At 59.1% G+C, this 115,343-nt stretch carries 94 protein-coding genes, 3 tRNA genes and 3 pseudogenes (1 of these 100 running past the window's edge); 53 read left to right on the top strand and 47 right to left on the bottom strand.

All coding sequences use genetic code 11. The features are described 5' to 3' along the window. The 4 genes from BANAN_RS00500 to BANAN_RS00485 form a co-directional block, all read left to right on the top strand. On the top strand, positions 1–894 hold the 3' portion of the coding sequence (locus BANAN_RS00500; protein WP_014697034.1) for an FAD-dependent oxidoreductase. Its footprint begins 555 nt before the window's first position; 894 of the gene's 1,449 nt are visible here — the last part of the coding sequence; its start codon lies off the left edge, out of view; it ends in the stop codon at positions 892–894. 129 nt (positions 895–1,023) lie between these two features. After that, a tRNA-Leu gene (locus BANAN_RS00495) sits at positions 1,024–1,109 on the top strand. A 560-nt stretch (positions 1,110–1,669) separates the two neighbouring features. Next, positions 1,670–1,918, top strand: coding sequence for a GlsB/YeaQ/YmgE family stress response membrane protein (locus BANAN_RS00490; protein WP_014697033.1), 249 nt, complete (start codon positions 1,670–1,672; stop codon positions 1,916–1,918). Positions 1,919–2,189: 271 nt separating this feature from the next. Next, positions 2,190–2,444, top strand: coding sequence for a GlsB/YeaQ/YmgE family stress response membrane protein (locus BANAN_RS00485; protein ID WP_014697032.1), 255 nt, complete (start codon positions 2,190–2,192; stop codon positions 2,442–2,444). Between the two features lie 156 nt (positions 2,445–2,600). Here BANAN_RS00485 and BANAN_RS00480 read toward each other — a convergent pair whose 3' ends face one another. The 3 genes from BANAN_RS00480 to BANAN_RS00470 all read right to left on the bottom strand — a co-directional run bounded on the left by BANAN_RS00480 (position 2,601) and on the right by BANAN_RS00470 (position 5,451). Further along, positions 2,601–4,079 carry a hypothetical protein gene (locus BANAN_RS00480; protein ID WP_014697031.1) on the bottom strand — a complete coding sequence of 493 codons (1,479 nt, stop codon included), beginning with the start codon at positions 4,077–4,079 and terminating at the stop codon, positions 2,601–2,603. After that, complete coding sequence (locus BANAN_RS00475; RefSeq protein ID WP_014697030.1) at positions 4,080–5,033, bottom strand: putative RNA methyltransferase; 954 nt, start codon at positions 5,031–5,033, stop codon at positions 4,080–4,082. A 79-nt stretch (positions 5,034–5,112) separates the two neighbouring features. Further along, positions 5,113–5,451: a hypothetical protein gene (locus BANAN_RS00470; protein ID WP_004218382.1), complete on the bottom strand. Its 339-nt coding sequence runs from the start codon at positions 5,449–5,451 to the stop codon at positions 5,113–5,115. A 178-nt stretch (positions 5,452–5,629) separates the two neighbouring features. Here BANAN_RS00470 and BANAN_RS00465 point away from each other — a divergent pair, with 178 nt between their 5' ends. Both BANAN_RS00465 and BANAN_RS00460 read left to right on the top strand, forming a co-directional pair. Next, positions 5,630–6,715 carry an alpha/beta fold hydrolase gene (locus tag BANAN_RS00465; protein ID WP_014697029.1) on the top strand — a complete coding sequence of 362 codons (1,086 nt, stop codon included), beginning with the start codon at positions 5,630–5,632 and terminating at the stop codon, positions 6,713–6,715. Positions 6,716–6,799: 84 nt separating this feature from the next. Further along, complete coding sequence (locus BANAN_RS00460; protein ID WP_014697028.1) at positions 6,800–7,852, top strand: DMT family transporter; 1,053 nt, start codon at positions 6,800–6,802, stop codon at positions 7,850–7,852. A 274-nt stretch (positions 7,853–8,126) separates the two neighbouring features. Here the strand turns inward: BANAN_RS00460 and BANAN_RS00455 are convergent, their stop codons facing one another. Next, positions 8,127–10,541, bottom strand: a complete 2,415-nt coding sequence (locus BANAN_RS00455) for a prolyl oligopeptidase family serine peptidase (RefSeq protein ID WP_014697027.1) — start codon at positions 10,539–10,541, stop codon at positions 8,127–8,129. A 396-nt stretch (positions 10,542–10,937) separates the two neighbouring features. On the opposite strand from BANAN_RS00455, the gene BANAN_RS00450 reads away from it, so the two are divergent. Genes BANAN_RS00450 through pknB form a run of 7 tightly spaced genes read left to right on the top strand, consistent with a single transcriptional unit; the run spans position 10,938 to position 20,123 of the window. After that, positions 10,938–11,639 (top strand): FhaA domain-containing protein, encoded by a 702-nt coding sequence (locus BANAN_RS00450; protein ID WP_004218378.1) that lies wholly within the window; start codon positions 10,938–10,940, stop codon positions 11,637–11,639. 18 nt (positions 11,640–11,657) lie between these two features. Then, positions 11,658–12,203 carry an FHA domain-containing protein FhaB/FipA gene (locus BANAN_RS00445; RefSeq protein WP_014697026.1) on the top strand — a complete coding sequence of 182 codons (546 nt, stop codon included), beginning with the start codon at positions 11,658–11,660 and terminating at the stop codon, positions 12,201–12,203. A gap of 21 nt (positions 12,204–12,224) precedes the next feature. Next, complete coding sequence (locus tag BANAN_RS00440) at positions 12,225–13,781, top strand: PP2C family protein-serine/threonine phosphatase (protein ID WP_014697025.1); 1,557 nt, start codon at positions 12,225–12,227, stop codon at positions 13,779–13,781. 2 nt (positions 13,782–13,783) lie between these two features. Next, positions 13,784–15,526 carry an FtsW/RodA/SpoVE family cell cycle protein gene (locus tag BANAN_RS00435; protein ID WP_014697024.1) on the top strand — a complete coding sequence of 581 codons (1,743 nt, stop codon included), beginning with the start codon at positions 13,784–13,786 and terminating at the stop codon, positions 15,524–15,526. Beyond that, positions 15,519–16,985, top strand: a complete 1,467-nt coding sequence (locus tag BANAN_RS00430) for a peptidoglycan D,D-transpeptidase FtsI family protein (protein WP_014697023.1) — start codon at positions 15,519–15,521, stop codon at positions 16,983–16,985. The genes BANAN_RS00435 and BANAN_RS00430 overlap by 8 nt, the downstream gene beginning before the upstream one ends. After that, on the top strand, positions 16,982–18,007 hold the full coding sequence (locus BANAN_RS00425; protein ID WP_014697022.1) for a serine/threonine-protein kinase: 1,026 nt from the start codon (positions 16,982–16,984) through the stop codon (positions 18,005–18,007). The genes BANAN_RS00430 and BANAN_RS00425 overlap by 4 nt, the downstream gene beginning before the upstream one ends. Further along, complete coding sequence (gene pknB / locus BANAN_RS00420) at positions 18,000–20,123, top strand: Stk1 family PASTA domain-containing Ser/Thr kinase (protein WP_014697021.1); 2,124 nt, start codon at positions 18,000–18,002, stop codon at positions 20,121–20,123. Before BANAN_RS00425 ends, pknB begins: the two co-directional genes overlap by 8 nt. 404 nt (positions 20,124–20,527) lie before the next feature. Here the strand turns inward: pknB and BANAN_RS00415 are convergent, their stop codons facing one another. From BANAN_RS00415 to BANAN_RS00405, 3 genes are all read right to left on the bottom strand, one after another. Next, positions 20,528–21,175 carry an anthranilate synthase component II gene (locus tag BANAN_RS00415; protein ID WP_014697020.1) on the bottom strand — a complete coding sequence of 216 codons (648 nt, stop codon included), beginning with the start codon at positions 21,173–21,175 and terminating at the stop codon, positions 20,528–20,530. Between the two features lie 54 nt (positions 21,176–21,229). Continuing rightward, the gene (locus BANAN_RS00410) at positions 21,230–22,384 is read right to left on the bottom strand and encodes a class E sortase (protein ID WP_014697019.1); all 1,155 of its coding nucleotides are present in this window, start codon (positions 22,382–22,384) and stop codon (positions 21,230–21,232) included. A gap of 87 nt (positions 22,385–22,471) precedes the next feature. Next, positions 22,472–23,269 (bottom strand): DUF881 domain-containing protein, encoded by a 798-nt coding sequence (locus BANAN_RS00405; RefSeq protein WP_014697018.1) that lies wholly within the window; start codon positions 23,267–23,269, stop codon positions 22,472–22,474. Positions 23,270–23,375: 106 nt separating this feature from the next. Here BANAN_RS00405 and crgA point away from each other — a divergent pair, with 106 nt between their 5' ends. After that, positions 23,376–23,951: a cell division protein CrgA gene (gene crgA / locus BANAN_RS00400; RefSeq protein WP_014697017.1), complete on the top strand. Its 576-nt coding sequence runs from the start codon at positions 23,376–23,378 to the stop codon at positions 23,949–23,951. Positions 23,952–24,075: 124 nt separating this feature from the next. On the opposite strand, the gene BANAN_RS00395 is transcribed toward crgA, so the two are convergent. Next, positions 24,076–25,293 (bottom strand): class I SAM-dependent methyltransferase, encoded by a 1,218-nt coding sequence (locus BANAN_RS00395; RefSeq protein ID WP_406585166.1) that lies wholly within the window; start codon positions 25,291–25,293, stop codon positions 24,076–24,078. A 1,366-nt stretch (positions 25,294–26,659) separates the two neighbouring features. Further along, positions 26,660–27,460 carry a rhomboid family intramembrane serine protease gene (locus tag BANAN_RS00390; protein ID WP_041776924.1) on the bottom strand — a complete coding sequence of 267 codons (801 nt, stop codon included), beginning with the start codon at positions 27,458–27,460 and terminating at the stop codon, positions 26,660–26,662. 244 nt (positions 27,461–27,704) lie between these two features. On the opposite strand from BANAN_RS00390, the gene BANAN_RS00385 reads away from it, so the two are divergent. Then, positions 27,705–27,932 carry a hypothetical protein gene (locus BANAN_RS00385; protein ID WP_014697014.1) on the top strand — a complete coding sequence of 76 codons (228 nt, stop codon included), beginning with the start codon at positions 27,705–27,707 and terminating at the stop codon, positions 27,930–27,932. 236 nt (positions 27,933–28,168) lie between these two features. On the opposite strand, the gene BANAN_RS00380 is transcribed toward BANAN_RS00385, so the two are convergent. Continuing rightward, entirely contained in the window at positions 28,169–30,625 is a 2,457-nt protein-coding gene (locus tag BANAN_RS00380) for a glycogen/starch/alpha-glucan phosphorylase (protein ID WP_014697013.1), read from the bottom strand. A gap of 581 nt (positions 30,626–31,206) precedes the next feature. On the opposite strand from BANAN_RS00380, the gene BANAN_RS00370 reads away from it, so the two are divergent. Further along, positions 31,207–31,614: a sterol carrier family protein gene (locus tag BANAN_RS00370; protein WP_041776923.1), complete on the top strand. Its 408-nt coding sequence runs from the start codon at positions 31,207–31,209 to the stop codon at positions 31,612–31,614. A 197-nt stretch (positions 31,615–31,811) separates the two neighbouring features. Here BANAN_RS00370 and BANAN_RS00365 read toward each other — a convergent pair whose 3' ends face one another. Then, a complete protein-coding gene (locus tag BANAN_RS00365) occupies positions 31,812–32,159 on the bottom strand; it encodes a DUF3073 domain-containing protein (RefSeq protein WP_004218356.1) in 348 nt (115 codons plus the stop codon). A gap of 160 nt (positions 32,160–32,319) precedes the next feature. Here BANAN_RS00365 and trpS point away from each other — a divergent pair, with 160 nt between their 5' ends. After that, positions 32,320–33,423: a tryptophan--tRNA ligase gene (gene trpS, locus BANAN_RS00360; protein ID WP_004218354.1), complete on the top strand. Its 1,104-nt coding sequence runs from the start codon at positions 32,320–32,322 to the stop codon at positions 33,421–33,423. 166 nt (positions 33,424–33,589) lie between these two features. Here the strand turns inward: trpS and BANAN_RS00355 are convergent, their stop codons facing one another. Further along, the gene (locus BANAN_RS00355; RefSeq protein WP_014697010.1) at positions 33,590–35,338 is read right to left on the bottom strand and encodes a threonine/serine exporter family protein; all 1,749 of its coding nucleotides are present in this window, start codon (positions 35,336–35,338) and stop codon (positions 33,590–33,592) included. Between the two features lie 238 nt (positions 35,339–35,576). Here BANAN_RS00355 and BANAN_RS00350 point away from each other — a divergent pair, with 238 nt between their 5' ends. After that, positions 35,577–38,333 (top strand): phosphoenolpyruvate carboxylase, encoded by a 2,757-nt coding sequence (locus tag BANAN_RS00350; RefSeq protein WP_014697009.1) that lies wholly within the window; start codon positions 35,577–35,579, stop codon positions 38,331–38,333. A gap of 464 nt (positions 38,334–38,797) precedes the next feature. Here the strand turns inward: BANAN_RS00350 and BANAN_RS00345 are convergent, their stop codons facing one another. From BANAN_RS00345 to BANAN_RS00330, 4 genes are all read right to left on the bottom strand, one after another. Then, positions 38,798–39,661: an aldo/keto reductase gene (locus BANAN_RS00345; protein WP_014697008.1), complete on the bottom strand. Its 864-nt coding sequence runs from the start codon at positions 39,659–39,661 to the stop codon at positions 38,798–38,800. Positions 39,662–39,798: 137 nt separating this feature from the next. Continuing rightward, positions 39,799–41,316 (bottom strand): L-arabinose isomerase, encoded by a 1,518-nt coding sequence (gene araA, locus BANAN_RS00340; protein ID WP_014697007.1) that lies wholly within the window; start codon positions 41,314–41,316, stop codon positions 39,799–39,801. 255 nt (positions 41,317–41,571) lie between these two features. After that, entirely contained in the window at positions 41,572–42,264 is a 693-nt protein-coding gene (locus BANAN_RS00335; protein ID WP_004219338.1) for an L-ribulose-5-phosphate 4-epimerase, read from the bottom strand. A 55-nt stretch (positions 42,265–42,319) separates the two neighbouring features. Then, on the bottom strand, positions 42,320–43,933 hold the full coding sequence (locus tag BANAN_RS00330; RefSeq protein WP_004219337.1) for a xylulokinase: 1,614 nt from the start codon (positions 43,931–43,933) through the stop codon (positions 42,320–42,322). Between the two features lie 336 nt (positions 43,934–44,269). On the opposite strand from BANAN_RS00330, the gene arfA reads away from it, so the two are divergent. After that, entirely contained in the window at positions 44,270–45,811 is a 1,542-nt protein-coding gene (arfA, locus tag BANAN_RS00325; protein WP_014697006.1) for an arabinosylfuranosidase ArfA, read from the top strand. Between the two features lie 117 nt (positions 45,812–45,928). Beyond that, complete coding sequence (locus BANAN_RS00320) at positions 45,929–46,963, top strand: LacI family DNA-binding transcriptional regulator (RefSeq protein WP_004219334.1); 1,035 nt, start codon at positions 45,929–45,931, stop codon at positions 46,961–46,963. Here the strand turns inward: BANAN_RS00320 and BANAN_RS00315 are convergent. The 3 genes from BANAN_RS00315 to BANAN_RS00305 form a co-directional block, all read right to left on the bottom strand. Further along, complete coding sequence (locus BANAN_RS00315; protein WP_014697005.1) at positions 46,958–47,299, bottom strand: hypothetical protein; 342 nt, start codon at positions 47,297–47,299, stop codon at positions 46,958–46,960. The two genes, BANAN_RS00320 and BANAN_RS00315, sit on opposite strands and share 6 nt — an antisense overlap. A gap of 216 nt (positions 47,300–47,515) precedes the next feature. Then, a complete protein-coding gene (locus BANAN_RS00310) occupies positions 47,516–48,367 on the bottom strand; it encodes an ATP-binding cassette domain-containing protein (protein WP_014697004.1) in 852 nt (283 codons plus the stop codon). A gap of 39 nt (positions 48,368–48,406) precedes the next feature. After that, positions 48,407–49,606: an ROK family transcriptional regulator gene (locus BANAN_RS00305; RefSeq protein WP_014697003.1), complete on the bottom strand. Its 1,200-nt coding sequence runs from the start codon at positions 49,604–49,606 to the stop codon at positions 48,407–48,409. Positions 49,607–49,837: 231 nt separating this feature from the next. Here BANAN_RS00305 and BANAN_RS00300 point away from each other — a divergent pair, with 231 nt between their 5' ends. The 5 genes from BANAN_RS00300 to BANAN_RS00280 all read left to right on the top strand — a co-directional run bounded on the left by BANAN_RS00300 (position 49,838) and on the right by BANAN_RS00280 (position 54,750). Then, the gene (locus tag BANAN_RS00300) at positions 49,838–51,010 is read left to right on the top strand and encodes a substrate-binding domain-containing protein (protein ID WP_041777073.1); all 1,173 of its coding nucleotides are present in this window, start codon (positions 49,838–49,840) and stop codon (positions 51,008–51,010) included. 29 nt (positions 51,011–51,039) lie between these two features. Beyond that, the gene (locus tag BANAN_RS00295; RefSeq protein ID WP_014697001.1) at positions 51,040–52,596 is read left to right on the top strand and encodes a sugar ABC transporter ATP-binding protein; all 1,557 of its coding nucleotides are present in this window, start codon (positions 51,040–51,042) and stop codon (positions 52,594–52,596) included. Further along, on the top strand, positions 52,593–53,834 hold the full coding sequence (mmsB, locus tag BANAN_RS00290; RefSeq protein WP_014697000.1) for a multiple monosaccharide ABC transporter permease: 1,242 nt from the start codon (positions 52,593–52,595) through the stop codon (positions 53,832–53,834). The genes BANAN_RS00295 and mmsB overlap by 4 nt, the downstream gene beginning before the upstream one ends. A 179-nt stretch (positions 53,835–54,013) precedes the next feature. Then, complete coding sequence (locus BANAN_RS00285; RefSeq protein ID WP_014696999.1) at positions 54,014–54,244, top strand: hypothetical protein; 231 nt, start codon at positions 54,014–54,016, stop codon at positions 54,242–54,244. 158 nt (positions 54,245–54,402) lie between these two features. Further along, positions 54,403–54,750: a hypothetical protein gene (locus BANAN_RS00280; RefSeq protein ID WP_014696998.1), complete on the top strand. Its 348-nt coding sequence runs from the start codon at positions 54,403–54,405 to the stop codon at positions 54,748–54,750. A 73-nt stretch (positions 54,751–54,823) separates the two neighbouring features. Here BANAN_RS00280 and BANAN_RS00275 read toward each other — a convergent pair whose 3' ends face one another. Then, positions 54,824–55,936: a LacI family DNA-binding transcriptional regulator gene (locus BANAN_RS00275; protein ID WP_041777072.1), complete on the bottom strand. Its 1,113-nt coding sequence runs from the start codon at positions 55,934–55,936 to the stop codon at positions 54,824–54,826. A 142-nt stretch (positions 55,937–56,078) separates the two neighbouring features. On the opposite strand from BANAN_RS00275, the gene BANAN_RS00270 reads away from it, so the two are divergent. From BANAN_RS00270 to BANAN_RS00245, 6 genes and pseudogenes are all read left to right on the top strand, one after another. Then, positions 56,079–56,708 carry a carbonic anhydrase gene (locus BANAN_RS00270; RefSeq protein WP_014696996.1) on the top strand — a complete coding sequence of 210 codons (630 nt, stop codon included), beginning with the start codon at positions 56,079–56,081 and terminating at the stop codon, positions 56,706–56,708. Positions 56,709–56,999: 291 nt separating this feature from the next. After that, complete coding sequence (locus BANAN_RS00265) at positions 57,000–58,355, top strand: hemolysin family protein (RefSeq protein WP_014696995.1); 1,356 nt, start codon at positions 57,000–57,002, stop codon at positions 58,353–58,355. A 124-nt stretch (positions 58,356–58,479) separates the two neighbouring features. Continuing rightward, a complete protein-coding gene (locus tag BANAN_RS00260; RefSeq protein ID WP_014696994.1) occupies positions 58,480–58,962 on the top strand; it encodes a Dps family protein in 483 nt (160 codons plus the stop codon). Between the two features lie 129 nt (positions 58,963–59,091). Next, positions 59,092–59,904, top strand: a complete 813-nt coding sequence (locus tag BANAN_RS08020) for an aminoglycoside 3'-phosphotransferase (RefSeq protein ID WP_014696993.1) — start codon at positions 59,092–59,094, stop codon at positions 59,902–59,904. A gap of 213 nt (positions 59,905–60,117) precedes the next feature. Further along, positions 60,118–60,396 (top strand): annotated as a pseudogene (locus tag BANAN_RS08015) (beta-glucosidase); the annotation flags it as partial. 95 nt (positions 60,397–60,491) lie between these two features. Next, positions 60,492–60,725 (top strand): hypothetical protein, encoded by a 234-nt coding sequence (locus BANAN_RS00245; RefSeq protein ID WP_014696991.1) that lies wholly within the window; start codon positions 60,492–60,494, stop codon positions 60,723–60,725. Between the two features lie 516 nt (positions 60,726–61,241). Here the strand turns inward: BANAN_RS00245 and BANAN_RS08675 are convergent. Continuing rightward, positions 61,242–62,450, bottom strand: coding sequence for a Fic family protein (locus BANAN_RS08675; protein WP_121764940.1), 1,209 nt, complete (start codon positions 62,448–62,450; stop codon positions 61,242–61,244). A 464-nt stretch (positions 62,451–62,914) separates the two neighbouring features. Here BANAN_RS08675 and BANAN_RS00235 point away from each other — a divergent pair, with 464 nt between their 5' ends. Continuing rightward, a complete protein-coding gene (locus BANAN_RS00235) occupies positions 62,915–63,559 on the top strand; it encodes an HD domain-containing protein (RefSeq protein ID WP_014696989.1) in 645 nt (214 codons plus the stop codon). A 282-nt stretch (positions 63,560–63,841) separates the two neighbouring features. Here the strand turns inward: BANAN_RS00235 and BANAN_RS00230 are convergent, their stop codons facing one another. After that, entirely contained in the window at positions 63,842–64,045 is a 204-nt protein-coding gene (locus BANAN_RS00230; RefSeq protein WP_014696988.1) for a hypothetical protein, read from the bottom strand. Positions 64,046–64,224: 179 nt separating this feature from the next. Between BANAN_RS00230 and BANAN_RS00225 the strand changes: the two genes are divergently transcribed. Both BANAN_RS00225 and BANAN_RS00220 read left to right on the top strand, forming a co-directional pair. Further along, positions 64,225–64,947 carry a hypothetical protein gene (locus BANAN_RS00225; protein ID WP_014696987.1) on the top strand — a complete coding sequence of 241 codons (723 nt, stop codon included), beginning with the start codon at positions 64,225–64,227 and terminating at the stop codon, positions 64,945–64,947. After that, positions 64,940–65,143, top strand: coding sequence for a hypothetical protein (locus tag BANAN_RS00220; protein ID WP_014696986.1), 204 nt, complete (start codon positions 64,940–64,942; stop codon positions 65,141–65,143). Before BANAN_RS00225 ends, BANAN_RS00220 begins: the two co-directional genes overlap by 8 nt. A gap of 37 nt (positions 65,144–65,180) precedes the next feature. Here BANAN_RS00220 and BANAN_RS00215 read toward each other — a convergent pair whose 3' ends face one another. Beyond that, complete coding sequence (locus BANAN_RS00215) at positions 65,181–65,759, bottom strand: hypothetical protein (protein WP_148266771.1); 579 nt, start codon at positions 65,757–65,759, stop codon at positions 65,181–65,183. 492 nt (positions 65,760–66,251) lie between these two features. Here BANAN_RS00215 and BANAN_RS00210 point away from each other — a divergent pair, with 492 nt between their 5' ends. Continuing rightward, on the top strand, positions 66,252–66,689 hold the full coding sequence (locus BANAN_RS00210; protein ID WP_148266770.1) for a hypothetical protein: 438 nt from the start codon (positions 66,252–66,254) through the stop codon (positions 66,687–66,689). A 289-nt stretch (positions 66,690–66,978) separates the two neighbouring features. On the opposite strand, the gene BANAN_RS00205 is transcribed toward BANAN_RS00210, so the two are convergent. After that, positions 66,979–69,132, bottom strand: a complete 2,154-nt coding sequence (locus BANAN_RS00205) for a DUF2075 domain-containing protein (protein WP_041776919.1) — start codon at positions 69,130–69,132, stop codon at positions 66,979–66,981. A gap of 36 nt (positions 69,133–69,168) precedes the next feature. Here BANAN_RS00205 and BANAN_RS00200 point away from each other — a divergent pair, with 36 nt between their 5' ends. After that, positions 69,169–69,492 carry a nucleotide pyrophosphohydrolase gene (locus BANAN_RS00200; protein WP_014696982.1) on the top strand — a complete coding sequence of 108 codons (324 nt, stop codon included), beginning with the start codon at positions 69,169–69,171 and terminating at the stop codon, positions 69,490–69,492. Positions 69,493–70,088: 596 nt separating this feature from the next. Here the strand turns inward: BANAN_RS00200 and BANAN_RS00195 are convergent. Then, the gene (locus BANAN_RS00195; protein ID WP_041777069.1) at positions 70,089–70,364 is read right to left on the bottom strand and encodes a hypothetical protein; all 276 of its coding nucleotides are present in this window, start codon (positions 70,362–70,364) and stop codon (positions 70,089–70,091) included. 278 nt (positions 70,365–70,642) lie between these two features. Here BANAN_RS00195 and BANAN_RS07930 point away from each other — a divergent pair, with 278 nt between their 5' ends. The 5 genes and pseudogenes from BANAN_RS07930 to BANAN_RS00170 form a co-directional block, all read left to right on the top strand. Then, a complete protein-coding gene (locus BANAN_RS07930; RefSeq protein WP_014696980.1) occupies positions 70,643–72,403 on the top strand; it encodes an AAA family ATPase in 1,761 nt (586 codons plus the stop codon). Positions 72,404–72,449: 46 nt separating this feature from the next. After that, positions 72,450–74,069 carry an LlaJI family restriction endonuclease gene (locus tag BANAN_RS00185; protein ID WP_014696979.1) on the top strand — a complete coding sequence of 540 codons (1,620 nt, stop codon included), beginning with the start codon at positions 72,450–72,452 and terminating at the stop codon, positions 74,067–74,069. A gap of 563 nt (positions 74,070–74,632) precedes the next feature. Next, entirely contained in the window at positions 74,633–74,827 is a 195-nt protein-coding gene (locus tag BANAN_RS00180; RefSeq protein ID WP_014696978.1) for a helix-turn-helix domain-containing protein, read from the top strand. A 335-nt stretch (positions 74,828–75,162) separates the two neighbouring features. After that, positions 75,163–75,642 (top strand): hypothetical protein, encoded by a 480-nt coding sequence (locus BANAN_RS00175; RefSeq protein ID WP_014696977.1) that lies wholly within the window; start codon positions 75,163–75,165, stop codon positions 75,640–75,642. A gap of 333 nt (positions 75,643–75,975) precedes the next feature. Further along, positions 75,976–76,224 (top strand): annotated as a pseudogene (locus BANAN_RS00170) (GNAT family N-acetyltransferase); the annotation flags it as partial. Between the two features lie 235 nt (positions 76,225–76,459). Here the strand turns inward: BANAN_RS00170 and BANAN_RS00165 are convergent. After that, entirely contained in the window at positions 76,460–77,104 is a 645-nt protein-coding gene (locus tag BANAN_RS00165) for a GNAT family N-acetyltransferase (protein WP_014696975.1), read from the bottom strand. Between the two features lie 96 nt (positions 77,105–77,200). On the opposite strand from BANAN_RS00165, the gene BANAN_RS00160 reads away from it, so the two are divergent. Further along, positions 77,201–77,989, top strand: coding sequence for a MerR family transcriptional regulator (locus BANAN_RS00160; protein WP_041777066.1), 789 nt, complete (start codon positions 77,201–77,203; stop codon positions 77,987–77,989). A 1,414-nt stretch (positions 77,990–79,403) separates the two neighbouring features. On the opposite strand, the gene BANAN_RS00155 is transcribed toward BANAN_RS00160, so the two are convergent. After that, positions 79,404–81,848 (bottom strand): Spy0128 family protein, encoded by a 2,445-nt coding sequence (locus tag BANAN_RS00155; RefSeq protein WP_237705856.1) that lies wholly within the window; start codon positions 81,846–81,848, stop codon positions 79,404–79,406. 468 nt (positions 81,849–82,316) lie between these two features. Between BANAN_RS00155 and BANAN_RS08315 the strand changes: the two genes are divergently transcribed. Next, a complete protein-coding gene (locus BANAN_RS08315; RefSeq protein ID WP_121764939.1) occupies positions 82,317–83,006 on the top strand; it encodes an IS1/IS1595 family N-terminal zinc-binding domain-containing protein in 690 nt (229 codons plus the stop codon). Positions 83,007–83,509: 503 nt separating this feature from the next. Here the strand turns inward: BANAN_RS08315 and BANAN_RS08510 are convergent. After that, positions 83,510–83,701 (bottom strand): hypothetical protein, encoded by a 192-nt coding sequence (locus BANAN_RS08510; protein WP_237705813.1) that lies wholly within the window; start codon positions 83,699–83,701, stop codon positions 83,510–83,512. A gap of 1,113 nt (positions 83,702–84,814) precedes the next feature. On the opposite strand from BANAN_RS08510, the gene BANAN_RS00140 reads away from it, so the two are divergent. The 3 genes from BANAN_RS00140 (at position 84,815) to BANAN_RS00130 (ending at position 86,676) form a co-directional block, all read left to right on the top strand. Further along, positions 84,815–85,291: a DUF4234 domain-containing protein gene (locus BANAN_RS00140; protein WP_041776917.1), complete on the top strand. Its 477-nt coding sequence runs from the start codon at positions 84,815–84,817 to the stop codon at positions 85,289–85,291. Positions 85,292–85,671: 380 nt separating this feature from the next. Beyond that, positions 85,672–86,109 (top strand): helix-turn-helix domain-containing protein, encoded by a 438-nt coding sequence (locus BANAN_RS07920; protein WP_050857997.1) that lies wholly within the window; start codon positions 85,672–85,674, stop codon positions 86,107–86,109. A 12-nt stretch (positions 86,110–86,121) separates the two neighbouring features. Next, on the top strand, positions 86,122–86,676 hold the full coding sequence (locus BANAN_RS00130; protein WP_014696964.1) for a PIN domain-containing protein: 555 nt from the start codon (positions 86,122–86,124) through the stop codon (positions 86,674–86,676). 129 nt (positions 86,677–86,805) lie between these two features. Here the strand turns inward: BANAN_RS00130 and BANAN_RS00125 are convergent, their stop codons facing one another. The 5 genes from BANAN_RS00125 to BANAN_RS00105 all read right to left on the bottom strand — a co-directional run bounded on the left by BANAN_RS00125 (position 86,806) and on the right by BANAN_RS00105 (position 93,202). Then, entirely contained in the window at positions 86,806–87,249 is a 444-nt protein-coding gene (locus BANAN_RS00125) for a hypothetical protein (protein WP_232311509.1), read from the bottom strand. A gap of 476 nt (positions 87,250–87,725) precedes the next feature. After that, entirely contained in the window at positions 87,726–88,325 is a 600-nt protein-coding gene (locus BANAN_RS00120; RefSeq protein WP_004219052.1) for an NADPH-dependent FMN reductase, read from the bottom strand. A gap of 338 nt (positions 88,326–88,663) precedes the next feature. Next, entirely contained in the window at positions 88,664–89,419 is a 756-nt protein-coding gene (locus BANAN_RS00115) for a class I SAM-dependent methyltransferase (RefSeq protein WP_014696962.1), read from the bottom strand. Positions 89,420–89,828: 409 nt separating this feature from the next. Then, on the bottom strand, positions 89,829–92,330 hold the full coding sequence (locus tag BANAN_RS00110; RefSeq protein WP_014696961.1) for an excinuclease ABC subunit UvrA: 2,502 nt from the start codon (positions 92,328–92,330) through the stop codon (positions 89,829–89,831). 638 nt (positions 92,331–92,968) lie between these two features. Next, positions 92,969–93,202, bottom strand: coding sequence for a hypothetical protein (locus tag BANAN_RS00105; protein WP_237705812.1), 234 nt, complete (start codon positions 93,200–93,202; stop codon positions 92,969–92,971). Between the two features lie 2 nt (positions 93,203–93,204). Here BANAN_RS00105 and BANAN_RS00100 point away from each other — a divergent pair, with 2 nt between their 5' ends. After that, positions 93,205–93,681 (top strand): ATP-binding protein, encoded by a 477-nt coding sequence (locus BANAN_RS00100; RefSeq protein WP_237705811.1) that lies wholly within the window; start codon positions 93,205–93,207, stop codon positions 93,679–93,681. A 600-nt stretch (positions 93,682–94,281) separates the two neighbouring features. Continuing rightward, on the top strand, positions 94,282–94,707 hold the full coding sequence (locus BANAN_RS00095; RefSeq protein WP_014696958.1) for a hypothetical protein: 426 nt from the start codon (positions 94,282–94,284) through the stop codon (positions 94,705–94,707). Between the two features lie 24 nt (positions 94,708–94,731). Here BANAN_RS00095 and BANAN_RS00090 read toward each other — a convergent pair whose 3' ends face one another. Continuing rightward, on the bottom strand, positions 94,732–95,496 hold the full coding sequence (locus tag BANAN_RS00090) for a M48 family metallopeptidase (protein ID WP_014696957.1): 765 nt from the start codon (positions 95,494–95,496) through the stop codon (positions 94,732–94,734). Positions 95,497–95,637: 141 nt separating this feature from the next. Between BANAN_RS00090 and BANAN_RS00085 the strand changes: the two genes are divergently transcribed. Next, a tRNA-Ile gene (locus BANAN_RS00085) sits at positions 95,638–95,711 on the top strand. A gap of 31 nt (positions 95,712–95,742) precedes the next feature. Beyond that, positions 95,743–95,815: transfer RNA gene (locus BANAN_RS00080), tRNA-Ala, on the top strand. A gap of 199 nt (positions 95,816–96,014) precedes the next feature. Here the strand turns inward: BANAN_RS00080 and BANAN_RS00075 are convergent. The 5 genes and pseudogenes from BANAN_RS00075 to BANAN_RS00060 all read right to left on the bottom strand — a co-directional run. Continuing rightward, a pseudogene (locus tag BANAN_RS00075) lies at positions 96,015–96,242 on the bottom strand (hypothetical protein); the annotation flags it as partial. Positions 96,243–96,545: 303 nt separating this feature from the next. After that, the gene (mscL, locus tag BANAN_RS00070; RefSeq protein ID WP_014696955.1) at positions 96,546–97,046 is read right to left on the bottom strand and encodes a large conductance mechanosensitive channel protein MscL; all 501 of its coding nucleotides are present in this window, start codon (positions 97,044–97,046) and stop codon (positions 96,546–96,548) included. A 247-nt stretch (positions 97,047–97,293) separates the two neighbouring features. Further along, complete coding sequence (locus BANAN_RS08505) at positions 97,294–97,848, bottom strand: hypothetical protein (RefSeq protein ID WP_237705810.1); 555 nt, start codon at positions 97,846–97,848, stop codon at positions 97,294–97,296. Continuing rightward, complete coding sequence (locus BANAN_RS08500) at positions 97,835–98,476, bottom strand: carbohydrate binding domain-containing protein (RefSeq protein ID WP_237705809.1); 642 nt, start codon at positions 98,474–98,476, stop codon at positions 97,835–97,837. The genes BANAN_RS08505 and BANAN_RS08500 overlap by 14 nt, the downstream gene beginning before the upstream one ends. Continuing rightward, entirely contained in the window at positions 98,445–98,624 is a 180-nt protein-coding gene (locus tag BANAN_RS00060; protein WP_014696954.1) for a hypothetical protein, read from the bottom strand. Before BANAN_RS00060 ends, BANAN_RS08500 begins: the two co-directional genes overlap by 32 nt. A gap of 35 nt (positions 98,625–98,659) precedes the next feature. Here BANAN_RS00060 and BANAN_RS00055 point away from each other — a divergent pair, with 35 nt between their 5' ends. The 3 genes from BANAN_RS00055 to trhA all read left to right on the top strand — a co-directional run bounded on the left by BANAN_RS00055 (position 98,660) and on the right by trhA (position 102,590). After that, a complete protein-coding gene (locus BANAN_RS00055; RefSeq protein ID WP_014696953.1) occupies positions 98,660–99,982 on the top strand; it encodes an MFS transporter in 1,323 nt (440 codons plus the stop codon). Between the two features lie 112 nt (positions 99,983–100,094). After that, entirely contained in the window at positions 100,095–101,441 is a 1,347-nt protein-coding gene (gene gdhA, locus BANAN_RS00050) for an NADP-specific glutamate dehydrogenase (protein WP_014696952.1), read from the top strand. Positions 101,442–101,795: 354 nt separating this feature from the next. After that, on the top strand, positions 101,796–102,590 hold the full coding sequence (gene trhA, locus BANAN_RS00045; RefSeq protein WP_014696951.1) for a PAQR family membrane homeostasis protein TrhA: 795 nt from the start codon (positions 101,796–101,798) through the stop codon (positions 102,588–102,590). 80 nt (positions 102,591–102,670) lie between these two features. On the opposite strand, the gene BANAN_RS00040 is transcribed toward trhA, so the two are convergent. The 8 genes from BANAN_RS00040 to dnaA form a co-directional block, all read right to left on the bottom strand. After that, on the bottom strand, positions 102,671–103,744 hold the full coding sequence (locus BANAN_RS00040; RefSeq protein ID WP_014696950.1) for a VanZ family protein: 1,074 nt from the start codon (positions 103,742–103,744) through the stop codon (positions 102,671–102,673). Positions 103,745–103,954: 210 nt separating this feature from the next. Continuing rightward, the gene (locus BANAN_RS00035) at positions 103,955–104,491 is read right to left on the bottom strand and encodes a DUF3566 domain-containing protein (protein ID WP_014696949.1); all 537 of its coding nucleotides are present in this window, start codon (positions 104,489–104,491) and stop codon (positions 103,955–103,957) included. A 125-nt stretch (positions 104,492–104,616) separates the two neighbouring features. Continuing rightward, positions 104,617–107,379 (bottom strand): DNA gyrase subunit A, encoded by a 2,763-nt coding sequence (gene gyrA, locus BANAN_RS00030; protein ID WP_014696948.1) that lies wholly within the window; start codon positions 107,377–107,379, stop codon positions 104,617–104,619. Between the two features lie 68 nt (positions 107,380–107,447). Further along, on the bottom strand, positions 107,448–109,505 hold the full coding sequence (gyrB, locus tag BANAN_RS00025) for a DNA topoisomerase (ATP-hydrolyzing) subunit B (protein ID WP_371821023.1): 2,058 nt from the start codon (positions 109,503–109,505) through the stop codon (positions 107,448–107,450). A 250-nt stretch (positions 109,506–109,755) separates the two neighbouring features. Next, a complete protein-coding gene (locus BANAN_RS00020; protein WP_014696946.1) occupies positions 109,756–110,259 on the bottom strand; it encodes a DciA family protein in 504 nt (167 codons plus the stop codon). Continuing rightward, positions 110,256–111,683: a DNA replication/repair protein RecF gene (gene recF, locus BANAN_RS00015; RefSeq protein ID WP_014696945.1), complete on the bottom strand. Its 1,428-nt coding sequence runs from the start codon at positions 111,681–111,683 to the stop codon at positions 110,256–110,258. Before recF ends, BANAN_RS00020 begins: the two co-directional genes overlap by 4 nt. Before the next feature lie 50 nt (positions 111,684–111,733). Beyond that, positions 111,734–112,858 carry a DNA polymerase III subunit beta gene (gene dnaN, locus BANAN_RS00010; RefSeq protein ID WP_004219018.1) on the bottom strand — a complete coding sequence of 375 codons (1,125 nt, stop codon included), beginning with the start codon at positions 112,856–112,858 and terminating at the stop codon, positions 111,734–111,736. Between the two features lie 603 nt (positions 112,859–113,461). Further along, positions 113,462–115,210: a chromosomal replication initiator protein DnaA gene (dnaA, locus tag BANAN_RS00005; RefSeq protein ID WP_014696944.1), complete on the bottom strand. Its 1,749-nt coding sequence runs from the start codon at positions 115,208–115,210 to the stop codon at positions 113,462–113,464. Positions 115,211–115,343 lie beyond the last annotated feature (133 nt).

Here is a 115,343-nt window from a genome sequence, read left to right as displayed (position 1 = left end):
ATTCCCGACAACGTGTACGAGGGCATCAAGAACAACAAGGCGAAGGAACTCCACTTGTTCATTCGCCGCGGCGTCGCGCAGGCGAAGTTCTCGGTGCAGGAGCTGCGCGAAATGGAGAAGCTGCCCGGTGTGCAGCTCATCATTGACGAAGACGACTTCGAGCTCGACGACGACACGATCGAGGAGGCGGGCAAAGACAAGCTCACGCGCCAGATGGTGGAGGAGCTGTTCGTGATTCGCGACATGGCCGAAGACATGGAAGACGACGGCGACGTCGACTTCGAAGGCAACCCGGCCGACCGCAAGTACTACATCCACTTCAATTCCGCACCCACCGAGATTCTCGGCGAAGACGGCAAGGTGGTCGACATTCGCGTGGAGCGCACCGAGACCGGCGCGGACGGCAAGATGCATCGCACCGGCGAATTCACCGACTATCCGGTCGAGGCCGTGTACCATGCCATCGGCTACAAGCCGGAATCGGTGCCGGGCATCGCCTACGACGAGGGCGGCGCGCATTTGGCCAACGCGAACGGCGACGGCCGCATCACTGTGGATCATGAGAACGGCGAAGTGCGCGAACGCCTCTATGCTACCGGCTGGGCGAAGCGCGGGCCGGTGGGACTCATCGGTTCGACGAAGTCCGACGCGCTGATGATCGTGACTGCCATGCTCGAAGACCTCGCACAGAACAAGGAGAACGCACGTCTCGCGCCCGACCGCGACCCCGAGTCGATCGACCGTCTGCTTGCGGAGCGCGGCGTGCGGCCAATCGATTTCGCCGGCTGGAAGCGCGTGGACGCGTACGAGCGTGCCGAAGGAGCCAAGGAGGGCCGCGAGCACAAGAAAGTGATCGACCCCGACCAGTTCCGCGCACTCGCACACGACGAGTGAACGCCAGATGTTCAGCGGGCGGGTGCCGGGCGTTCGCGAGGTCGAGCATCCGGCACCCGTTTCCATGATCGTGTTGCAACACGCCGAATTGCACTATTGCGAGCATTGGTGTAATCTAATTCTTTGTCTGCGAGCGTGGCGGAATGGTAGACGCGCTGTCTTCAGGTGGCAGTGAGCTCATGCTCGTGCGGGTTCAAGTCCCGCCGCTCGCACCAACAAGAAACGGCTGATTTCCGACGAAATCAGCCGTTTTGCTTTGCCGCATATCAATAGAAGGCATCAAAAGGGCACCAAACTCGCGAAATACGCCGCCATTCGCCGACAACACGCCATTATCCGTTACGGGATATCATTATCTGTTACGGGATAATCGGCCATCGACAACATTGCGCGAAATTGTGCGAAAGTGACATCAGTAGGGCACTTCCAGCTTTTCATATGGTGCAAAAGGGTAGATTTCACCGCCGGCATCGGCGGCATTGCAAAAGTCCGGCTATCCCGTAAGGAATAACGCTATCCCGTAAGGAATAATGACATCCCGCAAACCACACGGCACGGACACGCGGGGCTTGCGCGTGTAGCACACCAGCAGGCATGCTTCCTGAACATCACCTGTGCACAGGGACAACGCCGGGCACCGCGCACCTACTGCGCGCTCAAAACGGCGGAATTCCAAACAAAACAGAATATCACCACAGCACAAAGCGATACGCGGCCGTCGCGCCTCCCGTAGAGTGAAGGTATTGGTTCATCAACAACTGAAAGGATGGACACCATGTTTTGGATTTGGACACTTATTGTAGGCGCAGTCATCGGAGCGATCGCAGGTGCGATCACCAACAACGGGCATTCGATGGGCTGGATCAGCAACATTCTGGCAGGCTTGGCCGGTTCGGCGCTCGGTCAGGGACTCTTCGGTTCCTGGGGGCCGTCGCTCGGGGGCATGGCGGTCGTACCGTCCATCCTCGGCGCGGTCATTGTGGTCGCCATCGTCAGCTTCATCGTCATGAAGGTTCGCGCATAGCAATCTGCCGAACTCAATAATCTGGATTCGCGGGACCCGGCTCAACCGGCGCCCCGTTTTTTCATGCCCAAGCTGACGCGCATTATGAATAAAGGCTGAATATTTACGCTCGTTTATGATATGCGAAGCGTATAGCACACTGCAAATTTTCATGCGGCTGTTTTATCTCAAAACTGCATAATTTCACCTCATAGCACAAATAAACACGACTTGCTGCCGTGCATTTTACAATCCCGTATATCCGAATATATAACCCAAAGGAGGAATAATTATGCATTGGTTATGGGTTCTTATTGTCGGAGCAATCATCGGTGCAATCGCCGGTGCCATCACCCATCGCAGCGGTGCAATGGGATGGATCAGCAACATCATCGCCGGCCTGGTGGGTTCTGCACTCGGTGAGGCGCTGTTGGGTCACTGGGGACCACAGCTCGCGGGCATGGCGATCATCCCGTCGCTGATCGGCGCGGTCGTTGTCGTCGCAGTGGTTTCCTTCTTCCTCATGAGGTCTTCAGCAAAGAACTGATTTCATCTGTAGCCATTATTGGGGCTGCGGTTCTGTGCGGAACCGCAGCCCCAATACTTTTCCCTTCTGCGTAAAAAGAGGCATCTGGGCGCACTGCCTGTCTCCTTTTACGCATACTCGCATGCTTGCTCGCATGTGCACGGCCCACCCATTCGCCTACGCATCGTGCAGCAGGGTCACATATCTGACATCGTCGCATATCAGCGCGAGATACAGGCACAGGGTCTCGTTGATCGTCTCATCCAGATGGACCGGGCAACGCACCAGCTCCCGGAATGCGCGGCGGTTCAGATCAGGAGTGGCCTTCCAGTCGCGCGACTTGCGTCTGGACCGGATCAGCGCTTTGAGCTCATCCGAGGAAAACGCGACCAGTGGAATGCCGTCTTTCCTGGCATCGGGGAAAAACAGCGAGGCGCACTCGGGCACGAGCTCCAGTTCCGTCACGCCGTCTGCAAGCGCCGTCTCCAGCTCCTTCCACGGAATGACCAATAGCCGCAGATCCATGCCATACTCGCTCACATCATGCCGGGGAAGCGCGTTGGATTCCACAAACTGCGCGAACAGCTCATAATGCTGCCATTGCATCGCCTTCTGCGTGAACCGCGCATCCTGGAGCAGTCCGCGAAACGGGTGGAGCACCCGCAAACCGAACACGGCCCGGCCAAACAGCAGATTCGCCAGGCACCATGCCCCCAGCACCGCCAGCACATACCGTCGTCCGTCGGCTCCCTGCGCCATCGCCGCCCACAGCACCGCCAGCACATACCACATGACGACGAGCGAGAAGAGACCGAGCGCGAAGGAGGCCATGAGGCTCCAGCCACGGTCCGGAATCGATTCGACGAACCGATTCCGCACATAGGCGTGCAACACGACGATTCCCGTGGAGAGCAGCGAGGACGCCAGCAGCAGCGCCATCCCCCGTCCGCTGCGCAGATGTGCGATCTGCCCGGTCGCCGACGAGAGCACCGACCAGAACGCCATATCGGCCACGCACACGGCGACCGCCCGCCACAGCAGCCGCCAATACCCCGGCCGCGTGTTCTCGAGTCTCGCATACTGGCGCAAATCGGCGTCACGCGCCTGCTCGTTGCGCCGCATGGATCGGTGGGTGATGTAGATCTGGCTGCCGTAGTTGAGAATCCACCCCATCAGCAGAGCGCCCGCCCCAGTGATGATGACGGTCTTGGCGATTCCGTTGGTGTGGTACATCTCCGGTATCCAGAACCCGGTGATGAACGAAGTGGCCAGCGCCGAGCAGATGAGCAGACTGCTGAAGCTGCCGATCGCGTCCCTGTCCGACACGAACCGCTCGCTCTGGAAGGCGACGCCAAGGCAGATCGTGACCACCACGCCCCACATGGCGGTGATGAAATCCACCGGGCTCGTCGTCTCGTCGCCAAGCTGGAAGGTCCTGTCGAAACGCTCGCGGAGCATGCTCACGATGTCGAGCGAGAACGGCTCCTGGTCGTTGAACACGATGCGCAACGCGAACGCCACGACGGTGACCACGGCGATCACGACCATCATCTTGAGCAGCCGGTATGCGGCGAAACTCTGCAATTCCACCGGCGACTTGTAGATCTGCTTGATTGGGATGCGCCGCATCCGCCGTTTCGCACCCAGTCTGCGCATCTATTCGCACACGCTTCCCACGAGGATCTCCGCCTCCACGGTGAGCTCATGAATCCGGGAGAGATCAAGCGAATCCACGTCCACGTTGAACAGCAACGGCGTCATGCGGGCGAAGGCGAGCACATCCTCGGCCGGCATCGGGAAGGTTTGGGAGACGAGCCGGCGCTCCAGCACATCGAAATGCTCGGCGAACTGCGTCACGACCTGCTCGTTCGAATAGTCGCCGTGCCGCAGTTGCCCGCGTGCGAGCTCGCGCAGCTGCCCGTCATGCCGCGCGCCGGGCACCACCTTGATTACCACGCCCGAGCCGCCGAGCACGCGCGTGAATTCCGCGTAGTTGACCGGCGAGAACACGTCGAGCACGCAGTCCACGGCACCGTCTCGCACCGGCAGTTCAGCCAGGTTCCCGACAAACCATTTCACCGCGCACGCCACATCCTCGCGCGCCGCCAGCTGCACGGAGTCTTTGGAGATGTCGAACGCGAGCACCGTGGCATCCGGATGCGCCGCCTGCACGGCGCGCGCGTAGAACCCCTCTCCGCAGCCGACGTCGAGTATCACCGGCGCGCGCATCTGAGGCCCGCTCCCCCGCAGATCCACACGCCCGCGTGCGCCGCGCAATTGCGCGCCGGAACGCGTGCGCAGACCCGCGAAATCGATGGGCGCGGCAATCTGCCCGCAATACCGCCTCACGGCACTGAGCACGGCGTCGACGATATGCGAGTAATAGCCGGCACCGAGAATCCTGCCGCGGTTCTCGAACGACTCCCGGCTGTAGTATTCCGACTGCCGCGCGCCGGGCGCCAGATTCACGTACCCCTGCCGCGCCACATCGTAGGTGTGACCGCGTTCGCAATGCAGACTCGTGCCCTCCAGCCGTAGCTCTTCACGGCACAGCGGGCACACGAAGTATTTCCAGGAATCCGCAAACCGCGCCAATTTCTCCGGACTCATCGCGACCTCCCGTCACACCGTGGAATCCCAGCACATCGTAACAAAAAAGCCTCCCGGGGGAGGCCTGTGGAACGGCTGATCAGTCGTGCGGGCGCGTGTTCAGCCTGCTGTAGTAGAACGACGCGAGCACGCAGAACACGAGCGTGGCGATGTTGAAGATGAGCTCGACCCACCACAGAATCTGGTTCCACGTGTTGCTCAGCGGCCCGAACAGGCCGGGCAGCGTGACGAGCCAGCTGATGATCACGCAAATAAATACCCAGATGCCGTATTTCTGCCCCATCTGCTGGTCATAGAGATGCGCCGGCGTGAGCTCGAAATTCGGCTTGTTGTTGTACACCGCATACACACCGAACACCAGCAGCGCGACCAGCACGATCACGTTGAGGACAGTCATGATGATGTTCTGCGCTACCATGACGCTTCCTTTCCTAAAATTCCTGTATTTCTTCCACAGATTCTAGGCTCGCCCTCCCCGCCCCCACCCTGATTACGCGCACCGCGCTACACGTTTTCGACTCTGGCAGCCGAATATTTCACGTGATATCACGCGCAGACTACGCTGGTCTTCAGTTTCACCCGACGAAAGGCAGCCCATGGAAATCGCGATGATCAACGAACACGAATTCCAGCAGGATCTCGAGGCCACCGCCCTGCCGGCCCTCGATTCGTGCATGCATGACGGCTACATGGACCCGGCCGTCTCGGATTGGCATGGGCACAGACTGCGCACGCTGCACACGGCGAACGGCACTCCGAACAAGCTGCATGTCGTACGCTACGACGTCGAGAAATTCCATGCCTTGCAGATTCCCGGCGCCTCCCGCCAAACCCATGGCACCGTGCTCATCTCGCACGGATTCACCGAGTTCGCGGCCAAATACAAGGAGATGGCATGGTACTTCCTGCTCGCCGGATTCTCCGTCTGCATTCTCGAACACCGCGGGCATGGCTATTCCGCGCGCGATGTGAGGAACGACCAGATTGTGTACATCGACACATGGCACCGCTACGTTGCCGATCTCGCGAAATGCGCGCGGACGATCGCGCGCCCGATGGCGGGCTCGAAGCCGCTCGTCCTGTTCGCGCATTCGATGGGCGGCGGCATCGCAGCGGCCATGCTCGAGCGCTACCCCAACATCGTTGACAAGGCGGTGCTCTCGTCGCCCATGATCGAAGCGAATCTGCATGTGCCGAATTGGCTGGCGGCGCTGGCCTGCGGCGCGGCCTGCGATCTGGGCCGCGGCAAGGCTATGGCACCGGGTCAGCACGCGTTCACGCCGCTCATCGATATCAAAGACAACCAGGGCGCATGCATGCAGCGTCTCGAATGGATGAAGAAGCTGCGCATCGCGAACACGCATTACCAGACCTCGGCCGCGGCGAACGAGTGGGTGAGACAGGCGATCCGCCTGTCCATCGCCGTGCAGGACCCGCATATGTGCGAGCGCATCGAGACGCCAATCCTGCTGTTCCAGGCGGCCAACGACCACTGGGTGCGCAACAAGGCGCAGAATCGCTTCGTCAAACGCGTGGGCAAGGACGGCGGCGACATCCGCATGATTCGCGTGCCCGGCTCCGTGCATGAGATCTTCACGATGCCGAACAGCGTGATGGCACCGTATCTGAAGGAGATCCTCACGTTCCTGCAAACGAGCGAGCCGGTCACCGTGCTCGTCTGAACTCGGGCGGGGCGCGCCGCCGGGGCCCGTATTTCACGACCTGCGCGATACTATGCGTGCGAGAGATGAGCGAGAGGAGCCCCGGTGTCTGAACACAGCGATCCACAGCACGGCCACGGCACATGCAACGTGAATTCGCCGGAGGAACTCCATGAGATGCTGGCGCGGTCGGCGGCCACCGAGCAGGCTGATGCGCGCGACGTGCTCATCGAGGAGACGGTGTCGGGAAAAGACGAGGAGGAGCCCTCCTTCGAGCAGACGCCGCGGAAAATGGCCATCGGCATTGCATGCGTGCTCATCGGCGGCACATGCTGGGGCGTCAATGGCGCGGTGTCGAAGATCCTCATGGAGGAATACCACGCGGCTCCGCTGTGGATCGCCTGCGTGCGCGAGATCATCGCGGGGATCATCTTCCTCGTGGCCGCCATGATCGGCACGCCGCACTCGCTCAGGTCGGCGGTGACCAGCTGGCGCGAATACCCGAAGTTCGTGGGCGCGGCGCTCACCTGCGTGACGCTCGTGCAGGTGGCCTACCTGTTCTCGATCCATTGGACGAACGCGGGCACCGCCACCGTGCTGCAGACGGTGAATCTGCTCATGGTGCTCATCTATGTGTGCGTGAGGGCGAAGCGCAGGCCGTCGAAACGCGAGGTGATCGGCGTCGTCCTGGCGTTCGTGGGCGTATGGCTGCTGGCCACCGGCGGCAAGCTGAGCACGCTGTCGATGCCGCTGCCCGGCCTGTTCTGGGGTCTCATGGACGCATTCTCCTGCGCCTGCCTCGCCATCATTCCGGTGGGGCTCATCGCCCGCTACGGCAATCTCACCTTCAACGGCCTCACTTTCCTCATTTCCGGACTCATATTGCTGCCATTCGTCAAACCGTGGGAGAACGCGCCGCATTTCGACGCGCGCGGCTGGTGGCTCATGGCCTTCACGGTGGTCGTGGGCACCGTGATCGCGTTCTGGCTGTTCATGGCGGGCGTCGTGCGCATCGGCTCAATGCGTGCGACGCTTCTGGCGACGATCGAGCCGGTGACCGCCACCATCTCGTCGGTGCTGTGGACCGGCTCGGTCTTCACCCCCGTCGACATCGTCGGCTTCGTGCTGATCCTCATCATGAGCTTCCTGGTTCAATAGACCGAAAACCCGGCCACTACGAATGTATTCATGTATTCATCTGTTACGGGCCAAGATCTCTGTTACGGGCTATCAAAACCGTTACGGGCTAGCCTTTTCTGCTACGGGCTAGGACTCACGAGATATTCCCGGCATAAGATTGTTGAAAAATGGCGGTTTCATAATTCCCGCATCCCGGAAATACAAGGTGCTGCCCTAGCCCGTAGCAGAAAAGGCTAGCCCGTAAGAGCTTGGATGGCCCGTAACAGTCTCGAATCAGGACGGCAGGCCGTGCCTACCTCGCGAGGGCATCGGCCAGGAAGTCGCGCTGCAGAATCAGCAGATTCCTCGCCACATCCGGATCGTTCGTCATATGCGTGATCCCGGTGAGCGGCAGGAAGGTGTGTGGGCGACCGGCCTCCATGAGCGCCTGACTCAGCCGCAGGCTATGCGCGATCGTCACGTTGTCGTCGGCGAAGCCGTGGATCAGCATGAGCGGCCGAACGAGCTTCGGCGCGTCCAGCACAATGCTGTTGTCGGCATACACCTGCGGGTCCAGGCCCAAGAAGCGCTCGGTGTAGCAGGTGTCGTACAGCGTCCAGTCAGTCGGGGGCGCGCCCGCGCAGGCTGCGGCGAACGTGTCCGGAGCGTCGAGCACCGCGAGCGCGGAGAGGAATCCGCCGTACGACCAGCCGATCATCGCCACGCGCTCGAGATCCGGCTTCGGCAACGGTCGCGCAGCATCGTCATGCTCGCTGAATTCGCAGCCCTCGGCCGAGTCACCCATCGTATTGAGCTCGTCGATCGCACCGACCAGCGCATGCACTGCGTCCACCTGATCGGCCAGGCTCACGCTTTTCATCTTCAAATACACCTCGCGGTCCCACACCGGTCCGCGACCGGTCGTGCCGCGGCCGTCCGCAATCACCACAAGGTAGCCCTGGTCGGCCCACCATTGCGCGTCCAAGTAGGCGGCCCGGCTCATGACCACCTCCTGGTGCCCCGGTCCGCCGTACGGATGCATGAGCACCGGCAGCTCGCTCGCATTCGCGAACCGGCTCGACGCACTCGGCGCCACGATCGCCGTAAACAGCTTCCGCTCGCCGAGTCGAACGAAGCGCACGTTCGGCACGAAGTCAGGTTCGGCGGCGACATTGCACACGTCGTGGCTCGTACGTGCGTCCGCAGTCCCGTATGACAGGCGCATCACCGCTTTCGCCGAATCCATGGTGCGCCCCCACACCACGAGTCCGTCTCCGCGGCGGGACGCACGCCACACGCCCGGTTCGTTACTCACCGCGCGCACCGAACCATCGGCGTACGATATGGTCACAATGTCGAAACTGCGCGCGTCATGGTAGCGCTCGGCAACGGAATCCGCCCACTGCTCCGGTACCTCGGCGGCACGTTCGGCCGTGCGCTGCACCACGCACAGCACATCGTCGGCGCCCGCATCGAGCACTTCGCGCACCTGCCACCCCGCCGGCGTGAACACACGTCCATCCACGCTCAACCGGTTCGTGTCGGCATCCATGTCGTTCACCGAACACACCACGGAACCGGACGGCGTCACGCACGGCGTTCCGCCCACCAGATCGATCCACTGGTCGTTGTGGTGTTCGGCGATCACCTCCACCGGCAGCAACGCCATCACATTGCCGTCGAGTGCGCGCAGATCGCCCCACTCGTTCTCCGCTGGCATGGCCACGCGCAGAATCTGCTCATGCTGCTGCAAGCGGTCGAGCACGCGCAGCACGGGTCGCTCGGCTTGCCAATCCACCACGGCCAGGTATTCGTAAGCCACATTGTCCCAGTCGATCATCGCCGTCTTCTGCACCGACGCGCCGTCGTCGCCCAGCCGCACGGCGAACAGATCGACCACGGCGTTCTCGGTGAGCGCGCGCGGGTAACGGTGTTGGATGCCGCGCGCCGCCGGATCCGCCGGATCACTGATCGTCCACACCGGCTCGGGCGACGAGTCGAAGCATTCCACCAGCAGTGTGCGCGAATCCGGCCCCCACCAGAACCCGTCGTAGCGGTCCATTTCCTCGCCCGCGGCGAATTCCGCGAGTCCCGCGCGCATCGTCTCGCGATCCTGTGGCGACACCGTGAACACCGCGTTCGCCACTGCAGTCTGCACGTCCACGACGACCACCGCGGAACCCGTCGCATATGCCACACGCTTACCGTCCGGGCTCATTCGCGGGTTCAGCACAGGGCCGGCGAACTCGTTCTGCGCGGAATCTGCGGACTGCGGCACGAGATGCTCGGTGCGCACGCCGGCACTCACCTGTGCGCGCACGCCGTCGTCGCCCACCGTGTACTCGAGCGTGTCCCATTCGATCGTCGTCACGAACAGCTCGCCGTTCACGGTGAAGGTGACATGATTGCCCAGACCGTCCACCGAGTACGCAACGATCCCGGTGGCACTCTCACGCGCACGTTCACGACGCGCACGCTCGGCAGCCGGCACATCGTCGCTGCCCAGTGTGTTCACGAGCTCACCCGCGTTCACGAGCTCCACTTCGGCATACGCGTCTTCCCCGCAGATTGCCAGCCACAGCGAATTCTCGGTGTCCTGCTCGCCCGCGGACCGCAGGAACAGCATGCGCGACCCGTCGCCGATGAGCTTGGGAGAGCGCGGCGCCCCGCATGTGAACCGCACCGTTTTTGCCTTGCGCACCGGGTATTCTTCGATTGCAGATTCCATCCCGCACCTCTCGTCTCATCGGCTCATCTATTCGTTCCCACTCTATCCTGCTTCACGGAACCTTCCGTAAAACAGCTCGCAGACTCCCCTTCCCGCGGCACCTTCCGCAAAACCGACCACTGGCGACTCTCCCGGCGGCACCGCTCACGGAAGCTCCCGTAAAACGGACCGCACATACCGCAAATACATCGGCCGAACGATTGCGGATTCCTGTGGCTCCGGCGCATAGTGGCAATGCGGAAACCGCGGGAACAAGGTGGGGCCGTATGCGTGCAGTGAAACGGCAAACCGTTGCAATCCATACGCTCCCAGAGGAAAACGCGGCGGACCGATGCGCCTGAAAATTCACACGGTTGATATATAAGCGTAGGATAGGTAAGGATAGAAAGGGTAACTATGAGCGTTCTTGATCGTTTTGAGAAAAGCGTGGAGGGTGCGGTCAACGGAGTGTTCGCGAAGTTCGGCTCCAAGGACCTGCAGCCCGTCGATCTCTCCAGCGCGCTTGAGCGCGAAATCGACGCCGAGGCCATGCCGGTCGGCCGAGACCGCACCGTGGCGCCGAACGAGTACCGTTTCAAACTGAGCACACCCGATTTCGACCGCATCGAAAGCTGGGGTTCCGAGGCCATGGCCAATGAGCTGGCCGACAACCTCACGCAGTACGCGAAGAGCCAACACTATGCATTTGTGGGCCCGGTCGTCGTGATTTTCGAAGAGGACCTGCAACTGACCAAGGGCAACTTCAAGCTCACGTCCGAATCCGTGCAGGGCAACGCCGTACCGGTCACCACTGACGAGCAGGCCGAGGACTGCCCGATGCTCGAAGTCAACAACAACCAATACCTGCTCACCAAAGACAAGACGATTCTGGGTCGCGGCTCGGGCTGCGACATTGTGATTGACGACCCCGGCATCTCCCGCAAACACCTGGAGATCGACATCACGGACAACGGTGTGATCGCCCGCGACTTGGGCTCCACGAACGGCACGTATGTGGAGGGCCATCAAGTTCCCGCTGCGACGCTGCTCGATGGCAACACGATCACGATCGGCCGCACCCGCATCCTGTACTGGGCCTCCTCACAAGACCAGAGGTGAGCGTAGCGGGATTTTTCCATGATTACCGAACTTACCTTTGCGGTACTGAAATACGCGTTCCTCATTCTGTTATGGCTGTTCGTGTGGTTCATCACGCGTTCGCTGTACCGGGACGTCGCCGCGTTCAGCCCACGCAAATCCCGCGCACGTAGGCGCAAGGAGCGCGAAGTGCGCAAATCGAACGACGCGTTGGCGGTGTCATCGCCGGCCCAGCCGTTGCCTGTCTCCACACCTACACCGTCGGCGGCCGCGCCTTCGGACACCGCACCCACGCCTACGCTGCTGGTGATCATCGACGGCCCGCTCGCCGGCACCTCGGTTCCGCTGAACTCCTCGGTGATCACGCTGGGCCGCGCCGCCTCGAACACGGTGGTGCTCGACGACGAGTTCGTCTCGAGCCACCATGCGCGCGTGTACCCCGATCCGAACACCGGAGTCTGGGTCATCGAAGACCTGCACAGCACGAACGGCACCGTGGTGAACCAGCAGCGCATCTCCGCACCCACCATTCTCGGCCCGCGCGTACCGGTGCGCATTGGCGCTACCACGTTCGAATTGAGGTGACCGCGAGTGGCAGACCTGTATATGTATTCCACCACGGTTTCCGACGTGGGCACCGTGCGCTCGAACAACCAAGATTCCTCGTTCGCCGGCGAGCATCTCGTGGCCGTCTGCGATGGCATGGGCGGCCATGCTGGCGGCGACACCGCCTCCACCATCGCAATCCGCTCGCTGGCGCATATTGAAACGGATTCCGCGGGCGGTGACGTGGCCAAGGCAGCGGCAATCATCGAGGCTTCCACACTCGCCGCGCACGATGCCATCGTGGGCAAGGCGAAGCGCGAACGCAAGCTCGCCGGCATGGGCACCACCGTCACCGCAATCACGCTCGTCTCCGATTACTGGGTGATCGCCCATATTGGAGATTCGCGCGCGTATTTGCTGCGCGACGGCAAACTCATGCGGCTGACCACCGATCACAGCTATGTGCAGCATCTGATCGATACGAAGCGCATCAATGAGGTGGAGGCGCGCAATCACCCGCAGCGCAATGTGGTCATGCGCGTGCTCGGCGATTTCGACATCGACGCCCACCCTGACATTTCGATTCGCCGCGCAGAGGCCGGGGACCGCCTGTTACTGTGTTCCGACGGCCTGTGCGGTGTGCTCGAGGATTCCACGATCGAGGAGACGCTCTCGCATTTCACCGATCCGGAGGAGTGCGCGCAGACCTTGGTTTCCATGGCGTTGAAGGCGGGGAGCACCGACAATGCGTCCGCCGTGATCGCGGATTCCACGATCGCCCTGGATGCCGACTCGTTCGATCTGCCGCATCAGACTCCGTTGATCGGCGGTGCCGCCAGCGCGACGCTCGAACCGATTGCAGACATCATTCATGAACCCGTCGCGTCCGCCCCCGCGCTGATCGCACGCTCTTCACCGGCGGAGCGTGCCGCCGCGCTGATTGCGAGCGACAGCAACAAGGCCGCGCAATCCGAGGAGCACGACGCCACCCAGCAGGTGGCGCAGCCGTCGACGGTGCGCGAGGAGAACGGCGAACTGCAGGATCCAGACACCGGCGAGATTCCGGTGATCCGCAAATCCGACGGCCGTTACAGCGCGGACCCGAACGACCCGGAGGTCGCCAGGGCCATTCACCACGAGCATCTGCAGGAGAAGAAGCAGGCCCGTTCGCGCAGGTTTCGCGGCAAGATCGTTGGCAGTGTAGTCGCCGTGGCCGTCGTGGCCGTGCTCGCGCTGGGCACGTGGGCCGCGTATGCGTGGAGCCAGACGCAGTATTACCTGGCCTCCGACAATGGTGTGGTCACCGTGTACCAAGGCGTGCCAACGAACATCTTCGGCTACGAGCTTTCGCATGCCATCGAGCACACCGACCTCAAGGTCGATGAGCTGCCCGAGCAGTGGCAGGACCGTCTGCAGCAGAGCATCAGCGTGGATGGCTACGACGAGGCGCTCAGCCATGTCGAGCTCATACGGACGCAGTTCAACGACCTGAAGAAGGAGCAGGAACAGAAAGCGAAGGAAGACGCCGACGCCAAGGCCAAGCAGCAGAAGCAAGTCAACGACAGCAAGTCCCCGACGAAGTCGCCGTCACCGTCGAAGTCGGCGCAAAGCAGGTGATCATGGCCGCTCGTGTTCGTTACCTTCTGCAGATCATCTTCGCACTGCTCATCTCCGCGCTCGGCTTCTTCCAGTTGTCCGAGCGCATGAACGGCAAGCCCACGTCCGGCAGCGTGGTCATGCAGATCGTCTGCGCGATCATGTTCCTGGTGGCCTGGGGCCTTATGAGCCGGTTCCAGAAGTTTGGCAACCAGTCGATCTTCGCATGCGTGCTCATGCTCACATCGATAGGCATTCTCATGATCTCGCGCATCGACGGCGAGATGGACACCGCCGTGGCCATCCGCCAGATGATGTGGCTGTGCCTGGCGCTCGTCTGCTGCTACGCCCTGTTCGCCTTCATGAAGGATTACCGCATTCTTCGCAGATTCTCGTATGTGAGCATGGTGATCGGCCTCGCGCTGTTGCTTTCGCCCATGATTCCCGGGCTTGGCCGTGAGATCGGCGGCGCGCGCATCTGGATTGGCGTCGGCTCCTACCAGCTGCAGCCGGGTGAGTTCGCGAAGCTGTTCCTCGCGTTCTTCTTCGCCTCGTATCTGTTCAACCACCGCGACCAGCTCGCCGTCGGCGGCAGGAAGGTGTTCGGCCTGCAATTGCCGCGCCTGCGCGATCTGGGGCCGATTGTGATCGTGTGGATCGCCTCGATGGGCGTGCTCATTCTGCAGCACGATCTGGGCACTTCGCTCATGTTCTTCGCGATGTTCGTCGCCATGCTCTACGTGGCCACCGGCCGCGCGAGCTGGCTCATCATTGGCTTCCTCGCCTTCGCCATAGGCTGTGTGGTGGCCGCGCACCTGTTCGCGCATGTGGGCTACCGCGTCGACGCCTGGTTGCACCCCTTCGACTCCGAAATCTACAACCGGTACCCCGGCGGCTCGAGCCAGATTGTGCAGGGCCTGTTCGGTCTCGCCGCCGGCGGCCTGTTCGGCACCGGCCTTGGTGAGGGGCATCCGGCCATCACGCCGCTGGCCAACTCCGATTTCATCTTCGCGTCGGCCGGTGAGGAGCTCGGTCTCGTCGGCGTGTTCGCGATTCTCATGCTGTACCTGCTCATCATCGCGGCCGGCATGATCACGGCGATGAAGATCAAAGACGGCTTCGGCAAGCTGCTCGCCTCGGGACTCGTGTTCACGATGGCATTCCAGGTGTTCACCGTGGTCGGCGGCATCACGCTCGTGATTCCGCTGACTGGTCTCACGATGCCGTACATGGCTGCCGGCGGCTCCTCGCTCATCGCCAACTACATTCTGGTAGCCCTGCTCATCATCATCTCGAACGCCGCGAACAAGCCGCAGAACGACCTGATGACCGACACGTTCCGCATGGAGGCCGTGCATGCGCTGAGCAGCCGCAAGCCGCGCCAGCGCAAGGCATCCGGCAATGCCACGCAGGTCACGAAACCGCGCGGCAACCGCGAGGAGGAGCCTCGCCCGCGTACGAGCCAGCTGCCGGTCACCTCGGTGGCCGTTCAGCAATCTGCAGCCGTCAGTGCGTCACCGGCACCAGACGATTCGGCAACGCAGGTGGTCTCACCGCAACCGATTGTCGCGCCGCAGCAGGCAAGCGAACCGGTGACCAACACGAGGAACATCCCGGTGACGCCGCAGCAGGCGACGCCAACAACGGGCGAGGAGACGGAGGCCATGGCACCGCTGAATCCGAGCATGCCGCCGCTGCCACAGCAGCCCCATACGCCGACGAACCATCACGCAACCACGGGCGAAGGAGGTGCCGAGCATGAATAAGACATTGCGCCAGCTGTTCACGGCGGTCATCGTGCTGTTCGTGATCCTCGGCATCGCCAGCTCGATCATCATGGTGAACCGCGCGAACCGGCTCTCCCATGATTCCAGGAACACGCGTGCGCTCTACCAGACGTACGGCGCCCCGCGAGGCTCCATTCTGGCGTCGGACGGCACGATCATTGCGAAATCCGACCCGGTGAACGATTCGTTCTCCTACCAGCGCTCCTACCCGCAGGAGGACATCTACGCGCCGATCACTGGGTATTTCTCGATCGCGCAGAACGCCGACCGCGGCATCGAAGCCTCCGAGAACGAGCTGCTCACCGGCGAGTCGAACGCATTGTTCTGGCAGCACATCAAGGCATTGTTCACCGGCAAGGAGAACAAAGGCGCCAGCATCGAGACGTCCATCGATCCCAAGCTGCAGTCCGCGGCTATGGAGGCGCTCAAGAACAACGACGGCGCCGCGGTGGCCATAGAGCCGAAGACCGGGCGCATTCTCGCGATGGCCAGCGCGCCGAGCTACGACCCGAACGAGCTGGCCTCGCACGACACCGGATCGGTGAGCAAGGCGTACACCGAACTCGTCACAAACCCGTCGAACCCGATGCTCAACCGTGCGATCAGCGAGCTGTACCCGCCGGGGTCCACGTTCAAGACGGTCGTGGCGGCAGCCGCGCTCGACAGTGGCAAATACCAGCTCGACACGCAGATTCCGGCCGGTGCCTCGTATACGCTGCCGGGCACGCAGACGCAGCTGACGAACGCCGAGGAGCCGGGCGACGGCACCGATGGCAAGATCTCGCTCAAAGACGCCATGGCATGGTCGTCGAACACGGCATTCGCGCAGCTCGGCGTGGCCCTTGGCGACGAGAGCGTGTCGAATATGGCGAAGAAGTTCGGTTTCGACAAACCGATCGTGATCGACGGCACCGATTCGAACGGGCTTCCCATGCAAGCCGTGGCCTCGCGATTCCCCACCAATGTGGGCGACGACAGGCTCGCGCTGGCTTCGATAGGCCAGGGAGACACGGTGGAGACGCCGTTGCAGAACGCGATAATCGCCGCTGCCATTGCGAACGACGGCAAGGTGATGAAACCGACGCTCGTGGACCGCGTGCGTTTCAGCGACCTCTCGGTGATGCCCGACACGAAACCGCAGGTGATGGACACCGCGTTCAGTGCGGACACAGCGAACAAGCTCACCGAGGCGATGGAGGCCGTGGTGACCGACGCGAACCCGAATCTCGAGATCCCCGGCGTGAAGGTGGCGGCGAAGACCGGCACCGCGCAGATCGGAGCGAACAACAGCTCGATAGACGGCTGGGTGATGGGCTTCGCGCCTGCGGACGACCCGAAGATAGCCGTCGCCGTGGTGGTGCACAATGTCGACCTCTACGGCTCGTTTGCAGCAGGACCGATTATGACCGCGATTATGAAGGAGGCGCTCCAACAATGAGATTGATTGAAGGACAACTCATCCATTGCCGGTACCGTCTCGACTCGCGTCTGGCCCAGGGTGGCATGGGCGAGGTGTGGAAGGGCTACGACATTCAGCTCGGTCGTCCCGTGGCCATCAAGGCGCTGCGCAAAGACACGACGAACCAGGAGTCCAAACTGCGTCGCCTGCGTGCGGAGGCCCGCAATTCCGCCAATCTGGCGCACCCGAACATCGCCGCGTTGTTCGAATACTACGAGCACGACGGCATCGGCTTCCTCATCATGGAATATGTGCCGAGCAAGTCGTTGGCAGACCTCTACCACGAACTCGACGGCCCGATGGACCCGATCCGCCTGCTGCCGATCCTCGTGCAGACCGCGCGCGGACTGTTCGTTGCCCACTCGCATGGTGTGATCCACCGCGATGTGAAGCCGGCGAACATCATGGTCTCCGACAACGGCGAGGTGAAGATCACCGACTTCGGCGTCTCCTACTCCACGAACCAAGAGCAGATCACGCAGGACGGCATGGTGGTGGGCACCGCGCAGTACATCTCGCCGGAGCAGGCGCAAGGCCAGCAGGCCACGCCGCAGTCCGACATCTATTCGCTCGGTGTCGTGGCCTACGAAGGCCTGTGCGGGCACCGTCCGTTCACCGGTGCCACGCCGGTCGACATCGCCGCCGCCCATGTGAACAATCCGGTGCCCCCATTGCCGAGCACCGTGGATTTCCAGCTTTCCCAATTCGTCATGTCGATGCTCGCGAAAGATCCCGCGGACCGCCCGCAGGACGCGCTGACCGTGGCCCGTGTGCTCTCCCGCATCGAACGCCGTCTGCTCGACCAGCAGACCGCGCTGAGCGACACCACCATGGTGAACATCAACGGACGAGTCCCTCGCCGGGTCACGAGTGCACCGCACCATGACCTGCAAACGTATCAATCCGCCTTCCCGTTCGCGCAGCAGACGCAGCGCGATGCCGGTACCGATTCCCCCGGCCATGCGATCGCCGGAGGCTTTGGAAGGAGCATCAATGAGTAGCATGCCTACTACGCTCGATAACGGCCGCTACCAGCTTGGCCAGCTCGTTGGCCGCGGTGGCATGGCCGAGGTGCACATCGCACTCGATACGCGCCTGGGTCGCACCGTTGCCGTCAAGATCATGCGCGCCGACCTCGCACATGACGAGATCTTCCTCACCCGCTTCCGCCGTGAGGCTCATTCCGTGGCCCAGATGAACAACCCGAACATCGTGAACATCTACGATTCGGGCGAAGAGGTGGTCACACTCGACAACGGGCAGACCGAACACCTGCCGTACCTGATCATGGAGTATGTGCAGGGGCAGACGCTGCGCGACATCATCAAGGCGAACGGCGCGCTGAGCGTCTCCGACACCGAGCACGTGATGATCGGCGTGCTCAACGCGCTCGAATATTCGCACCGCATGGGCATCATCCACCGCGATATCAAGCCCGGCAACATCATGATCTCCGAGCAGGGCATTGTGAAGGTCATGGACTTCGGCATCGCCCGCGCGCTCGATGATTCCGCCACCACAATGACCAAGTCGCAGGGTGTCGTGGGCACCGCGCAGTACCTGTCTCCCGAGCAAGCACGCGGCGAGAACGTCGACATGCGCTCCGACCTGTATTCGGCCGGCTGCGTGCTTTACGAGATGCTCACCGGCAGGCCGCCGTTCACTGGCGATTCTGCGGTGGCGATCGCCTACCAGCATGTTTCGGAAGTCGCGGCGAAACCGAGTTCCATTGTGCCCGGACTCAACCCCATGTGGGACCAGATCGTGGCGAAGGCAATGGCCAAGGATCGCCAGAACCGCTATGCCACGGCCACCGAGTTCAAGAACGACATTCTCACCTACATGAACGGCGGCCTGCCCTCGGCGGCCGCGTTCAACCCGCTGCAGGATCTCTCCACGATCAACGCGACCAAGACGCAGACGATGGCGGCGAACGACTACCCCGCCAACGAGGGGTCCACACGCGTGTACAACCCGGTGACGGGCCAGTTCCAAACGGTGCCGCAGGATCCGAATGCTGCGGCCGGCGACACCGACACGATGGTGAAGAGCCGGTCACAGAAGCGTCTTGAAGCGGCGCGTAAGAGGAAACGCAATACAATCATCACCGTGGTCGTGCTCGTGGTGCTCGCGCTGGCCGCAGCCGGTGGATGGTATGCGTGGGCGCACATGCAGCCGCCGAAGAAGGAGTACGTCACCGTGCCCACTTTCTCGGCCACAACCACTGAGGAACGCGCGAAGGCACAGCTCGCGGAGCTCGGACTTCAGGCATCGATCAAGCAGGACACCGATTCGCGCGAGCCAGCCGGCACCTTCACCAAGCAGGCACCGGCCGGTGGCCGCAGCGTGGAGAAGGGCAGCACCGTCACCGTGTGGTTCTCCGCTGGTCCGAAGAGCGTGCCGATCCCCGATGTCACCGGCAAATCCCAGGCCGATGCCCGAGCCGCCCTCGAAGCAGCCGGTTTCGAGGTGAATTCGAGTGTGCAGACCGAAGACAGCGCCACAATCGAACGCGACCACGTCACACGCACCGATCCCGCAGCCGGCACCTCCGCCGAGCAGGGATCCACGGTGAGTCTGTGGGTGTCGTCCGGCATGACGAAGGTGCCGAGCGGTCTCATCGGCAAGTCGAAGGACGAGGCCGTGGACGAGCTCCAGAAGAACGGTTTTGCCGTGGAGATCAACACCGAGAACTCGTCACAGCCCGAGAACACGGTGACGCGCATCGAGCCGAACGAGGGCACATCGGTGGAGCGGGGCGCCTCCGTGACAATCTGGGTGTCGAACGGCAAGATCACGATGCCCGAAATCGCGCTGAACCGTTCCCTCAAAGATGTCAAGGCCGATTTGAGTGCCCAAGGCTTCACCAACATCAAGGTGGACGGCGACAGTTCCGATGATGCGATCGTGACCTCGATGAGCCCTGCCGCCAATGAGACGGTGACGCCAAACCAGCAGGTGACGCTCACCACGAAGGCCAAGGAACCAAGCCCCAGCAGCTCCTCCTCAAGCAATAGCAACGGCAGCAGCGGGAGCAACGGCAACTCCGGCAATGGAGACAGCAACAGCGGCTCCCAGTCCTCGCAGAACCAGCAGAACAGCGACAACAAGCACTAGCGCCGAATCTTCCATCTGCGTAAATGGGGACAGTACCACCCTCGGTACTGTCCCCATTTACGTCACTTGCTCTCCGTCTCCCCTCCTCTCCTTTGCGTAAAAAGGGACAAAATCGCCTCCCATATGTCCCTTATTACGCACAGCAACTGCGTAAAAGGGACAGAAATCAGCTTCAATTTGTCTCCAATTACGCAAAAAGACGACGTAAAAGGGGACATGTGGAGGATGGTTTGTCCCTTTTACGTCGTTGTTTACGCTCCTACCCATTATCCGCCGCGCGTAGCGCTGGGGCTCTGCCGGGGCGGCAAGGGTGAGGAACATAAAGGGCGCGCAGCGATCCAGTGACGACCCTTGCCGCCCCGGCAGGGCCCCGAAAGCCGCGCACGGCCAGCCCAGTTAAGCCGCTACTCGGCCGCGAGCTTCGGCTGCAGGCCGAGGCTCTTCTCGACTGCAGACTCCTGACCGCACACGGCCAGCCAGTTCGCGAACAATCTGTAGCCATCCTGTGTGAGCACCGACTCGGGGTGGAACTGCACGGCGAACAACGGCAGTTCGCGATGGCGAATACCCTGCACAATGTGGTCGTCCACGGTCCATGCGGTCACCTGCAGCTCGTCGGGCACGGAATCCGGCTCCACGGCGAGCGAATGATAGCGCGTCGCAGTCATCGGGTTCGTGACGCCGGCGAAGATCTCATCATCCACATGCTCCACCAGACTGGTCTTGCCATGCATGATCGTCGGCGCGTGGCTCACGGTGCAGCCGTACACCTCGGCGAGCGCCTGCATGCCGAGGCAGACGCCGAACATGGGCGTGCCGGTCTGTGCACACAGGCGAATCACGTCCTCGCTTACACCTGACTCGCTCGGCGCCCCCGGTCCGGGTGAGATGAGCACGCCGTCGTAGTCGTCGAGCACACCATCTTCGTGCGGGTCGAGCGCGTCATTACGCACCACGGTCACGGTGGCGCCGAGCGTCTTCAAATATCCCACAATCGTGTACACGAAGGAATCGTAGTTGTCTATCACCAGAATGCGCGCGGAATCGGTCATCTCACTCCTCACTGTGTCTGCCCCGATTCTACCGGCAGGCACCCCGCATTCGCTCTACTGGGTGTCCACCGCCGTGTAGTTCGACATTTCGCGCAGTATCTCGAAATGGCTCGCCGCCCATGGGCACGCCCATTCGATGATCGCGAGCGACACGGCCACGAACAGCAGCAGCGCGAGCAGCCAGCGAATCGGCGCGGGCCCTGGCTGATGTCGCACGAGCACGCCGTAGATGTCCACGTCGGGGCGCAGGCGTCGCCCTTCGCGAATCGCACGCAGCAGCGGCCAGCGCCAGGCGATCGCCGCCGCGATGAAGATGATCACGTACGCGATGAGCGCCCCCCAGATCACCGGCTGCAGCGTCTTGAGTTTCGCGAAGAACGGCGTCTGCTCGTTGCTGATGAACTTCGTCGCGCCATCCGCGCCCTTTTTGGCGAGTTCTGCGGGCACGCCGTCGCTCACCTTCGCCCAGTACTTGAATTCGCCGAAGCTGATCCAGCGATGTGTCGGCGCCGTGTATTTCGGCTCGCAGGTGGTCATCGTGAGTAGGCGCTTGGTCGGCGGCGCGCTCGGGTCCTCCGGGTTCGCCGAGATCACCGACGTCTCGTCCGGCGTGACGATGGTGTAGTTCGTGTAGGTGTACACATACCAGTAGTCCTTCGTGCGCACCACGACGGCGTCGCCCGGCTGCAGCTTGTCCACGTCGCCGAGCGGTTGCCCATAACCGTTGCGGTGGCCTGCAATGGCGAAGTTGCCCACCTGCCCGGGCATCTGCGAGTCCACGTAATGCCCGAGTCCGTGCAGATTGAGTTCGGCCAGTTCGGTGCCCTGCACGAGATTGCGCTCCCACGCATTGCCGAAGCGCGGAATATACACGCGGCCGATGAGCTCGCCTATGCTCGCGTGTTCGGGTTGCAGCGGCGGGTCGCCCTGCTGTGGCTGCGCGATTTTCGCATTGGCGCCGTCACTGGCCGGCTGCGCCCACCCGACGCTCTGGCGTTCCTCGATCTGCCGGTTCTCGGACTGCACGCCCGTCCACCATTGCATCCACACCACGTACAGCGCGCAGACCACTCCCCCGGTGAGCAGAATCTCCGCAAGGATCATCACCACCGACCGCATGACGCTCCGTTTGCCCTCCGCTTCCGGAAGGCGGTCAATCCGTCCATCCTGCCGTGCGGATGCGTTGCCACGCCTGCCGCCGTGTTTCATGTGGCCTCCTCGGGGTCATGCATATCCGTATTCCGGAAGTCTGTGTGAAGTCTGTAGCTGTATGAAGTCTCTGTATTGTATCGGTTTTCAATTCGTGGCGGAAGTGGTCTGCCCGCCGTTCGCAGATTCGTTCGAGCCGCCCGACTCGATCGCCTTCGCATATCTGAGCGGATTCAGCATGAGCGGCGTGCGCTGGAATGTGAGCGAGCGGTTCACTTCCACGTCGTAGCCCAAGCCGAACGCATCCACGTACTGTTTGTAGATCTGGATCGCGCGCGAATCGTCGAGCGACTGCAGCATGCCATCCACTGGGCCGATCGCCGAGATCGTGAACGGCGGCGAGTATTTGCGGCCCTGCAACAGCAGCACGTTGCCCGAGCAGATCACCGCGGACGTCGGCAGCACGCGCTGGTTCATGATCTGCATGGATTCGGCGCCTCCCGCCCACAACGCGTCCACCACCGCCTCGACGTCCTGCTGATGCACCACATACTTGTCTATGTCGGCGGTGGAACCGGAACTGTCGACCGCGCTGCGCCACATCGACGAGTCGTTCAGCGTCACGGTGACGCCCGGGCCCGTTACCGCGGGCAGCATCGTGCTTTGGCCCGCCTCCTCGCTGTTGCCGCTTTGCATCTCGTTGTTGCGCAGCAGCGTGTTGTAGTCGTCAATCTGCGAGCCGAGCTTGTTCACTTCGCTTTGCAGTTCGTCCACGCGCTGCACGCGGTGTTCGATGAGTTCCGCGGCATCGCTCGACACGGTCGCGGATTTGTTCACGCGCAGATTCGTCACCACCAGGTACCCGACCAACGCGACCACCACAAGCACGGCCATGCTCCCCCCCACCGATGTCTTCTTGACATGCCTGGCACCGTGCTTTGCCATCGCCACCTCCAAATATGGTTGTTTTGCTGAGGTCGCGGACGCCCTGGGCCCGCTTTCCCACATACCCACTATGATAACTGGTAGCCGATTAAAGGAGACTACACAAATGGCTGAGGAAGAGCTGCACAAAACCGACGCGGATGTCTCGGCGAACGACGCTGCAGACAGCAACGCCACCGTCACCGACGACGTGGTGATCGACGCCGCCACCGATTCCGAAGGCGATGCCGTGGCCGTTGAATCCGAAACGGTGACCGAGGAGCCACAGACCGATTCCGAGAAGAAGGTGGAGCGCGAGGAAAAGCGCGCCGAAGACAACGAGAAGCGCGCCGAGGAGGCCGCAGTGGTCTCCGAGGAGGAGGCGAACGACCTGTCGCTCGACAAGATCCAGGCTGTGCTCAACTCCACGATCGACGAGAAGGACATGTCTCCGCAGATGCGCCGCATGGTCAAGCGCCAACAGGAGAACACGAAGCGCGTGGAGGAGTCGATCAAGGGCACGAAGGCCAATCCGAGCTGGTTCGTGCCGCTGTTCTGCGCGTTCATGATCGTGGGTCTCATCTGGGTGGTCGTATTCTACATGACCGCCAAATACCCGATTCCAGGCATCGGTAACTGGAATCTGGCCGTCGGCTTCGCGCTGATCATGATCGGCTTCCTCATGACGGTCGTCTGGCGCTAGACCTATCTCTTATCTCTGATTCTGCGTAAAAGGGGACAGATAGCAGCTCTATCTGTCCCCTTTTACGCAAAGATATTCACCCGACACAATGGCCGCCCGGCGCGACTCTGCGGCCGCCCCGTGCTCACGCCATTTTCCGCGTGCGCAGCAGCATATGCCTGCCCGCCACAGTGGTCGCGAACAGGTACACGTCTCCGCCGTCGCGCAGCTTGAGTTTGCGCCGCAACTGCTGCACAGTGAGCGGGAAGTTCCGCACGCTCACGTTCGCCGCGGAGATTCCGCCAAGCACCTGCCTGACGTCGCGCTTGTTCATCGTGCCGAGCGCCGTGATCTCGAACGCGCGCCCGGGAAAATCTGCCAGCGGGTGCCCACTCACGAACAGATGACTGTTCGCGCCAATCTGCCGCACATCATAGTTGCGTGTGATCTCGCCGAACGCGCCCGCCTTCATGATCGCCGCGTTCGGTTCGTACAGGTACCGCTGCGCGTCCAGCTCGCGCGCATCGAGCACATCCGCGCGCTGCCATGGCCCCGCGGAATCCGCCCCGACCTCGAATTCAAGCCGCTGCGCATCGTTCACACAGACGACCCGCACGCGCTCATGTTCACCGCGCGCTAGCACGACCACAATCTCCTTGCATTCGTTCCCCGTCGCGGTGATGTGCACCTGCGCAACCGAGCCGGCGAAATCCGCGATGGCCTTGCGCCAGTCGAGCATGGGCGAGAGCTTGATCATCACGAACGGCGCCTTGTCGAGCAGCTGTTCGCGCAGTGCGAGGGCGTTCGGCGTGCAGTCCTCGATCGCATAGGTGCGCGCGCCATGCTCATCACGGCGCGCCGGGTCAAGGTAGATCAACGTCGCCGGCGACATCTGCTCAAGGTGATCCACGCCGTCTCCGCACACCACGTCAGCACGACCGCCGAGCCCAAGTTCGCGCAGATTATGCCGCGCGACCTCGCACAGCCCCTCCTGCCGCTCCACATAGGTGCCCTGTGCGAATCCGCGCACCATGGCGCTGAAATCGACGCCGAATCCGCCGGTGAGATCGACCAGCGTGGGCTCGCTTTCCCCCGCCACCAGCTGTGCCGCCACCTGTGCCTTGTATTCCGCGGTGAACTGCGACGAACACTGTTCCATCGCCAGATGCGGCGGGTACACAATGCCCTCGCACGCGGCCCACTGCGGCAGTTTTGTGCGCGCGATCTCGTGGCCGGCAATCTGGTCGAGCGCGAACGGCAGATCAAGCCCGGGCACGTCGCGTTTCGCATGCAATGCCAGTTCGCGCACGTCTTCGCCGGCATGCGCGCGTATGAATTCGCGCGTTTCCTGTGACATCTGCAGATTCGCCATACCCACGAGACTACCCGTGCCACACCCGTTGGCCATCGCATGTGCCGCGGTCTTTTCCTCGATGTGCGAAATGTGCGCCAGCCACATGCCATTCCGCCTGCGTCGGAGTGAGCGGCACGGAATCAGCTGCGAGCCGACGTATGCGGGCACGGTGCGTAACCGCCGACATATATGCACATCGTTATCCACAATTGTGAGTAAAGTTCTCGTTTCTGACATAACATGCCGAAATTGCCGGATTTTGCCACTATATACGGGCACGCCGTGCAACTTGTTGCCTATTTCTAGATTGCCCACACTCCCCACTGCCCATTGTGGATAACGTTGTCCACAATATTCCACAGCAGAAACCATTGAAATTGCAACGATTGTGCATAACCATGTGGATAACTTGAGCACTTATCCATACGCTATACCCATGTTATCCACAACGTTTTCCACATTTGTGGAAAACTACATGCGTGTAACTCAAACACATGTTCGAATTCACGCCTCTCCACTCCGCAGATTGCGGCACCGCAATCGAACACCTGTTTGCTCGCCGTTGTCAGATCACGGCGCCGCGGTATCTGCTGAGATCCGCGCATGTGCAATGGCGCGTCGAGCACTGCGCAGTCTCACACACTTCCTCTAACATGACATATTTACGTCGATTGCCTAATAAAACGCCGCGTGGAGCAATGCTGCCTCCCGCCTCCTCACCAATACGAGATTGCCCGTGCAAATACGGCCCCGCAACCGAGCCGCTTCATTGTCATTACGGGACTCGCCCTGCAAAGGTCACGCGGTATTGCGCGTATGTTGTGTCAATCTGAGACCAGATTGACAAAGCCGACCAGTCGCACCGACACCCGCAAGCACCGAACGGCATATCACACGGAAGACTCCGTACAATATGCCACAGATTCGCCTCTGAATGGCTCAATCTGCGGAAGCATCCGAAAGATACGCCAAGCAGACACCCTAAAACGGACCGTTTTACGGAAGCATCCGCAAACCATGCCAGAACAGCACCTCCATGCGGTCCATCTCACGGAAACTTCCGAAAGACGTACCACAGCGGGATCCTACAATGGTCTGCCATACAGATGCTTCCGAAAGATAAGCCAGATTGGGGCCCTATAGCGGCACGTTTCACGGAAGTATCCGAACAATCTGCCGGAAAGATGCCCTGAAATGGTCTGCTTCGCGGAACCTTCCGAAAGTTCGACCGCTGAATCTACAGAAATGGCACGGCATACGGAAACATCCGCACACCGTGCCATCGCAGTGCCATGTAAACGCGGGTAGAGAAGCCCCGGAACGCGGGCGAGGAACGCCTCGCGTCCGGGACTAGGGAAGACCAAGAAACGAGGAACTAGTCGAGCAGTGGGATCCAGCTGCCGGTGCGCACCGGATTCGCGGTATTGCAGGCATAGCACACCATGAGCAGCAGCACCAGCAGCACCGCGCCATAGATCAGCGCGCGTTCGAGCACCGGGCGACGCCGCAATGCGCGCACGCCGTCGGTCATGAGAATCGTGAACAAACCGCCGATCACAAAGCCACCCACATGCGCCTGCCATGCGATGTTCGGCACAATGATCGGCATGAGGAAGTTGATGGCCATCCACACGATCATCGAGGTGAGATCTTGCCCAACCTTGCGATAGACCACCAGAATCGCAGCGAACAGGCCGAACAGCGCACCCGAGGCACCGTAGCTCGAGGTGAACCACGCGTCGCCGGAGCGGTTGAGCAGCGCCCAGATCATCATGCCCGCATCGCCGCCGATGCCCGAGACCATGTACATGATCAGGAACGCCCAATGCCCCATGAGCCGCTCGAGCACAGGCCCCACCGACCACAGCGTGAGCATGTTGAAGCCAATGTGCCACAGCGACGCCGGCTGGTGCAGGAACATGGCGGTGACGAGCGTCCATGGCTCGCGGGTCATCGATGCCGGCTGCATCATGCCGAAGCCCAGCATGCCGGCATACCCTGCGGGCCATACGAACCGGAACAGCGTCTCAAGCAGCCACACGGCCACGCATATGAGAATGATTGCGGAGGTCACCACCGGCTCACCGCTACGCCATCGTGCGCGCAACGACTCAGCGGAGAATATTCGGCGCACGGACGGCGAGTCCGGGAACAAACTAAATCCACGACGAGGCATGGCTCCCACTGTACTCGGCTGCGACGCCCGCTTATTCTCCTGCCGAATTCGCAAAGCCAGACACACTCCGTGGCACCGACTACCGAATCGCCATGGAACTGGAGTATCATTGGGGACTTAGGACATCACGCGTCATCCGCTTGCCATGAGCACAATATGCGTCATCTTGCGATGTGGGGCTTATGATGGAAGGCAGAGTCGACCGGGCCGAACCGGACGACCAGGAATACTGAAAGGAGCCGTCATGGAGAAGAAGTCTTCAAACGGTTGGAAGTTCTTTGCACTGCTGTTCGGTGGTCTGCTTGCGGCTGTGGTTGGTCTGTACATCTACAAGCAGCAGAACCCGGATTACGATCCGTGGGAGGAACCGTGGGAGAACAGCTCGTCCCCGGTTGATCTGACCCTGGCGCAGGACAAGACCGAAGACGATCTTGACCAGCCGGCTGCGGACGTCGCAAAGGACGCCGCCTGAGTTCACACATGTACGGCAGGGCGCCGGGTACCGTGTTCGAGTACCCGGCGCCTTTGCATATTCGCAGACCCGTCCATCTTGCGTAATTTCGGACACCCGCGAGCGCTCAACGTCTCTATTTACGCAAATACACAACAGATAGATACGCTCGCGCAATATGCTTGCGGCCTCCGCTTGCATATGCGAGCGGAGGCCGCAAGCATCCCATCAGGAATCTGCGAGCAGATTACCGTTCATCACTTATCGAGCGAGTGGGTGTGCCAGATGCGGTCGAGGTAGTCCTTGATCGAACGGTCGGAGCTGAAATAACCGGAGTTGGCGACATTGAGAATCGCCTTGCGGTTCCATTCGAGCTGGTCGGCATACAGTGCATCGATATCGGCCTGAATGTCATGGTAGGCGGAGAAGTCGGCCAGCGTCATGAACCAGTCCTTCGTCAGCCAGTCGGAGACCAGCGGGGCGTAGGTGTTCCTGTCGCCGTTCGAGAACGTGCCGTCGGCAACCATGTCGATCGCAGCCTTCAGACGCGGGTCGGCCTCATAGTACTTGCTCGGGTCGTAGCCCTGCTCGTACATCTTCTCCACCTCGTCAACGGTCATGCCGAAGAGGAAGAAGTTGTCGGCGCCCACGCGCTCGCGAATCTCCACGTTCGCGCCGTCGAGCGTGCCCACGGTGAGCGCGCCGTTGAGGGCGAACTTCATGTTCGAGGTGCCCGAGGCCTCCTTGCCGGCCTGCGAGATCTGCTCGTCGAGCTCGGTGGCCGGGATGAGCATCTGCGCGACCTCGATGTTGTAGTTCCACGGGAAGAAGATCTTGATCTTGCCGTTGACATCCGGATCGTTGTCGATCACCTTGGCCACGTTGTTGATGAGCTGGATCGTCATCTTGGCGAGGTAGTAACCCGGGGCGGCCTTTGCACCGAAGATGTAGGTGCGCGGCGTGATGTCCTGGGCGTTGACCTTGCCGCTCTTGATGTCGGAGTACGTGGCGATGATCTCGAGGATCTTCAGTGCCTGGCGCTTGTATTCGTGCAGACGCTTGATCATCGTGTCGAACATCGTGTTGGCATCGAGCTCGGCACCATAGCGCTGCTTGGAGAAGTCGGCGAATGCGACCTTGTTCTCGTGCTTCACGGCGGCGAACTTCTTCACGAACTCGTCGTCCTGGGCGAGCGGCGCGAGGCCTTCGAGCAGATCGAGGTCCTCAAGCCACTTGTCGGTGCCGAGACCCTCGGTGATGAGCTCGGAGAGGCGGGGATTGGCCAGCTTGATGAAGCGGCGTGGGGTCACGCCGTTGGTCACGTTCTTGAACTTCGCCGGGTAGACGTCGGAGAAGTCACGCAGCGTGACATCCTTGAGCAGCTGGGAGTGCAGCTCGGCAACGCCGTTCACGTTGGAGCCGGCGTAGGTGGCGAGGTAGGCCATGCGCACGACCGGGTGCTCATCGTCGGTGAGGATCAGCATGCGCTTGATCTGGTCTTCGCTGGCACCCTTGGCCTCGAGCTCGGAGACGAACTGCTTGTTGATGCGCTCGATGATCTCGAGGTGACGCGGCAGCAGCTTGCCGATGAGCGATGCCGGCCACACTTCCAGTGCTTCCGGAAGCAGCGTGTGGCAGGTGTAGTTGAAGGTCTTGTGGGTGACTTCCCAAGCGGTGTCCCAGTCGTAGCCGTATTCGTCGATCATGATGCGCATGAGTTCCGGAATACCGATCACCGGGTGGGTGTCGTTGAGCTGGAACGTGATCTTGTCGGCGAAGGTGGTCAGATCCGGCTTGTCGGTGTTCGGGTAGAACACGCGAATCGCATCGTGAATGGAAGCGCTGGCGAAGAAGTACTGCTGTTCGAGACGCAGCTCCTTGCCCACCTCGGTGGAGTCCTCCGGGTAGAGCACCTTGGAGATGTCCTCGGCCTTGACCTGCGGCTTCACCGCGTCGAGGTACTCGGACTTGTTGAACGTGAGCAGGTCGAACTCGTCGTAGGAGCGTGCTTGCCACAGGCGCAGCGTGTTCACGCGGCCCGAAGCGTAGCCGGGCACCATGTAGTCCACCGGGATGGCGCGCACTGCCCAATCCGGCTTCCACACGCGCTTGCCGTTCTCCTCGACGACCTTGCCGCCGAAGTTGACGCGCTGATCGCGTTCGTAGTCGATGTGCCCCCATGGGTCCTCATTGGCCAGCCAATAGTCCGGGCGTTCGATCTGACGACCCTCGTCGTCGAATTCCTGGCGGAAGATGCCGTACTTGTACTGGATGCCGTAGCCGAAGGCGGGAACGCCGAGCGAGGCGAGCGAATCGATGAAGCAGGCTGCGAGACGACCGAGACCGCCATTGCCCAGACCCGGTTCGTATTCCGCGTCGACCACTGCCTGCGGGTCGAAGCCGAGACCGCGCACGGCCTCTTCGAACTGCGGGGTGAGGCCCGCGTTGAGCAATGCGTTGCGCAGCTGCTTGCCCATCAGGAATTCCGCGGACAAGTAACCCACGGCCTTCGTATTGCCGTTGATCATGTCCTGCTGGGTCTTCATCCAGGAATCCATGAGATGGCGGCGGACCACGGTTGCAGCGGCAACATAGATATCGGCCGTCTTGGCCTGTTCCGGGGTGACCCCCTGTGTGTACTTGAGCGCCTGTCGAATTTCGTCAGCGAATTCGTTGGCGGTCAGCGGGGACTTAGGTGCCGTTAGTTCGGTCATACGTGACTCCCTCTATATGTTCCTCATCGAACGTGCGCGTCGGCGGGCATTGCTGCACCAGTTTTTGCATACGTTCTCATAAAATATACCACCGCTTGCTTCTTTCACGAAAAACACTCTGTTTTCCGCATTCGTTTCGCGCACTGTGTACTGCGGCGACCATTGCAAACGTTGGTATCCATATACCGCACACTACTCTTTTTCCACCCCCGCGAACGTCCTTGCATCTCATGGCTTATCTCTCCTCTCCTCCTTTTGGCGCAACAGCCCCTGATGCAAAACACCCTTTGACGCATGCCTCTTTGACGCCTCCCTTGGCGTAAAAAGAGACAAATACGACTCCCAAATGTCACTTTTTACGCAGAACAACAGACTACCCCACCTCATCTTTATGATCTCCATGATTCCCCTATGATCCCTATGATCCCTATGGGCGTAAAAAGAGACAAATACAGCCGCCAAGCGTCTCTTTTTACGCGGAGAAAACGAGTTTTTCGCAATCACCATAGTGCATCCATAAGGATTAATGCCCCATGGGTAAACAGCCCATTGTTATCGAGCGTTCGATGCAGAATCACAGTATGGCAGCAATTCGTAAGCAAGATATGATGCGTGGCATGCAGGCATACGACGATTGGTGCACGGCGGCGCGCGCAGCAGCCGAGACCACGCCGGCCCTCGACATCGCACCCCAGCTCGACCGCACCACCATGGCCATGGCCGTGCGCTACTCACTTCACCAGCTGGAAATCAAGGCACCCGGCCCGGGAGTGGAGGTACGCGTTGCGCCGTACGCGGTGGTCAAGATCCTGGAAGGCCCCGCCTCGGATCCGCATAATCTCACACCTCCCGACGTGATCGAACTCGATCCGCAGGTTTGGCTGCGCGTCGCCAGCGGCATCACCACATGGCACGAGGAGCAGAAGGCCGGGCGCATCAGCGCGGTCGGCGAGCGCGACGATCTCTCGCCGCTGCTGCCGCTCGGCTGACGCCGTACGGATGAGCGCATGGCATCTCTTTTTGCAATCGTTTGCATAGGACGCCTACCATCTCAATGCGGATCAATGCGGACGCGCACATGCCGAGCCCTATACTCACATCTACTCACATCCGCACCCGAACGCCGTGAGGGGCGCCGCTCATTGCGACGCCCCTCACGAATTCATATGTCACCGAACCGGCGGATCTACTCCTGCTGGTCTGTGTGTTTGAAGGTTTCCGGCACTGGCATCGGAATCGGCTTGTGCGGCTTTGGTTTGGGTTGCGCGTGAGTCTCCGGCATCTCTCCGGTTGTGGCCTTCGCCGCTGCTTCGGCGGCCCACTTCGCGTATTCGTCGAGGTCATCCACCGTCTCGTCGACGTCCTGTGCCTCGAATTCGTCGTTCTCGACATCGGCAAATGGATCGAATGAGCCGGTCCCCGGCTCGTGCGCGCCCAATTCCTTGGCAAGCTCGTCGTAATCCGTGTCAGTGGTCATATACTTGAGCTTCCTGGCGATCTTCTGCTGTTTGGCTTTCTGACGTCCGCGGCCCATGCGACCCCCTGATACTTATTTGTTTCGATTCATCACATATGAGAGTACCACCACTTCAGACACATTGTGTTGTCTTCTCGAATTTCTACGATGATTCTTTATTACATAGGCCATACAGCGCATGCAGACGCACGCATACAGACGAGAAGAGGCTACCGGCATGACCGACGACATGAACGCGCAACTCACCGCGGCGGGCAATGAAATGAGCGCGAGCTTCCTCGCGGCGAAGAAGCGTTCCGACGAAACGCTCGCCAAGCTCAAGGCGAACCCGGGCAAATTCACCATGCTCACCGGAGACCGTCCCACCGGCCGTCTGCATCTCGGCCACTTCTTCGGCTCCATCCGCGAGCGTGTCGCCATGCAGAACCTCGGCGTGAACACGAACATCATCATCGCCGACTATCAGGTGATCACCGACCGCGATACCACCGAGCACATCGACGACAACGTGCTCAATCTCGTGCTGGACTACATGGCCGCCGGCATCGACCCCGAGAAGACGATGATCTTCACGCATTCCGCCGTGCCAGCCGAGAATCAGCTCATGCTGCCGTTCCTCTCGCTGGTCACCGAAGCCGAGCTGCACCGCAACCCGACGGTGAAATCTGAGATGGAATCCTCCGGCCATGCGCTCACCGGACTGCTGCTCACCTACCCGGTTCACCAGGCGTGCGACATCCTGTTCTGCAAGGCGAACGTGGTGCCGATCGGCAAAGATAATCTGCCGCACGTCGAGATCACGCGCACGATCGCGCGCCGCTTCAACGAACGCTATGCAAAGAAGAATCCGGTGTTCCCCGAGCCGGCCGCGATTCTGTCGGAGGCGCCGGAGATCCCCGGACTCGACGGCCGCAAGATGAGCAAATCGTACGGCAATTCGATCATGCTGGGCGCGACCGCCGAGGAGACCGCCAAGCTGATCAAGAAGAGCCCCACCGATTCCGAGCGCACCATCACGTTCGACCCGGTCAATCGCCCGCAGGTCTCCGCGCTGCTCACCACCGCGGGTCTGGTCACCGGCCGCGACCCGAGTGAGATCGCCGCCGAGATCGGCAATGCCGGTGCTGGCGCGCTCAAGAAGTATGTGATCGACTCGGTGAACGAATTCCTCGCACCGCACCGTGAGCGTCGTGCCGAGCTCGCCAAGGACATGGATTCCGTGCGCGACATTCTGCATGACGGCAACGCCCGCGCGAACGCGATTGCGAACCAGACGCTCGACGAGGTGCGCGAGGCCATGGGCATGCGCTACGACCGCTGAGCCCAACGCCATGCCGAGGTAAGACCTCATTATAGATTGCCGGAAACGGCCGGCGGGTGTGGGGGAGGGCCCGGGAAAGATCGAGGAACGTAAAGGGCGCTTGCGATCCAGTGACGAGGTCTTTCCCGGCCCTCCCCACACCCGCCATACGGAGGGCAGACGAGAATCACACGTCGTAGCGCCAGGATTTGTCGGTGATCACGCGCGCCATCGCAAGGCCGATAGGCAGGCAGATGATCACCATGAACGCACGGAACGCCCAGTCCAGAGCGAGCAGTGTGTTGAACTGGCCGAGATAGAACATCGCGCGGTACATATACAAGCCGGGCACCATGATCACAATCGACGGCACCGTCAGGCAGATGCGCGGGTAACCCAGATGCGGTGCGAGCAGACCGTGCCGCACTGCGGAACGCCAAGCGGAGGCGATGAGACCGGCAAGCAGGGCGCCAATGAAGGCACCAGCTTCGGCGGGAACACCCCAATCCACGATCTCCAAGCGCAGGGTGTCGGTGATCATGCCGATCGTGGCGGCCACTAGGCACATGCGCTGCGGTGAATTGAACAGCACAGAGAAGCCCCACACGCCAACGAACGCGAACAGTGCGCGCAGGGCACCAGTGGCCCACGGATTCAACGGCGGCGTGTCGAAGCCTTGCGGGTTCAGGTGCACGAGCACGGCGACCATCCAGCCCGCGAGCGTGGCCATCAATATGATGCAGCACACGTAGGCGATGCGTTGCACCCCGGAGGGGAAGTCTATCTTCGCCATGTCAAGGCCGCCGGTGATGAGTGGGAAGCCGGGGATCACGAACAGCATGGCGCCGATGTAGGCGGTGTCGTGGTGGAGCGCGACCGGGTCGAATATGCCGATGAGCCGCAGCGTGCCCACGCAGGCGAGCGCCGCCACCGCCACCGCCACAAAGGTGACGAAGAACTGGTTCAGGTGGTGCGCGAACAGTCTGCGTCGCGCCCATTGGCCGAGTCCGGCGCCGATGAACGCACCGATCATGTCGTAGGGCGCACCGCCGAGCAGGAACACGAAGGCCGCGCAGGCGCAGGCGGCGGCGAATCCGGAGAAGGCCGACGAATAGAGCGGCTTGCGGCGTTCGATCAAGTCGAGGCGCTTGTGCACCTGGCCCACCGTGATCGGCCCGGATTCGCGCACGCGCTTCTCGGCATGTTCTTCGAGATGGTCGAAATGCTCGGCGTATTCGTCTTCGGGCAACTTCTTCTTCGCGCGTTCGGCAACCCGCTCGGCGACCCGTGAGCGCAGGCTCGCCCGTTTCGCCGCGAGTTTTTGCGCGCGTGCCTCCTGCTTGAGCCGTTCTCGCAGCTGTTTCGCCGTCTCCGCGGAGATCTGCGAGGCGTCGCGCGTGCCCAGCGTGTTCGGCTGCATGAGCTGGCGTGAGACCTCGGTGCGACGGTGGTACATGGTGCCCGCGCCGAGATTGACGCTGAACCAGTCCGCGAAATGCTCGAGCAGCCAGATCCGCTCGGTGTTCACGCCGGTCGTCGGCAGATTCACGACTTCGGTGATGCGTTCCTTGCCGTCGGTGCACGAGGCCTGGATGTCGGTCAGATTGACATCCGCGCGCACATGCACGCCGAGCGGGTATGCGATGCGGTGCATCATCTCGCGCACACGGAAGCTTCCGGTGCCCGCGCCGAGATCGAGCATGCCCACGCGTACGATCACGCTGGCTTTGGCGGCGATGCCCGCGTCGGTGATCGGCTTGTCCCAGTCGCGCTCAATGTCTTCCATGTCGAGCGGGATCGCGTGCGAATGGAATCTGCGCACCGCCCCGGCCGCCGACTTCACGGGCCGGGAACGCCAGTGCACGCGTGCGCTGTGCCGGTCGTGACCATGCATGTCGTCGGTGGTGGTTGCAGATTCTTCTTCGCTCTTACTCACATCTCTACTTCTACTACCCCCGCGCGAACATTCGCGATGGCCGTCGCCAAAGACGCAATCTCACACTCCGACCGCCCCTGCCCAAACGTAACAAATGTGTCTCATGCTCGTACTTACAATACAAACGCAACTTTACTGAACACGGGCTGTGGGCTCGCAACGATCGGCGCCAAGAACTGCGGAGGAGCCGCAGAAGACCGATAGACCGAGCAACCCAATGTTTGGAGAAAGAGGTCGAATGACTGATCAAGAGCAAACGATCACGCCGGCCGATGCCACGATCGTGACGTCCGGGCTCGGCACCAAAGGTCCCGAAGAGCGCACGCTTCCCGCGACATTGCAGGAAGATATGGACTTGTGTCTGAACATTCTGCGCGAAGTGCTTTCCGAATACGACGAGAATCTCCTCAAAACGTTTGACACCGTGCGTCAATATGCCGTCGATGCCAGCGCCGAACGGTTCTCCGGCGTGCTCACCGACACCCATCCCGAGCGCGATGATCTCGAAATGGCCGTCAAGACGATCGATGCGATGAATCTGCACGACGCCCAGCTGCTCGCCCGCGCGTTCGCCACGTACTTCCATCTGGCGAATCTGTGCGAGGAAAACTACCGTGTGGCCGTGCTCCATGAGCGTGAGGCCAAGGTGGACGACACTCAGGCCATCGATCCGGTGAACGAGATGACGAAGGCATACCACCAGCTCATCTCCGAAATGGGCCCGGCCAAGGCCAAGGAGCTGCTCGAACGCCTCGAATTCCACCCGGTGTTCACCGCGCACCCCACCGAGGCGCGCCGCAAGGCCGTGGAAGGCAAGATCCGCCGCATCGCACAGCTGCTCGAAGCACACCGTCTGCTCGGCGGCTCCGACAAGAAGGAGAACAGCCGTCGCCTGTACAACGAGATTGACGCACTGTTCCGCACGTCGCCGATTGCGCTGAAGAAGCCGACGCCTGTCGAAGAGGCCGACACGATTCTCGACATCTTCGACAACACGCTGTTCCACACGATTCCGATGGTCTACCGTCGTTTCGATGACTGGGTGCTCGGCGACAAGGCCGGCATCGAGCCGCCGGCATGCCCCGCGTTCTTCCACCCGGGCAGCTGGATCGGTTCCGACCGCGACGGCAACCCGAACGTCACCGCCAAGGTGAGCCGTCAGGTGGCCCGCAAGTTCAGCGACCATGTGCTCGCCGCGCTCGAGGAGGCCACGCGTACCGTCGGCCGCAACATGACCGTCGAATCCGAGACCACGCCGCCGAGCGATGAGCTGCACACGCTGTGGAACCAGCAGAAGGAGATCAGCGAGCGACTCACCGGCAAGGCGTCGCTCATCTCCACGAAGGAACTGCATCGTGCGGTGCTGCTCGTCATGGCCGACCGCCTGCATTACACGATCAAGCGCGACACCGATCTCATGTACCACAACTGCGACGACTTCCTCGCGGATCTTCGCGTGGTGCAACGTTCGCTCGCCGAGGCCGGCGACAAGCGCGCCGCCTACGGCCCGCTGCAGGACCTCATCTGGCAGACCGAGACCTTCGGCTTCCACATGGTCGAAATGGAGTTCCGTCAGCATTCGGTGGTGCACGCGCGTGCCCTCGACGACATTCGCGAGCATGGCCTGCATGGCGAACGTGGACCGTTGCAGCCGATGACACATGAGGTGCTCGACACCTTCCGTGCCCTCGGCGCGATTCAGAAGCGCAATGGCGTCAAGGCCGCCCGTCGCTACATCATCTCGTTCACGAAGAGCGCGAAGAATGTGCGCGACGTGTACGAGCTCAACCGTCTGGCGTTCTCGAACCCGGACGACGCCCCGGTGATCGACGTGATCCCGCTGTTCGAACAGCTCGAGGATCTCGAGAACTCGGTCTCGGTGCTCGACGAGATGCTGAAGATTCCCGAGGTGCAGGCCCGACTCAAGCAGACCGGCCGCAAGATGGAGGTCATGCTCGGCTACTCGGATTCATCGAAGGACGCCGGCCCCACCACCGCCACGCTCGCGCTGCACTCCGCGCAGGAGCGCATTGCGAAGTGGGCGGACGAGAACGACATCGATCTGACGCTGTTCCACGGCCGCGGCGGCGCCGTCGGTCGCGGCGGCGGTCCGGCCAACCGCGCGGTGCTCGCACAGCCGAAGGGTTCAGTCAAGTGCCGCTTCAAGCTCACCGAGCAGGGCGAGGTCATCTTCGCCCGCTACGGCAATCCGGTGCTCGCCATCCGCCACGTCGAGTCCGTGGCCGCCGCGACGCTGTTGCAGTCGGCTCCGAGCGTGGAGAAGACGAACACCGAGATGACCGAGAAATACAAGCCGATGGCGGATCAGCTCAGCGAAGTTTCACATGAAACGTTCCTTGATCTGCTCAACAGCGAGGACTTCGCACCGTGGTTCTCGATCGTCACGCCGCTGACCGAGATCGGCTTGCTGCCGATCGGTTCCCGCCCTGCGAAGCGCGGCTTGGGAGCCAAGTCGCTCGACGATCTGCGTACGATTCCATGGATCTTCTCGTGGGCCCAGGCCCGCATCAACCTCGCCGCCTGGTATGGCCTCGGCTCCGCATGCGAGTCGTTCGGCGACCTCGCCACGCTGCGCAAGGCATACGAGGAATGGCCGCTGTTCTCCACCTTCATCGACAACATCGAGATGTCACTGGCGAAGACCGACGAACGCATCGCGAAGATGTACCTTGCACTCGGCGACCGCCCGGACCTCTCGAAGAAGGTGCTCGACGAGATGGAGCTCACACGCAAGTGGGTGCTCAAGATCGTGGGCGACGAATGGCCTCTGCAGCACCGTCATGTGCTTGGCCAGGCGATTCGCATCCGCTCCCCGTACGTCGACGCACTGTCTGTCACGCAGGTGCTCGCATTGCGTTCGCTGCGTAAGAAGGTCGACAAGGAGGAGCTCTCCGAAAGCCAGCTGGCAGGATTCATCTACCTGATTCTGTGCACCGTTTCGGGTGTCGCCGCCGGCCTGCAGAACACCGGCTGATTCTACCGATCGACAAGCATGGCAGAGCCCCGCATTCCCACAGGATTGCGGGGCTCTCCTGTTCCGCACAAGCGCCTCAACCACCGCCCCACAATCCTCACGCCTTGTGCCTCGCGCCTTGTGCCTCGCGCTTTGTACGTAATTTAGGACAAATCGCCGTCGATTATGTCTCATTTTACGCAAGGATGCGATGATCGAAACGATCGGGATTACCGAACAGATGGGATTACCGAACAAGGGGAGAACGAATGCGTAAAAGCGACAAATCAACCAGCAAATCTGTCCCATTTTACGCAAACCCGACCAGCTCTTCACCCAACCATCTTTCCCCCAATCCCCCACCCATTTCCTCTGCGTAATCTGAGACAAAAAACAGTCGATTATGTACCATTTTACGTAGGAATCAGATGATTACGTAAAAAGAGACAGTTCGATAGCGAAATCTGTCTCTTTTTACGCAGATATCAGGCGTACGTGAACGTCATCGGGTCATGGCCGGCGCGCGTGGGGCCGTCGAGCGCATCGATCTCGGCATGCTCCTGCGGAGTCAACGCGAAGCCGAACAGATCGAGATTCTCGCACTGGCGTTCAGTATGCACGGACTTGGGGATGATGATCGTACCGTTCTCGATATGCCAACGCAGAATCACCTGCGCAGGAGTCACACCATGCGCAGCGGCGATGCGCTCGACAACGCCGTTCGCGAGGTCGGCACCGCGTGCCATCGGCGAATACGCCTCGACGGCGATATCGTGCGCACGACAGTATTCCACCACAGCGCGCTGCTGCCACGTGGGGTGCAGTTCGATCTGATTGACCGTCGGGTATTCACCCGTCTCCTCATACAACCTGTCGAGGTGCTCGGGCATGAAATTGCAGACGCCGAGCGTACGTACACGGCCGTCTTCACGTAGTTTCGCGAACGCTTTCCACGTCTCACCACTGCGCCAATCGAACGGCGTGGGCCAGTGGATCATGTACATGTCCACATAGTCGAGCTGCAGCAGCTCAAGAGACCGGTCGAACGCACGCATTGCAGAATCGTAACCCTGCTCGGAATCACGCAGCTTCGTGGTCATCCACAATGATTCACGCTTCTCCCCCGTGTTGTAACCGGTCGCGGCAAGCGCACGTCCTACACCCTCCTCGTTGTTGTATCCCGCGGCGCCATCGATATGGCGATACCCTACTTCCAGCGCCGATTCAACAACCGGCACCACGCCCTCATCGTCGATGCGCAGCACGCCGAGGCCTATCTGCGGAATCCTGCTGCCGTCGTGCAGAGTGATGAGGGGAATATCTGGAGTCTGGTCAGCGAGCGTGCTCATGATGCGCCTTTCTGTGGGTTTATGACTGATGCTAGCACTGAAGCCCCGCAGTCAACATGCGGGTCATGGAAACGCCGTGCGCCGGCACCCAATGGGGGCCGGCGCACGGCAGGGGAAGGAGAGTAGGATTTGGTCAATCAGTGCTTGTTGGCGAGCTCGTGGAACATGTCCTCAATCTCGAGTTCGCGTTCGAATTCGCGCGGCGTGGTCTCGGCGTCGATCGTCGCGAGTTCGACGCCGGCGATGCGCGCGAAGTCCTCCCATGCCTCACGGCCGACCGAGGTGGTCATGCACGTGTGGTGGGAGCCGCCTGCACGCAGCCAGCATTCGGCGGAAATCTCCAGATTCGGCTCCGGCTTCCACAGCGCACGGGCGCATGGCAGCTTGTCGAGCGAGCCGAGCGGTTCGACCACATCGACCACATTCATGAGCATACGGAACCGAGTACGGACGTCGGCGAGCGAGACCACGACCGCATCCTTCTTCGGAGCCACGGTGAACACCAGACGGACCGGATCGGCCTTGCCGCCGATGCCGAGCGGATGGATCTCGAGACGCGGCTTGGCGATTGTGCCCACCGACGGCGAGACCTCAAGCATGTGCGATCCCATGATCATCTCGTTGCCCGGGGTGAAGTTATAGGAGTAGTCCTCCATGAGCGACGCACCACCCTCGAGACCGTAGCCCATCACGGCCCCGATGCGCACGAGCACTGCCGTCTTCCAGTCACCTTCGGCAGAGAAACCCCAGCCATATTCGGATGGGAAGCGCTGCGGCCCCACACCAGGCAGCTGCGGCAACGCGCCGAGGTCCTCGAAGTTGTCGACGCCCGCCGTGCAGCCATTGGCACGCATCATGTTCACCATTGCGCATTCCTCACGAGCGGCGATGAACAGCGAATCATAGTCCTTGTCCAGCAGCTCGGGCGCGATCTCGTACTTCGCCTTGTAGTCCTCGATGAGGTCCTTGATCTGGTTCTCCTTGACCGCATCGTACGCGGCGACGAGCTCGTTGACGGCCCAGGTGTTGATCGAGGCGCCAAATACACGCTCCGCCTCGGTCTTGTCGCCTTCGGTGACGGCAACGTTGCGCATATTGTCGCCCCAGCGCATCACGTTCATCGTGTTCGAGGCCTGCCAACCGGCGCAGGCGCGCGCCCACACGCCGATCTTGTCGGCCACCGCGGGATCGGTGTAATGCCCCACGACGATCTTGCGCGGGATGCCGAGGCGAGTGACAATGTAGCCGTATTCACGATCACCGTGCGCGGCCTGGTTGAGATTCATGAAATCCATGTCAATGGTCTCCCATGGAATCTCGAAATGGTGTTGGGTGTTAAGCTGCAGCAATGGCTTGCGCAGCGCCTCGAGCCCACGGATCCACATCTTCGCCGGCGAGAAGGTGTGCATCCACGTGATCACGCCGATGCATGAATCATCGGCCGAGGCGTCCACCATGAAGCGACGCACGCCGTCAGACGACTTCAGCGTGGGCTTAAGTACAAGCTTGACGGGGATGCGGCCACTCGCGTTGAGCGAATCGACAATCTCGGCGGACTGTTGCGCCACCTGTCGCAGTGCCTCCTCGCCGTACAGGTCCTGCGAACCGACGCCGAACCAGATCTCCTTGCCTTCGAACGGATTTTCCATTGCCATGTTGTTTTCCTCGCTTCATTGTGGATTGTTGGAATTGATTATGAACCGATGTGGATTGATGTGTGGATGACTCAGCTGTTTGCCCGCCCTTGCGTAATCCGGGACGAATAACCGCAGTTTCTGTCCCTTTTTACGCAAACCAACTTGCTACCTTGCCGCCTTGCTACCTTGCGTAATTCGAGACAAAAACCATGCGAATCTGTCTCTTCTTACGCAGTTGAATTTGTTTACGCAGTTGTATTGTGATGGTGCAAGTCAGTGCTGGCCATACACATTCTGGTAACGGTCATTGAGTTTATCGATGTCTTCCTGAGGAATCGGAATGATGTCGCCGAGCTGCTTGGCCGCCCACATCGTATGCGCCACCTCCTCGGTCATCGCGGCGGCCTTGACCGCGGCCTCTGCATCTTTGCCGATGGTGAATGGGCCGTGATTCTGCATGAGCACGGCCGGTGATTTCGGGTACGCCTTGAGGGTCTCGACCACACCTTCGCCAATGGCTTCCGAACCGATCAGACGGAACGGCCCCACCGGCACCGGACCACCGAACTCGTCGCCCATCATTGTCAATCCGCATGGAATATTCTGCCCGGTGGCGGCCCATGCGGTCGCATAGGTGGAATGGGTATGCACCACGCCATACACCTCCGGCATGTGGCGGTAGATGTATGCATGTGAAGCAGTGTCCGACGATGGTGATTCCGCACCGTCGACGACGTTGCCGTCGAGGTCGCACACGACCATCGAGCTCGGTGTCAGATATTCGTAACGCAGCCCTGATGGTTTGATTACCATGAGGTCAGCTGTGCGCAGACGCTGCGAAACGTTCCCTGCCGTCCAGACCACCAGATTCCACTTGATGAGCTGTTCATGCAGTGCGGCGACCACCTCCCGCACCTGCTTGACCTCCGCACGGACTTCCGGTCCATAATCCGCCAGTGTTGCCATTGTTGTTCCTTTCTGTACAGTTTCAAATACTTGCGCAGATCCGTACGCTGCAGATTCACCCACCGATTTCGACGTGCTCAACGGCACTGCGCTCCACCGGCAACGCCTTGACGAATCTGGCGAAGAATCGCTGGAATCCATCCACATCGTCCGGCCGGGGAGCTTCGGTCACCGATTCCGCCCCGGCGAACACGACATCGTCCAAATAATCTGCAAGCGTGAGATCGGCGTGACGCAAATAGTCCGCAAGCACGGCCATGCCCCACGCTCCCCCTTCGGACGCGGTGGTCATCACACGGATCGGCGTATTGAACGCCGCCGCGAGAATACGCTGCGCCACCACAGGCGTGGCGAAGATGCCACCATGGCCCACCAGCGAGTCAATCTCGACGCCCTCGTCCTCGGTCATCACGTTCATACCAATGGTCACCGGCGAGAATGCGCCAAACAGCTGTGCCCGCATGAAGTTGGCGAGCGAGAATCGCGCCTCGGGCCCCCGCACGAACAGCGGACGCCCCTCGGCGAGCCCGGCGAGAAATTCGCCGGTACGGAATGGGTAGGCGAGCAGACCACCGGCATCTGGATCCGCATCCTCGCCTATGGCCGCGCGGAACAGCTCGCCGTACAGGGTGCCGTCATCGACGTTTCGTCCGTTGAGCTGTGAGAACTGGCGGAACAGGTCCACCCATCCATTGAGATCGGCGGTGAAGTTGTTCGCATGGCTCATACCGGCCAGATCGCCCGCGGGGGTGGTCACCAAGTCCACTTCGGGGCGCAACTTGGAGAGTTTGTGCTCAAGCACAACGGTGGCGAAGATCGAGGTTCCCGCAGACACGTTGCCGGTACGACGGCGTACCGAGTTCGTGGCCACCATGCCGGTTCCGGCATCACCTTCCGGAGGAGCGAGCATCGTTCCCGGCTGAAGTACGCCAGACGGGTCGAGCAGCGCCGCACCTTCCGGCGTGAGTTCGCCGGCCGGGGTGCCCGCAACAAGCGGTTCGGGAAGCAAATCGTTGAGCTTCCACGGTTGTGCGGCGACTTCAGGCAGCGCATCGAACTGTTCAATGAATCCCTGCTCATAGGTCTTGGTGTTCGGATCAATCGGGAACATTCCGGACGCATCACCGATGCCCAGTACCTTGCGACCGGTGAGCTTCCAGTGCACATAGCCGGAAAGCGTGGTGAAATAGCGCACGGAACCGATATGCGGCTCATTGTCGAGTACCGCCTGATACAGGTGCGCGATTGACCAACGTTCCGGAATATTGTATTGGAAAAGCTCGGAGAGTTTCTCATGAGCCTCGCTCGTGTTGGTGTTCTGCCAGGTCCGGAACGGCACAAGCAGTTCACCATCCGCATCGAAAGCGAGATACCCATGCATCATCGCGGAGAAGCCAATCTGGCCGATGCGCGTGAGCTTGAGGCCGTAATCGGCCTCCACGCGGTCGGCCACATCGGCATAGACACTCTGCAATCCGCGCCAGATCTTGTCCACGTCATACGACCACAGGCCGTCCACAAGATGTGACTGCCAACCATAGTCACCGGTAGTGATCGTATTGCGCTCATCGTCGATGAGCACCGCCTTGATGCGCGTGGAACCGAATTCAATGCCCAACGACGTGCGCCCGTCACGAATGGCCTGTGCAATCGCCTTTGAATCTGCCATGGTTCCTCCTGCTTCGGGATTCAGTTCTGCAATGAACTCATGCGTCATGTATATGTTAGCGCTCACACAACCGATAACACGCCAAGGAAACCAAACTTCAATTGTTCTGAGCGAACGCCACCACACCAACACGCCGAGCAAACGGCGTCATCCCAAGCGTCAACCGACCCACGCCACCCTTTCGTCCCCACCGACCGAATATGAGCGGTACCATGAAGTACAAGGTTGTACTAACCCAACCTTCAAACCCAACCCCAATCCTTCTTCGACGACGAAGGACCCTTGCACAAAAGAACAACGTTGTACTTAGTGCGACACCGAGGAACAGGAGGCAATATGGCCGAGCATACCCCAGCACATGCCAGACTCGTGGTAGATGACGAATTCAGGGTCGGCCCGGTGCACGACCGTGTGTTCGGCTCATTTGTCGAGCATCTGGGACGCTGCGTATACACCGGCATCTATGAACCGGGGCATCCCACTGCCGATGCCGAGGGGTTCCGCCAAGACGTCATCGATCTGGTCAAGGAACTCGGTGCCACCACCATCCGCTACCCCGGCGGCAACTTTGTGTCAGGCTATCGATGGGAAGATGGCATTGGCCCAAAGGAGAACCGACCTCGTCGCCTTGATCTGGCTTGGCATTCCACCGAAACGAATCAGTTCGGGCTGCACGAAATGGTCTCATGGCTGAATAAGACCGGCGGCAACGAGTTGATGGAAGCCGTCAATCTCGGCACCCGCGGATTGCCAGAAGCACTGGATCTGCTTGAATATGCGAACGTTCCGGAAGGCACTGCCCGCTCGGAGGAACGTATTCGCAACGGCGCCGATAACCCGTTCGACATCCGCATGTGGTGCTTGGGCAATGAAATGGACGGCCCTTGGCAGCTCGGGCACAAGGACGCCGAGGACTACGGCAAGCTCGCGGCCTCGGTGGCGGCAGGCATGCGCATGTTAGACCCCGATCTTGAGCTGGTCGTCTGTGGTTCATCGAGCCATACGATGGACTCTTTCGGCAAATGGGAGGAGACCGTGCTCGAGCACACCTTCGACAAGGTGGATTTCGTTTCAGCACATGCCTACTATTTCCCGCAGCTGATGGAGAACGGCTCGCGCGACATGGCGTCGTTCCTCGCCTCCGGCGTGGATATGGATGGATTCATCAAGGATGTGGGCGCCGCCATCGACGCCACGAAGTCGCGACTCAAGAGCGACCACAACGTGTACATTTCCTTCGATGAGTGGAATGTGTGGTACCAAGAGGAGGAACCCAGCAAGAACCCGGAAGGCATAGGCAACTGGCCCGTAGCCCCTCGGCTGCTCGAGGACGTCTACACCGTGGCCGATGCCGTGGTGGTGGGTGACCTCCTCATCACATTGCTGCAAAACGCAGATCGTGTGCATGCGGCATCACTCGCTCAGCTCGTCAACGTCATCGCCCCCATCATGACCGAGCCGAATGGGCCCGCTTGGCGCCAAACCACCTTCTACCCGTTCTCCCTCACCGCAGCCTGGGCCAAGGGCGGCGATGTGCTGGAGCCCAAGATCGAGTCCGCCCAGTACCACACCAACCGCTATGGCAACGTGAACTCCACGAATGCCGTGGCCGTGCGAGGCAAAGACGGCTCGGTCTCCGTGTTTGTCACCAACCGTTCGCTGGACGATGGATGCGACTTCGAGATCAAGTTGCCGGAAGGTTTCACGCCTACCGAGCTTGATGTGAGAACGTTGCACGATGACGACATGCTGGCCACAAACACCGTGAACCATCAGGATCGCGTGGTGCCCCACCCCAACGACACCGCCTCCATCCAGGATGGCATGGTCACCGTGACCCTTCCGCCGGTGAGTTGGACCGCAATCCATCTGCGCTGACACAACGGCCCGGACCGTCGGTCTGGGCCACCGGCATCCCCGGCAACGTGCATAGTGATACGATTCAAGGCGATAGGCAATGCATAGGTAAACAGCAAGGCGCATCGGAGACCGACCATGGCAAAAGGCGTGACCATCAAGGATGTCGCGGCCGAGGCCGGCGTATCGTTCAAAACAGTCTCGAACGTGATCAACGGCACCGGCAGCATGCGTGAATCGACACGTGGACGCGTGCTTGAGGCAATGGACAAGCTGAACTACACGATCAACCTCTCGGCACGTTCACTGAAAACCGGCACAACCGGGTTGCTCGGATTGGCCATCTTCGATTTCTCCCAGCCATTCGCCTCGTATCTGGCCGATCAGATCATCGTCTGCGCGCGGGAGCATCATTACGGGGTCATCATAAACACCTACGGCCAGAATGAGCACGGCCTGGCACGGGCGATGCGACAGGCGAATAATCTGGCCGCAGACGGGTGGATCGTCTTCGCCGATCATGCAATGGGACAACACAGCAAGATGCTCGACCAAAGCTATCCTCTGGTGCTCACCGGCGACTGGGACGCCTATGGCAAGGTGGATCAGGTCACCATGCCGAACGTGGAGGCGATGCGATACACCACCAATCGCCTGCTTGATTCCGGGTACCGTTCCATCGCGCTGTTCGGCGCAGACGGCTCGCTCGGCGCAAGGCATTACCGACAAGCCACCGAGGGTACGCAGGAACTCCGCGTGCAAGGGTATATGCAGGCATACGAGGAGCATGGCATCGAGGCCCGCATGGACATGCTGTTCTCAGGTGGCTTATTGACGAGCGACAGCGGCGTTCGCGCAACGAATCTGATGATGGACCAAGGCGTGCGACCGGACGCCATCATCTGTCTCAATGACGCGATGGCGCTGGGAGCGTTGCATCAATTGCAGGTACGGGGAATCCGCGTACCCGACGATGTGCAGGTGGTGGGTTTCGACAATGTACCGGAGGCGACGTATGCGAACCCGTCTCTGACGACAATCGACCCGCATATCGACAGCTACGCGCGGCACGCGGTGGACATGCTCATCGAACGCATTCAAGGGTACGATGGCGCGAAACGCGTATACACATCCGATTTCACCTTGGTGGAGCGCTCGTCAACCAGTCTATGACCGGCGCTTCTTTGACGCGCCCTTGCGCAACGGCGACTGCCGTTCGGCCGGATGCAGCTCGGGGAAACGCGCCAGCAAGCCTCGCCGAACCACCGGAATGCGACTCACCGCCACACCCACTGCGAGAGCCGCAATTGCGAGCCACGATGCCAGATCATAGCCGAGCAGCATCAGAATGATCACGATGCCGCAGGCGAGCACGCCGCATAGCTGTTGGTATTTGACATGCCATTCCGTCAGTTCGTCTCGCTTGAACGGCAATGACCCCAGAAACACGCCCATGCCCAGGCATGCGATTGTCGCCACCACGGTGACTACGATTTCCGCTGCACCCATGCCATTCCCTTCCTTTCTTTTCCTTCTTACTTCATTGCTTCTTGCTTCTCATCCTGCGTAAAAAGAGACAAAATCAGCTGTGATTTGTCTCCAATTACGCAAGATTGAGAGAAGCTCGAATGCGCGGATTGCGTATTCAATCTGCGCAACAAATCTGCGTAATAAGGGACATATACGTCCGAGGAGTGTCTCTTTTTACGCAATGGCTCACTTCTTTCACGCAATGGTTCCATCGTGGTCCCCTCCTCGTGACGGGCGCGAGCGCGGCTCACGACCGACCTGTGTTCGCGTGCGCGACGCCCGTTCACGCAACCGAGGCAGCGGGGTGCGGGGCCTGTCCACACCGGAGATCTCCGCGATGACCTCTTCGTAGGAGGTCTCCGACGTGTTGTGCACGGCCCGGATCTCCCCGTGTCGCATCACGACGATGCGATCCGCGATTGCGAACACGTTCGGCAGATCATGGCAGACCATGATGACGCTGCGATTCGCCGATCTCAACTCGGTGATGTATTCGAGCACCTCGGCGGTCTGCGTCACCGACAGCGACGCCGTCGGCTCGTCAAGTACGACCAGACTCGGATCATTGAGCAGCGTGCGCGCAATCGCCACGGTCTGCCGCTGCCCTCCCGAAAGGGAGGATATGCTTTGGCTGGCGCGCACCGGCGTGGATAGCGTGTTGAGCACTTCGCGCGCTTTGTCGTACATGCCGGTGTCATCGCGCGCAGCAATGCCTCGCCGCAGCTCCTGCCCGAGGAAAATATTCGCCGAGACATCCAGATTCTCGCAGAACTCGGGCTGCTGGAACGCAGATGCTATGCCGAGCTCGGCCGCCTTCGCGATACCGTCTATACGCACTTGCCTGCCGCATATCGTTATGCTGCCGGAATCCGGCTGCTCGAGTCCGGCGATGACATGCACCAATGTCGATTTGCCGGCGCCGTTGTCTCCCACTATCGCAACGATCTGCCGCCTCCGCACCGCGAGGCTGACCTCCCGCAACGCTTCCACGTTCCCGTACTTCTTCGTTACGCCATGCAGTTCAATCAACGTCGACTGAACACTCATTGCCTTCCCCATTCCCGTGCGAGCTCTCCGCCTTCCAGATTATCCTTCGGACTGCGTTCCACCGTTGATCGACGCACGCTCCACCCCCTCCATCGCCAGAATCCCCGCCCCCAAAGCGGCGCTGATTTTCGGCATCTTCGCCTCAAGCACCGAGATCGGCGTCAGGGCATCCGGGAACAGCAGGCGCTGCAGGGATTCCCGGAACGGTTCGAGAAACACGTCGCCGGCCCTCGCCAACTCGCCGCCAACAACGACGAGTTCGGGGTCGACCGAGATGCACAGCGTCGAGGTCACGTTGCCAATGCGCACCGCCGCGTCGGCAATCACACGGCGGCAACCCGGGTCGCCCTCATTCGCCTTGGCCACGAGATCGTTCAATGTGAGATTGCCGTGGGTGACCGCCAACAGCGAGGTCAATCGCTGCTCATCGACCACGGTGTTCAGGCAACCGCGATTTCCGCATTGGCAGATCGATCCGAGCGGGTCCACCTGAATATGGCCGATCTCCCCTGCCAATCCGGTAATCCCACGGCGAATCTCTCCCCCTTCCACGATGCCGGCCCCGACACCGTCGCTTGCGTTCACATACACGAAGTCCTCAATGCCCGCACCGGCTCCCACACGCGCCTCGCAGAAGGCGCTCAGATTCGCATCGTTGTCCACCAGCACAGGCACGCCGAACGCCGATTCCAGCACGGCGCCGACGTCCACCTCCTCCCAGCCGGGGAGCAATCCGGGCACGGCAAGCATGTGTGAGCGCGAATCGACGGGGGCACCCAAGGCCACCCCGATGGCGAACAGCTCGCTGGGCTGCGCTCCCATCTGGTCCAGGGATTCGCGGATGAGGCGAATCACCACGTCCAGGGTCGTGTCGGGCAGATGCCGTTGGGGCAACGGATAGTAGTGGTCTGCAAACGGGGTACGCGTATCGTCGCACAGCACAACGCGCAATCCACGTCGTGTGATGGGCACCCCGGCCGCAAGTCCCTGATGGTGCGCGAGCGTCACCAACTGGGCACGTCGCCCGTTGCGCACGGTGCCCTGCGTCTCCAGCTGCCCCTCATCCACCAATTGATGCACGAGCGCCGAGATCGTAGCGGTCGACACGCCCATGATTTCGGCGAGCTCGACTTGCGTCATCGCCCCGAATTTGTGGATCGATTCCAGCAAATTGGCGCGATTCGCCTCGCGGAGGGAGCTTTGGGAGCCAAGCTTCTTCTTCGAGAATCGTCCTGCCATATCTAACAGCATAAATCCAAAACCCTCGAAATCGAAGCAAATCGGTGAGAAATGCCACAAAATGATGGCGAAAACATCGTTTTGGATTTATTGCCTGAACTCAAAACGACACAACACGCCATGTTGAGTTTGACAACTTAACTCAACATCGTATGATATGGAACTAGATCTCAACGAGATCGCGGCGATGAAGCCACCAATCACATTCCGTCAAAGGAGATGGAGCAGATGATGAAGAGCACCAAAAGGATCATAGCCCTCATCAGCGCCATTGCGATATGCGCGGGTCTCGGGGCGTGCAGCTCCACCCGTGCCGGTTTCGAACAGACCGGCGGCACGCAGAAGCTCGAAAAAGGCGCTACCATAGGCATCTCAATGCCCACGAAATCCGAGGAACGCTGGAACAAAGACGGCAACAACCTCAAAGACAAGCTCGAGAAGGCCGGCTACAAGGTCGTGCTGAACTTCGCCGACGACAAGCCGGCACAGCAGAATGCCGACATCGAGAACATGGTGAACCAGAACGCGAAGATCCTCGTCGTCGCCTCGAAGGACGGTTCGGCGGTCGGACCGGCCGTCGAGAAGGCCAGGGATGCCGGCGCGACGGTGATTGCATACGACCGACTGATCATGAACACCGATGCCGTCAACTACTACGCCACATTCCAGCTCGAACAGGTGGGCAAACTCGAGGCAGAATACCTTGTCGACCAGCTCGGGCTCAACGACGGCCAGAAGGGCCCGTTCAACATGGAACTGTTCACCGGTTCGCCCGACGACAACAATGCGAAATACTTCTTCAAGGGCGCCTGGGAAGTGCTGCAGCCATACTTCGCCAAAGGTGTGCTCGTGAACCCCTCCAAGCACGGTGGCGGCGTCACAAAGGACTTCAAGGTGGACGACTGGCAGAAGATCTCGGTGCAGTCGTGGAAGACCGAGCAGGCACAGAAAGACATGGAATCGATCCTCGACTCCACCTACGCCAGCGGACGCAAGCTCGACGCGGTGCTGACCCCATACGACGGCATTGCACAGGGCGTCATCAACGCAATCGAATCGAAGAGACCCGACATGCAGCCGGGCACTGAGAGCTGGCCTCCGATCACCGGTCAGGACGCGATGGAGATCGCGGTGTCGAACATCGCAGCCGGCAAGCAAGGCGAAACGGTGTTCAAGGATGTCAACAAGCTCGCGGATGCGGTGTACGACATGATCATCGAAATCGCCGAAGGCAAGCAGGTCACCGGCATCAACGGCAAATTCAATAACAATGTCGTCGACGTGCCATCCAAGCTGCTCAACCCTCAGAACATCACCGGAGAGAATCTCGATGAGCTGGTCAAGGCGAAATACATCACGCAGGAACGGTTTGACAAGCTCACGAAAGGCGAGGACGTCCGCTGACGCGGCATCCCGTGCGGAAGGAGCAGGTCATGCCACATAACGACACGATTCTGACGATGAACAACATCGTCAAGACGTTCGGCCCGGTCAAGGCGCTGTCGGGCGTGGATCTGACGGTGGGGCGCGGCGAGATCCACGCGATCTGCGGCGAGAACGGAGCCGGAAAATCCACACTGATGAACGTGCTGTCCGGCGTCTACCCCTACGGGTCCTATTCCGGAACGATCACCTACAACGGCAAGGAGTGCAAGTACAAGACCATCAACGATTCCGAAGCCGACGGCATCGTCATCATCCACCAGGAACTCGCGCTGAGCCCGTTCCTGTCGATCGCGGAGAACATCTTCATCGGCAACGAACAGGCTACCCACGGCATGATCGACTGGGACGAGACGCGTGCGAAGGCCAAGGCGCTGCTGGAGAAGGTCGGTCTGCCCGAAGATCCGGACACGAAGATCATGGACATCGGCGTGGGCAAGCAGCAGCTCGTCGAAATCGCGAAAGCGTTGTCGAAGGACGTCAAGCTGCTGATCCTCGACGAACCCACCGCGGCCTTGAACGACGAGGATTCGGCGCATCTGTTGAATCTGGTGCGCCAACTGCGCGACGAGCAAGGCGTCACGAGCATCATCATCAGCCACAAGCTCAACGAGATCGCCGACATTGCCGACAACGTGACGATCATTCGCGACGGGGCGACGGTCGGTGAGATGTTCATCACGCCGGAGACCCCGCTCGACCAGGACGAGCTGATCAGGAAGATGGTCGGCAGGTCCCTCACGAATCTGTACCCATACCACGAGTCGAACGCCGGCGGCGAGGAATATCTGCGCATCGAGGACTGGACGGTGCATCACCCGCTCGACCAGAACCGCGTCATCGTCGACCATGCGAACATCAACGTGCATTCGGGAGAGATCGTGGGCCTGGCGGGACTCATGGGCGCAGGCCGCACCGAGCTCGCGATGAGCGTGTTCGGCAAGTCGTACGGATCGCGAATCTCCGGCAAGGTGTTCGTCAAAGGCAAGGAGGTGCATCTGCCGAACGTGCAGGCGGCGATCGATGCCGGGCTGGCGTACGCTACGGAAGACCGCAAGGTCTACGGCCTCAATCTGCTGCAGAACATTCGTGAGAACGCGGCACTCGCCTCGCTGGGCAAGATGAGCTCGCACGGGATCATGGACGAGAACGGCGAACGCACCGAAGTGGAGGAGTACCGCAACGACTTCCACATCAAGTGCAGCAACATCGACGTCAATGTCGGCACCCTGTCGGGCGGCAACCAGCAGAAGGTCGTGCTCGCGAAATGGGTGATCTCGAATCCCGACATCCTGATCCTCGACGAGCCCACCCGCGGCATCGACGTCGGCGCCAAATACGAGATCTACGAAATCATCAACAAGCTCGCCGATGAAGGCAAGGCGATCATCGTGATCTCGTCGGAGCTGCCGGAACTGATCGGCATCTGCGACCGCATCTACACCGTGAGCCAGGGAGTGGTCACCGACAACGTGAACAAGAACGGCTTCACACAGGAATACCTGATGAAAGGCATGACGAAAGAGAAGGAGGTTGTTGCATCATGACCACCGCAAATGCAACGCCAGCACCGGCAAAGGCGCCGGCACCGAAGAAGGATGCGAAGGGCAATGGCGTCCTGAGCACATTGGCCAACAATTCAAAGCAATACGGCATCGTGGGCGCGCTGATCGTCATCGTGCTCGTGTTCCAGTTCCTCACCGATGGCGTCCTGTTGAAGCCGAACAGCTTCGTCTCTCTGATCCAGCAGAACGCCTACGTGATCATTCTGGCAATCGGCATGGTCATGGTCATCATCGCCACCCATATCGATTTGTCCGTCGGTTCGATTGTCGCCTTTGTGGGCGGTGTCTGCGCGATATTGATGGAACGACAAGGCGTCAACTGGATGCTGGCCATTCTCATCTCGCTTCTCGTCGGATTGGTCATCGGCTGCTGGCAGGGCTTCTGGGTGGCGTACGTCGGCATCCCGGGCTTCATCACCACACTGGCGGGCATGCTCATCTTCCGTGGCCTCGCAACGGTCATCGTCGGCGAATCCGTTCCGGTCACCTCCCCGGAATTCCGCGGCATCGCACGTAACTACCTGCCGAACATCCTCGGCTGGTGGGGTCCATTCGACGGATTGACCATAGTCGTCGGCATCATCTGCATCGCGCTGTATGCGTGGAGCTTGCTGCGTCGGCGTGCCAAGGTCGCCAAGGCCGGCCTCAATCCCGAACCGATGGCGCTGACCGTCACGAAGATCGTCATCGCGACGCTGCTGATCGGCTTCGTCACCTACCTGCTGGCACTGTCGGGCAACGCGACCCAAGGCGGCATTCCCATCATGCTCGTCATTCTTGCGGTGCTCGTGTTCATCTACAACTTCATTCTGACGAAGACGGTGTTCGGGCGTCATGTCTATGCCGTGGGCGGCAACCGCAAGGCGGCCATCCTCTCAGGCATCAACACGAAGCGCGTCGATTTCACACTCTTCGTGCATATGGGCTTCCTTTCGGCAGTGGCAGCCGTCTGCGTGCTCTCCCGCCTCGCCTCGGCAACCGCACAAGCCGGCATGGAGTTCGAGATGGATGCGATCGCAGCCTGCTTCATCGGCGGCACGGCAGTCACCGGCGGCGTCGGCACCATTCCCGGCGCAGTGGTTGGCGCACTCGTCATGGGCGTCATCAACCAGGGCCTGTCGATCATGGGCGTCGACACCGCAATCGTCAAGACGATCAAAGGCCTCGTGCTCCTCGGTGCGGTTGCCGTCGACATCATGACGAAGCGCAAGAAGAGCTGATGCCCATTCGGGTGGGTGCCGGTAAATCATTCCGGCCCCACCCAAACCAACCAAATCCCTCTTTCCTTCCCTCCTCTCCATCATCAGGGTCGCTTGCCATCAATCTGTCGGTCGGTGGCAGGCGACCCTCCTTCCCGAAAACAGCAACACTTCACCGCAACCCAACTGCGAGGAGCACCATGAAAATCGATTCCGCGGCACGAGCCCGACTCTATGCCCTCACTGCAATCGCCTGCGCAATCTGGCTCGTCCAAACGTGCGTGGAGGCCAACGCGGCAGGCGACCTGTTCAGCTGGTCGAACATCCTCTTCAGCATCTGCCTCATTGTGGTCACCGGGTATTGCGGCGTCAACGCGGTGCTCGGCTGGAACACGAAATCCGACCCCTCAGACCAGGCCTCATCCAAATAACCAAGCCGGTTCCGGAAGACCGTCGTCGTAGGCACGCCTGCCGCCATCCGGGTTACACCTGCGGCGGAAGTCACCCGGCATGCGATGTGCACACGTTTACGATGTCGTGTGAACATATTGAGTCACGCGCACATTGCGCACCAATGAAAGGAACCCGCATGGCGGAAACCACCGAAGACATGACCCGCACCGGCGAAGCGCTGTACCAGTGGTACCAGGTGCTGTTCGACAACAAGCAGATCGCGGATTTCCAAGACAATCTCGACGCCCTGCGCGGTCTTTCCGAGATGAGCGACACCGACAACAACCGCGATGAACTGCTCGTCGCCGCCTCCCGCATCGGCCTGCCCGAGGTCACCGTAAACACGCTCGGCGAATGGGTGAACGCCGACCGTGTGAAGTCCGACACGTTCCCGGCCGACAAGGGCTTCTTCGCCGACGACACCCGCGAACTCATGCGCACCGATCTGCATGTGTTCGAAGCGGGCAACGATCTGGCAAACTGATCCACGATCCTCTCACGTGTGGGTGGTCATGCACAGCCGTGCATGACCACCTTCGTATTTCGCAGATCATCCCTCACCTGCGCGGCGCCGCACGCACGGACTGCCGCACAATCAGGTCCGCCGACACCAGTCCCACACCATGCTGTGAGTTCGGGTAACCCGGCTCGGCCTCCTCCCCCATGAGGAACAGCGCCTCCTTCATGGCCATCGTGCCCAGGTCGTCGAAATCCTGCCTCACCGTGGTCAGCGGCGGGTACAGATTGCTCATGCCGGGCATGTCGTCGAACCCGGTCACGCTCATATCGTCGGGCACACGCACGCCGTGCTCGAGCAATGCGCGGATCACACCGATCGCCATAACGTCGTTCGAACATACCGCGCAAGTGGGCAGGCGGCCGCCGTTCGAACCGATGTTGTCGAGAATATGGTTCATACGCCGGTAGGCGTCGGCGGATTCCCAATCGCCGCACTGCACCGTCACCGAATTCACGTTGTTCTGCGCACACAGCTTGTTCCATGCCATCAGGCGCGTGCTGGCATCGCGCCACTGCCCCGGCCCCGCGAAGAACAGCACGTTGCGGTGCCCGTACTTGCGTATGAGCCGCATCACCGACGCCATGCCGACCCACTGGTCTATGCCCACCAACGAGACACGCCTGCGCTGGCGTGCGTTGAACATGCGCAGGCCCTCGCTCACACTCACACCGCCGTGCGACGAGGTGATGATCACGCACGGCTGGCTCACCTGCGACTTGCAGGCCACCTTGAACATCTCGTCAGTGGGCGTCAGGAAGATGAACGCGTCGACGCCCTGCTGCATGAACATGCCGCACAGATCGTCGAATTCCCGCTGCGTGCACTCGGCCTCATGCACCATGGCCACCGAAACGAACATGCCATGAGCGCGGGCGGTCGCCTCAATGGACGCCAATGCGCTCACCGGGCCGTAGAAACGCTGGCCACCGGCGATCATGCCAACCGTGCGCGTGCGGTTCGACGCCAGTGAGCGCGCGGAATTGCTGGGGTGATAGCCGAGTTCGGCAATGGCATGCTCCACCTTCGCGCGAGTCGCCTCCGCCACGTTGGGGGAATGGTTGATCACGCGTGACACGGTCTGGTGACTCACGCCGGCGAGTTTCGCCACCTCGAAAATGGAGGGCCTCCTCGCCCCCCTATGCTCTGCCATCGCCACCTCCGCTCGCGAACACATCACCAACTGTATTCAAGAGATTCTATGATGTACCGTAACCCATGCGAACATCGAGGCGATAAGGGGAATCATGACCGATAGCACTCAGGAGACCACCGCGAACAGCACATGGAGCCGTATGCTCGCCGGCAACCGACGCTTCGCCGAAGGCAAGGCGGAGCACCCGTGGCAAGACAAGGAGACGCGCGAGTCGCTCATCGACACACAGAACCCCGATGCCGCCGTGCTGAGCTGCTCGGATTCGCGCGTGCCTCCCGAGATCATCTTCGATGCGGGTCTCGGTGACATGTTCACGGTGCGCACCGCCGGCGAGATGCTCGATCAGGCCGTGCTGCAGACGCTCGAATACGCGGTCTCATCGCTGCACGTGAGTCTGCTCGTTGTGCTCTCGCACCAGCATTGCGCCGCAGTCGCGCAGGCGGAGAAGGAACTCGATGCGCTCACCGAGCACCTCACCCACGAGATCACCGACGCACAGGAGAAGGAACGGATCATGGAGGATCTCGACGAGGTGATTGCATCGTCGTCGAGCGAATTCCTGAAGAACATAGGCATCTCCGTATGGCAGGCCCGCATGGCCGGCCTTGATTCGCGTGACGATTACGAGCAGGTGCACATTGCGCACACGATCGAACAGCTCGTCACGAGTTCCGAGGTGATTCGCGACGCGCTCGCCCATGAACGGCTCATGATCGTGGGCGCCCGCTACCGTCTTGACACTGGCCTGGTAGAGGTGCTGAGCTTCTGACTCACTGAAAAGTGAACAAGCTGATGGGAGCCTGCCACTGCTGCGCTAGCCTGCGTATCTCCGATTGTTAGGTGGGCGCCTGGGGCAATATGTGCAACCCAAACCCTTTTATTAGGCAATAATTCGAGCACTTGTTTAATAAAAAGGCTTTTTGCAGTCGATACGCTAAAGAGCCCCACCTCACAATCGGAAATACGGAAATAGCGGCTGCCGTACCAGAATGTGCCATTCGCTCGCGATCTCTTCACGTTGGCGAACACATTGGCGTGCCAATGACATACGCTTGAGGCTATGTCACTTGGTTTGAACATTCTGCTCATTTTCGTCTTCCTGCTGCTTGGTTCCGTGTTCGCCGGCACCGAGCTCGCGCTCGTCTCGCTGCGCGGTTCGCAGATCGACCAGATGGAACAGGAGGATGCCCGAGGCAAGCGCGTGGCGAAGATCGCCCGTGACCCGAACACGTTCCTGTCCACCGTGCAGATCGGTGTCACGCTCTCCGGCTTCCTCTCCGCCTCCTTCGGCGAATCGTCGATCTCGCCGTTCATTGTGCCGGTAGTGGAAGGCTGGGGCGTGCCAAGCAATGTGGCCGCACCGCTCACCACCATTGTGCTCACGCTCGTCATCTCGTACTGCTCGATTGTGATTTCCGAGATGGTGCCGAAGCGCATCGCCATGCAGCGCAATGAACAGATCGCCCGCGCCGTCGTGCCGGCGATCAGCGCGTTTGCGAAGGTGTGCCGGCCGATCATCTGGCTCATTGGCAAGAACACGAATGGCATTGTGCGACTGCTCGGCTTCGACCCGAACGAGACGGAGTCCGAGGTCTCGGACGAGGAGCTGCGCGTGCTGGTGAGCTCGAACACGAATCTCACCAAAGACGAACGCACGATTCTCGACGACGTGTTCGACGCCTCGGAGACCATTGTCGCCGAGGTCATGCGCCCGCGTGCCGATGTGGTCTTCCTCGACGGCGACACCCCGCTGGCGGACGCCGCGGCCCAGGTGCGCGAGCTGCCGTACTCGCGTTACCCGGTGATTGGCAAGTCGTTCGACGACGTGCTCGGATTCGTGCATGTGCGCGACCTGCTCGACGTTCGCGACCCGGATGCGAAGACGGTGGCCGATGTCACGCGCGAGGGCATTTCACTGCCGGGCACGTCGAAACTGCTACCGAGCCTGTCGCTGCTGCGCAAACGCGGCATTCATCTGGCTGTGGTGATTGATGAATACGGCGGCACCGACGGCATTGTCACGCTTGAAGACATGACCGAGGAGCTCGTCGGCGACATTCGCGACGAGTATGATCTGCCGGAGGACACCCCGAAAGACAAGCTGCCCACCGACGTGTTCGTGGACGGCGTCGCCACCATCGACGGCGGCATGACCATCGAGGACTTCGCCGATCTCACCGGCATCGAGCTCGAGGACGGCCCGTATGAGACGGTCGCCGGCTACTTCCTCGCGCATTCCGGCAAGATGGGCGAGGTGGGCGACCATCTCGTGGTGGATGACGCGTATACAATGACGATCACGAAGGTGGACGGTCGTCGCATCGAGACGATCAAGGTGCGCAAGGGCACGGCGAACGGCGACACGGAGACCCCGGACGATCAGCAGGCCGTGGGCCCGGAGCATTCCGACAAGTAGACAACCGTCGTGAGAGCCACGTCACATTAGGCTATCAGCTCATGCTCATGTGTTGCCGGGTTCACGTACGTAAGCTCGAATAAGAGCCTGCAGAACGTAGGCGATTTCGTGAAAGGACGTGCATATGGCATTGTCATTCATTATTCCAGGCCTCGACGAGGTGGCTTCGGAGAAGATCATCGGCATTCTCCAGGAGCGTCTGAGCCAGGAGCAGGAGGCGGCGCTCGTGCTCAAGCATGCGCATTGGAATGTGGCCGGCCCGAACTTCATCGCCGTGCATGAGATGCTCGACCCGCAGGTCGACGAGGTGCTCGCGATGGCCGACGAGACGGCTGAGCGCATCGCCGCACTCGGCGGTTCCCCGAGCGGCCGTCCGGACGACATCGTGCGCTTCCGCACGTGGGACAAGTTCGAGCTTGAGGGGCGCCAGAACACGCTCGACTACCTGCGCGCGCTCGACAAGTACTACGATTCGTTCATCAAGGCCGACCGCACCGCGATCAAGGAACTTGACGACCTCGATGTGATCAGCTCGAACATCGTGCAGGACCATGTGCTCAAGCTTGAGCAGTTCCAGTGGTTCATGCGCTCGTTCCTCATCGACTAGACCGGTTGCCCAACAGGCTTCCAGATGCGCGCAGGCCCTCGTCTCCGAGCTCGGAGCGGGGGCCTGCGCGTGTACTTATCCGCCTGCATTCCGGTGACTCCGACACCCACCGACCCATTTCGAAAGCATATGCAACGCACACCAATCGAGAGCATTCCCAATCTGCCGGCCCAACTGCAGCAATACACGGCAGGGTATCGACTATACGACAGCAGCTCCTCCCCCGAGGCGCGCGTCTACGCACTCTCGGACGGCTCCCGCGAAAACGCCCGCCCCGATCTATTCCTCAAAACCGCGGCAGCCGGCACGCTCGCCCACGAAGCGCGCATGAATGAGGTGTTCCACATGCTCGGCATCGGCCCGGAAGTGCTCGAATACCTGCCCGGAAGCGAATCGCAGGCGGATTGGCTGCTCACACGCGCGGTTCGCGGCGAAGACTGCACCGCGGAACGCCATCTCGCCAACCCGCAGCGGCTATGCGACACATTGGCCACCTTGTTGAGGCAACTCCACGAGCTGCCGCGCACCAAACATGAGCAGGTCGCAGCGCTCGCCATTCCCGATGTGCTCGCAGACTATCTCGCCAACGCCGAACACGGCATGCATACCGGACGCTTCGACGCGCAATTCTGCAGACTTTCGCAGAGTGACGCGCGGCGGGTCATTGCCGAGGGGGCTGGGACACTGCATTCGGACGCGCTGATTCACGGCGACTACTGTCTGCCGAATATCATGCTCGATGACTGGCGTCTCTCCGGTTTCATCGATCTCGACCATGCCGGGTTCTCAGACCGTCACATCGACATATTCTGGGGAATCTGGACATTGCAATTCAATCTGCATACCGACGCATATCGCAATCGATTCCTCGATGTGTACGGGCGTGATCGCGTGGATCAGGGCAAGCTCGAATTGATTGGCGCAATCGAAAGCTTCGGCTAAGCAACAGACACATCCAAGCGAAATGCATGTCGAACGAAATCGACGAATGTATCTAAGCATTTCACCGTTATTCACCCCTTGCAGGGCGACAATGCGCGCATTTACGATATTTTTATTTGCGAAGCTCGTCTTCGTTCATTCTTATGCCCGCATTACGCAATGCCGCGCATGTGCACATAGCTGCCCCTCCCCGACGCGCACGAAAGGAGTCGAATGCCCCACGCATCCCCGCACCACACGACACCAGCACACGAACTGTCACTTGAGAAGAGGGCGGCACTCACTTCGGGCGCGGATGCGTGGCACTTGAACGGGCTCAGCAAGAGCACTTCGTATATAATCACCGATGGTCCGCATGGGTTGCGCAAAGCCATGGAAAACACGTCGATGGACATTGAGCATTCCATTCCCGCCACATGCTTCCCTCCGGCAGCGGGCATGGCAAGCAGCTGGAACCCGGGACTCGTGCGCGAGGTCGGCGTGGCGATCGGCAATTTCAATCCGCTCGCCCAGCGCACGACATAGGCCCGTGTCGGGCGGTCATAGAGGAACATATTCCCGGCGCGCACTTCCTGTACCAGCAGGACTTGAGCGCGCTCGAACAGATCAGCAAATACTCGGCGTTCCCGTTCTTCTACTCCAATCTCACGAGGTCGCTGCGCATGACCGACGAACGGTTCATGACGCACACGCGCACGGCGGTGAGCATTGCCGATCCCGCCAATCGCATCGACTTCTACGCCACGTTCCTGTGCGACAACCGGCGGCTCGCCCTGCTGATCCAGCAATATCTGGCGCAGCATTGGCCGCGGGAGCAGTGAGCGGAGGCGTCGGTGTTCCTTCCGCGGCATAGTCTGCGGAAATCTCCGTAAAATATGTCATTCACAGACTTCCCCACGGCATAGTTCACGGAACCTTCCGCACATTCGACCACAACAGTGCCCAGTCACGGCATAGTTTTTGGAAGCATCCGCAAGATAGACCGCTCACAGACCCATCCGCGGCTCAATTCACGGAACCTTCCGCAAACCATGCCGCAAACCACGCTCTACGCAGCGTAATTCACGGAAGTTTCCGTGAGATATGCCATCTGCAGACCATTCCGCGGCACAGTTTTCGGAAGCATCTGCATATTCGACCACAGCGGCACCCACCGACGGCACAGACTACGGAAGCATCCGTAAAATATGCCGCTTTGACCGGCACGCGGACAGCAAGCAGTCTTCCCCTCTCTTTATTTGCGTAAAAAGAGTCAAATAGACGCACTCAGATGTCCCTTTTTACGCAGGAAAGGCTGCAGGCAGTGGGTGCATCTCTCACGGAGGTGAGCGGGATTATTACCGGCGCAGCGAAGCCGCATAGTCGTCGAGCACGTCAAGGATGCCGCGATGCTCCCACACGACATTGCGTTTGGCAGTGTTGCGAGGAACGAGAACTCCGGCATCGGCGAGCGCATGCAGAGCACGCTCGGCCTGCGGTTTGGATAATCCGACAGTTGAGCGCAAGTATTGCGAATTGATCACCGGTTGCGCAATCAAATGCGGCAACACTCTCCACACGGCCGCATCCCTGCGTGTGCCTCGCAAAGCGGTTCTAACGGCCTCGATCTGCCCATCGAGCCGATCGATCAGATTAATACCGCTCTGCGCAGCAAACAGGCTCGCCTCGGCGAACACTGAGATCAGAGGAGCCGCATTCCCCTTACGAAATGCGGTAAGCGCGTCGAAATATGTGTCCGTAGCGCGGAGAAGACCTGCGGAAACCGGCGGTACGACATGCGCAGTGAGTCCTTTGTTTCGCAGCACGGCGTGGATGAGCGCTCGACCGGTTCGACCGTTGCCATCGGCGAATGGATGGATCGTCTCGAATTGCGCATGGGCCAGTGCGGACTGCACGAGCACGGGAATGTCGTCACGGCGAAGGAACGCGAGCAGATCGTCGATCGCCGGCTGCACGAGCTCCGGTTGCGGCGCCACGAATGAAGCCCCTCGCGGCGAATGCGAGCTAGTCCCCACCCACACAAGCTGCTCACGGAATCTGCCAGCATATTCGTCCCAACCAGGCTGTGCGCTCAGCAATGCTTTGTGCATGCGCAGCAGATTCTCCCGCGTCATGTCTCCGCTGAATTCGAGCGCAGATTCCATTGCCCGCACATTGCCTATGACAATCTGCGCATTGTGACTGCCTCCCTCGTCAAGGAGTTCCAATGCCAGATTCTTCGCACCAACGGTGAGATGCTCGATCTGGGAGGACGACGTGGCCTCGGTGCGCAGCAGAACCGCGCTCATTGGGCCCAGCGACTGCACCCGTTCGCCGAGTCTCCACAATGCGTATGAATCAAATCTGGCCAACGCCTGACTCGCTTCGTCAATTGCAGATCCCAACTCCGACGGCAGATTGATGTCAAGCTCGCCCAAAGCAATAGGGACAGCCGATTCATATGCCCCATTGCCCTTCATGCGCTGCGAACGGGAAACATACACGTCATCGGCGATATGCCACATGTGCTCCTCATGCTTAAGTGCTGGGATATGCCATTCGACCATGTCGGCACCTTTCTACGCTCGAGAAGTGTAGCTATGGATAATTATAGCTACAGATAATCCGATATCTGTAGCTATGGGAAAACTTGGCGACAGATATCACAGCGGTTTGGGCGTGCGACAGGAAAAATCCAGCGGGGTGAAATCGGACGACGAGCGGCAGCGGAGAAATCACCAGCACAGCACCCGACAAGCGCACCAGATCTGCGTAAAAAGAGTCAAAACCATGCCTTCAACTGACCCTTTTTACGCAAGCGGGGGCTGCACACGGAAGGAGGCATGCACAGAAAGAGGAGACGCACACAGTTTCCCCGAAAACCAACACTCCATCAGCCTAACGGAAGCAGCAGCATAATGCTCACGTTGCCTACCCATCAATACCTGATATGACATTGACAGCGCAAGTTTGGCAGGTAAGGTGAGATGCGCATACCGATACAACCGCGCGGCAGTCACGGGAGGACGCGATGGATAGCAGATTGATTGGCGACGCCCATGAATTCATCAAACATGTCTTCGCGAACGATCACAGCGGCCACGACTATTTCCACTCACTGCGCGTATGGCGACTAGCCACGAGGATCGCGCGTCAGGAGAACGCCGATCTCGAAACGGTCCAGCTGGCTGCTTTGTTGCATGATGTCGACGACATTAAACTGTCACCTGACACTCATGAGCACCAGAAGCGCACGAACGACTTTCTGCGCAGTCACGGCGTGCCAGAGAACAGGACGCGAGCAATCTGCGAGATAATCAGCGAAGTGTCGTTTGCCGGCACCGACTCTGTGATTCCCTCCACGGTCGAGGGGCAATGCGTGCAGGACGCTGATCGGCTCGATGCGCTGGGAGCCATAGGTATAGCCCGAACCTTCGCCTACGGAGGCAATCATGGACGTCCGATGCATGATCCAGACATCGCACCTACGCCTGACATGGCTGCAGAGGAATACCACAACCATCTTTCCACGTCGATCAATCATTTCCACGAGAAACTGTTCCTGCTCACCGACCTGATGAACACACAAACAGCCAAAAACATCGCCATGGAACGGGAACGCTATATGCGCGAGTATGTTGCGCGGTTCCTTGACGAGTGGGACGGGGTGCGATAGTGCGTCAGGTCTCGGCCTCCAAGCCCATCGCATGATGTGGGGCGGCGAATGGCAACGGCGATATCACCGTCGAGCCAGCCGACGATCTCGGTCGCTCTTTCTCTGCATCTTTGCGTAAAAAGAGTCAAATAGACGCCCTCAGATGTCCCTTTTTACGCAGGAAAGGCTGCAGATAATGGATATCTGTAGCTATGGGAGATTCTGGCTACAGATATCTCACTGGCAAAACCGGAGCACCATCATGTCGGGCTGCGCGAAGCAGTCGGCGGCATTAGCGGTGAATCACTTAGGATTGCCGTCAAACCCGCACATCAGCGTACCGGACTCATCGGTGAGAGCACCCGATTCGTCAAGAATGGGCGTATCGAGCACGGATTTGATGGACATGGCAAGCGATGCGCACGCGGCGACCGACCGCTTGGCTTGCTGGTCGAACTGCGCGTAATCCTCACCCTGAGCGGCGATAATCTCGTCGAGATTGCGCAACGTTCATCCTATTGTGCATATGTTGCTCATATCTAGGTAATTCCACTTTTCTGCAAGACTTAACGAATATTCTTGCATACAAGCATCAGACGAAGCGGGAATGGTCATGATCGGTAATCGATATGGCGGAGCGGGTCTCATGCATCTCGTGGAAAACGAAACATGAAAGGGGGGCCATCATGCACGACAATGATAACCAGATGAACCACACAAGGCAACATGAAAGCGATAGGGGCACTAATGCCCTGCTCATAGTTCTTATCACATTGGTAGGAATACTACTGCTCGCAGTTATCATTGTCGGAACGCTAATAATTTTGCGTCCACATACCACGAGCACAGCTTCCCAATCCCCACAGGCTGGCCAGAGCCAGAAAACTGACGAGCAACCGGATAAAGCTCAACAGATCATTGAAAAAGCGGAGAGCCGATGCGGCGTGCTAGCAGACCACAGGGGTACCATCTCTGTCGCCTATTTCCCGGCTCTTGACAACGACAAGAAGACACAGGGTGAATGCTTGGTCAACATGATGCCTGAATCGGCATACCAGCAATTCCAAGACGACCGTCAGAAAGCCATGAGGGACTGCGGTACCACCTATTACGGATCGGAGACCATCGACGGCATACAATATTCGTGGTTCTCTGCCTGTAGCACCAGCGCTCTGGATGTAGGCAGCAATATCGAGTACAAAATGGCGGATACTGCAGCAAATTCTTCATACCGCGATTCGACCAGTTCACCACGGGAAGACATTGACGAGGAAGGCTCAACCGGGCTGATATCTGATATCGAAGAGAGGTGCGGAGCTTCGGTCATTGAGGGGAATCGCGTGAAAGTCTCCTGGGACCAAGTCCATGAAGGAATTGAGCAAGGTGAGATCATGGTGGTGTGTGATTGATTTCTTCACCGACGACGTGAGACTTCCATATAAGGCAGACCATGAGCGAGCGGCACAGTACTATCAGGGAAACAAGAAGCCGGTTACTGGTTACAAGGTCTGCAATGGCTACAAATACTCATGGGAAATCTGGAAATCAGACGACTCTGACAGCCCCGCGATTAAGCGCACCGCCATTGAGATTGAAAAGATATAGCACCACATAGTCTGACGGTGAGGAAAGGCGAGTCAAGCTACTGACTCACATGAGCTGAAAGCGAGTCGACATACCTGTAATAGCGGGTGCGCACCGCGAAGTATGCGGGGTACAGCGCGGAAAGAAACGCCGCGAAAAAGTACGCATAGGAGTAGATGCGCGCGGTATTCCAGAACGGTTCCGGAAACAAAGGGCGGCCATAGGCCCAATCAGGCAGCACCCAAAGCACAACCGCGGACAGTCCTAAGAGCAGCACGGAAGTGACGACAATCGTGGCGCGGCGGGAGTCGGCGGATTCGCGAGCATCGAGGCAGGCGAGCAGAAGACGGTAGATGGAATAAGCAAAGACGATCCAGAGCAGGATTGACCCGAGACAAAAGATGAGCGAACGCACATGCTCCCCGGGAGTGTCAGGGCACCGATCCATGAATGAACAACCTGGCGGAATATCCGGGGCATTGTCGGTGACCGCCCACCACATGAAAAGCGCCAGAAAAAGAACCACCGGAACGTCAAGCAGGAAGATGACGCCGAGCAGCCATGTAATCCAAGCTGGTGGTCGGCGGAAACAACACTGGCTTGCCGGTTTTGGGATTGGAGATGATTGGTGGGTCAATATACTCCTCGCCTTGGGTCCTGTTTTGCGCTCAATTGTAGAGTAAGTGTGGGTCGACTACAGAAAAAGATAAAGACATAGAAGACTTTACCGTGGCTCAGTAATCCCTAACGCCATGATTAGGAAGGGAAAAACCAACACTAAGGCAAGTTCGACACCTAGCTCGGTCGCCCCTGCTTAATCCGCACTGCCGCCCTCCTCCGGGCATCATATACATCCTCGTCGCTGATTCTGGCAATCTTTGCCAGCCTGTTAACACACTTCCGCATATATCACGCTTTCTCTCATGCTCTTTTCACTTGCCCCGATCCCTTTCAATACCTCAGAGTGAACATGTTCGGCAACACAATACATTCCTACGTCTTTGCCACCGTTTTGATTTACGAACTGCTTGAGTTATGTCACCCACTACTCTGATGGAAAACAGGTCAGGAGGCAGAGAAAATGGGCATCATCCGAGTTCGCAAGAATTGTGGATACAAAGGGTATCGTATGAGCAAGAATGCCGCTCGCGCGCATCGGAGGGGTGAGAAGCCAGAGTCACAATGGACAAGAGAAACCATGCTCAGCAAAATTAAAAGGACCATAGAGTCGGAAGGCCTTCCCCTGAGCCAGATTCAATGGTCCAATCTTCAAAGACTCCCACAGAAAGCTATGTTTGACAATCTGTTCGAGACTACAGGCACATATCGCACTGGAGCGGCTGCCAGTACAACATTGTTCTATAACCTGAATCGCGTGGCACTGCGTCAGCTCATTAAGGAGGGGGTGCAATTCCTACCCGATTACGTGATTCTAGTGATTCATGACATGCAGCTCGTCGAATTCGACAACGCGCAGCAGATGAACGCCTACTACAAAAAACACAGCTACCAAAGCGAAGATATCAGCCTCGAGATATACGCGAAGAAAATGATCTGCATCAAATAGCGCAGGGCACCATTAAGGATGGGGACAGGGAGCATGCGCAGGAGAGACCCCGACAACAGAGGGATGTACATTTCCATGCGCACGACCGAAAGTCGGAGGACGGGGCGGTGCGGGAAAGTTGGATCCCGCCCTACCAACGGGGTCCAACTTTCCCGCACCGCCCCACATTCCCGGCATCAAATCAACAACTCACACATGTATTCTAATTCTCTCCTTATGCAATATAGGAGAGAACTCAAAATACATAAATACTAACAAAATTTTTATATATAATTTAATATATCGTCAATCATTCCTCTTTGCACTGCTTCTTCAACTCCTCCCTTAACGCTGGGTCAAACGCGAAGATGTACAGGCCATGCACGCCGCGGGTCATGAGCACATTGAACTCATTCCGCAAGTTCTCCATAGCATAGCTGCGCTTGCCGTCGCGCTTTTCAATGGCTTTCTTGCTTTTGCTTGCTTCAGGATGGAACTCAACTCGTTGAGTCTTGGGGTTAAATCTCACAGAGGGCCCCAGAATTACGCCTGCGTAGTTCAAATCAAAGCCTTGGATCGTGAATGTCGAGCCGATTTCGGCAATGGTATGAGGCTTCTCAGCCCACGCAAGATCGTTGAATTTCTCGACGGCTTTTTCCTCTTCGGTATCAGCAAGCTGGTAATTCCAAGGATAGAAGAAATAGTCGTCGTCATTAGCATTCATACCGCGATCATGATTCGGAGAGGCTCCCATACGCCATTCGCCATGTTCGCGATGCATTTCGACGCCCCATTGGCCGCCGAAATCCTGCATGTCAGGATTCTCGCCAGCGTCCTTATAAGCCCAGTCATACGTTGCCAGCACACGAGACAATCCTTTATTTTGACTGGACTCCTCTTGCAATCCAGCCTTTTCCCGAATCGTGCGCATGAGCGCCGCCGGTGAATCGAACACTTGCAGATCATACGGTTTGTAGATCCACTTTGGCTCACCGCGCTTACCCGCGCGTGGATTGAGCTTGCCTTCGTCCTTTGTCAATGGACCGATTTTCCCATGCTGAGTCAGCTGTTCCAGCCAATGCACCGTTGAATCGTTGGCCGCGATTCTGAATTGATGTTGCAATTGAATACGACCATAGCGAATCGGCAGATCGTTCATATCTCCTTCAGCAAACTCCATATCACGATGCCGTTGCTCCGAGGATGGATCATACTTGGGGAAGAATCGGGCCACATCTTCATCCGACCAACGCTGACGACTCTCCAGAATCTGCCCGGGATCGAAAATCGCCACTACGACCTTGGCGCGCCGCAGAATATCTGCAAGCATATTGGATCCGCTATAACCTTGATTTCCTTGGGTATGGAGCAAGTGGGCCTCATCGATCAACACGATATCGGCCTTCCCTTCCGGAATATAGTGTTTCTTCCCATTGGAGCCAATGACTCGTTCGACTTTGCCCTTCGCATGCTTGGAAAACCGTTTAATGAACTGCGACGGCCGCATCACCACCTGGTCATCTTTTTTCTGCAATCCCAGTTTGGTGGCAATTTGGTTGTACACATGCAGTTGCTCATTATGGTTGACAAGGATATATGCAGACGGGCGCTGCACCTCAGGAATCGAATTCTCCGCATCCTCTTCGATTATCTCGTCCTGCACACCTTCAGTCATGATTCGATAGAACAGATGACTTAACAGCACCGTCTTTCCTGTACCGGCCGCCCCGCCTACCCATATGAGAGTCGGCATCTGCGCATCTGTGTCAGTCTCCGACTCTCTCGATTGCACAGCAAGCAATGTCTCCAGAATCACATGTTCCGCACCCTTCTGATCTCCACTCAATTCATGGAATGGCGAGGCTTTGAACAACGCGGAATCCCGAATAATCTGCTCAGCAGGGAACAGCGATGGATCCTGCCGATGAAGACCTAACCAAATATCATGGAATATTACATCAAATTTTTCGTACGTATAATACTTGCCCTGCGCATTGGTGCGCCGATTATTTATTCTGTTGACCGAGTCAACGCTTGACATGTAATGCATCAGCTTATTCTCAACGTCAAGCGTAAGCGATTTATTGAAGAATTCACTGCCAATCACATATTGCTGGGCATCGTCACGTTCCGCAAATTCTTGCCAGTCACCGCGTTTCTTCGCATCCCCAATAAGATGTTGCCGAGTCCGCGAAACAATGTCATTTGTCTCGCCAACGTACACGATGTACCGAGTTTCAGAAGAGTCTTTCCTCTGCTTGACATCCTCGGCATGCACGATGTAAACGACCGGATACTGCTCAAGATACTCTCTGGCATGCTGTTCCACCACCGAATCAGCAGGAATGGATTGCTTCAACTGGCTCTCGATAATGGAATGTAGCGTCTCCTCATCCAGCTCGCCTGGACGTGCGGGAATATGCACGATGTATGTGCTGCGCGACGACGTTGTAGGCATACTCATACTGCGCATACTAGCAGCTTTGCTATCATGGCACCCATGATCTCCGATGACACGCTCCGCATGATCCACCAGTTCAGCGCAGACCGCAACTGGCAGCAATTCCACGCGCCTGCCAACATGGCGAAATCGGTGAGCATAGAAGCGGGCGAGCTGCTCGAGTGCTTCCAGTGGAGCGACGAGCCGCGCGACGGCGACTGGGAACACGTGTACGAGGAGCTCGCCGACGTGATGATCTACTGCATCCAGATGGCCGACGTGCTCGGCGTCGACCTCGACGAGATCATCCGCGACAAAATGGCGAAAAACGCCAAGAAATACCCGGTGGAAGCAAGCCACGGCTCCAGCGCGAAAGCGGAGTGAAGCAAGCGCGCACGTTCCGCATCCCGGGTGCGTAAAAAGAGTCAGATTATGCACCACCCCGACCCTATTTACGCAGGGAAAGCAGTACATGGACCTGTCATCTCCAGACTGCGTGTTCCTCATCATCAATCAATCCCAAGGATTCCCCGTGCACTGCCAATCCCGATACCATATCTCAATCTGCTCATTCAGCATCTGCCGAATCTTCTCATCTGCCGGGATCGTTGCATCAACCGAATCCTCGCAGGAAACCACCTGCGTATGAGCCGCGCAAACCTGGAGGGAGAAACCAGATGGCAACCACGGCTGACGGTCGGGAAAATCCACAGTATACGTGCGCGAGTATACGTGCGCGTGCTCGAATCGCAAGCGACTTCGGCAAGCACATGATGATTCAGCATGAATAGAACCATGGCACAAGCATACTTACCGAGTCAATACGGGCAGTTCGAAAACATGCTCCATGGAAGGGGCCTTGCAAGGAGATACCGCATTTTTGGAAGCATGCCCACAAAACCTGTCCGTGAAGTGAATGCCATGCGAGGAATTCTCCATGTTTTCAACATCTAGGCAGTGGCTGTACAAGCCTGTTGTTTCTAGGAAGTAGGCGAATATGGGAGTGTATGCTCGGGCAGATCTACTTTTGTCGCGTGCTTCACAATGTCCAGGAAGTCTTTGTCCTGCACATGCAGATAGGTGCTGAAACCATCTGTTCGCCGCATTTTCAACATAAGCATACCAGGACACTCTTCTGGAGTTAGACCTGGTTCACAGTAGCTGAAAATCCAGTATGGTCCATACTCCACCACAGAGACGATCTCGAGATGCGATTGCATCTCGGCCGCCTTGCGCAATGCTTCCTGAATGCCCATACCACACCGCCCCACAGCATGGTAACCCATCGCTGCAACCTCCGATCCCTCGAAACGTTGCAACGATCACTAGAACCCGCCGTTTCCCTGTACGACGCCAATCCCGGTACCATGTCTCAATCTGCTCATCCAGAATCCGTCTTCATGACGCCGAGACCATAACCAAATCCCACGGAGAAGCAACAACCGGGAAAGCGGGGGGCGGTGCATGGCCGTATCGCGGGCCTTCGGTATGGCATTTTGGTATACGATGTATCTAGATTCGGGAGGGTGTGATCATGCCGTCAGCCAATGATGTTGTTCTCAGCAGCTGTGGGTGCTTCAAAGAGCTCCTCAAATATTTCTATGCCCAATCAAGCTTCGACTACGCGGCTGGAGGCATGGGGTCGATCAACACACTGCCCGCCCCCGGCATCCCCGTCACCGGCGACGAGGCCAGGAGGCTGAGTCTTTTCCATCTCGAGAAGCTACTCCGCCAACCATTGCATATCTTCGGGATGGAATTCACCATCAATTTCGGAAGACTGTCCATGGGGCTGCCCGGGGGGATGAGGAAGATCTCCTCTACCAACGCGTTCCTCAACACGAAACCCTCCATCGTCGCCGATTGCTGCACCTACATCGCAATCAAAACACCGTATCTGAAGCCCACGGAAAGACTGGCTATATTCGCAGACTTGACCTGTAGAAAAGTTGGCAAAAGGATGATCGGCAAGCAGTTCACCAGCTACTTCACATGGGCGAAAGAAGACGCCGCATTGAAATCATTGCGATTGGGAATCATCCGTGAAGGCGGGATCCAATTCATGCCGGAGGCCAGATACCGGTTCGTTGATCTCGGATTGTCGTCGGACGAGAATACACCATCATTCCTCAAGCTGCTCGATGATTTGAAAACCTATGGAGCAAGATTGCCGAAACCCTCGAAAACCGCATCAGCAGGACCAGCGCAACAACTCGTGGCCCCTGAAGCCACCTCTGTTCCCGAGCCCTCACAACTCCCGACACGAAAAGAACCACCCCGGATTGAGATCAGGCAACCGCGCAACTGGATTATCTTCGGAGCCCCCGGCACCGGCAAGAGCCACACTATCGACCGGATCATCAATGCCCTGCCCTCAGACGTCGGCAGTCGTCGCATCACCTTCTACCCCGATTACACATACTCGCAGTTCGTGGGCACCTACAAGCCGATTCCCGTCAGAAGGGCGATCCCTGCAGGCGCTGGCGATGCAAAGGAAGTGGCCGGAGAGGATATCACCTATCGATTCGTCGCGGGGCCATTCGTCAAGACGCTGGTGGACGCGCTCCTCCACCCCCGGCAACCGCAGATCCTGATCATCGAGGAAATCAACCGCGCGGAACCGGCGAGCGTGTTCGGAAACGTTTTCCAGCTTCTCGACCGCAAAGCAAGCGGCGTGAGTGAATACCCGGTGGACGTCTCAGATGACCTGCAGGATTATCTGCAGGCCACTTTGGAGAACAACCCGGAGGCAACACGCTTGCTGGCCAGGCTTGTCGGTTCGCGCCGCGTGGACTCATTCGAGTGCGACCGGATCGCCATCCCCTCCAACATGTACATCTGGGCGACGATGAACTCGGCAGACCAAGGTGTATTCGCGATGGACACCGCCTTCAAAAGACGATGGACGTTCAAGTACCTGCCACTCGATGGACTGGACCCCGGCCCCGCAGAGGAGTCTTCCCCTTTGCAGCGGGAGTGGGAGACCATCAGGGAAGGCATCAATGGCATGCTCAAAAAGAACGGGCGCGACATCCCCGAGGACAAGCTCCTCGGCCGTTACTTCCTGAACAAGACCGACCTTAAGGACAGGAGGGCGTTCACCGAGGCATTCGGCAGCAAGGTGGTCATGTACCTGTTCGAAGACGCGGCCCGATACTGTCGCGACGCGATCTTCAAGGACACGAGTGGTTCGGGACAACTATATCTAGGTGACCTGTTGGCAAACTTGGATCTGGCACCCAACAGCAGCGATCTGGGAATCTTCAAAGAGAACGTACACACCCCCGAAGCTTGAAACCTACCCTCATCAAACACAATCGGATGGAGAGGAGCGAGACCACATGAACGACCAACCTTACGTCCAACCCACTCAGCCATCCGAAGCGGACGGAGTCGTGGGATGCTACTTCATCGAAGGCGTGCACTACACCGCAGAGGATCTTCAAGCAGGATTGATGAAAGGCATACCGAACCGACACGGAGATGACGGACGGAATGGGCATGCCGCATTTCCACAGGTCCTGGGATCATTGCTGCGATACCGATTCACCGACAACCACCGACAAGCCTCCTTCACCAACGCGCTGTCGAAAGGCACGAACGCGAACGGGGAATACTACGTGTTCAACTTCGTCGGCATACTGACGATCCGGGGCTACCTCTTCTACGTGTTCCCTAAATTCGTGGAAGCCGACATGCAGGAGAAATACATCGCCCCCTCCGGACGCGCCCGACTATTCATGGCACAGGTCATAGCGGTATGCGACACGTATAAGAGACGCCAGGGACTGGGGGCAGAAAACACGAACTCACTCGTGGAGGAATCCGACGAACCCATCGACGAGACCGAACTCTACAGAGCCGTGATCGAGGATTTCCTGCACGAGGGCGCATACCGAAGCCGACGGACGGTATGGCAGCGCAACGGCGACACCGACATCGACTGGGACCGCACCATGGACCAGTCCACTCCCATCATGACGCGCACAGGAGCGCCGCTGTACGCGGATTACCGGAACCGTGCCAAACGCGATGACAGCGAAGCCCTGATTCGCAGACTGCAACTCGCATGGGTCTCCCATGCCGCCAAAACATTCAACAGGCTCCAACTACTGGAAGACGTCCTCGGATACCCGGCCATGCTACGAAACATCAGCAACGAATCACCCGAGGACATCGGGACACCCGAGGGAATCACCGCCATCCTCAAACGTTCGCGCCGCCGTGAATTCTTCACACGCAATCGAAATCTGATCGACCTGTTACTCTTGCTGACCGGCCAAGAGGAAACCGGCACCCTTTCGACCTCCCACGTCATCTCGCATCTGGGCACCGCCCCATTCGAAAACGTCTGGGAGGACGTATGCCGCACCGTCTTCAACAACGACCAGAAGATGCTCGACAAGCTGAAAAGGGAGTCAAGACCCGCATGGTTCAGCGCGGACCACAAAACAACCAGAACAACGAACATGCTGATCCCCGACACCATCTGCAAGATGGACGATTGCGATAAATGGGTCATCATCGACGCCAAATACTATGAAACGGCACCCAACGGAGGCAAGAACACCTCCACGGTAGGCCCGGGCATCCAGGACATACTCAAGGAATACTTCTACCAACTACTCCTGGATGGAACCTGCGCCCCTCAAAAAAGCACGGCGAATGTCTTCATGATGCCCGCACGATTGAACCTGCAATCCACGCACGAACCAGCTCAGGCATGCAGGATCAGCGGTGATATCAGGTTCCCCTTCCTGCAGGCATTAGGCCTCGGGATGGCGGGATCGACCGCCAACCAGCATTTCCTCCCTATCATCCACGCCGAGCTGGATGCACGCACCGCATTCCACAGCTATTCACATGTAAGCAGCACAGGCGGCGTCATCCACCGAATGGACTCGCAGGCAATATTGCGCACGTTGGTCAATTACGAAGAAAAGGCGACATCGATACGATAGGGCTACTTCGCAATTCCCATAGAGGGCTGCGAACCCGGAAGACCTGTCATCAGACGGGCGCGACCGAGCCGAAGACCACCAGGCCCCCATTCCCGAGCGACAGGAACCTGCGTCACCGTCTGAAGATGCTTTCCGCCAAGCCCGGCATCCCATGGGCAAGCTGATTAGGCGGTCGGCCACCTACACACTCGACCTGATGGACCGATAGATATCGGCAAATCGGTTCCAATGATTCAATTCCGAATATGGTGTTTCCGTCGGGATAAGGAGGTGTGCGGTAAGCAGCCATCGGGACCCAGTGATTATCCTTCCAAGCGCCAACAGGCTCCATCGCGCTTTAAGAAGCGGCGGTGCAATGAATCCGGAATTCCGAGAAGAGCGCCTATAAACGCGCGTAAGCCACTGCCAAGCATATGTTCCATGAATGCGATACATGTATTGCTTCTCATGTGCAGTCGGGCCTTGCAAACAAGTGCCGCGCGACTCGTGGAAACAAACGCGCAGCCACTACTCAGTGTGCTACCATGGGACAACTATACCTATCTACTGGAAAGGTTAGGAACATGGGATTGGCTGAGTTACGTAAAGCAAAGGGACTTTCGCAAATCAAGCTAGCCAAGGCATCGGGCGTGGCATCGAGCCGCATTGCTGATATCGAGCGCGGTAGACGTGATATTCGCAATGCATCTTTCATGACTGTATTGAGGTTGGCTGATGCCTTGAAAGTCAAGGACTTACGGAAATTCTTAGAGCCGTAAGGTTCGCACGCCGGCGCGGTTTGAGGGGATTTGTTTGTTTGTTTGTGAGAAATGAGTAGTGAACGTATAGTTCCTCCGGGTGCTTGGGGGGCTGTGAGGCGCTGTGGGGGCAGGGCTATGGATGTGCACTCACTTATTTGTTGTTTACCACTCTTTTGAGTGGTGGTCGTGTCTGTGGGTAAGCAATGAGGATGGGGTGTTTGGAGGTAGTTTGTGATTCACTGAAAATTCGCCAGTTCATTCCTGTTCCACCTAATCCATCTGATCCCACTGATTCCAAGAATCTAGTGTTCTCAAGAGTTTGCGGGGAATCGTTGGCATATGTATGAGAGCGGATGACGGGAATACACCCCAATGCAGAAGACACAATTCTATTGCTGCAGCAACTATCCCCGGATGCGGATCGCTTCCCCTTGCAGTTGGTCACGCACCTACTCGGCGTCAACCGAAAAGAGAAACACAGGGCGTTACCCAATCCAGAAGACACGGTGGAGGTGCTGCAGCTCCTCTCGAACATGAAGGAACCCCCGCATTTCAATGTTGAAGAGCAAGCAATGTACACCGCGGCATTGAAGGAGCTGGAAAATCACAGGCTCCGCATGCTCCAAAGGGCAAAATACTTCGAAGGAAAAGAGCCGGAGAACGAACGGACCGCAGGTAACATTTTGTTAGGATCCGAGGGCGTGCGCATAATTAGCAACAAGGAGCATAAATCCTTGCTTGTCTCATACGATTATGGCGCATTGCTGTGGTGCACCTTGACAACGGACTCATCGCGACAGGGACCAAGGCAGGCTATCCGACATAATGGGTGACCCTTGAGGGAGAATACATCGGTCACATATTACTGAAAATTATGGAACAGTATTCCGGCATGATACCAGAAACGGAAGTTTCCGACCAGACCCATTCCCACACCACCAGTATCCGAGACACGCAACGGCACGTGCGTCAAAACCCATCCCGAAAACTACGTTCCGAAAAGATGCAGCTTTTGGTTTTCGGCACACCGCCGAGTCATGAACGCAAAGCTCGTCGGGTACGTCAGGGTGAGCCCCAGAGAGACTAGCGCACCACCCACAACATGACAGACTGCTCAATCGGGATGCGCAACCTGACGTTCGAGAACGTCACAAACGAAGCCCAGGCTCGCCGGTCTCGCACGCGTCATCGACGACGGCGAGATGCTCGCGTACATGCATTGGGTGCTGGTGAATCCGAAATACCAGGGCATGCATGTGGGCAGTGGCCTCGTCGAACGTGTCAAGGAGCGCTATGCCGACTACATGTTCCTCGAGGTGATGCCCGAGGAGAGCAAAAACACGCCGTTCTACCAGCGCCACGGTTTCACGTTGATGGAAGATGGCCGCGCGATGCAGATCGTAACCCACTCCTGACGCCCGGAGTGGATTGCACCCGCCACTTTCTGACTGCATCTCCGCTGGGGAGGGGCATTTTCTCCCCAATTCCCGAGTATCACCGGCCGCTACCCCATTGTCTGTAAGGCAAATATTCGCCCCCTCGCCAGAAAATGCTCCTCCCCAGCGGAAATACATGCCGACAAGCCCCTTCCAAAGCCGGTCGTGGGTATGTCAAGCTCACTATGCCGTTCGCCCTCTCCACTGGGCAAGGCTATGCCGCCGCGGCATCACCCACTGAGTCGCCGCCCTCGTACACGAAAAACGCCATCGCCTGCTCTCGAGCCCCCACCCGCACGGTCTCTTCATGCTGCGCGCGGCGGCGCAGCCCCTGCCGCTCATAGAACCGGTAGTTGCATGAGGTATCGGTGAACAAGTAGAACGGCATCAACTCACGAGCTCGCAGGGACGCCAAGGCCCGTTCATACAACGCTTTGCCGATGCCGCACCCACGGTATCTTCCATCAAGCACAAACAATGCGATCTCGCCGCGGTATTGAGTATCGATTTCATCGAGCAACCGCGCGTCGACACAGCTGACGTTGCGGAAGATGCCCATGATCTTCCTCCCCTCCCGCCGTAACAACAGGCGCGTGAGCGCACTGACCTGCCTCCACCTGTCGCTTACCGAGCAACGATGCCGCGCGATGTCTTTGAGTAGTATGACACCCGCCACTTCGCCATCGACCTGCGCCACGATCGAATGCGTCGCATTGCATAAACAGCTCGACACGAATACTTCGGCAAGCAGCTTGGCGATTTTCGGCGATGCCATCTCGTCATATCGCCAAGTGTCTTTCACAATCGATACGAGTGCAGGGTAGTCTGTATGCCGGTACGGTCTGAATACAAGCGTCATCGTGCCTCCTTGATTGTTCCGTGTATTGATGCTCCCCATGCTAAACTTTACGGTTACTGTAAAGTCAAGCCGAAAAGTGGAAGAATCGTGAAAGACATGCTCAGCGTGGCGCAATTCGCGGCGCTTCATGGCATCAACAAGCGCACATTGCACTACTACGATGACATCGGACTGTTCTCCCCCGCATACAAGACAGCGAACGGATACCGCTACTACGCGCAACGGCAGGACCTCGAATTCGAATACATCATGATGCTCAAAGACTTGGGATTGAGCAATCAGGAGATCATCGACTACCGCTCACATCCTGACCCAGACGAATTGAACGGGCTGTTCACGCGCAATCTAGATGACATCGATGCGCGCATACGCAGCCTGCAACGGATGCGGACAGTACTGCAGACGCTGCAGCAGCGCCTCGCGGTCTGCAGACGGCTCACCCACACCGAACTACAGGTGGTGACGCTGCCGGAGACACGGATTGTGCGCATTCCACTCAACGTCGACCAGTCCGACGTCAACCTAATCTATGGGACAGCACGAGCGCGATGGTCGCGTGAACAGCTGCAGATGGGCATCGGCGCTTACATCGACGTGCAGCGCATATACGACGGCGACCGCAATCGGTACAGCGGTGTCTACAGCGTTGCCGTCGACAACGAAGACGGCGAACCGCTGCCGGCTGGCGACTACGTCCAGATGCTGCACCGTGGGAACTGGAACACGTTGCCGGACTGCTACGCACAGATACTCGAATACTGCGCGCACCACCACCTCCGGCTCGCCGGATGCGCATATGAGCTCGGCCTCAATGAATTCGCGCTCCGCTCGGCCGACGACTACGTCACGCGCATCCGGATCCGCGTTGAACGGCAACAGGAGTGAGCCAAATACCGTCGGCTGCGCAAATCGTTCGCAGAATACCGGATGCCACACACCCACGCATGCCGCAATCACATGCCGCTTTCCTGCAGACGAACGTCATGCGTCGGACCGCCAGATATGACAGACGTCTGGCTCGCGCAGAAGATTGTCATGCTGCAGGCCATCATGGATGACGTTCGTCTTCCCACTCCAGACGAACGCCATACTTCCGACCACCAAACATGACTGCCATCTGTGTGAAATACTCATACATGGCGGCAGCAGCGTATGCAGGCATAGGATTCAAACCGCTCACACCGCAGCCGCTATTGGGACATCAGCACCACCTTCTGCCTGTATCTGCGCTGGGGAGGTGCTTTTTCTCCCCAACCCCCAAGTATCACCGGGCGCTACCACACTGTTTGCAACGCCGACACTCGCCACCCGCCAGAAAATGCTCCTCCCCAGTGCAGATGCATGCTGTCCGATTATGGAATGCTGAGTTCACGATGCAGTTCATGCACGAATATCCGCGCCAATGCGCCATCCAATCGGGATCAAGTCAAGTAAAGCCGCACCTCGAGAATACGGTCATATCCCCCACCGAAGCGAGCGAACAAGCAGACTTATTTCTGTGACGTTCTGCCGTTTTCCATCTAAGAACAGCTGGCATTTGCTTTGTTCAAGGAGTAAAACGGCTTGTTCACCGGCCATGGAGGCGTAGCTTGGAAAGAGCAGGCGCAGCATGCAACCAGCAACTGGCTCGCCGTGGCGCCCTTGCCTAGGACCAATCGGCTGCCGGCATCGCCACTGTAAGCCACAGTGAACCACTGTAAGTGAGGCAGGAGGACCTTCATGGGATTGTCACATCGGCAATGGACGCGTCTCATCGCGGACGTTGTTCTTCACAGCCGTCAACGCATTGTGGATGTGGTTCGTCTTAGGGAAGGCGGAGCTGCTGAGCTGGCGCGGTGTGCTCGATGTAGTTATCCCCTCAGCACTGTCCTTCCTCATAATGATGTGGCTCACCCCGCCCATGAAACCCAGCGAAAACGAGGATGAGGACTGAACCACACGCGAGTTCATAAGCAAATACCAAGTAGGTTACTCCGCAGCATGGTACGCGCATCCGAATCCTTATCGAACGGCAGCAGCAACGCGATGACCTCCGATCATGCGTGGATCCACCCGCCGCCATGATAGACCAACTCGTCTTTCTCGAATTGGAATATGACATCCGAAGATTGGTCATCAATCTGCTTGTCTATCTAATGGTCATTGAAATCAAAATGATGTCCGTTATGTGACTCACGATACCAAATCCGTAGAGATTCATATAGAAGGGATATTCCCCATCCCGAAATCATAGGAGGAGATGACTCACCCCCACCTCCAGAAACAGGCATTCCCTTGCAGGCAGATCAGCTCACCATAGTCAACGCCGGCGGATGACCACAGGGAACAATGCAACGGTCAGCGCGATCACACACAAACCGAGTGCCACCGGCGCCGCCATCGTGCATCCTCCGGTTTCGGGAAGGGTGACGGTCACATCGGCGCGGTCGAATCGGTTCGTCGCAATGACCTCCATGGATGACTTAAGCACACCTGTGGACGGGGACAGGCTGACGAGGCTATAGCCCTCGGGCAGATCGGTTTCCTCGATTGCGTATCGCGTGCCTTGGGGAAGCGATTCCAAAGTCCAACAGGTATCTCGCGGCAGCTTCACGATGAGGTATGCGCCGCCGTCATCGGACCCCACATCGACACTCACCGCGGAATCCGGCGAAAACGGTGTATAGGACTGCAACTGTTCTGCGGAAAATGCCTGCCCTTGGCTGTCGCTGAGTCGCACATGAAACGTGAACAACGTGCCCGTCTCCGGAGCCGCATCGCCCTGCACGGTTTTGGTGAGCGAGAGGTTCACGTCGGCCGGGACGGTCTTCGTGGTGTTCTTGAAGGTCGTTTCGCCCTCATACGTCGTCTCGACGTGCAGGATGCCGTCCTCATCCTTGGACAAGGTCACCACGACCGCTCGTGGCTCCGAGTCGAGAACGAACTCGCCCGATGTGCCCTCGGCGATGCCGGTTTCCTGGACCGTATACCGGAATTCCTTAGATGCATCATCTCCTAACATCTCGGAGGTGTAAGTGATGGCGTCGAATACGATGAGACGCCCCTCGTTCACCGCGGTCATCGACGTACGCTCGTTCCCTTGTTCATCGTTCGGCATGGGATCGCCATTCTGCGCCGTCAGTTCGAATACGAACCGCTGTTGCGCCATGGGATCCTGGCCATCCACGGTTTTTTCGAATTTGGGCTGCACTGTGACGTCTTTGTGTTCGACATTGACGAATGTCCCATCCGGCGAACTGGCGCTCTCGTCGATGGAACCATCGGCATTCAAACGCTGGTATTGCGGATAGCCTATGACGATCGGCTTGCCACCGGAGGGAACACTGACGCGCACCGTGACCAAGTAGCTCGACGCATCGTACGTCACATTCTTCTCACCGCCGTGCATTTCCGACAGGATGTAATGCAAATCGTGCTCGAGGGAAGTTTCACTTGACGAAGACGGCAGAGAAACAGTGAATCCGATGGACCCGTCCTGCGCATTGAGACCGGTGAAGGACTTCCCATCTGGAGCCGGCTGCCACCGCCCGCTCGATTCCGAGGATTCCTGAGCCTCCTGCAACGCGAACTGGAATCGGCCCCACGTCAGCTCGCCCCCTTTCAGAGTCTTAAGCCCTAGCTGCATGGACAGGCTGTTAGGCACGGGTTCCGGTTTCAGCGGACGGTTGGAGGAATATGGCCACATATGACCTTCGCTGGTCATCGTTGCACTCTTGGCAAGAATGCATCCGTTGTATTGAACATCTGCTTGGACATGCGCATGCGGTGCCACAATATGACCGAAGATGGAGCCGCCGTCCACACTCACGTTTGTCGCATTGGGGTATACGAACACCAGTGATAGACCGACAGCCTTCTCCGCGCTCTGCAGCTTTTTGACCTCATTTCCCACACGGTAGCGGTCTATTGTGGGAGTCTTTGGATTGTTGCTGGTCGAGCAGATTAGCGTGCGGGCGATCTGCTCAATCGGGACATCCTGATCACTGCCTTCGATATTCAGGATGATGTTGTTGGCGTACTTATTCAGTAGATCATCGGATAGAACATATTCATGGCCAGCATCTAGGACCAAAAACTCCTGACCATCTACAATCTCGAGTCGATGATGGGGCGCCTTGTGCGTCACATCAACGACGACACCATGTTGTACGGCATTCTGCACCAATGACTTTGCCTGCTCTTCAATCCCCGCAAACACATCTGCAAAATTGAGGTATTCATCAGTGAAGTAGATGCGATCAGTTTGATAATTCAACTGAGGCAAGATAACCGTGGTATTGTCGTCTGTCTTGTCTTTGAGCACCGGTTTTTTGCTTGGCACACCGGGGGAGATTGGATTCCCCCAATCATCGGCCCAAGTAACGCCTCGAAAATTGTTCGTGCCCAGATACAATGGCAACTCTTGTTCATTGGTGGCGACTCCGGACTCAGGCCGCCCCCATGTTCCACGCACGTACGTTGGCGCTGTATGCGTATAGACGCCTGGCTGCCCCACATTTGCCTGATTATGATAGTCGCCACCAATCACCACGGGTCCCACGACATGCCCGGCGGTCGTCTCCTCTTCGACGAACAGGTTGTAATGCTTCAGAATGTAGTCCAGCATGCTAGGAGACCCTGCCGTTGTGACATCGTTGTCGAATTTGGCGTTCGTGAGGAATTCCTGAGGGATCTCACCGTAGTCTGCTGGTGCACTCCCCTCGTCGGCCTGCACGCGCGGCACGCCCACACCCCACGCCAGCATAATGGTCAAAAGCAGCGCACAGGACACCCCCCATCCCACAGCCCTTCCAATCCGACTACGGCCGTTTCGGCCCACATATGCCCTATCATGCATTCGAATCACCAATCCCCCCATCATCGCGGGTTTCCATCGTTTTCACCAAAGGAACAGACCTTTGAACAGTGATACTTGCTACTGTCTTCTCTGAAAATCAGCCCATAGATGAATCATATGATTTAACTAAGTAAGACTCCAAACCGTATTTGCATACGGCGTGTTTACTGCTATACCAGCGTTCTTCGCAATCTTATAGAGGCTCGAAACTTTCGAATTATTAACATATGCATGCACACAAAATCGGCTAAGCGGTCATAAAGTTATTGCTTAAGCTTCTGGTTTGTCTTGTGGCTTGTAGGCGTGTCGGCATGTTGGAATTCCCGTGAAGAGTCTCGCGGCTCCCGCCTCCTTGTGTCACGGTTGCGTGGAGGCATGAGAACGCGATCGTCAAGGGCGAGGATCTGCGAGATATGCGGTTCGCCCATGAAGAAGAACGGACATGACCGATTGGGCTCGCAGCGGTGGATGTGCACCGACTGCAACGCCACACGAGGGGTGCGCCATTACCGGCGTCGGGACCGCGGCGAGCTCAGCGCGTTCCTCGCATGGCCGTTCGGCCCGGCGGCCCAGCCCGGCCCCTCGCGCACGTTCCGCCGAAGGACCGCCGGCTGCTGGCGCATACACCCCAGGCTGGAGCCCGACGGCGTGGTGCGGCATGTGCTCATGGCCGACGGCACCTACCTGCGCCACGGCCGTTGCCTGCTGACCGCCATCGACGGCGCCAGCGGGGCGGTGGTCGCGTTCCGGTGGTGCCGCCATGAGAACACCGCCGACTACCTGGCATTGTTCGAGAAGATCCCCGCGCCCAACGTGCTGGTATGCGACGGGATGCGCGGCATCGAAACGGCCGCCCGCAGCGCGTGGCCGTCCACCCGCATCCAACGATGCCTGGTGCACGTGCGCCGCGACTGCGTCAACGACCTGACGCACCGGCCACGCCTGCAGGCCGGACGCGAGCTCAAGAGGCTAGCCGACGCGCTCGTGACGATCCGGGAGCCCGACCATGCCGCCCACCGGTCTGCCCTCCCGCATGATGCGATAGGCTTCGCCGGCGTCGATTGACTGCTCGATTGTTTCACGTGAGATAATCTGTCCGTCGTCCTCGAAATGATTGTCTCGGCGGCCGAACTCCTCCAGAGCGCCGTAATTAAAAGCCTCCTGATTATCGAGCACGAACTGTTCGCGATCTTCGTCCGTCAACGGAACCAATGTCACTTCATGCATATCGCCTCTCCTTATCGGATTTCCCTATTCACGGGGCGCTCGGCCTGATATGGAACAGAATGTGCGTATCGCACACAAACGCATCGCCGATCCCCGGAATTCCTGCATATTCCTCGTGAATTACCAGAGTTCCTTAAGCCTGCGCCATCCGTTTTCCAAGATGCGCGCGTCTATAGTGGAGTCATCAGCTCACGAGGCGCAGCGAGGGAAACCGAGCCACATTCGCGGACTGACACAACTGAACACCTTCCTCCTTCTCTTCTCGGGGGCCGGGATTTGCACGCACCGCAGATCCCGGCCTTTTCTCTATCCGGACCGAATTCGCACTCACCGCGCCGGCTTCACACTTCACGTCGCGACGAACGTCGGCACATGGTGTTCGCGCAGATTCCCCTCGCCATTCGTGTCCTCATACAACGCGCGCAGCGTGAATCCGCCTCGAGCTGGCCGCCGATCTGCTCGCCGAGCGTGTGCGAGAACTGCATGCCGGCGTCTTTGTCGAGCAGCATCTGCCGCGCACATCGCCGACGCATTCGTGCGGCACCGGTTTCGTAGGCGTGAGCAGAATGTCCCAGCTGCCGTTCTGTGCGCCCACGAATGTTTCATGTGAAACGGGAATGCCCCATTGCCAACCCTCATCACCCCAGCGGCATATTGTCTGCGCATTCTCACGTTGGTAATCCATGCTCACACTGCCTTCCCCTCGCCTGTTCCGCCGCGCGACTGTCCGGCGATACGCCAATCATATCGAATTCGCATACACAGTGCCGCAGATTTTCCACAGACCACTTGCCCTGCGGTCGGTTTTACGGACACTTCCGTGGAATCTACCGTTTTCAGACTCCCACGCGGCACAGCTCACGGAAGCATCCGCAAACCATACCGTTTTCAGACTCCTCCACGGCACGTCATACGGAAGAATCCGTACGCTCGACCACCAAACCATCCCCAGCGACACGGCTTACGGAAACTTCCGAACGAATGACTACGAACGGCCTCCACAGCGACCTATTTCACGGAAGCATCCGCATAATCAACCGCCAAAACACGGCAGTACTCCAATGATGCTTGTCCCCCTGCCCCCCATACTCATCTGCGTACAAAGAGTCAAAAACGCAGCCCAACTGTCTTTTGTTACGCAGGGAATGCCGAGCAAAGGAAGGCTTGCGATCTTCGGAGACAAACCGTATTCAACAGCCACAGTCAGACGCATCGGCACAGCGTAGCACTGCTCGCCCCTTCCTTTTCTCGTAAAATAAGACAAAACTGAGCTCTAACTGTCTCTTGTTACGCAAAAACCGCATAGACGGCGACGCTGGAATGAAGTGATGTGAAGACACAACACTGCTTAATTTCGCCAAGAAATCACCATTTCCATCAAACAGTCACATGATTATCCAGCGGCTGCCGACACCGGTCCCGCACGGAATCCGCCCATGCATGCCATCACAGGCAGACATCGCCAACAATATGCGAATCTGCGCAATCCCTGGACACCACTATTCCGAATCTGACCGAAAGCATACAGCAGATATCCTTGCCATGCGCGCGCTAGCATTGGAACCGCAGACCAACCCGCACAGGGTAAGTGATGCGCAGCGCCATCCCAGGTCGCAGTTCGCCGCGCATAAGGAAGGGGAAAGAAAATGACGTATCCGACACAACCAAATCAAAACCCTGCGTTTCCGCAGCAGTCTCCGGTATATGCAGCACCCGCTCCCGTCTATCAGCTTCCAACGAACCGGTCATTGGCCAAGTTCATTCTGCTGGGCATCATTACGTTCAGCATCTACCCCATCGTTATCATGACCACCACGGCCGAGGACCTCAACATCATCGCCAGCCGCTACAACGGCAAAAAGACGATGAATTACTGCCTCATGTTCTTCCTGATCAGTTGGCTCACACTGGGCATCGGCTGGCTCGTGTGGCATAACAATTTCAGCGCGCGCATCGGCGACGAGCAACGTCGGCGCGGACTGGCACCCACCGTCACCGCCGCCACCTATTGGCTGTGGGCAGTACTGGGCTCACTCATCGTGGTGGGACCTTTCATCTACTACTACAAGGTGCTCAATGCGATGAACGAGCTGTGCGCCGCATACAACGCAACCGGCTGCTAGGCGATCTCCACTCATCCACGCGAGATTTGCGAGCGCATCACACATCGTCTTCCTCAGCATGGTCTCTCTGCACAGTCTTTCCCTGCGCAGTCTTCTCCTGCGCAGTCTTCCCTGCGCAAAAAGAGTCAAAATCTGGGCGTTAACTGTCTCTTTTTACGCAAGAAAAAGACATGCATATGCGGGCACACGTGCCGTTTCACGAAATCTTCCGCAGACTATGCCACTGCCATGCCCTCTATGGTGCGGTCCACGAGAACATCTCACATTTGAGATGCAATCACGTTATCCAGATGTCTAGTTTGTCTAGTTTGTCTAGTTTTACTGATTTGTCCGAAATATGATAGACTAAGTCACACATCGGACAAATCAGACAGGAAACTATGATGACCATCGAAGCGATTCCCATCTCGCATGTGCAAAGCGGCACGGCCTACCTTACCGTCGGCGATGGGAAGGCGTATGTGCTCGACGAATCAACACTGGAACTGGTGATGCAAGCATTGACGGAAAATACTCCGGAAACGGCGATTCCCCACGACGATTCCACCGAAGCCGACGATCTTCTCACCACCGGCGAGGCCGCGCATATTCTCGGCGTATCTTCAAAAACGGTGGGGCGCATTCTGGACGCCGGAGAGATTCCCTACGTGCGCTACACAGAAAGAGGGAACCGTTGGGTAAGCCGCGCGAATGTGCTCGCTTACCGGGAAAATGCACATAAACGCCATCGTGATCATCTCAGAAACATGCAAGAGATTGCTTCGGAAGGCAATCTCGACGCTGTCGACTACGCCACATATCTCACTCAGTTTGAATAACGGTCTGCAGCAATGACCATTGCGTTTCTGGATGCGAATGTCTTTCCGCACGTCTGGCTCACCGATGTTCTCCTCACCTTTGCCGATTTCAATCTGTTCTCGCCCATTTTCTCCGAAGAAGTGCTTCAGGAAGCTACACGCACATTCATTGACAAACTAGGGAAAACATCTGATTTTGTGATGAGATACATTGAACAGATTCGCACTATCGATTCGGCCTACCTGTCATCGCCACAACCCCCACTCTGCACTGCAGCGGTCATTCCTGACGTCGACGATAGACATGTGGTCACCGCCGCCTACAACGGAAACGCCGAATTCATCATCACGTTTAACCTCAAGGATTTTCCAAACGAGCAACTGGAGACAATGGGATTAACGGCCCTGCACCCCGACGATTTTCTCACATGGCTGGCATCGCAGCAGCATAAACTGTGTATGGAAGCCATGAATTATCTAGTGGACTCCAAGAAGAATCCCCCTCGTACTATGCAGGAGGAACTTAATCATCTAGCACAAACCGGAATGCCAATGTTCGCCAGTGCAATTCGGAATCAAAATATGTAATCATTCCACTTAAAGGCGACCCGGCACAACATGCTCTGCGTAAAAAGAGTCAAATAATCTTTCTCACCGACTCTTTTTACGCAAACAAACGCCATACACATCTCACGCCAGAGAATGAGCCAATCTCAGTCAGTCGACAACGACGCCGGGTTTGCCAATCTCGTCGAGCCGATAGGCAATCTCCGCTTTCGATCCCTCTTTCGCCACAATTTTCACCGTGCTGCTTTTCGCATTCACATTGCTCATACCCAATGCCGTTTCGGCTATCTTCGGCGCACATTCCAGATTCCGCTGCTCACTTTGCGTTCCGAGTGTCCACTCGATGCTCACACTGCCCTCACCCATGCACAACACGCTGAGCATGTACGATTTGCAATCACTGAACGTGAGCTCATCCTGATTCTGTAGACTGAGCATGCCCCTACCGCCATCGCGTTCCGTGTAGCTGGCCGTCGGATGCAGCTCCCCAAGCAAAGTCAGATTCCCTGTCGCCGTGGATTCGCCGATTGATTCCAATCTGAGCTCAAGTTCCTCAACATCGGAACTAGGAAGAATATGATGCTCTGATTCCATGTTGCCTATTCCCCCGCTTGCTCCGCCTGTCGCCGTCTGCGAGCTTTGCGGGGATTTCGAAAACCCTGCCTGCTCCTGCGACAGTCCACAACCTGCGAATCCCCCAATCATCGCCATCGCCGCAATCACGCTAACGATTCCCCGCCATTGCCTCATTGCAATCACCTTCTCAAGCAAATAGAAATCTGCCAATTTGATTATATATATATACAACAGTTTTGTCAATAAAACCGCATATAAACACGCATGCCGTGAGAAGGTAAGGCGCATGCACAGAACGTTCTTAGAAACCTATCGAAAGATTTTATCTGCGTAAAAAGAGTCAAAATCTAGGCGTCAATTGTCTCCTTTTACGCAAGAAGAATGGCGTGTTTCACGGAAGCTCCAGTAAGACATGCCATTCCCAGACCAATCCGCGGCACGGCTCACGGAAGCTTCCGCAAAACCGGCCGCAAAGCAAGCCGCGCCGACTGCCGCTACTCGGCCTCGGCAATCGCCTGCAACGTGGCGTCGGCCTGGTATTTTAGCGACGTGCGCATCGCCGCGTTCAGTTCGAGCTTATCGGTGCTGAACATCTCGCGGTTGAGTGTGACGCCCGTGAACGGCACCGGCACAATGCGCATTTTGAACAGGGTGAGCGAGGGCATCCACGCCGCGAACGCGTACCGCAGCGTGTTCAGACCGCCCACGCCGCTCATCGTCATCACTTTGCCGGTGAGCACTGACGGCGTGCCATCTTCGAGCGGTCGCGACAGCCAGTCGAACAGATTCTTCAGCGACCCCGGCACACTATGGTTGTACTCGGGCGTGAAAATCCAGATCGCATCCGCCTCGTTCACCGCAACGCGCGCCTCGGCGACCGACTTGGGCGTGGGGAATTCCTCGTCCTGATTGAACACCGGCACCTCGCTCCAATCAAGCACGCTCACCGACGCGCGGTCGCCGAGCTCCTGCTCCGCCATTGCCGCAAGCTGCTTGTTGAACGAGTTCTTGCGCAGCGATCCGACGATCATCAGCACTTTCATTTCGCGACCGTCGTTCACTTCGATACGTTCCTCATTGGTGAGCTGTGCCATGCCGACCTCCTGTACTCGATGTGCGATTGGTTCACACTGTTGTCACTATTAACAGTCAGTACAGGCGTGCCGTTCCACTTCACGCCATTGGCTAACAGATTCCGCACGCCAAGGCAATCCTGCGCAGATTCCTAGAGTTTCTTCAGCATGCGTCATCCGTTCTCCAAGATGCGCGCGTCTATAGTGGAGTCATCAGCTCACGAAGCGCGGCGAAGGAAACCGAGCCACACATCGCGGACTGACACAACTGAACACCTTCCTCCTTCTCTTCTCGGGGGGGCCGGGATTTGCAAGCACCGCAGATCCCGGCCTTTTCTCTATCCGGACCGAATTCGCACTCACCGCGCCGGCTTCATGCTCCACGTGGCCACGAAGGTCGGCACATGGTGTTCGTGCAGATTCCCCTCCCCGTTCGTGTCCTCATACAGCGCGCGCAGTGTGAATCCCGCTTCGAGCTGGCCGCCGATCTGTTCGTCGAGCGTGTGCGAGAACTGCATGCCGGCGTCTTCGTCGAGCAGCATCTGCCGTGCACGCTCGTCGTGGAGCGGATTGAACGGCAGCGCATACGTCAGTGTGGTCTCCTCGTTGTCGAAGATGTAGTTGATGCCGTTGTCGTAGCCGCCAATGAGTGAACCGCCCGGCTTGAGCACGCGGTAGCATTCGCGGAACACCGGTTTCACCTGCTCGATGTAGCAGTTCGACACCGGATTGATAATCAGGTCGAAGCTCTCATCTGCAAACGGCAACGGCTGCGTCATGTCCGCCTGAATCACTTCGATGTCGTAGCCCTCGCGATCTGCGACCTCGTACTCACGCTCGCATTGGCGCGACGAATAGTCGAGCACCGTGCACTGTGCACCGAGCGCGGCCATGACCGGCATCTGCTGCGCGCCGCCGCTTGCCAATCCCAGCACGCGTTTGCCGCGCACATCGCCGACCCACTCATGCGGCACCGGTTTCGTGGGCGTGAGCAGAATGTTCCAGCTGCCGTGCTGCGCATCCACGAATGCGTCATGCGAGATCGGCACTCCCCACTGCCAACCCTCGTCAACCCAGCGGTCTATTGTCTGCGCATTCTCACTTTGGTAATCCATGTCCACGCTGCCATTTCTTCGCCCGTCCCGCCGCGTGATTGCACGGCAGGTACGCCTCATCATATCGAATACGCATGTATAGTGCCGCAGATTTTCCACAGACCACCTGTTCCGCGGTCGAATTCGCAGAAACTTCCGTGTAAATGACCACGAAAGCCTCCATCTACGGCATATCTCACGGAGACTTCCGTGGAATCGACCACAAAAGAAGTCTCTCACGGCACAGTTTACGGAAGCTTCCGAGAAACCGACCACCGCAGGAGCTCTCTACAGCACGGCTTCGGAAGCATCCGCAAGAACGACCACAAACAACCTCCACTGCAGTCAAACGCACGGAGGCTTCCGCAAAATCTGCCATCACCGCACCCAGAAACGGCACGGCTTACGGACGCCTCCGTGAAAGCGGCACTCACTCCACGCAGGGCTTGAGATAGCGTCCGGTCACGCTGAGCAGATTCTCGGCGATCTGCTTCGGCGTACCGGTGGCCACGATCTCACCGCCATTCTCGCCGCCGCCTGGGCCCATGTCGATGATCCAGTCCGCGTTCGCGATCATGTCGAGGTCGTGTTCGATCACGAGCACGCTCGCACCGTGGTCAATGAGCTTCTGGAACACGCCAATCAGCGTGCGCACGTCAAGCGGATGCAAGCCGATCGTCGGCTCGTCGAACACGAACAGCGTGCCATCCTGCGCGCGGCCCATTTCACTCGCGAGCTTGAGGCGCTGCGCTTCGCCGCCGGAGAGCGCCGGCGTGCTCTCGCCCAACGTCAGGTACCCGATGCCGAGTTCGTGCAGTGTCGCGAGCTTGGTGCGCAGACGGCGTTGGCCGGTGTCGGCGAAGATGTCGCGCGCCTCGTCCACCGTCATCGCGAGCAGATCCGGCAACGACACTGGCTTGCGCCCGTTCTTCGGCGTCCAGGTGATCTCGCCCGCTGCATCGCCGTAGCGTGTGCCGTGGCAATCCGGGCAGTCGATGTCCACGTCGGGCAGGAACTGCACGTCGAGTGTGATCTGCCCGGTGCCATCGCAGGTCGGGCAGCGCAACGAACCGGTGTTGTACGAGAACGCGCCCGCCTTGAGTCCGCGCGCCTTCGCCGCGTCCGTACGCGCATACAGCCGCCGCAAGTCGTCGAGCACACCGCTGTAGGTAGCTACGGTGGAGCGCACGTTCGCGCCAATCGGCGTCGCATCAATCATCGTGACGCGATCGATTCCCGGCGCATCGAGCGCGCGCACATGTTCAGGCAGGCGTTCGCCGGCAATCTTCGCAGTGAGCGCGGGCACCAGACTCTCAAGCACGAGCGTGGTCTTACCGGAGCCCGAGACGCCGGTGACCACAGTGAGACGGTGTTTCGGCACGCGCGCATCCAAGGCGTGCACGGTGTGCAGCGGCGACGTTCTGATTTCGATCGCGCCTTCGTCGAACACCTGGTTCGCGGGCGCTTGCGGGCGCACGATCTGAGAACGCTCGCTCGCAAGGAACGGAGCGATAAGCGAGTGCGGGTTGCCTTCGATGTCACTCACCGTACCCTGCGCGATCACAGTGCCGCCATGCGATCCCGCGCCCGGGCCCATTTCGATGATCCAGTCGGTGTCGCGCAGTACGCGGGTGTCATGATCGACGACGACCACAGTGTTTCCCTGCGCTTTCAGATCGCGCATCACGCCGAGCAGACCGTCCACATTCGCCGGATGCAAGCCGATTGACGGCTCGTCGAGCACGTACATCGCGCCGGTGAGCTCACTGCGCACCGCTCGCGCGAGCTGGATGCGCTGGCGTTCGCCGGTCGACAGCGTGGAGCCCGCACGGTCGAGCGTGAGATAGCCGAGTCCGAGTTCGAGCAGACGCCGTGCGGTGCGCGTGAACTCGTCGACGATCGACTGCGCCATCTCATGCATATCATCTGGCATCGCGGCGGGTACGGTCCGCACCCACTGCGCGAGATCGTCGAGCTGCATCGCGCACTGCTCGGGCAACGTCTTGCCATCCACTGGCAGTGTGCGTGCGCGTTTGTTGAGTCGCGTGCCGTGGCAGTCCGGGCATGGCTCCTCGGTGATGAACGGTTCCACGCGTTTCAGCGCCTTGGCGTCCTTGGCTTTGTCGAGCGCGTTGAGCACGGTACGTTCGGCGCTGAAATAGGTGAAGTCAAGCTCGCCGGCACGGTTCTCTTTCTTCGAATGGTAGATAATATGCCGTTTCTCGGCCGGTCCGTGGAGCACAATCTCCTTCTCATGCTCGGTGAGATCCTTGTACGGCACGTCAGTGCGCACGCCCATTTCGCGGCATACGTCGACCATGATTGACCACATGAGCGAACGCCAGGGCGCCACGGCGCCTTGTTCTATCGTCAGATTCGGGTCTGCGATCAACGTGGAGTCGTCCACCGTGCGCACGATGCCGGTTCCCGAACACGTCGGGCACGCGCCGCCTGAGTTGAACGCGAGATCCTCCGCACCGAGCGCCTGCACCTGCTCCCCGCACACCGGGCAGATGATCGGCCGTTCGAGCGCCACGTTCGGCGTCGGGTCGAGCATATGGCCGTTCGGGCAGGTGTAATTGCCGAGCCGCGAGGTCATGAGCCGCAGACTATTGAGCAGTTCGCTCATGGTGCCGAAGGTGCTGCGTATGCCGGGCACGCTCGGACGCTGATGCAATGCGAGCGCAGGCGGCACATGCTCGATCGCGTCGAGTTTCGCCTCGCCGCTTTGCGAGATGCGCCGTCGCGTGTACGTGGAAAGCCCTTCCAGATAGCGGCGCGAGCCTTCCGCGTAGAGCACGCCGAGCGCGAGCGATGATTTGCCCGACCCGGAGACTCCCGCGACCGCCACCATCTTGCCGATTGGCACCCGCACATCCACGCGCTTGAGATTATGCACGCGCGCGCCGGTGATATCGATGGTCTGTGCCATGCCGCCACTTCCTTACGCATTCGCCGTCTTCATATTCGCTACTGCCGAGCGTAAAACCCGCGCGTGCACTCCGCCGTGGGCGCACTGAGCGCGCCAGCTCCACTCCGTGACGAGTAATCGGGCACGGTGCATTGCCCGCCATACAGCCACAGGATGACGGGGTTAGCCGGTCTTCGCCTCGAATCTGCACATACTGCTCGATGCCGCCCAAGGTGACGTGCGTGTGTTCCTGCACCCCATGCGCAGTTGTGATGCGCATGGAAGCAACCCTGCGAATGCTGTCACATGGTGCCTTGGTTGGCGATATGCGGTTATAGACGTTCACGCGCCCCGCGAGCGCTTGTGGTGTGCAGCGCGTGCCCACTATCCCAATCCATCATTCCGTGCTGAAATCAGACTTCACAACCCATCATTCCGTGTCAAAATCAGCTTTTGGAACCCGCCATTCCGTTTCACACATCGTCCGGGAAGGCCTGTGCGGCCTTGGAAAGAGACGATGTCGGGATTGCGGATATGCATGCGTGGGCATCGGCGCTGCACACCGCGGCGAGAAGGCGCTACGCGGTACACACAGCGAAACGCAACAGCTCGAACGCTTGAACATTCTTGACAAAAACGGTCATGTGCGTCTCGCTGGACTACTCATCGCAGGCGTATATCCACAGCAGTTCTTCCCTCGGTTGTATGTGGATGTCGCTGTTCATCCGGGCATCAGCAAATCCCAAGATGACGAAGTCCGCTTCCTCGATCGCGTGCAGTGCCATGGTCGACTGCAGGAAATGGTCGATGACGCGGTCAAAGCCGTCCTGCGCAATCTGCGTACCTATTCCCTCACGAGGGGAACGGAAGGCGCGATGTACCGGAGATTCCAACTGTGGTACTACGCGAGGCAATCGCCAATGCCGTGGTACACAGGGAATACGACACATTGTTTCGCAACGACCCGGTGAATATTGACGTGTACTCCGATCGTGTGGAGATTTCGAGCCCCGGCAATCTGTGGGGCGGCAAGACACTGCAGAATCTGACCAATGGTGTATCCCGGTGCCGCAATACCACGTTGATGCAACTGCTACAGAAGACGCCGTTGATTCGCGGCGATCACGATGGATCCGCCGTGGAAGGCCAAGGTTCGGGCATCCAGTTCATGATCAACCGAATGAAGGAACTATCACTCGCACAGCCGGATTTCCATCCGACCTTCGATCGCTTCCGTGTGATTCTGTATCGTGGTGGCGCCGAGATTGCTACAAACCAGCAGTCGGCAAAAAGCAGAGCCGTCTGCGCACCTACACACGCAAACAGACCATCGACTGACTGCATCTCGCGCACGAGGGTAGATCAGCCGTGAAACCGCGACACTTCGAAGATGGTGCATCGGCTGAGTTCGCGACGCATCGCCACCCAATTCGGCAAAGCGTCAGTCATGTGCGCCTATTTCTCGACGGTCTCATGGTAGAAGAAAATGACCAGCACCGGCGCAGCATCGAAAGGACGTCACATAACAGTATCGGCAGTGTTCTGCTCGACCAGCCATTCTGCGGGATCGGCATGGTATGCGTACCCCTGTGCGCATACGGTAGGGTGCTACGGTGTCTTCATATAGTGGCGTATCGGATCGCATAATGAAGGGGCGTCACGACACGCCGAGGTGTTCACATCAATGTTCGTTTAACTTAAAAACAGAACATCGTAAGTGTTCGTTTTGAGTATCGACAGAACACGACAATTCACAAATCAACAGAACAGACCAATTCGGCAGAGATAATATGCAATTATGACAAAACCCTCTGTTCTCAATGATTATTACAGCATTGGCATGCTATACTAGCACATGGATACCAATTGTGAGCAATAACACAATTGATGTTCATACTGAAAAACATATCATTAACAGGCACATAATCAAACATATGAAATGTTTGATTTGCAGATTATGCAAGGAACCCCCATGGCAGAAGCAACGAAGCACACCATCACCGTCGACCTCGACATGTTCGACAAGACACCGGAAGAGAAGACCGCACACGCGAACGAGATCGCACGGGAGTTCGGAGTCGGCGAAGACGCGTTGGCCGCCGTGGAAGACTTCAAGAAAGAACTCACTAAGCACAACGCGTGGGATCTGCCGTTCATGGGGTACGTGAACGAGGATGGCTACGGGTACGCATACGTGCCCGACGCGGCGATTACGACCACCCCGTACTGGGATGCACATGCGGCGTTTCTCGCATTGCCGAAGGACGCGCAGACCGCGTTCGCGATCCGTATGCTGTTCACGCACCGTCCCGTCGACCGCTATGGCGCAGACATGTTCCTGCACTACCAGCGCGGCATCAGCACGAACTTCATCGGCACGGGAGCGAATAAGTACTGACCGACGCTCGGCCATGCGGACGCATCAGCCGCGCGACTGCGGCACATCGAAGATCGTGCAGCGGTTGAGTTCGCGCCGCAGTTCCTTCCAGTTTGGCAACACGAGGCTCATGCGCTCCTGAAACGCCCGCCCGTGCCCGCTCTCCCACAGATGAGTGAGTTCGTGCACGAGTACATACTCAAGAAACTGCGGATCCATGAGTCCGAGTTGTAGATTGAGCCTGATCCGCCCCGTTTTCGGAGTGCACGAACCCCATCGCGATGTCATGGTGCGCAGAGTGATTTTTGTCGGAGATTTACCGACGATCGGCGTCCACTTGCTCAGCAAATCGGGCAGTTGCTGTTCAATCGAACGGCGGGCACGCTCCACATACTCCTCGTTCCACGTGAAACTACTGGTCTCATGTGGTGTTTCCATCCGGGGCGAACCTGGGTCGCGCGCATCACGCAACGCTGTCGTGCGACTGCCGCCGACGTCGGGGTCGAGGTCGGGCGATGCGAACGTCCGTGAACGAGCCTGTGCCATTTTATGCAGCGCCTCGTCGACCCAGGAACGGCGTTCGCGCACGAACTCCACGATTGTGTGCTGCGGCATGCGTACGGGGGCCGTGACCTCGATCGCCCCATATGGCGGTTTCACGCGCAAGTACATGTTGCGGTTCTTCTTGCGCAGCACATTGACCTGCAGTCCGTCGACATTGAGCACTTCGCGGGCGCGCGTGGAACGGTCGAACTGAGCACGCCGCGAAATGGAACGAGCGCGAGGGACGGAATTGAATGGCATGACCATATTCTGCGCAACTATTCAGACAAATGTTCGAATGAATCACCCACCTGGGAATTGTGCGACACGCCGAACGAGCGTCGATTTGCATTAATCGAGAAGCACAGGTATTCTTTCTATCTGTTGCGTTGAACAACGTGATGGATTGGGCCCGTAGCTCAGGTGGTTAGAGCGCATCCCTGATAAGGATGAGGTCGGAGGTTCAAGTCCTCCCGGGCCCACGTGGGGAGCATTCTCACGTGTTCCCCCGTTGGGGCTATAGCGCAGCTGGTAGCGCATCTGCTTTGCAAGCAGAGGGTCCCCGGTTCGAACCCGGGTAGCTCCACTCGCATGGTCGTTGAAAACATTAGGTTTTCAACGGTTTTTCTTTTTGCATTCTATCTTCCACACACATCAGAGCAAACAACAAAACAACGCAGCTGGTTTCGGTATCTGCCAGACATGCAAATCTGCACACCGGCAAAGAACGATATTGTGCAGACTATGGTCGGTTACTGCACATACATACAACAGAACGACCATAATCACGGCAAGTATGGTCGATTACCATACATCTGCGTCAGCAAACGACCATAGTTCTCCGCAGTATGGTCGATTACCGCATCCCCGCATAACAAACCGACCATAATCAAGAAAAAGACGGTCTTGTAACGCACGCGCACATCGCGGAACAGACGGGGCGTGGTGCGGCGTTCGATGTCGCATGCGAACAGCGGGGAGCTCGCGCCGGATGGAATGCGCAGGTTGTCTTCGCCACGGCAGATTTTACGGAAGCTTCCGCATAACAGTCCGCAGATCATCGCCACTGTGGCCCGTTTCACGGAAGATTCCGAAAAACAAGCCGCAAACCACTATCATCACGGTCTATCTCACGGAACCATCCGCAAAACAGACTGCAAACCGCCCCCACCACGGCCCATCCCACGGAAGCATCCGAGCAAATGACCACAGACGCTGCAACACAAAAGGCGCCCGGTACAACCGAGCGCCTTTCAGCGATGTCAGAATGGATATCGGAATGTCAGATCACTGCGATGCCCATGCCCATACGCGCATCACTTGGATTCCGGTGCGGCAGTGGTATCCGTGGCAACCGGTGCAGCATGAGCACCGGCGGGCTGCTGGGCGGCGAGCGCATTGCGGATGTCCTGCAGCAGGATCACGGTCTGTTCCTCCGGCGAGAGATCCGGTTCCTCGGCGGCCACGTCGGAATCGTCGCCCTTGACCTTGGCCATGGCCTTCTCCGTCATGTCACGCAGCTTGTTGATCGGCACGACGATGCAGAAGTACACAGCGAGTGCGATGAGCAGGAAGTTGAGGAGCGCGTTGAGCACGGAGCCGAACGAGATCACCGAGTTCTCCCCCGCCCAGTTGGTGATGGTCCAATTCCAGGTCTTGCTGAGATCCGGCTTGCCAAAAATGGCTGCAACGAGTGGGTTGATGATGCCATCCACCACAGAGTTCACCACTGCAGTGACCGCTGCGCCCATGACGACGCCGACTGCCATGTCGACCATATTGCCGCGTGCAATGAATTTCTTGAACCCGTCGATCATATCTCTCTCCTTGTTCAGACGGTACCACTGGCTCCGCGGCCTAGCAGCTCACGGGACCCAACGGGAATATGTTCAGTTGCCATAATATGTGGGCACGGGAAAAAGCTTGGCGAATTTCACTCTCGCGATATTCACGCCGCACTTTTTCCTACCGGTGACCAGATACGACAGGTCGGCGCACGCGCATATGCATGTACGCCGACCTGATATGGCTATATGCCGTTATTCAGTCAGATGTCATTGGAGACTACTGCTGACGGCGCTGCCGAACCCAGACGAGCGTCGCGGCACCCGCAAGCACAAGGGCCACGGCGATGGCTGCGACCACGGCAATCGAGGAGCCGGTGTTCACCACCGACTTGTTTTCGTCTGCCTTGGCGTTCGACTGCTGGGCATTGTCACCAGACTGGGCATTGTCACCAGACTGAGCATTGTCACCTGCCGCCGGCTTGTTCGCATCCGCAGGCTTGTCAGCTCCAGCAGGCTTGTCGGCGTCGGTGGGCTGGTCCGGATCAGACGGATCAGACGGATCCTCAGTGTCCTGCTGAGTGAAGTCGATCGGGCAGGTGGCCGGATCGCCAGCTGCCATATCGGCCGAATAGTCGGGGGTCTCCTCTGGCTCGGTCGGTTCGGTAGGCTCAGACGGTTCCTCAGGCTTGGTCTCCGGCTTCGAGTCGGAGGCGTCGCCGGAAGGAACGACCTTCAGGTCATCGACGGCGAAGTTCACAGCCGGGGAATCGTTGTTCCAAGTGTTGCCTGCAATCACAACCTCCTTGATGAGTGCAAGGTCATCGGCGGTCATCGGTCTTGCCCTTGTTCTCATCCTCCGGCCAGCTCTGCGTCAGCGACGGATTGTTCACAAGATCGATCTCGACCGTCTTCCAATCGGCGCCATCCTCCGAAGCCAGCTTCTGGTCGACATGGAAGTACTTGCCGTCGGCGGTGCCGATCTGCAGGTCCATCGCATTGTTCGAACCATCGTGCTTCAGACGGAACGTCAGCTTACCCGAACCGGTCCAGTTGTTGCGGACCGTGTCGTTCTGGATGAACGTCGCGACATCGAGCCAGCCACCGTGCGGGTTCGAGTACTGCAGGTACTTGTTGCCGTCATCCTCGGTTGTCAGCGAGAGCACATCCGTGTGTTCACGGTTGCCCCAAGCCTCCTTCATCGCAGCCTCATCGGCATACGATTCGAAGTCGTCGATCGTGATCAGCTTGGCGTTGGACGGCTTGGAAGGCTTCTCCTCCGGCACATACGGATCGCGTTCGCCGACGAGCTTGATCGAATCGAACACGAGGTTGCCGGTACGCGGACGGCCGGCGTTGTTCTGCAGCTCGTTGTCGTTCACATAGATGGCGAAGGAGCCGACTTTCGAGAGCAGCTTCTGATTAGGCAGCTTACCGGCATTGTCCTTGTCCCAGCTGGCCACGTTCCACACGCCCGGCTTGTCTCACCTGCGCATCCTTGCCCTTGAGCGACGGATAGGCCTCGAAGGTGACGCCGTTGGCGTTCATCTGGATCACAAACTTGTGATCGGAGCCGTTCGCCTTGCGCGCGCCGCACACCGCGGCACCCACGCCACAACTAGACTGAAACCGAAACAGAGGTGATCATGGCAGCCGGCAACAACACACACCGCAAGACAAGCAGCGCCACCGACAGTGCCACCGACAGCACGCAGCGGCAATCCAATCCCAGCGGCTACACCACGAGCGCCGGCGAGCGCGCGGCCGGCAAAGCCAGGGAGCGGCTTATCACCCGCGATGTGGCGCTCATCATGGCGGCCACGTTCTTCTATATGACAAGCAGCATGATGGGCACGCCGATCATCGCCGGCTTCTCGCAATCGCTCGGTGCAAGCGGCGCGGTCATGGGCTTCCTCGCCGGCGCACTCTCGCTCAGCGCGCTCATCTGCCGGCCGATCGCAGGCAATCTTTCCGACCGCACCAGCAAACGCAAACTCGCGGTGATCGGCGCGCTCATATTCCTGGCGTCGAATCTAGGGTATTACTTCGTGCCGAACACCGCCTGGCTGCTGGCCGCACGCATACTCAACGGAGTCGGATTCGCCTGCATCTCGGTATGCCTGTCCACATGGCTCTCCATGCTGCTGCCGATTTCGCGCATGGGCGCCGGCATGGGACTCTACGGCACCATGAACGCCCTCGCGCAGGCGGTCGGTCCCGATCTGGGCATCCGCGCCTCGAAAGCAATCGGCTACCGCAACACCTTCCTGATCGCCGTGGGTCTCACCTGCTGCATAGTCATCTGCGTACTGCTCATCAAAGACGGCGGCAAGCCACCGCGTGCGAGACTCGGGCGGCAGCAAGGCGGTGAGCGTCACCATATTCGCCTCGATGCGCTGTTCGAACCGCGCGTGATCCCGATTGCGCTGATCTTCATGCTGTTCGCGATACCGTATTTCGCGAACCAATCGTTCATCGTGGATTACGCCAACGCGCGGCACGCCCATGTGATCGTCTCGCTGTTCTTCCCGTGTTATGCCATCACGTTGCTCATCTCCCGCATTGTGTTGCGCAACTGGTTTGACACGAAGAGTTTCCTGTTCTTCATGGTCACCGGGACGATCTGCCAGATTGTCATGCTCGCCTCGCTCACCGTGATGCGCAACAACTGGTTCGTGGTGCTCGCCGGACTCGCCACGGTGGGCGCATACGGCATGATGAGCTCGGTCACGCAGGCGCGCGCCGTGCTCATCGCCGGCAAGGCACGCAGCGGCATGGCGAATACGACGTACTATGCGGGCATCGATCTGGGCATGTTTCTCGGCCCGCTCATCGGCGGCTTCCTGTACGGCGGATTGCCGATCATCTGGTTTTACCCGGCACTGCTGCTCACCATGCCGGTGGCGTGGACTGTGTATGCCTTCGCACACCGCACCATTCAGGCCAGCGAACGCGCATCGCGTGCCTGAGACCGGCATGCCGCACGCCTAACGATATCCAATAATTGAAAAACACTCTTCACATATATGGACGCGCTCTTTACAATGAGGGAGGTTTATTCGCCAACACGAAAGAGGAATAATGCTCACAGACGAGTATGTGAAGCGCGTGTATGCGCAGGTCGAAGCGCGTGATCCGGACCAGTCCGAGTTCCTGCAGGCCGTGCAGGAGGTCTTCGAAAGCATTGAGCCGGTGTTCGCCAAGCACCCGGAGTACGAGGCGGCCGGCGTGCTGCAGCGTTTCGTGGAGCCCGAGCGCCTCGTGAAGTTCCGCGTGGCCTGGGTGGACGACAACGGTGACGTGCAGGTCAACCGCGGCTACCGTGTGCAGTTCAACTCGGCAATCGGCCCGTACAAGGGCGGTCTACGCTTCCACCCCACCGTCACCGAGAGCGTCATCAAGTTCCTCGGTTTCGAACAGATTCTCAAGAACTCCCTCACTGGCCTGCCCATGGGTGGCGGCAAGGGTGGCGCGGACTTCGATCCGAAGGGCCGTTCCGACGCCGAAGTCATGCGCTTCTGCCAGGCGTTCATGACCGAGCTGCAGCGCCACATCGGCCAGTTCACCGATGTTCCGGCGGGCGACATCAACGTCGGCGCACGCGAGGTGGGCTACCTGTTCGGCCAGTACAAGCGCCTGCGCAACGAGTTCACCGGCGTGCTCACCGGCAAGGGACTTGAATTCGGCGGCTCGCTCGCTCGCACCGAAGCCACCGGTTACGGCCTGTGCTATTACACGCAGGAGGCTCTGCGCGTGCTGCGCGACGACTCGTTCGAAGGCAAGACCGTGGTGGTCTCCGGCTCGGGCAATGTGGCGATCTTCGCCATTGAGAAGGCCACGCAGCTCGGCGCCAAGGTGGTCACCTGCTCCGATTCGAACGGCTATGTGTACGACCCGAACGGCATTGATCTCGATGTGGTCAAAGACATCAAGCTGAACAAGCGCGGCCGTATTCGCGAATACGCCAACCGTGTCGACGGCGCGGAATACCACGAGGGTTGCCGCGACGTGTGGACCGTGCCGTGCGACATCGCACTGCCGTGTGCAACGCAGAACGAGATCGACGGAGAATCCGCCCAGAAGCTCGTCGACAACGGCTGCACGGTGGTCTGCGAGGGCGCCAACATGCCGTCCACGCCACAGGCCATCGAGGTCTACCAGAAGAACCATGTGCTCTACGGCCCGGCCAAGGCAGCGAATGCAGGCGGTGTGGCGGTCTCCGGTCTCGAGATGAGCCAGAACTCCTACCGTCTCTCCTGGAGCTTCGAGAAGGTGGACGAGGAGCTCAAGGGCATCATGAAGAACATCGTCGCCGAATCGCTCGATGCCGCCAAGGAATACGGCCACGACAGCGACCTCATGTTCGGCGCCAACGTAGCGGGCTTCACCAAGGTGGCGAACGCGATGGTCGCGCAGGGCATCTTCTAAGCGTCAGGTGGCGCCCTCGGCGTCTTCATTGCGTAAAAGGGACAGATTAGTGAGCTAATCTGTCCCAAATTACGCAGAAAGGGAGCTGTACACAGAAGGGGAGCTTTACGCAGGAAATAAGCAGCACAGCCCCATGCCACCTTCCGCGATATCTGCCCTCACCTGCGTAAAAAGAGACAAATCGGGTATGAAATCTGCCCCCTTTTACGCAAGATTGTTGCATGCAATTTCCTGTAGGAATAACTCGGACGGTCTTTTTATACAAAACTTCCTATGCTGGGCAATATGGCAAACAGGAGAGTGAATCCCAGTCAGCGCAAGCCCCCGCGCAGTTCGTACCTCGAGGACTCGCGCATGAAGCGCAACAACCGGCACGTCAGTCAGGTCACGCGTTCCCAGAAACCGCGCAAAGTGGTGACGGCGAAGAAACTCAGCGCACAGAACAAGCGCAACGAGCAGTACCGAACCAAATTGCAGCTCAAGCAGATCCTGCTGGAAAAACCGAAACTGCGCGGATGGCTGCATCTCATCGCCTTCCCGTTCTCAGTGGCCACTTCGGTGATCCTCATCTGCCTGGCACCGCATGGCTGGATGAAGGTGGCGATCAGCATCTACAGCGCCACGATCATACTGCTGTTCGGCAACAGCGCGGCGCTCCATCTCGGGCACGGGCACTTCCCGAAAGCCGTCGACGACGTGCTGTGCCGCATCGACTATTCGAACATATTCCTGGTGATCGCGGGCACCTGCACACCGTTCTTCTTCGCACTGAACAACACGGTGATCTGCTGGGTGTATGTGGGCGTGGTCTGGGTCACCGCATTGCTTGGCACGTTCGTGCACCTGATCTACCCCGTCGGCCTCGACTGGCTGTTCACCATTGTCTACATTGTGCTCGGACTCGCCCCGATCACGATCATCTGGCTGTTCTGGCGCTCCCCGTACATCGGACCGATTCCCACCATTCTCGTGATCGCCGGGGGTGCCTTCTACATCGCGGGTGCTGTGTGCTTCGCCATGCGCAAGCCGAACCCGTTCCCGAAATGGTTCGGATACCATGAGCTGTTCCATTTGGGTACCATTGGCGGCTATGTGTGCCATATGATCGCACTGTTCATGGTGGTGATGCGCATGCGTGCGCTCATGTAACCGTTCACATACAGCAAAGCGGCTGCCAGAATTCGCGTGTTCCGGCAGCCGTCTCGCTGTATGCCATGTCTGCAGATTATTCATCGCTGCAGATTCGGTTCCGGCAGCGTGAAAACCTGCGGCTGTGGCGAAGTAGGTGGCATCTGTGGATCGGTCCCCGGCACGAGATCCCACGGCATGCACTTCTTGACAAGCCAGAAGATGAGCAGCGCGAGCAACGTCCATCCCCAGATCGGGTGGTTCGTGGCGAGACCGCCGAATATGACGCCGAAGAACAGCGTGCGGATCGCGTAGAACACAATGCGCTGGCCGCGCAAGCGATCACGTGTCTCGATGGTCATATGGGTGTAGCGGCAGCCGAGCGTCTGGCCATGGTGACGCCAGGGAATCCACACCTCGAACAGCAGGAACGAGAGGGCCGCGGTGATCCACGTCATGTAGTCGAGCACGCGCGGTTCCACGGTGAGCGACAGCCAGACGTAATGGCCGTCTCCGGTCGATTTGAACACCAGGTAGAACAGGAAGATGTACAGGATGCTCAGTGGCATGTACACCAGCGCGATGAGCAGGAAGTCGATGCACATGGAGACCATGCGGTGCACGAATCCCGGTCGCATGTTCGTGCCGGTGAGTTGCTTCGCCTTCTTCGGCACGAGTTTCGTGTAGAGCACGGCGCATGCATACCCAAGCATTGCGCCGAGCGTGTTCGTGAGCATGTCGTCGACGTCGAACTGGCGGTACGCGCACGGGTAGATGCCCCAGATTCCGGTGAGCTGCGAGGTTTCGATGAATATGGAGCAGCCGAGTGCGAAGGCGGAGGTAACCCAGAATTTCCAGCCAGCCCAACGGCACAGCATGAAGCCGAGGGGCATGAACAACACGACGTTCATCACGAGTTGCAGCACGCCGTACAGGCCGGTCTGCGCATCCTGAATGAACCGCAGAATGTCGAGCTGCGGGGCGAGGTTGTGCGTGGCGCAGAAGAGTGTGGGGTCGTCGGGCATCGGGTACATGGTGAAGGCCACGAGGCCGAGTGCATACAGCACCGCCACATATGCGGAGAACGCGCTGGTGAAGCTCAGCCGGTGGTTGCGGTGGTAGACGAACGCCACAATCGGCAATGTGAGCAGCAACGACACGAACGGCCACAGCATGAGCGCCAGCGTGAACGATTGGCTGAAAGACCCTAGATATCTAAACACAATGCCGAGTGTAGCCCAGTCGCTTTCCCGCCATACTCGTTCACAGGAATGATTTGCGTGCCGTGCGTGGCGCGATGTGGGTCATGCCAGGCGCAGCCAAGCAGCCAAGGCGCAGCAAATGAAAAGCCCCTCCGAGGAGGGGCTGAAGCGGAACGAAGGGGATCAGTCGTCGCCGAGCGTGACGTGCACACCGCCGACGAGCGCGCTGACCACGTTGTAGAGCAACGCGAAGATCGTGCACAGGATGGTGATGAGCACCATCTCGACGATGGAGAAGATCGTCACCGCACTGAGCACGGTCGGCAGCGAAAGGATGTTCGACAGATTGATGCTGCCCGAGTCGAGGCCGGCGGACGAGAAGATCTGCGTCACCTGGTCGAACACACCGACCGCCTTGAGCAGCAGCCACAGGAACAGCACGGCGATGATCTGGATGATGGCGCCGGCGAGTGAGAGCATGAAGCTCACTTTGGCCACCGACCATGCGCTCACACGGGTGAGCGAGAGGTTCATGCGGCGGGCGTGTGGCTTCTTGCGATTGCGAATCGGACGTACCGGTCGGTTCTCCTCAGGGCGATCCTTGTCGGCGATCAGTGGCGTGTTCGAGGCCGAGCGTGCCACTCGCGGAGCGTTGTCAGCGGCAGACGATGCGGCTGCACGAGGCTGTTGACCGGGTTCAAGCGGATTGGTGTTGCTCATAATCGCTCCTTGAAAAGAATATACGGTTCGAGAGTATCAATGTTTCAAGACCTTGCAGCAGCAGCCACGCAGATGGACGGGATCTGCCGAATACTGCCGTAGGTCCGGCAAATCCCGTGTGCTGCTCACTCTTCTTGGGTCGCTTCCTGGGTCTTGTCGATGGCCGCGGATTCCTCCTCGATCACCGGCATGCCGTCTTCGGACTTCACCTCGAATACCGGTTCGCCCTGCGCGAGCTGCGTTTCAGTGGAACCTGCCGAGGATTCGGTGACGACGGTGTCGCCATCCGCCTCATCTTCGGTCTCGGCATTGCGTGCAATCGAGATGATCTCGTCGCCGGCATCCGGCTTCGCGAGCGTGACGCCCTGCGTGGTGCGGCCGGTGAGTTTGACCTCGCTCACATTCGAGCGGATCACCTTGCCGGATTTCATGATTGCCATGATCTGGTCTTCCTCGCTCACGACGACCGCGCCGACGAGCGTGCCGCGTTCGTCGGTGAGCTGCACGGCCTTGACGCCGAAGCCGTTGCGGCCCTGCAGGCGGTATTCGCTGATTGCGGTGCGCTTGGCGAAGCCCTGGTTCGTGACGACGAGCAGGTCCTTGTCGGTCTCTCCCCAGATCACATCCATCGCAAGCAGTTCGTCGCCCGCGCGGAACTTCATGCCCTGCACGCCGGCGGTCTGGCGTCCCATCGGTCGCAGCTGCTCGTCGTCGGCGCGGAACTTCAGGCTCATGCCGAGCTTCGACACGAGAATGATGTCATCGGTCGCATTGCACAACGCGGCGCCGATGAGCTCGTCGGCGGTCTCGCCGGATTCGTCCTGCATGAGGCGCACGGCGATCAGACCGCCCTGACGCGGCGAATCGTATTCGGAAAGGCGCGTCTTCTTCACCTTGCCCGAGCGTGTGGCGAGCACGAGGTAATCGGCCACCTCGTAGTCCGGAATCGAAAGCACCGTCTGAATCGACTCGTCAGGCGTGAACTGCAGCAGATTCGCCACATGCTGCCCCTTGGAGTCACGGGAGCCTTCGGGAAGCTCGTAGGCCTTGCAACGGTAGACGCGGCCCTTGTTCGTGAAGAACAGCAGCCAGTTGTGCGTGCTGGTGAGGAAGAAGTGATCCACCACGTCGTCATCGCGCAGCTTGGCGCCCTTGATGCCCTTGCCGCCGCGGTGCTGGGCGCGGTATTCGTCGGCCTTCGTGCGTTTGATGAAGCCGGCGTGGGTCACCGTGACCACCACGTTCTCCTCTGCAATGAGGTCTTCCACGTTCATCTCACCGGAGAACGGCAGGATCTTCGTGCGGCGGTCGTCACCGTAGCGGGCCACGATCTCGTCGAGTTCATCGCCGACGATCTTGCGCTGGCGCTCGGGCTTTGCGAGAATGTCGGCATAGTCGGCGATCCTGCGCATGAGCTCATCGTGCTCGTCGAGGATCTTCTGGCGTTCGAGGGCGGCGAGGCGGCGCAGCTGCATCGCGAGGATCGCGTCGGCCTGCACATCGTCCACATCCAGCAGATCCATGAGCCCGGTGCGGGCGATCTCCACGGTTCGCGAGGAGCGGATGAGGTGGATCACCTCGTCGATCATGTCGAGGGCCTTGAGATAGCCCTGCAGAATGTGGTCGCGTTCCTCGGCCTCTCGCTTGAGGTATGCGGTGCGGCGGGCGATCACGTCGAGCTGGTGGGAGACCCAGTGGCGAATGAATGCGTCGAGGCTCAGCGTGCGCGGCACGCCGTCGACGAGCGCGAGCATGTTCGCACCGAAGGTCTGCTGGAGCTGGGAGTGCTTGTACAGGTTGTTAAGCACCACCTTCGGCACGGCGTCGCGCTTGAGCACGAGCACGAGGCGCTGGCCTGTGCGCCCCGAAGTCTCGTCGCGCATGTCGGCGATGCCGGTGATCTTGCCGTCGCGCACGGCCTCGCGAATCGAGGCGACAAGGCGGTCCGGGTTCACCTGGTACGGCAGCTCGGTGACGACCAGGCACATACGGCCCTTGATCTCCTCGGTGTTGACCACCGCACGCATCGTGATGAGGCCACGGCCGGTGCGGTAAGCCTGTTCGATGCCCTTATGGCCGAGAATCGTCGCGCCTGTAGGGAAGTCCGGGCCCTTGATGCGTTCGATCAGGGCGTCGAGCAGCTCCTCGCGGCTGGCCTCGGGGTGGTCGAGCGCCCAATGCACGCCATCGGCCACCTCGCGCATGTTGTGCGGAGGAATGTTCGTGGCCATGCCCACGGCGATGCCCGAGGAACCGTTGACGAGCAGGTTCGGGAAGCGGGCGGGCAGCACGGTGGGCTCCTGCGTCTTGCCGTCGTAATTCGGCACGAAGTCTACGGTGTCTTTGTCGATGTCGCGCACCATCTCCATGGCCAGAGGTGCCATACGGCATTCGGTGTAACGCATGGCGGCCGCCGGGTCGTCGCCCGGGGAGCCGAAGTTGCCCTGGCCGTCGACGAGCAGGTAGCGCATGGACCACGACTGCGCCATACGCACCAAGGTGTCGTAGATGGCGGAGTCGCCGTGCGGGTGGTACTTGCCCATCACGTCGCCCACGACGCGCGAGCACTTGTTGTAGCCGCGGTCCGGGCGGTAGCCGCCGTCATACATCGCATAGACCACACGGCGGTGCACCGGCTTCATGCCGTCACGAACGTCGGGCAATGCACGTTCCACGATGACGGAGAGGGCGTAGGAGAGGTACGACTGCCGCATCTCGTCCTGCAAATCGATCGGCTGCACACGCTGGCCCACCATGAGGCCGTAGTCGGTGTTGTCGGCCTCCTGTGGGCTGAGCGGCTCCAGGGAGCCGTCCGGCAGGTGCTGTTCGTCGCCGGAGTCGTTGACAGGGCCGTTGTCGAGGCCGTTGTTGGTTGGTTCGTCTGCCACTTGAAATCCTTTACCTTGCTGTTGCTACGTCTACACAGCCCACGGCACGTCGCCGTGGGCGGCCCATATCAGGCGTCGATCCAGCGGGCGTTGTGTGCGTTGCGCTGGATGAACAGACGGCGGGGCTCCACCTCGTCGCCCATGAGCATGGAGAACGTTTCGTCGGCCTGCAGGGCGTCTTCGATATGCACCTGCTTCAGAATGCGGTGGTCCGGATCCATGGTGGTCTCCCACAGCTCCTGGTAGCTCATCTCGCCCAGACCCTTGTAGCGCTGAATGCCCTCGCCCTTCGGCAGCTGGCGTCCGTTCGCCTTGCCTTCGGCAAGCACGCGGTCGCGTTCGGCGTCCGTGTACACGAAGTCGTGCGGGCCCTTCGTCCACTTGAGACGGTAGAGCGGCGGCATAGCCACATACACGTAGCCGGCCGTGATCATGGGGCGCATGTAGCGGAAGAACAGCGTGAGGTTGAGCGTGGCGATATGGGCGCCGTCGACGTCTGCATCGGCCATGATGATCACCTTGTGGTACCGCACCTTGTCGAGGTCGAAGTCCTCGCCGTAACCGCCGCCGATCGCCGTGATCAGCGACTCGATCGTGTCGGACTTCAGCATGCGGTCGAGGCTGGCGCGCTCGGTGTTGAGGATCTTGCCTCTCAGCGGCAGAATCGCCTGCGTCAGCGGGTTGCGACCCTGAATGGCCGAGCCGCCTGCCGAGTCGCCCTCGACAATGAACAGCTCGCACTCGCTCGGGTCGTTCGACTGGCAGTCCTTGAGCTTGTCGGGCATGCCGGCGGATTCGAAGATCGACTTGCGGCGGGTGTTCTCGCGTGCCTTCTTCGCGGCCAAGCGGGCGCGCGATGCCTCGAGCGCCTTCTGGATGATGTTCTTCGCCTCGTTCGGGTGGGCGTCGAGCCAGTCGCCGAGTTTCTCGTTCATCACGCGCTGCACGAAGGTCTTCGCCTCGGAGTTGCCGAGCTTCGTCTTCGTCTGGCCTTCGAACTGCGGGTTCGTCAGCTTCACCGAGATCACCGCGGTCAGGCCTTCACGCACATCGTCACCGGAGAGATTGTCGTCTTTGTCTTTGAGGATGTTCTTGTCGCGGGCATACCGGTTGATCATGCTCGTGAGCGCCGCGCGGAAGCCCTCCTCATGGGTGCCGCCCTCGGTGGTGGCGATCGTGTTCGCGAAGGTGTGTACGGATTCCGAGTACGCCGACGTCCACTGCATGGCGATCTCCGCGGAGACGCCTATGGCGAGGTCCTCGGACTCAATGTCGATCACGTCCGGCTCGATCGGCGCGGAACCACGCGACTTCACCAGGAACGCCACGTAGTCCTTGATGCCGTTCTTGTATTGGTACGTGACGGTCTGGTGCAGCTCCTCCACCGTGTTGTCGCCGTCGCCGACCACTTCGTCGCGCGCCTCGTCGACCTGGCGCATGTCGGTGAGCGTGATCTTGAGTCCCTTGTTCAGGAACGCCATCTGCTGGAATCTGCTGCGCAGGGTCTCGAAATCGTAGATTGTCGTCTCGAAGATCTTCGGGTCTGCCCAGAACGTGACCGACGTGCCGGTGGACTCGTCGTCGCGCATCGCACGTCCGCGCTCGAGCGGCCCGGTGGGATGCTGGTCGATGTACGTCTGCGTCCAGTAGTAGCCCTGTCGACGCACTTCGACGTCCACGCGCGTGGAGAGCGCGTTCACCACCGAGATGCCCACGCCGTGCAGACCGCCGGACACCGCATAACCGCCGCCTCCGAACTTGCCGCCGGCGTGCAGCTTCGTCATGACGGTCTCGACGCCGGACTTGCCTTCGCCGGGCACTTCGTCGACCGGAATGCCTCGGCCGTCGTCGACCACGCGAATGCCGTTGTCGGGCAGGATCGTCACCTCGATGTGCGTGGCATACCCGGCCAGCGCCTCGTCGACCGAGTTGTCGACGATCTCATAGACCAAGTGGTGCAGGCCTCGCGGACCGGTGGAACCGATGTACATGCCAGGGCGAATGCGCACGGCCTCAAGCCCTTCGAGCACACGCAGGTCGCTCGCGTCATAATGCTCGGGAGACAGGGTGTCGTCCAACTGTTCGTCGTTCTGGTCCGTGCCGTTGGCTTCAAGGTTCTGATCGATCGGATCGTTGCTCGCCGACTCAAGCGACTCCGCTGCGGAATCGGTTGGTTGATCTGCCACAGAGATTCCTTTCTGTGAATGCGCTACGAAGGGTTCTCACACAGGCGATATGCCCTGTAACACGAATAAAACGCCCTTGTGGGCGTTCAACTACTCTACTAAGGATTCTACTCGTATGGGGGGACTCGTGTTCTTAGCGCGCTTGTAGCGGATTTCTTGGTTTTTCGCCGCGCAAGCGGTCCGAGTTGGATCACTGTGGCCGGTAATGCATGTTCTGCCGCACATATTGCTTGCGACGTGTGGCGGGCCCATGCGACTGCGGACCGGTGACGCGAATGTCGTGGATGTCGAGGCCATCGAGGCGCTCGAGCACCTTCTCGCGCAGCTCGGGTAGCATGAACGTGAGCTGGGTGGTCCATGACGGCGACTTCGCGTGGATGGTGAGCACACCGTTGTCGATGGCGCCCACCCAGGTGTTGCGTGCGATCACGTCGCCCACGATCGACGCCCAATCGTGGCGCAATTGGGCCAGTTTCATATGGGGCATCCAGCCGGCCCGTTTTGCGATTCCCGCGAACAACGAGCCGAACGCCACCTCGTCGCGCCCCGGTTTGCCGAAGTTCTCGAGCGCCTCCTCGCGCTTCACCCGCCGTTCCGCAATGAGCCCGGCGCGTGCCGAGACATGTTCGAATTCCTCGGCCGGCAATGCCCGTTCGTCGAGTTTCAACGTCACTGCAATGGGTGGCTCGCTCATGCATGTGCACTTTCATGCTTCGTCAGACCAATTTCACGCTCACCCGAAACCTGTTCTGCCGATTGGTCTGCAGATTGTTCGACCTTCTGTTTGCCATCACTGCCTGTATGCGTGCCCGCGGTTCGCCGGGAGGCTTGCACGGCGGCCAGCTGACCGGCGAAGGGGTCGTCGGCCGGCAGTGGCTCCGGCATGAGAGCGGTGCCTTCGCCGCCACTCCCCTGCAGCTTCAACGCCGCCACATCGATCACATGGGCATGGGCGTCGTCAGGCAGTTCCGGCACGTCGCCGGCCGCCGCAACGGTGATGATCACCTGGTCCTGCCGCAACGCGAATTCCATGATTTTTGCGCGACGTGACGGGTCCAGCTGCGCGAACACATCGTCGAGCACCACGATGGGCCGCTCCCCCGACTTGCGTTCCAGGAGACGGTAGAGGGCCATTTTCAAGGCCAGCGCCAGCGTCCAGCTTTCTCCGTTCGACGAGTATTCGCGTGCCGGCATGCCGTTGAGTTCAATCGAGACGTCGTCACGCTGGGGGCCGATCAGATTCATTCCACGCGCCACCTCCCCCGGGTAGATGCGCTGGAAATGCTCGCTGATCGCCGCCTTCACCCGCCCGAGACCGCCTTGTTCCCCTGCCTCGGCCCCTTGGGTGAGGTATAGCTCGTCGAACGACGGCTCATACACAAGCGTCGCCGTTTGACCGACATCACTTAATTCCTGGACTATTGTTCCGAAATATTCGTTGAGCATGCCGATGACTGCCATGCGCTGTCGGGTGAGTTCCAGACCGGTTTCAATGAACTGCGCGGTCCACACCTCCAAGCCGTTCATGCGCATCTGGCGCGCCTCCTCGGACACCGGGACGCCCTCCTGCGCACCGATCTGCTTGAGCAGCGCCGCGCGTTGCTTGGCGATATGCGTGAAGCGTTGCAACAGGTCAGTATAGCCGCGAACCAGCACACTGGCGGCCTGATCGATGAACGAACGGCGCACGGCTGGGTCGCCCCACACTAGACGCTGGTCATCGGGAGTGAATGCGATGAGGGGCACACGCCCCACAATGTCTCGCATATACAGGCTCGGACCGCCGTCCACACGGGCGCGGTTGGCTCCCCGCACCCGAATCGTCAGCTCGAAGGTGGTTGTCCAGCCATCTATTGTCTCAGTGTTGTTTTCGAAATCTTCCGATAGTTCCTCTATATTCGCGCGAATGGTGGCTGCGGGGAACCCTCGTTCGACGAGTGGCTGAGATGTTGAGGCGCGATGGCTGAAGCCGGTGGACAGCACCTCGAGCGCCTCGACGATGTTCGTTTTGCCGAGTCCGTTCGGGCCTTCCAGAATGTTGACGCCCGGTTTGAAATCCAGCACGCAATTCGTCCAGGAACGGAAGTGGTCAAGCGCCAGCCGAGATACGGTGATCATGCCACTTCCTTCCTGAACCTGAAATCAACGCTGCATCACTATACCGCGAATCAGACGTTGAAACGCATCGGCACGAGCAGGTACCGGTAGCTCATCGACTCCTCGCCGTCCTCATCCTGCTGCCCGTTGAATTCCACCGGCTTCACGGCGGTCGTCATCTTCATGCGAATATACGGTTCGGAGATCACGCTCAGTCCTTCGCGCAGGTAGGACGGGTTGAATGCCACCGTGATGTCTTCGCCATCGAGGTCGATCTGCAGCGTCTCCTTCGCCGAGGCCTCATCCGCGCCGCCGGCCGTGAGCGTGAGCTGCTGGTCGGTGAACACCATGCGGATCGGGGCGTTACGCTCGGCCACCAGCGAGACGCGCTTGGCGGCGCCGAGCAGATCTTCCTTGCGAATAACCGCTTGAATCGGGTAGGAATCGGCATACAACCTGTCGACGGCGGGGAATTCGCCATCGATGAGCTGCACGGTGGAAATACGCCCGGCGTTCGCGATGCCGATCAGCTTCGGGTTGGCGGGGTCGAGGTAGATGACCACGTTCGCACGCTCGTCAACAGAACGGGCGATCTTCACCAAGTGGGAACCGCGCACGAGCGCCGCAGTGTCGAGATCGGCCTCGTCGGGGGTCCAGCGGAAGCTGGCACGGCCCAGACGGAAGCGGTCCGTGGAGCTCAGCGTCACCTCTTCGCCGGCGAAGCGCATGTGCACGCCGGTCAGCACCGGGCGGTTCTCGTCATGGGCCACGGCCACAGCGGCCTGGGTGACGGTTTGAGTGAAGGTTTCGGCGTCCACCTGGCCAATCTGCGGAGGCAGCTGCGGCAGATCCGGGTACTCGCTCTCCGGCATGAGCTGCAGCGTGAACGTGGCCGGGCCGGAGGTGATCGTCATCGTCGTCTCGTTGGCCGAAAGATAGGTTTTCTCGGCGGGCAGCACCTTGCTGATGTCCGCGAGCAGCTTGCCGAGCACCACGACGGTGCCGGATTCGTCAACACCCGCTTCGATGTGGTCGCGCGCAGAGATCTCGTAGGTGAATGCGGAAAGCTGCATCGTGCCATCTGCCGCTTCAAGTTTGACACCGGCGAGAATCGGATTGGCAGGGCGTGCGTCGATCACACTCGTCGTCCAAGCTACCGCGTCTGCGAACGAAGCGGTGTTGACTTCTACTTTCATGGCTCTCCTTGCTGGATAAAGGCTCGGTGTGCATGGCGCTCGTGTTCCACGAGCTATGCTCAATGCTTTTCATTCTAGCGACGTTCACGTCGAGGGGAATCTGCGTGTGCAATCCACCGCTGGATGTTGATGACGACGAGCTTTATAGGAAACGTAAGATAGTAGTCATAATAAGTCCGGTGGATATTGTGGATAACTGTGGAAAGTGCAGTAACCGCGGGCATTATCCACATGTGCCCGCTGTGGATAACCGTGGGACAGCATGTGGATAACTTGGCGGTTTATCCACCGCCATCACAAGCCCGAAAAGTTATCCACAACCGCTCAGCCCTTTTCCACAGCGGGCTGCGGCGTTTCGCACATGCTTTCCACAGGCTTCGCCCACAAATGTGGATAACTATGTGGATAACCTGTTTTCACTCCTCACCAAGCCGTGTGCGTTGATTTTCCGCCCTTTTCACATACAGATGTTCATTGTGCCGCGCAGCCGGGACTCGTGCCGCAGCCATGCGCACAGCAAAAAACGTGGCCGGTTTCCCGACCACGTTCCGTTCTGCTATACTCACGCGCCCCCGGCCATGCGGGCCAGACCGCCCGGACGCGTCAGTCGTTGAGGTGCTGCTTGAGCTCCACCGTGAGCTCGTTCACATAGTTGTAGATCTCCTGTTTCTCCTGCATCTTGTCGGCGATATGTTTGCACGCATGCATGACGGTGGTGTGGTCGCGGCCGCCGAAGATCTGCCCGATGTTCATGAGGCTCATGCTCGTCATGTCACGCGTCAGGTACATGGCGATCTGCCGTGCGAGCGTGACGCTGCGCGGGCGCCCCGGCCCCACGATGTCGTCGAAGGTGAGATGGAAGTATTTGGCGACGCGCGCGATGATGTCGGTGGGCTTCACCTCCACGTCGGTGGTGAAGAAATCCTGCAGCGTGCGTTCGGTGAGCGCGCGCGTGACGGGCTGGTGGTTGAGGGATGCCATCGCGATGACCCTCTTGAGCGCGCCCTCGAGCTCGCGCACGTTGTTGGCGAAGCGTTCGGCGATGAGATTGAGCACGTCGTTCGGCACGCGAATGTGGTTCTGCTCGGCGAGCATGCGCAGAATCGCGATGCGCGTCTCCAGATTCGGCGGCTTGACGTCCACGGTGATGCCCTGCTCGAAGCGGGAGATGAGGCGGTCCTCGAAATCCTCCAGATTGTGCGGCGGCACGTCGGAGGCGATGACGATGCGCTTGTTCGCCTGGTAGAGGCTGTTGAACGTGTGGAAGAACTGCTCGAGAATGCCGCGTTTGCCGCCGAGGAACTGGATGTCGTCGATAAGCAGCACATCCACTTCGCGGTACTTGCGGTAGAACTTCTCCATGGCCGGGTCTTCGTTGTCCTGGCCGGAAGTGCGGATCGACTCGATGAAGTCGTTCGTGAACTCCTCGCTCGTCACATAGAGCACGCGCGGGCGTGGCTTCTGGTTCTGCACGGCGTAGTTGCCTATGGCGTGCAGAAGATGGGTCTTGCCCAAGCCGGACCCGCCGTAGATACACAATGGGTTGTAGTCGCGGCCCGAGCCCTCCGCCACTGCCAGCGCCACCGTGCGGGCGAATCGGTTGGAATCACCTTGGATGAAGGTGTCGAAGGTGTCGTTGCTGTTGAGATGAGTCACCGGATCGCGGTAGTTGCCTGTGACCCCCGGCGTGAACGAACCCTGCATCTCGCTTTGCGGCGGGTATTGTGGCGCGGCGGTGCCGGCCACGCTTGGCCCGAAGCCTGCGACCGGGTCGATGTCTTCGAAGGTCTGCACAATCGCCTCGTCGTAATGCGAGGCCACGGGTTGCTGTGCCGGCTCATGCTCCACTTCGCGGCGGCCTTCCACGGTCTGCCCGTCGGCTCGCGCCGTCTGTACAGCGGAATCCTCGCGTTCCTGCGCCGCCGGGCGAGAGTCGCCGGTCTGCTCCGCGGAATGCCGAGGGGGGCGGGGATCTTCGTCCGGCTGCACCGACTCCTTGGCGGCACCTTGCGCCTCAGCGGCACGCGAACCGGAATCCTCCGGCGACGCCGTGGTCTGCGGCTCAGGCTGTGCGGGCGGCATCACCTTGAAGGCGGGGAACATGGGGGAGCCCCCGTTCGCGATCTCCAGCGCGCCCATGAGCGGCTCGTTGAGTTCGGTCTGCAATACCTGCAATGTCTGCGCGTTCTCCACATCGAGAACGATCGTGGTGCCGAACACCGCCTCGGCAGTGACCCCGGCGAGCCAGCCCTGTTCGCGCGCGGTGAGTCTGGAGTTCTGCTTGATCAACGCAAGCGTGTCGGACCAAATGGTCTGCGCCTGCGTGGCGGGGTCGAGATTCTCTGCGTTCATCGAGCACTTCACCCATTCTTGGAGTCAGATATAGATAACATACTATTCTTACTCCATCGAGCAGAAGTTATCCACAGGCTTGCGTGTTGAAAACACTGGGTTTTCGCTCCCACAACAGGCTCCGATGTGGATA

Origin of the sequence: Bifidobacterium animalis subsp. animalis ATCC 25527, from assembly GCF_000260715.1 — a bacterium.
Lineage (GTDB): Bacteria > Actinomycetota > Actinomycetes > Actinomycetales > Bifidobacteriaceae > Bifidobacterium > Bifidobacterium animalis.
The sequence above is the reverse complement of the archived record's forward strand: the minus strand, read 5'-3'. Positions and strand labels throughout refer to the sequence as shown.

What these genes read in the sequence shown, in the direction of transcription:
- BANAN_RS00490 (WP_014697033.1), top strand. Translation starts at nt 1,670, where the DNA reads ATGTTTTGGATTTGGACACTTATTGTAGGCGCAGTCATCGGAGCGATC.
- BANAN_RS00485 (WP_014697032.1), top strand. Translation starts at nt 2,190, where the DNA reads ATGCATTGGTTATGGGTTCTTATTGTCGGAGCAATCATCGGTGCAATC.
- BANAN_RS00480 (WP_014697031.1), bottom strand. Translation starts at nt 4,079, where the DNA reads ATGCGCAGACTGGGTGCGAAACGGCGGATGCGGCGCATCCCAATCAAG.
- BANAN_RS00475 (WP_014697030.1), bottom strand. Translation starts at nt 5,033, where the DNA reads ATGAGTCCGGAGAAATTGGCGCGGTTTGCGGATTCCTGGAAATACTTC.
- BANAN_RS00470 (WP_004218382.1), bottom strand. Translation starts at nt 5,451, where the DNA reads ATGGTAGCGCAGAACATCATCATGACTGTCCTCAACGTGATCGTGCTG.
- BANAN_RS00465 (WP_014697029.1), top strand. Translation starts at nt 5,630, where the DNA reads ATGGAAATCGCGATGATCAACGAACACGAATTCCAGCAGGATCTCGAG.
- BANAN_RS00455 (WP_014697027.1), bottom strand. Translation starts at nt 10,541, where the DNA reads ATGGAATCTGCAATCGAAGAATACCCGGTGCGCAAGGCAAAAACGGTG.
- BANAN_RS00450 (WP_004218378.1), top strand. Translation starts at nt 10,938, where the DNA reads ATGAGCGTTCTTGATCGTTTTGAGAAAAGCGTGGAGGGTGCGGTCAAC.
- BANAN_RS00445 (WP_014697026.1), top strand. Translation starts at nt 11,658, where the DNA reads ATGATTACCGAACTTACCTTTGCGGTACTGAAATACGCGTTCCTCATT.
- BANAN_RS00440 (WP_014697025.1), top strand. Translation starts at nt 12,225, where the DNA reads ATGTATTCCACCACGGTTTCCGACGTGGGCACCGTGCGCTCGAACAAC.
- BANAN_RS00435 (WP_014697024.1), top strand. Translation starts at nt 13,784, where the DNA reads ATGGCCGCTCGTGTTCGTTACCTTCTGCAGATCATCTTCGCACTGCTC.
- BANAN_RS00430 (WP_014697023.1), top strand. Translation starts at nt 15,519, where the DNA reads ATGAATAAGACATTGCGCCAGCTGTTCACGGCGGTCATCGTGCTGTTC.
- BANAN_RS00425 (WP_014697022.1), top strand. Translation starts at nt 16,982, where the DNA reads ATGAGATTGATTGAAGGACAACTCATCCATTGCCGGTACCGTCTCGAC.
- pknB (WP_014697021.1), top strand. Translation starts at nt 18,000, where the DNA reads ATGAGTAGCATGCCTACTACGCTCGATAACGGCCGCTACCAGCTTGGC.
- BANAN_RS00415 (WP_014697020.1), bottom strand. Translation starts at nt 21,175, where the DNA reads ATGACCGATTCCGCGCGCATTCTGGTGATAGACAACTACGATTCCTTC.
- BANAN_RS00410 (WP_014697019.1), bottom strand. Translation starts at nt 22,384, where the DNA reads ATGAAACACGGCGGCAGGCGTGGCAACGCATCCGCACGGCAGGATGGA.
- BANAN_RS00405 (WP_014697018.1), bottom strand. Translation starts at nt 23,269, where the DNA reads ATGGCAAAGCACGGTGCCAGGCATGTCAAGAAGACATCGGTGGGGGGG.
- crgA (WP_014697017.1), top strand. Translation starts at nt 23,376, where the DNA reads ATGGCTGAGGAAGAGCTGCACAAAACCGACGCGGATGTCTCGGCGAAC.
- BANAN_RS00390 (WP_041776924.1), bottom strand. Translation starts at nt 27,460, where the DNA reads ATGCCTCGTCGTGGATTTAGTTTGTTCCCGGACTCGCCGTCCGTGCGC.
- BANAN_RS00385 (WP_014697014.1), top strand. Translation starts at nt 27,705, where the DNA reads ATGGAGAAGAAGTCTTCAAACGGTTGGAAGTTCTTTGCACTGCTGTTC.
- BANAN_RS00380 (WP_014697013.1), bottom strand. Translation starts at nt 30,625, where the DNA reads ATGACCGAACTAACGGCACCTAAGTCCCCGCTGACCGCCAACGAATTC.
- BANAN_RS00370 (WP_041776923.1), top strand. Translation starts at nt 31,207, where the DNA reads ATGGCAGCAATTCGTAAGCAAGATATGATGCGTGGCATGCAGGCATAC.
- BANAN_RS00365 (WP_004218356.1), bottom strand. Translation starts at nt 32,159, where the DNA reads ATGGGCCGCGGACGTCAGAAAGCCAAACAGCAGAAGATCGCCAGGAAG.
- trpS (WP_004218354.1), top strand. Translation starts at nt 32,320, where the DNA reads ATGACCGACGACATGAACGCGCAACTCACCGCGGCGGGCAATGAAATG.
- BANAN_RS00350 (WP_014697009.1), top strand. Translation starts at nt 35,577, where the DNA reads ATGACTGATCAAGAGCAAACGATCACGCCGGCCGATGCCACGATCGTG.
- BANAN_RS00345 (WP_014697008.1), bottom strand. Translation starts at nt 39,661, where the DNA reads ATGAGCACGCTCGCTGACCAGACTCCAGATATTCCCCTCATCACTCTG.
- araA (WP_014697007.1), bottom strand. Translation starts at nt 41,316, where the DNA reads ATGGCAATGGAAAATCCGTTCGAAGGCAAGGAGATCTGGTTCGGCGTC.
- BANAN_RS00335 (WP_004219338.1), bottom strand. Translation starts at nt 42,264, where the DNA reads ATGGCAACACTGGCGGATTATGGACCGGAAGTCCGTGCGGAGGTCAAG.
- BANAN_RS00330 (WP_004219337.1), bottom strand. Translation starts at nt 43,933, where the DNA reads ATGGCAGATTCAAAGGCGATTGCACAGGCCATTCGTGACGGGCGCACG.
- arfA (WP_014697006.1), top strand. Translation starts at nt 44,270, where the DNA reads ATGGCCGAGCATACCCCAGCACATGCCAGACTCGTGGTAGATGACGAA.
- BANAN_RS00320 (WP_004219334.1), top strand. Translation starts at nt 45,929, where the DNA reads ATGGCAAAAGGCGTGACCATCAAGGATGTCGCGGCCGAGGCCGGCGTA.
- BANAN_RS00315 (WP_014697005.1), bottom strand. Translation starts at nt 47,299, where the DNA reads ATGGGTGCAGCGGAAATCGTAGTCACCGTGGTGGCGACAATCGCATGC.
- BANAN_RS00310 (WP_014697004.1), bottom strand. Translation starts at nt 48,367, where the DNA reads ATGAGTGTTCAGTCGACGTTGATTGAACTGCATGGCGTAACGAAGAAG.
- BANAN_RS00305 (WP_014697003.1), bottom strand. Translation starts at nt 49,606, where the DNA reads ATGGCAGGACGATTCTCGAAGAAGAAGCTTGGCTCCCAAAGCTCCCTC.
- BANAN_RS00300 (WP_041777073.1), top strand. Translation starts at nt 49,838, where the DNA reads ATGAAGAGCACCAAAAGGATCATAGCCCTCATCAGCGCCATTGCGATA.
- BANAN_RS00295 (WP_014697001.1), top strand. Translation starts at nt 51,040, where the DNA reads ATGCCACATAACGACACGATTCTGACGATGAACAACATCGTCAAGACG.
- mmsB (WP_014697000.1), top strand. Translation starts at nt 52,593, where the DNA reads ATGACCACCGCAAATGCAACGCCAGCACCGGCAAAGGCGCCGGCACCG.
- BANAN_RS00285 (WP_014696999.1), top strand. Translation starts at nt 54,014, where the DNA reads ATGAAAATCGATTCCGCGGCACGAGCCCGACTCTATGCCCTCACTGCA.
- BANAN_RS00280 (WP_014696998.1), top strand. Translation starts at nt 54,403, where the DNA reads ATGGCGGAAACCACCGAAGACATGACCCGCACCGGCGAAGCGCTGTAC.
- BANAN_RS00275 (WP_041777072.1), bottom strand. Translation starts at nt 55,936, where the DNA reads ATGGCAGAGCATAGGGGGGCGAGGAGGCCCTCCATTTTCGAGGTGGCG.
- BANAN_RS00270 (WP_014696996.1), top strand. Translation starts at nt 56,079, where the DNA reads ATGCTCGCCGGCAACCGACGCTTCGCCGAAGGCAAGGCGGAGCACCCG.
- BANAN_RS00265 (WP_014696995.1), top strand. Translation starts at nt 57,000, where the DNA reads ATGTCACTTGGTTTGAACATTCTGCTCATTTTCGTCTTCCTGCTGCTT.
- BANAN_RS00260 (WP_014696994.1), top strand. Translation starts at nt 58,480, where the DNA reads ATGGCATTGTCATTCATTATTCCAGGCCTCGACGAGGTGGCTTCGGAG.
- BANAN_RS08020 (WP_014696993.1), top strand. Translation starts at nt 59,092, where the DNA reads ATGCAACGCACACCAATCGAGAGCATTCCCAATCTGCCGGCCCAACTG.
- BANAN_RS08675 (WP_121764940.1), bottom strand. Translation starts at nt 62,450, where the DNA reads ATGGTCGAATGGCATATCCCAGCACTTAAGCATGAGGAGCACATGTGG.
- BANAN_RS00235 (WP_014696989.1), top strand. Translation starts at nt 62,915, where the DNA reads ATGGATAGCAGATTGATTGGCGACGCCCATGAATTCATCAAACATGTC.
- BANAN_RS00225 (WP_014696987.1), top strand. Translation starts at nt 64,225, where the DNA reads ATGCACGACAATGATAACCAGATGAACCACACAAGGCAACATGAAAGC.
- BANAN_RS00210 (WP_148266770.1), top strand. Translation starts at nt 66,252, where the DNA reads ATGAGCAAGAATGCCGCTCGCGCGCATCGGAGGGGTGAGAAGCCAGAG.
- BANAN_RS00205 (WP_041776919.1), bottom strand. Translation starts at nt 69,132, where the DNA reads ATGAGTATGCCTACAACGTCGTCGCGCAGCACATACATCGTGCATATT.
- BANAN_RS00200 (WP_014696982.1), top strand. Translation starts at nt 69,169, where the DNA reads ATGATCTCCGATGACACGCTCCGCATGATCCACCAGTTCAGCGCAGAC.
- BANAN_RS00195 (WP_041777069.1), bottom strand. Translation starts at nt 70,364, where the DNA reads ATGGGCATTCAGGAAGCATTGCGCAAGGCGGCCGAGATGCAATCGCAT.
- BANAN_RS07930 (WP_014696980.1), top strand. Translation starts at nt 70,643, where the DNA reads ATGCCGTCAGCCAATGATGTTGTTCTCAGCAGCTGTGGGTGCTTCAAA.
- BANAN_RS00185 (WP_014696979.1), top strand. Translation starts at nt 72,450, where the DNA reads ATGAACGACCAACCTTACGTCCAACCCACTCAGCCATCCGAAGCGGAC.
- BANAN_RS00180 (WP_014696978.1), top strand. Translation starts at nt 74,633, where the DNA reads ATGGGATTGGCTGAGTTACGTAAAGCAAAGGGACTTTCGCAAATCAAG.
- BANAN_RS00175 (WP_014696977.1), top strand. Translation starts at nt 75,163, where the DNA reads ATGACGGGAATACACCCCAATGCAGAAGACACAATTCTATTGCTGCAG.
- BANAN_RS00165 (WP_014696975.1), bottom strand. Translation starts at nt 77,104, where the DNA reads ATGACGCTTGTATTCAGACCGTACCGGCATACAGACTACCCTGCACTC.
- BANAN_RS00160 (WP_041777066.1), top strand. Translation starts at nt 77,201, where the DNA reads ATGCTCAGCGTGGCGCAATTCGCGGCGCTTCATGGCATCAACAAGCGC.
- BANAN_RS00155 (WP_237705856.1), bottom strand. Translation starts at nt 81,848, where the DNA reads ATGCTGGCGTGGGGTGTGGGCGTGCCGCGCGTGCAGGCCGACGAGGGG.
- BANAN_RS08315 (WP_121764939.1), top strand. Translation starts at nt 82,317, where the DNA reads ATGAGAACGCGATCGTCAAGGGCGAGGATCTGCGAGATATGCGGTTCG.
- BANAN_RS08510 (WP_237705813.1), bottom strand. Translation starts at nt 83,701, where the DNA reads ATGCGTCGGCGATGTGCGCGGCAGATGCTGCTCGACAAAGACGCCGGC.
- BANAN_RS00140 (WP_041776917.1), top strand. Translation starts at nt 84,815, where the DNA reads ATGACGTATCCGACACAACCAAATCAAAACCCTGCGTTTCCGCAGCAG.
- BANAN_RS07920 (WP_050857997.1), top strand. Translation starts at nt 85,672, where the DNA reads ATGATGACCATCGAAGCGATTCCCATCTCGCATGTGCAAAGCGGCACG.
- BANAN_RS00130 (WP_014696964.1), top strand. Translation starts at nt 86,122, where the DNA reads ATGACCATTGCGTTTCTGGATGCGAATGTCTTTCCGCACGTCTGGCTC.
- BANAN_RS00125 (WP_232311509.1), bottom strand. Translation starts at nt 87,249, where the DNA reads ATGGAATCAGAGCATCATATTCTTCCTAGTTCCGATGTTGAGGAACTT.
- BANAN_RS00120 (WP_004219052.1), bottom strand. Translation starts at nt 88,325, where the DNA reads ATGGCACAGCTCACCAATGAGGAACGTATCGAAGTGAACGACGGTCGC.
- BANAN_RS00115 (WP_014696962.1), bottom strand. Translation starts at nt 89,419, where the DNA reads ATGGATTACCAAAGTGAGAATGCGCAGACAATAGACCGCTGGGTTGAC.
- BANAN_RS00110 (WP_014696961.1), bottom strand. Translation starts at nt 92,330, where the DNA reads ATGGCACAGACCATCGATATCACCGGCGCGCGCGTGCATAATCTCAAG.
- BANAN_RS00095 (WP_014696958.1), top strand. Translation starts at nt 94,282, where the DNA reads ATGGCAGAAGCAACGAAGCACACCATCACCGTCGACCTCGACATGTTC.
- BANAN_RS00090 (WP_014696957.1), bottom strand. Translation starts at nt 95,496, where the DNA reads ATGGTCATGCCATTCAATTCCGTCCCTCGCGCTCGTTCCATTTCGCGG.
- mscL (WP_014696955.1), bottom strand. Translation starts at nt 97,046, where the DNA reads ATGATCGACGGGTTCAAGAAATTCATTGCACGCGGCAATATGGTCGAC.
- BANAN_RS08505 (WP_237705810.1), bottom strand. Translation starts at nt 97,848, where the DNA reads ATGACCGCCGATGACCTTGCACTCATCAAGGAGGTTGTGATTGCAGGC.
- BANAN_RS00055 (WP_014696953.1), top strand. Translation starts at nt 98,660, where the DNA reads ATGGCAGCCGGCAACAACACACACCGCAAGACAAGCAGCGCCACCGAC.
- gdhA (WP_014696952.1), top strand. Translation starts at nt 100,095, where the DNA reads ATGCTCACAGACGAGTATGTGAAGCGCGTGTATGCGCAGGTCGAAGCG.
- trhA (WP_014696951.1), top strand. Translation starts at nt 101,796, where the DNA reads ATGAAGCGCAACAACCGGCACGTCAGTCAGGTCACGCGTTCCCAGAAA.
- BANAN_RS00040 (WP_014696950.1), bottom strand. Translation starts at nt 103,744, where the DNA reads ATGCTGTGGCCGTTCGTGTCGTTGCTGCTCACATTGCCGATTGTGGCG.
- BANAN_RS00035 (WP_014696949.1), bottom strand. Translation starts at nt 104,491, where the DNA reads ATGAGCAACACCAATCCGCTTGAACCCGGTCAACAGCCTCGTGCAGCC.
- BANAN_RS00020 (WP_014696946.1), bottom strand. Translation starts at nt 110,259, where the DNA reads ATGAGCGAGCCACCCATTGCAGTGACGTTGAAACTCGACGAACGGGCA.
- recF (WP_014696945.1), bottom strand. Translation starts at nt 111,683, where the DNA reads ATGATCACCGTATCTCGGCTGGCGCTTGACCACTTCCGTTCCTGGACG.
- dnaN (WP_004219018.1), bottom strand. Translation starts at nt 112,858, where the DNA reads ATGAAAGTAGAAGTCAACACCGCTTCGTTCGCAGACGCGGTAGCTTGG.
- dnaA (WP_014696944.1), bottom strand. Translation starts at nt 115,210, where the DNA reads ATGAACGCAGAGAATCTCGACCCCGCCACGCAGGCGCAGACCATTTGG.